Raw genomic sequence first — 92,242 nt, 5'->3', positions numbered from 1 at the left:
TCGCCAATGGCGCGGCGGCCGTGCGGGCAGGGGGCGATGCCCTTCACCTCGCCCGGCGCACAAGGGGGAAAGTTTACATTCATCAGCACATTCGGCGGCCAGCCGACCGCCACCAGCTTGGTGATGACGGCGGCAAGGTGCGCCTCCGTCGTCGCCCAGGGCGTGTCCTCATGCGAAAAGGTGCTCTGGCTGAAGGCGATGGAGGGGATATCCAGCAACGTGCCTTCCATCGCGGCCGCAATGGTGCCGGAATAGGTGATATCCTCCGCCAGGTTGCTGCCACGGTTCACGCCCGAAAGCACCAGGTCCGGCTTCTTCTGCCCCGCAAAAATACTCTTCACCGCCAGCAGCACCGCATCCGTCGGCGTGCCCGTCACGGCATAGCGGAACTCGCTCATCCGCTCCACCCGCAACGGGTTGTTGATGGAAAGCGAATGCCCCGCGCCGCTTTGCTCTGTCAACGGTGCCACCACCCACACATCGTCGCACAAGCTGCGCGCCACGCGTTCCAGAATCTCAATGCCCTTGGCATGCACGCCGTCATCGTTGCTGATCAGGATGCGCATATCCCTCAGCGGCGTCTGCACCAGATGGTTATAGGGATTGACGTTAAGCGGCTGCAAGGCTGCTCACTCCACCCATGTAGGGGACCAGCACATCGGGGATGCGCACGCTGCCATCCTTCTGCTGGTAATTCTCCAGCACGGCAACCATCGTCCGCCCCACCGCCAGGCCGGAACCGTTCAGCGTATGCAGCAAACGCGGCCCGCCTTCCTTGCCCTTCACACGCGCCTTCATGCGCCGTGCCTGAAAATCCCCGCAGTTGGAGACACTGGAAATCTCGCGGAAAGCCTGCTGCCCCGGCAGCCACACTTCCAGGTCAAACGTCTTTTGCGAACAGAAACCCGTATCCCCGCTGCAAAGCAGCATCACGCGGTAATGCAGCCCGAGCTTCTGCAAAATCGTTTCCGCCGCATTCAGCATCAGCTGATGTTCTTCTTCCGATTTCTCCGGCGAGCAGATCGTCACCATCTCCACCTTGCTGAACTGGTGCTGGCGGATCATCCCGCGCGTGTCACGCCCCGCCGCGCCCGCTTCGGAACGGAAGCACGGCGTCCATGCGGTGTAGCGCAGCGGCAGTTCGCCCTCGGGCACGATGCTGTCCTGCACGAGATTGGTGAGCGACACTTCCGCAGTCGGGATCAGCCAATGCCCGCTGGTGGTCTTGAAAAGATCCTCGGCGAATTTCGGCAGCTGCCCGGTGCCGTACAGGCTGTTGTCGCGCACCAGATAAGGCGGCACCACTTCGGTGAATCCAAATTGGCCGGTGTGGGTATCCAGCATGAACGCCGCCAGCGCCCGCTCCAGCCGCGCCAGCCCCTGCTTCAGCACCACAAAGCGCGAACCCGCGATTTTCGCCGCCACCTCAAAATCCATCATCCCGAGCGCTTCGCCCAGGTCATCATGTAGCTTGGGCTCAAAATCCATCTTCGGCGCTTCACCCCAGCGCTTCACTTCCTTATTCGCCGTTTCGTCCTCACCCAGCGGCACGCTGTCATCCAGGCGGTTGGGCAGGGTTTTCAGCAGTTCCTCCGCCGGGTTGCCCTCGGCGATCCGCGCATCGATATCCGCCAGCCGCTGGTTCACCTGTTTGGATTCCTCCATCAGCGCATCGGCATTTTCGCCATTTTTCTTGGCCATGCCGATTTCCTTGGCCAGCTGGTTGCGGCGCGATTGCAAACCCTGCTGCTCGGTGATGAGCTCACGGAACTGACGGTCCGTCTCCAGCAATTCACGCGTCAAACTATCCTGCCCGGCTTTCAGCACGCCGCGTTTCTGCATGGCGGCGGTGAATTGCTCGGGCGTCTCGCGTATCCAGCGTATATCAAGCATGATTCATCATATCCTGTGTGGGGATGATTTTCTCCGCCTTCGGTTCCATCCAGCGGCAGACAATGATGGTGATTTCATAAAGCAGGCAAAGGGGCAGTGCCAGCCCTATCTGGCTGAACACATCCGGCGGGGTGATGACGGCGGCAATCCCGAAGATGATGACAATGGCATAACGCCGTTTTTTCGCCAGCCATGCGCCTGTCACCAGCCCCATGCGGGCCATCACCGCCAGCACCAGCGGCATCTGGAAGGTGAGGCCGAACACCGTCATCACCTCGGCGGAAAGTTCCAGATAATCCGCCATCCGTGCCTGCAAAATGATGGCCGGCGCATCCGGCGTGGCGGGCTGCTCGAAGCTCAAAAAGAATTTCCACGCCATCGGGAATATCCCGTAATAGGCCAGCGCCGCACCCAGCAGAAACAGCATCGGCGCGATCGTCAGAATGGGCACCATCATTCGTTTTTCATGCCCGTAAAGCCCCGGCGCGCAGAAGCGGTAAAGATGATAGGCGAAAAGCGGAAAGCTCAAAAAGAACCCGCCATAGACCGCAATGGTCAGATGCGTGATGAAGGCTTCCGGCAGGTTGGTGAACATCAGCTTGTGCGCCCCGTCATGCACAAGGCTGGAAAGCGGCCGCAGCAGAAACCCATAGATATTCCCCGCATATTCATAGCAGATGGCGGTGGTGACGATCAGCCCCAGCGCATACCACATCAGCCGTCGCTTCACCTCGCGCAAATGGCTGTAGAGGCTGGCATCCCAGTCGATGCCTTCCTTCGGTTCCTTGGTTGCTTCCGGCTCGGGCGTGGCCATATCCGCCATTTGTTAATGATTGTTTGGGCAAATTGATATAGCCCTCTGCCTCATGACAGCAAGTTTTATGACACACACCATAGATATTTCTCCGGCCGATGCCATGTGCGACGCCTGGCTGCCCGCCAAAAGCCGCCTGCTGGTCGTCAGCGACGCCAACTGCCTGCAGGCCGTGGGGGAGGGCGTCATCAAAAGCCTCCGCAGCCATGCGGATGTCGTTCTGCTCAATTTCAGCGCCTCTCCGCAGGCCGATGCCCTTTCGCTGGAACGGGTGAAACATGCGCTGGCTGACCGCACCCATTGCCTCGCCATCGGCAGCGGCACCATCAATGATCTGTGCAAACTCGCCAGCGCCCAGGCGGGCATTCCTTATGCGGTCCTGCCCACCGCGCCTTCCATGAACGGCTATCTCTCCGCCAATGCCTCCATCAACCTGCATGGCCACAAGCAATCCTTCGCGGCCCATGTCCCGCATGCCCTGCTGCTGAACTGGCAGATCCTCGCCGAAGCCCCGCAGCGGCTGGCCGCCAGCGGCTTTGCCGACAGCCTCTGCCGCAGCACCTGCTGGCGCGACTGGCAGCTTTCGCACCTGCTGCTCGATACGCCCTTTGACGCCGCCATGATGGAACGCCTGAAAACCCACGAACAAGCCGTGATCCACCAGATGGAAGGCCTCCAGCGGCAAAGCCCGGAAGCCGTGCGCGCCCTCATGGAATGGCTGCTGGAAGGCGGCCGCGCCATGACGAGCGCCAATAGCAGTGCCCCCGCCAGCCAGGGAGAGCACATGCTGGCACATTGGCTTGAACTGCGCGGCTACGGCAAAAGCCTGCTGCATGGCGAGTTGATCGCCGTCACCACCCTCATCATGGCCGAACTTCAGGAAAAACTGCTGGAAAGCCCACCCCGCCTGGAATGGCGCAAGCCGCCGATGGAAGCCCTGCATCACGCATTGGGTCAGGCGCAGGCCAAGGAATGCCTGGACTCCGCCGCGCACAAGCCCATCGGCTCTTCCCGTCGCGCCGCCGCTTGGATGAAGCAATGGCCCAGGGCCGCCGCCGCCATCCACGGCACCGGCCACGCCCATTCCCGCCGCAAACTTCAGGGATGGCTGCAGGGCATGGGCCTGCAAACCTCGCCACGCAGCGCCCACATTCCGCAAAAGGAAATCCACCTGGCCCTCAAGCTCGCCGCACTTTCGCGCGACCGTTTTACCTTCCTCGATATCGCCATGTTCGCGGCGATGCAGGAATAACACCCCCACGTCATTCCAGCGAAAGCTGGAATCCAGCAGGCTAACCAGTATTTTCAGACAATAGCGGATGAATCGTTTCATGGATTCCAGCTTTCGCTGGAATGACGGAGGCTAGAGCGATACCTTGAAGCTCTCCACCAGGCTCCCCGCCAGCATATACCACCCATCCACCACCACGAAGAAGATGAGCTTGAACGGCAGCGAGATCATCACCGGCGGCAGCATCATCATACCCATGGACATCAGCGTGGCCGCCACGAACATGTCGATGATGAGGAAGGGGATGAAAATCAGGAAGCCGATCTCGAACGCCCGCTTCAATTCGCTGATCATGAAGGCGGGAATCAGGATGCGGTAGGGCGTATCCTCCGGCGTCTCAATCTTCGGCGTGCCCGCCATATCCACGAATACCTGAAGGTCCTTGTCGCGTACATGCTTCAGCATGAATTCATGGAACGGCTTGAGCGACCGGTCGAACGCCTCTTTCTCCGTAATCTGCTCCTGGATCAGCGGCAGCACGCCATCGTCGTAGGATTTCTCCAGCGTCGGCGCCATCACGAAAAAGGTGAGGAACAAGGCCAGCGACATCAGCACCGCGTTGGGCGGCGTCTGCTGCAGGCCGAGCGCGCTGCGCAAAAGCGACAACACCACGATCATCCGCGTGAAGGAGGTCATCATGATGACGATGGAAGGCGCCAGGCTGATGACCGCCAGCAGCGCAATCATCTGGATGATGCGTGCGCTGGAGGAGCCGCCGTCGCCCAGGTTCAGCGACAGGCTCTGCGCGAATGCCTGGCCGGGCAGGGCAAGTGCCAGCACAAAAACCATGACCGGGGCGAGCAGGGCAAAAAGGCAATGCTTACGCATCGGCGGGTTCCTCCTCGAGGATGGATTTGGAAGACGTTGGTTTCTGTTTCTGCTTTTTCTTGGTCTTGCGCACGGCCACATGGGGTATTTCTCCACCGAGCAGCGCCATATATTCATCACCATCCACGGAAAACAGCACCACACGGTGCTTGCTGTCGAGCATCAGGCTGTCCTGCAGGGCGAGCCGCGCCTGCTTGCCTTTCAGCAACATCCCGCGGCCGCTTTTCATCAGCACCGCGCGCGCTGCATGGGCGCACAGCATGAACAACAGCAGCACGCCCGCAAGCGCGGCCATATGCTCCAGCCATTGCATGGAGCCCGTCTCCATGACCTAGCTGTTCTCGCCCGACTCTTCGTCGGCATTCTTGAGCGCCTGGCCATAGGCCTTGGCCGCGTTTTTCTGATGGTTCAGCCCTTCAATCTGGCGGACGATCTCCGCATGGCGCTGCTTCAGGAGCTCGGCCACCTTGTTCAGGTCGCCCATCATCTCCTGCAGGCGCTTGGCGTAAGGCGGCACCACGCCGGCTTCCATGCTTGCCACAAGGGTGCAAAGCTCTGCCACGCTGGTATCCAGCCCGCCCAGGTCCACGTCGCCACCCTGTTCCAGCGTCTCACGCGCGGAAATAATGAAGCGGTGCGTTTCATTGAACTTACCGTCGATATCAGCGTTGGCCATGGGGCTATTCCTTATCAGCTTGCTTACGTTGGTTATAGGATGCGTTGGCGCGATAGACAAACACCAAAATCTCCGCCACGGCGGAATACGCTTCCACCGGAATCGGCGCATCCAGGTCGAGCGCGGTCAGCACCTGCGCCAGGTCGGCATCCTGACGCACGGCCACGCCGTTGGCGAACGCCAGCTGCATGATCTGCTCCGCCCAGAAGCCCTTGCCGCTGGCAAGCACCTGCGGAACGCCGCCGGCCTCGCCGCTGCCAAGTGCAATGGCAATGGTTTCGGGTTTGGGGGTGGGCTTATCGTTCATGGCTAAAATTACAGCAGATCGTCCAGGTTGATCTCGCCGCCTGTTGCCGCCTCGCGGTTCTCGGCGATAATGCGGTCGTAAAGCTCCTTGCGCAGCACCGACACATCGGGCGGAAAGCGAAAGCCGAGCTTCACGGATTTGCCCTTCACTTCCATGACGGTCAGTTCGACATTGTTGTTGATGATAATGGATTCACCAACTTTGCGGGCAAGATAGAGCATATTCACTACATATAGAGGAGTAATGCTAGCCTTATAGCGCCAATGGGGTTATCAGACCATTAAAAGGTTTGGGGAGAGGGGGCGTCTTAAACTCCTGATTCCACACACAGCAGAAACCAGCTAAACTGGCACGCTGCTTGCATTATAAGAGGCGAAGCGGGCCAAAAGCCCTGAAAAACGGAGGGAATCATGGATTTTTCTAGCACCGGCCTGGTCCGCCTGATGGAGGCCAAGATGAATTACCAGGCAGAACGCCAGGACGTGCTTGCCCAGAACGTCGCCAACGCCGATACCCCGGGCTACCGTGCCAAGGACATTGCCGAGCCGGACTTTTCCGCCATGATCCCCAATCACCACCGCCTGGCCATGGCCCAGACTTCACCGGAACACAAAGGCGGCGCTTATTTCATGGCCCCGACCTACGACCCCGAACAGATGCGCAAAAGCTTTGAGATCAAACCGGTCAAAAACAGCATCAACCTGGAAGAGCAGATGGAAAACGTCTCTCACAACGCATTTGCCTATCAGATGAGCACCACACTGTATAAAAAATCTGCCGATCTGTTCCGTATATCGGTGCAAAACCATTAAAATATAGGGGGATAGCATGGTAGATCTTATCAATTCGCTGCATATTTCCTCATCGGGCATGAAGGCGCAAAGCGAGCGGATGAAAATCATCTCGCAAAACATCGCCAACGCCGACGACACGGCCTCCACCCCGGGCGGCAAGCCCTACCAGCGTAAGGTCATCAGCTTCCGCAACGCGCTGGACAAGGAGCTGGGCACGGAAACGGTGCGCGTGCATAAAGTCGGTGTCGATAAATCCGAATTCGAAAAGAAATACGACCCCAGCCACCCGGCTGCGGACGCACAGGGCTATGTGCTCTATCCAAACGTCAACGTGATGGTGGAAATGGGCGATATGAAGGAAGCCGAGCGAACCTACGACGCCAACGTGCAGGCTGTTGAGGTCGCGAAGTCGATGATGCAAAATACGCTGGGTGTGCTAAGATAGTTAAGCTGTAAGCGGTTGCGCGAAGCGCAGAGCGTAGGCAAACTAAGGTAGCGCATCATAGCGGGGGAGTAAGCAAAATGGTCGATTCCATCTATAATGCCGCCAGTAAGGCCTACGCCAACGCGGCAAAAATTGCCCCCCAGGCAAAATCTACCCAGGCCGAGGGCGATGCCCCGCTGACGACCACATTCGGCCAGGCCGGCAGCCAGCCGAATAATGGCAAAATGTCTTTTCCGGCACTGCTGGAAGGCTCCATCGACCGCTCCATCGCCACCACCTACAAAGGCGAGGATATCAGCATCAAGGCCATGCTCGGCAAGGCCGATCTGCATGAGATGGTCTCCGCCATCACCCAGACCGAACTCACCCTGCAGGCCGTGGTCGCCGTACGCGACCGCGTTATCAATGCCTACCAGGACATCCTGAAAATGCCGATTTAAGGCGGTGGGGTTATGGACGCGCAAACCGTCATCGATATCGGCCGCGACGCCATCTGGGTGCTGATCAAGCTCAGCCTGCCGCTCATGCTCGTGGCCCTTGTGGTGGGCCTGGTCATCGGCCTGTTGCAGGCATTGACACAGATTCAGGAGATGACGCTCACCTTCGTGCCGAAGATTCTCGCCATTTTCCTCACCATGATGGCGCTCATGCCCTATTTCATCAGCCAGATGACGGATTTCAACACCCGCATGGCCGAGCGCATGACGGACCTTGAGTGAGCGGTTGCGCGAAGCGCAGAGCCTAGGCATGCTTTATCCTCTGCAAAGGACGCATCAATGGCACAGAACAGGATAACCCACAGGATAACCCGATGACGCTCGAAGGGCTGTTGATCGGAGAAATTTTCTCCATCATGCTCGTGTTCTGCCGCATCGGCACGGCCATCATGTTCATGCCCGGCATTGGCGAGATGTATGTTCCCCTGCGGGTGCGTCTGTTGCTGTCGCTCACCATCAGCTACCTGCTGGCGCCTATTCTGAAGCCGTACCTTCCGCCAGTAGCCACTTCCACCATGCAGCTTTTCATGCAGGTATCGACGGAGATCATGTACGGCTTCTTCATCGGCATGGCCACCAAAACGCTGCTTGCCACCATGCATATCGCGGGCATGGTCATCGCCACGCACACCAACTTCGCCACCGCCATGCTGTTTGACAGCACGCAGGGCAGCCAGAGCGCTTCGCTTGGCGTGCTGCTCACGCTCACATCGCTGCTGATTCTTCTGGTGACGGACACCCACCTGCTGGTGCTGCAAGCCTTTGTGGACAGCTACACCATGCTGAAGCCCACCGGCGCCGTCCCATGGCACGACATGGCGGTCTATTTCACGCGGCTGGTGGCGCTCAGTTTTATGCTAGCACTGAGTCTTTCCATGCCTTTTATCGTATCGGCCATGGTCATCAATATTGCCGCGGGCGTCCTGTCGCGCCTGATGCCGAACTTCCAGGTATTCTTCGTCATGATGCCCGCGCAGATCATCTTCGGTCTGCTGGTCATGGCTGCCGTGCTTCCGGATATTATGCTATGGTTCCATCAGCATTTCCGCGAGCAGATGGAAAATTTCCTCTCATTTTAAGGGTGCCGCATGGCAGGGGATGAAAACACCGATAAGTCGCAGAAGACAGAAGACCCAACCCAGAAACGGCTGGAAGAAGCCTTCAAGCGCGGGCAGGTGGTCACTTCGCGCGAGCTGGTGAGTTTCTTCATGTTCGTGGCCATGACCTTCATGATCGGCGCCGTGCTGCCGAAAGCCGCCACCATGACGGTTCAGAATTTCGCCGTGTTCGTTACGGAGCCCCACACATTCTTTGCCGATGACGGCTCGCTTCGCCGCATTGGCTGGAGCATCTGGATGAAGGCCATGGGGATTTGTTTTCTGCTGATCGGCGCCATGATCGTCGCCGCTCTGGCGGGCAACATGATCCAGCATCGCATAGTCTTTTCGGTGGAATCCATCACCCCAAAGCTGGAGAAGCTCTCCCTCATCAAAGGCTGGGGTCGCCTGTTTTCCATGCGCTCGGTGGTGGAAATGCTCAAGGGTATCGTCAAAATCACCATCATTGGCTGGGTGGCTTATTTGTCGGTGCATGCCAAGCTGGGCTTTCTCAACCCGCTGACCGGCTACGATATCCACAATTCCCTGCTGTTCATGGATACGGTGGTGGTGAACATGATGATCGCTATCTGTGTGGCCATGGCCTTCATCGCCTTGTTCGACTATCTCTATCAGCGGCATGATTACATGAAGAACCTCCGCATGTCCCGGCAGGAGATCAAGGAGGAATATAAGGAGCAGGAAGGGGATCCCCACATTAAGGGTAAGATTCGCCAGCTCAGGGCCGAGCGCGCCCGCAAACGCATGATGGCCGCCGTGCCCCATGCCGATGTGGTGGTCACCAACCCGACCCACTATGCCGTGGCGCTGAAATACGACCGTGCCACCATGGCCGCCCCCGCCGTGGTGGCCAAGGGGGTGGACAAGGTCGCCGAGCGCATCAAGGACGTCGCGTTTGAAAATGAAGTCCCGGTGGTAGAAAATCCGCCGCTTGCCCGGGCCCTGCATGCCAGCGTGGATCTGGACGAGGAAGTGCCGACCGAGCATTATCAGGCGGTTGCGGAAGTGATTGGCTATGTGTACCGCCTCAGGAACAAGCTAAAATAAAAATTGTATATGATTCGGCGCTTTTTTAACCCCTTTGGCGCTGTTCCTTACCAATCGTTAAGCTTCATGCCCTATGCAAACCCATGCACCGTTAAGCAGGGTAAGAAAGCGTGAGTTCCGAGCAGCGTCGTTATCAGGATGGCCCACCGCAGGATGAAAAGGGCGTGCGGGAGTTTATGGTGCGCGCGCGCAAGCCCTCTCTGCAGGTGATTGCCGTAACCTTTTTATTCGCCTTTATCGCCGTCAATGCCTCTGTCTGGTGGATGGAGCTGATCGGCGGCGTGGCCGCCGTCATGATGGCAAGCTTCGTCATTCTCGGTATTCTGGCCTGGTTCACCATCACCGTGACGCAGAACAACCGCGATCTGGTGATGATGACCGAATACCAGAACGCGCTTTTTTCCTCGATTGCCAACCTGAACAACCTGTTTTTGCTGATCGTCAAGGGCAACGGCACCATCACCTATTACAGCAGCGATTATCAGAAAATGTTCGCCGATGCGCGCCGTTTCGGCCTGACTTCGCTGGACTCGCTTCTGGAAAGCGACGGCATCAGCGCCGAATCCTCTGCTAAAATCCGCGCGGCCATGGAAGCCGGCCAATCCGAGGTCATCTTCGGCGAATTGCGCGATCTGGAAGGCAATATCCAGAAGGTGCGTATCGCCCTTCGCCCCATTCCGCGCCCGGTTGGCTATTTCGCCATCAGCTGCTCGCCCCTTCGCCGCCGCACCAGTGACAAAAACGAGCCCGCCCAGGCCGCGCAGGATGGCTACCATCCCGCCCATAACCTGCCCAAGGCCGTGCAGGATGCGCTGTTTGCCGCGCCGCTCGGTTTTTGTGCGTTCGACAAGGTCGGCACGCCGCTTTTTATTCATCCCGACATTGAGCAATGGCTCGGCTACGGCAATAACGAGATCATCGACAAGCGCATCCGCATCCAGGATCTCGTCAACATTAACCCCACCACGCGCGATGCCAAGCTGGAGCTCGACAGTTTCGAAGGCGAAGTGCTCTTCAAACGCGCCAACGGCACGGTGGCCAAGGCCTTCGTGGTGCAGAAAATCTTTATCGATGCCGATGGCCAGCCCGGTGGCTGCTGCACCGTCATTGCCCCGACGGATCGCCCCAATCCCTTCCGCCATGCATCCGGCACGCTCAGCGATGAGGTGACGGAATCCACCAGTGCGGCCTATCTCAATGATCTGCTCGACAATGCGCCGATGGGCATTGCCCTGCTGGACAAGCATGGGCAGATTCTGCGTTACAACGCCTTCTTCGCCTCGCTCACCGACATCGCCCAGTATGAATCCCACGGGCTCAGCATCGTCGATATCGTGGATGCCGAACACAAAAACGAAGTGGTGGAGCGCATCAACGAAATCCTGCGCACCAACCAGTCAGCGCCTGAAAAACCCGTTAGTATCGTCCTCAAAGGCGAAATCCCCAAAACCGCCTCGCTCTATCTCGCGCACCTGCCGCGCAGCGGCGACAGCAATGCCGAACTGGTCGTGCACCTCATCAACACCACCGAGCAGCGCTCGCTTGAGGAAAAATTCGCCCACTCGCAGAAGATGCAGGCCGTCGGCCAGCTCGCGGGCGGCATCGCGCACGATTTCAACAACCTTCTCACCGCCATGATCGGCTTCTGCGATCTGCTGCTCATGCGCCACCCGGCGGGCGACCAGTCCTTCGCCGACATCATGCAGATCAAGCAGAACGGCAACCGCGCCGCCAACCTGGTGCGTCAGTTGCTCGCCTTCTCCCGCCGCCAGACGCTCCAGCCAAAGCTCATCGACATCACCGACGTGCTGGCTGAGCTTTCCAACCTCATTCGTCGCCTGATCGGTGAGAATATCGAACTCAACATGATCCACGGCAAGGACCTGGGCATGGTGAAGGTCGATCTCGGCCAGTTCGAGCAGGTCATCATCAACCTTGCCGTCAACGCGCGTGACGCCATGAGCGGCTCCGGCGGCTCACTCAGCATCCGCAGCAGCTGCATGCAGATCAACCGCGCCCATCCTGTGCCGAAAAACTGGATCAGCCCGACCGATGAGGACCCCGTCTCCAACGGCGATTATGTGCTGATCGAAGTCATCGACACCGGCACCGGCATTCCGAAGGACATCATCCGCAAGATTTTCGAGCCCTTCTTCTCCACCAAGGAAGTCGGCGCGGGCACCGGCCTCGGCCTTGCCACCGTCTATGGCATTATCAAACAGACGGGCGGCCATATTTTCGTCGCCAGTGAAGAGAACAAGGGCACCACCTTCGCGCTTCTCTTCAAGCGTTATGAGCCTGAAGTGGAGAAGAAAACCGTCACCGCCGACAGTGACGCCGCCGGCAGTGTCGCCAATGCCGACCTGACGGGGAAAAGCACCATCCTGCTGGTGGAAGACGAAGCGCCGGTGCGCATGTTCGCCTCCCGCGCACTGCGCAACAAGGGCTACACCGTGCTGGAGGCCGATTGTGGCGAGGCCGCCATCGAGCTGATGCAGGCCGAAGGCAACAAGGTGGAGCTCATCATCTCCGACGTCATCATGCCCGGCATCGACGGCCCCAGCATGGTCAAGGAAGTCTGGAAATCCTTCCCCAATCTTCAGGTCATCTTCATCTCCGGTTATGCCGAGGATGCACTCGGCAAAATGGAAGACAGCGAGAACGAATTCTTCTTCCTGCCCAAGCCATTCACCCTCAAGCAACTGGCTGAGAAGGTGAAGGAAGTCACCAGCAAGTGACAGGTTGCTTAGCGCGTCCCGCGCTTAGCCAACCTGTCATCCTCGGGCGCGCGCAGCGCGAACCGGGGATCTGTTGCCTTCCTAAAAACAACATCAAAAATATTTGTTACAAAAAATGGCGGAATCCAGCCATTCCGCCAAAAACGCGATAACAAAACCAAAGCTGCCCCTTGCATCCTTCCGGGGAAGTAGTACATTCCACCCAACAAATATGTAGGAGTGGTTATGGACAAGAATAAGGCATTGGAAGCGGCACTGAGCCAGATTGAGCGCAGCTTCGGCAAAGGTTCGATCATGAAACTGGGCCAGCGCCCGACCGTGGAAGTCGATGCGGTTTCCACCGGCTCCATCAGCCTTGACCTTGCCCTCGGCATCGGCGGCCTGCCGCGCGGCCGCATCATCGAGATTTTCGGCCCGGAAAGCTCCGGTAAAACCACCCTCACGCTGCATGTGCTGGCAGAGGCTCAGAAGAAAGGCGGCACCTGCGCCTTCATCGATGCCGAGCACGCGCTCGACCCCGCCTATGCCAAAAAGCTCGGCGTGAATATCGACGAACTCGTCATCTCCCAGCCTGACACCGGCGAGCAGGCGCTCGAGATTGCCGACACGCTCGTGCGTTCCGGCGCGGTGGATGTGATCGTTATCGACTCCGTCGCGGCCCTGACCCCCAAGGCCGAGATCGAAGGCGAGATGGGCGATTCGCACATGGGCCTCCAGGCCCGCCTGATGAGCCAGGCCCTGCGCAAGCTGACGGCCTCCACCAGCCGCACCAACTGCATGATCATCTTCATCAACCAGATCCGCATGAAAATCGGCGTGATGTTCGGCAACCCCGAAACCACCACCGGCGGCAACGCGCTGAAATTCTATGCCTCCGTGCGCATCGACATCCGCCGCATCGGCTCCATCAAGGACAAGGACGAGGTCGTTGGCAACCAGACCCGCGTGAAAGTAGTGAAGAACAAAGTTTCGCCTCCTTTCAAGCAGGTCGAATTTGACATCATGTATGGCGAAGGCATCTCCAAACTGGGCGAACTGATCGACCTCGGCGTGAAAACCGGCCTGGTGGAAAAATCCGGCGCCTGGTTCTCCTACAATTCCACCCGCATCGGCCAGGGCCGCGAGAATGCCAAACAGTATCTCCGCGACAACCCCGCCATGGCGCAGGAGATTGAGAACGCCATCCGCAAACAGGCCGGCCAGAACACCACCATGTTCGAAGCCAAGGTGACGGAAGAGGACTCCCTGGAAGACGCCGACGCCGCCTAAAGTACCCTCTCCCCCTTCCGGGGGGAGAGGGCTGCGCAGGCTTGCTGAACTTTATGCCGAAAGCGGTTGCGCGGAGCGCAGAGCATAGGCAAATAAAGTGAGGCTAGCCGGAGCTGGGTGAGGGGGGGATGACTCATGCCACCCCCTCTCTCTGTAAAGAAACTAAATTGCCACCATAGGCACAGAAGAACCGGAATGACCAAGCCCACCAGCATCAACGATATCCGCCGCGCGTTCCTCGATTATTTTGCCGGGCAGGGCCACAAAATCATGCCCTCCAGCCCTCTGGTGCCTCATCAGGACCCAACCCTGATGTTCACCAATTCCGGCATGGTCCAGTTCAAGGACATCTTCACCGGCAAGCAAAAGCCGGAAAGCCCCCGCGCCACCACGGCACAGAAATGCGTGCGCGCAGGCGGCAAGCATAACGACCTCGACAATGTCGGCTACACGGCCCGCCACCACACGTTTTTCGAGATGCTCGGCAACTTTTCCTTCGGTGATTATTTCAAAACCGACGCCATTCCTTTCGCCTGGAAATTCCTGACCGAAGTGCTCGGCCTGCCGAAAGAAAAACTCCTCGTCACCGTCTATCATAACGATGAAGAGGCCTACGGCATCTGGAACAAAACCATCGGCCTGCCGCCGGAAAAAATCATCCGCATCAGCACCAGCGACAACTTCTGGTCCATGGGTGACACCGGCCCCTGCGGCCCATGCTCCGAGATATTCTACGACCACGGCCCGGAAATCCCCGGCGGCCCTCCCGGCAGCCCGGATGAGGATGGCGACCGTTTTATCGAGGTCTGGAACCTCGTCTTCATGCAGTACGAGCAATTCGCTGACGGCAAGCGCGAGAAACTCCCCAAACCCTCCATCGACACCGGCATGGGGCTGGAGCGCATCGCCGCCGTGCTGCAGGGCGTGCATAATAATTACGAGACCGACCTCTTCGTCAAACTCATCAACGCCGCCGAGCGCATCACCGGCGTGAAGGCCGAAGGCAAACACACCGCTTCCTTCCGCGTCATTGCCGATCACCTTCGCGCCAGCAGCTTCCTGATGGCCGATGGCGTCGTGCCGTCCAACGAGGGCAGGGGCTATGTCCTTCGCCGCATCATGCGCCGCGCCATGCGCCATGTGCACCATATCGGCTACAAGGGCGCGTTGATGCACCAGCTTTTCCCGGCTCTGGTAACGGAAATGGGCGAGGCCTATCCCGAACTCGGCCGCGCCAGCGCCTTCATCCAGCAAACCCTCAAATCCGAGGAAGAGCGCTTCCAGTCCATGCTCGGCCGCGGCATGGCCCTGCTGGAGGATGAATCCAAAAAAATCGCCGAAGGCGGCAAGCTCTCCGGCGAGGTCGCCTTCAAGCTTTACGATACATTCGGCTTCCCGGTGGACCTCACCGCCGACATCCTGCGCGGTCAGGGCAAGCAGGTGGACCAGGAAGGCTTCGACGCCGCCATGGCCCGCCAGAAGGCCGAAGCCCGCAAAGCCTGGTCCGGCAGCGGCGAAAAAGGCAAGGACAGCATCTGGTTCGGCATCAAGGAGCAAACCGGTGCGAGCGAGTTCCTCGGCTATCGCCTGAACGAAGCCCAGGGTGTGCTGAAAGCCATCGTGGTGGACGGCAAACAGACCGACAAAGCCGCCAAAGGCCAAAAGGTCGCACTCGTCTTCAACCAGACGCCTTTCTACGGCGAATCCGGCGGCCAGATGGGCGACAAAGGCACCATCACCTTCGCGGGCGGCGCTATAGTCGACATTACCGACACCCAAAAGCCGCTGGAAGAATTCCTCACCCACATCGGCACCGTGAAGGAAGGCTCCATCGCCGTGGGCGATGCCGCCGAACTGAAAATCGACATCGACCACCGCGACCGCACCCGCGCGAACCATTCCGCCACGCACCTGCTCCATGCCGTGCTGCGCAGGCAGCTGGGCGGCCATGTTACCCAGCAGGGCTCCATGGTCTCCGCCGACCGCCTGCGGTTCGACTTCTCCCATAACGGCGCCCTCAGCCGCGAGGAATGGGCCACCATCGAAGCCGAGGTCAACCGCCTCATCTGGCAGAATAGCGAAGTCTCCACCGTCCTCTCCACGCCCGACCAGGCGATCGAAGCCGGTGCCATGGCGCTTTTCGGTGAGAAATACGGCGACGAAGTCCGCGTGCTTTCCATGGGCCTGCCGGGTGAAGATGGCAAAGCCTATTCCGTGGAGCTCTGCGGCGGCACCCACGTGGCCCGCACCGGCGATATCGGCCTTTTCACCATATTGTCGGAATCCTCCGTCTCCGCCGGTGTCCGCCGCATCGAGGCCTGCACCCGCGAAGGCGCATGGAACGCCCTCAAGCAGCAGCAGTCCCTTCTGCTCAAAGCCGCGGGCGAACTCCGCACCGGCCCCAATGAACTGCCCGATCGCGTCGCCACCCTTTCCGAACAAACCCGCAATCAGGAGCGCGAACTCCAGCAGCTCAAGACCAAACTCGCCACCATGGGCTCAGGGGGTGGTGCAGGCGGCACCGCCAATGACGACAAGCCCGAGACCATCGGCTCGGTCTCTTTCATCGGCCGCGTGTTCGACGATCTTCCTGCCAAGGAACTCCGTAACGTAGCCGACCAGTTCCGTGCCAAACTGCCATCCGGCGTGCTGGCCCTCGTCTCACGCGATAACGGCAAGGCCGCCGTGGTCGTCTCCGTCAGCAACGACCTGCTTGAAAAGCTCAACGCTGTGGATGCCGTCACCTCCGCCGTGCAGGCCGTCGGCGGCCAGAAAGGGGGTGGACGCCCTGACTTTGCCCAAGGCGGCGGCCCCAATGCCGATGCAGCGGACCAGTCCATCGAGGCCGTCCGGCATTACGTCAAAGCAATCGCCAGTTAAAATCCTGACGGATGTCATCCTCGGGCGCGCAACGCGCGAACCGGGGATCTATCGAGCCGCAACCATGGATTCTCGGTTCATGCGATGCATGCCCGAGAATGACGATTAAGAAATTTGCCTTTCAAAGGCCATTTTGCTAACTCCCCTTAACCCTTGCTTTACCTGCTTGCCTTAACAAGCTGGGAGCGATTTAAGATTTTTTGGAGTTTACGCCACATGCCCGCTACCCCCATTACAGTTGCCTACGGAGACGGAATCGGCCCCGAAATCATGGAAGCCACGCTCCACATCCTGCGCAAAGCCGGGGCAAATCTGCAGATTGAGGTGATCGAGGTCGGCGCCAAAAAATACGAACAGGGTCACACATCCGGCCTAGCGCCCGAGGCCTGGGAATCCATCAACCGCACCAAGGTGCTGCTGAAAGCCCCCATCACCACCCCGCAGGGCGGCGGTTACAAAAGCCTTAACGTCACGCTGCGCAAAACGCTTGGTCTTTATGCCAACGTGCGCCCCTGCGTGGCCTATTCTCCTTTCGTTCGCACCCACCACCCTGCCATGGACATGGTGATTGTGCGTGAGAACGAGGAAGATCTCTACGCGGGCATCGAACACCGCCAGACCAACGACGCCTACCAGTGCCTGAAGCTGCTCACCTGGCCGGGTTCCGAGAAGATCGTCCGTTACGCCTTCGAATACGCGGTGCGCAACAACCGCCGCAAGGTCACCTGCATGACCAAGGACAACATCATGAAACTTGCCGATGGCATGTTCCATAAGGTGTTCAACGAGGTCGCCAAGGAATACCCGCAGATCGAAGCCGAACATTACATCATCGATATCGGCTCCGCCCGCATCGCCACCCGTCCGGAAGTGTTCGACGTCATCGTGACGCTGAACCTCTATGGCGACATCATTTCCGACATTGCCGCCGACGTTTCCGGCTCAGTCGGCCTCGCTGGCTCCGCCAATATCGGCAAGGAAGTCGCGATGTTCGAAGCCATTCACGGCTCCGCGCCGGATATCGCCGGCAAGCACATCGCCAACCCCTCCGGCCTGCTGCAGGGGGCGCTGATGATGCTGGTCCATATCGGCCAGTCCGACATCGCCGCCAAAATCCAGAATGCCTGGCTCTGCACCATCGAGCAGGGCATCCACACGGCGGATATCTATGCCCAGGGCACCAGCAAGGTGAAGGCCACCACCGAGCAGTTCGCCGATGCGGTCATCGAGAATCTCGGCAAGGAGCCGCAGGTATTCCGTCCCGCAAGGCTTGGCGAAGGCAAACAAGGCCCGCTCACTATCAAGCTGAAGGAACGCCCCAGGGCCAAAAAGGAACTGGTCGGCCTTGATGTCTTCATCGACTTCACCGGCAAGCCGGAAGAACTCGGCAAAAAGCTGGAATCCATCAAGGTGGACGGCGCCAAATTCACCATGCTCACCGCCCGTGGCCTCAAAGTCTACCCGGACCCCATCAAGGGCCTGGATTGCGGCGACCACTGGCGCGCAGCCTTCATGGCCTCGCCCGAAGGCGGCACCATCACCCACAAGCAGGTGGTGCAGATCCTCGAGCAAGCCAGCGCCGTCGGCCTCGATTTTATCAAGACCGAGCATCTCTACCGTTTCGATGGCGAGCGCGGTTATTCCCAGGCTCAGGGCGAGTAAGCCATTCATGGAAGGAAAGAATGAACCAAGCTCTTGGTATATTCTTCCTTTCGGCTTATCGGCTTTCTTTATCATAGATTATGCCAACAAAGCTTATGGCTGGGGACTTTCGGAAGAGTACCTGCCTGGCTTTGTTGGCATTGGTTCAGCCTGCCTATGGGCTGGAATAAAGTTTCACATAAAAAATAAAGACTAGCTGTAATAGGCTTTTGCAACATCTCCTTGCACAGATGCTGGCGGATGCTAAGTTTATGCCCGCTATAAAAGTGGAGCCAGCAACATGTCAAAAATCAAGGTAGCAAACCCCATCGTGGAGATGGACGGCGACGAGATGACGCGCATCATCTGGAAGATGATCAAGGACAAGCTCATCAACCCCTACCTCGATATCGACATCCGTTATTTCGATCTCTCCATCGAGCACCGGGACGAAACCGACGACAAGGTGACGGTCGAAGCCGCCAACGCCACGAAAGAACACGGCGTGGCCGTCAAATGCGCCACCATCACACCGGACGAAGCCCGCGTGAAGGAGTTTTCCCTCAAAAAAATGTGGCCATCCCCCAACGGCACCATCCGCAACATCCTGAACGGCACCGTCTTCCGCGAGCCCATCATCTGCAAAAACGTCCCCCGCCTCGTGCCGGGCTGGACGCAGCCCATCGTCATCGGCCGTCACGCCTATGGCGACCAGTACCGCGCCACCAATTTCGTGGTGCCGGGCGCGGGCAAACTCACCATCAGCTTCAAGCCCGCCGACGGCGGCGCGCCGATTGAGCATGAAGTGTTCAGCTTCCCCGGTTCCGGCGTGGCCATGGGCATGTTCAACCTCGATGAATCCATTCGCGGCTTCGCCCGTTCCTGCCTCAATTACGGCATCACCAAAAAATGGCCGGTCTACCTCTCCACCAAAAACACCATCCTTAAAGCCTATGACGGCCGCTTCAAGGATATCTTCCAGGAGATTTACGAGAAGGAATTCAAGGCCGAGTTCGAAAAACTGGGCATCTTCTACGAACACCGCCTCATCGACGATATGGTGGCCTACTGCCTCAAGTCCGAAGGCGCCTTCGTCTGGGCCTGCAAAAACTACGATGGCGATGTCCAGTCCGACACGGTCGCCCAAGGCTTCGGCTCCCTCGGCCTCATGACCTCCGTTCTCGTTTCCCCGGACGGCAAAACCGTGGAGGCCGAAGCCGCCCACGGCACCGTCACCCGCCATTACCGCCAGCACCAGCAGGGCAAGGAGACCTCCACCAACTCCATCGCCTCCATCTTCGCCTGGACGCGCGGCCTCGGCTATCGCGCCAAGTTCGACGGCAACAAGGAACTGGCCGCTTTCGCCGAATTACTGGAACAAACCACCATCGGCACCGTGGAAGCTGGCTTCATGACCAAAGACCTGGCTTTATTGGTTGGCAATAACCAGGCCTACCTTTCCACTGGAGCCTTTATCGATAAAGTGGCAGAGCGTTTTAACAGTGCCCTGAATAATAATCTGAAAAAGAGTGCATAGAACATGGAACCCAAACGTAACCACCTGGTCGACACCATCAGCGGCTTTCTGGTGCCCATCCATAAGGAGGGCTACCCCTTTATCGCCATCTTCGCCGTCGTCACCATCATCCTGATGGCCATTTCCGACGTACTGGGCTGGACCGGCGTGGTGCTCACCCTCTGGTGCATCTATTTCTTCCGCGATCCGGAGCGCTTTACACCGCAGGAGGGCAACCTGATCGTCTCCCCGGCGGACGGCATTCTGCAAATGCGCACGCAAATCGTCCCGCCCGCCGAGCTCGGCCTGGGCAGCGAGCCGCTGGAGCGCGTCAGCGTCTTCATGAACGTGTTCAACTGCCACGTCAACCGCACCCCGGTGGCCGGTAAAGTCTCGCACATGTATTACATCCCCGGCAAATTCATCAACGCCTCGCTGGATAAGGCGAGCGAGGAGAACGAGCGCCAGCTCATGACGGTGGAAACCCCGGGCGGCCAGTCCATCGGCGTGGTGCAAATCGCGGGCCTCGTGGCGCGCCGCATCGTCACCACCGTGAAAATCGGCCAGCAGCTGCTGGCGGGCGAGCGCTTCGGCCTCATCCGTTTCGGCAGCCGGGTGGATGTCTACCTGCCCAAAGGCTCCACCTGCAAGGTGCTGGTCGGCCAGACCATCGTCGGCGGCGAAACCGTGCTGGCGGAACTGCCCGCCGTGAAGAAAGCCAAACCAACTGCCGCCAACGCTGAGTAAACCATGGCCCTGCCGCGCAACCTCCCGCTGATCTACATACTGCCCAACGCCTTCACGTTGCTCGGCATGTGCGTGGGCCTGTCGGCCATTCGGTTTGCGCTGGCGGGCAGCTGGGAAAAGGCCGTGGCGGCCATCATCGTTGCCGCCGTCATGGATGGCATGGACGGCCGCCTGGCCAGGCTGCTGAAAGCCACCAGCAATTTCGGCGCGCAGCTGGATTCGCTGTCGGATTTCGTCAATTTCGGCGTGGTGCCCGCCATTGTCATGTATCTCTGGAGCCTGGAGCAGATCAACCGCGTCGGCTGGGCCATGTCCATTTTCTACATCGTCTGCTGCGCCATCCGTTTGGCCCGCTTCAACAGCAAGCTGGATGCGCCCGATCCCTATCCCTTCTCCAATCGCTTCTTCACCGGCATGGCCGCGCCCATGGGCGCTTCCATCAGCGTCATCCTGATGGTGCTGAATTTCGAATATGATGTGGAATGGGGCCAGAACCCCTGGATCGCAGGCTTTTATTTCCTCTTCATCGCTTTCCTTATGGCCAGCCGCATCCCGACCTTTTCCATCAAGCGCCTCACCATCCGGCGCGATTACGTGATGCAGTTCACCGTGCTGGCCGGGCTGCTGGTGGTGATGCTCACCATTGAGCCATGGGGCACGTTGCTGGCCATCGGCATCGGCTACATGGTGTCCATCCTGTTCAGCAGCATTTCCTTCTGGCGGCTCAAGCGTCAATATGAAGCGGGCAAATAGGCTCCTTATTTTTTTGATGCTCTTGCTGGCGGCGGTTTCGCCTGCCCATGCGCAAACCCAGGCCGAATTGCGCGACATGCCATCCATCACCGTCCTGGTGCCCGAGGCCATCTCCACTCCCATGGCCGCCCTTGCGCGGGCTTACAGCAAAAAAAGCGGCGTCTCTGTCGTTCTGGTGGTGGAAAGCCCCGGCACCCAGGCAGAATCCGTCAAAGATGGCGACGAGGCCGATGTGATGGTCGTCGACGATACCGGCTGGTTCAAGGAGCTTCAGAATCTGGGGCTTCTGGATATATACAGCCAGCGACGCATTTTTTCCGATCCCCTGGTGGTCATGGCATCGGACCGGCTGGCACAGGCCATCCCCATCGCCAGTACCTTGCCGGAGCCTGAAGAAACCGGCCAGACGCCGCTTCCCGCACAAGGCATTGGCGGTGCAAGCCTGTGGCAGGGGGCGGAGCCGGAAAACCGTACCGTAAAAAACGCGTTTAAAGTCGCCGACGACGCCCGCCGTGTGCAGGTAATGCGCGACAACATCCAGACGCGTAACTGGCTGATGCACCGCCCCATCGCCCTGGTGGCGGGCAGTCAGGATGAGATGGTGGATGTCACCCGCAATTGCCTGCGCGGCCTTTATGTTCCGCACGAAGCCTCCGGAAAAGGCATGATAGCATATGAATCCACCCTGGCGCTGATGCAAGCCCTCAACCATGCCGGGCAGGACATGGTAGGGGTTGGTACCGCCAATCTGTACCAGCAGTTCCGCCAGAGCGGCCAGATGAAGGGCTATCACATGCTGCCGCTCAATCCCGCCCTGTGCGAGCCGGTGGAATACCACGCCGCCGTGGTGGCCGGGCAGAACATGCAGGCCGGGCGCGATCTCATCGCATTTTTGAGCAGCGAGGCCGCAGCCCCCATACTGAGCGATTATGGGTTGAAACCGTAAGCACACCCATGCGCCGCACTTGAGCGAAGCCGCATTTTTCTTTATCACAGTGCGGTTCTGTAATTCCGACAGATAAAGCAAGCCGCCAAAGCGAGACCCCATGGCCGAAGCCACCCCATACAAACGCGTTCTTCTCAAAATTTCCGGCGAGGCCCTCATGGGCGCTCAGTCCTTCGGGCAGGACCTCGAAACGGTGAAGCAGATCTGCGGCGAGATCAAGCGCGTGCACGACATGGGCGTGGAAATCTGCATGGTCGTCGGCGGCGGCAACATCTTCCGCGGCATCAGCGCCGCCAATGCGGGCATGGAACGCGCCAGCGCCGATTACATGGGCATGCTGGCCACCGTCATCAATTCGCTCGCCCTACAGGCCGCGCTGGAGAATATGGGCGTGGATACGCGCGTGCTGTCCGCCATCACCATGGTCTCGGTGTGCGAGCCCTATATCCGCCGCCGCGCCATCCGCCATCTGGAGCACGGCCGCGTGGTCATCTGCGCCGCCGGCACCGGCAATCCCTTCTTCACCACCGACACCGCCGCGGCGCTGCGCGCCATTGAGCTCGGCTGCGATGCCCTCATCAAAGGCACCCAGGTGGACGGCGTCTATACCGACGACCCCAAAAAGAACCCCGCCGCCACCCGTTATGACAGCCTGAGCTATACCGAAGTGCTGGCCAAGCATCTGAAGGTGATGGACGCATCCGCCATCGCGCTTTCGCGTGAAAATAAAATGCCCATCCTCGTCACCTCCATTCAGGATGAAGGCTGCTTTGCCGCCGCCATCAAAGGCACCGGCCGCTACACCAAAATCTACGAATAAAGAAAAAGGAGAAAATCATGGTCTTCGATCTCAACGAAGTGAAAAAACGCATGGAAGGCGCGGTTGCGTCCTTCAAGCACGAACTGGCCGGGCTCCGCACCAACCGCGCCTCCACCAACATGCTCGACCATGTTCAGGTGGAAGTCTATGGCAGCCACATGCCCATCGGCCAGGTCGGCACTGTCGGCGCGCCGGAAGCTCGCCTGCTCACCGTTCAGGTGTGGGACAAGGGCAACGTGAAAGCGGTGGAAAAAGCCATCGCCAATGCCGGGCTCGGCCTCAACCCGCAGGCCGATGGCCAGCTTATCCGCGTCCCTCTGCCCGATCTCAGCGAGGAACGCCGCAAGGAGCTGGTGAAAATCGCCCATAAATATGCCGAGAACGCCCGCGTAGCCGTGCGCAACGTCCGCCGCGACGGCATGGAAAACGTCAAGAAGCTCCAAAAGGACGGCAAACTTTCCGAAGACGCCGCCAAGGGCGAATCCGACAAGGTGCAAACCGAAACGGACAAGCATATTTCCCAGATCGACGAGCATCTGAAGGTCAAAGAGAAAGAGATCCTTCAGGTTTGATGCTGGATCTGCCGGTGCCCGCAACCACCACATTGCTGAAGCCATCCGCGCCTGCCGCTGGCCGCAGGGGTGGGCTGCGCGCATGGGCAAAATCCTTTCTGCCTGATCGGGAAGAGCAGGGCAGCCTGGTGCCCGTCCATGTGGCCATCATCATGGATGGTAACGGCCGCTGGGCAAGGCAGCGCGGCATGCCGCGCACGCTCGGCCACCGCAAGGGGGCGGATGCCCTGAGCAACCTCATCGAGCATGCCGCCCGTGTCGGCATCGCCCACCTCACGGTCTATGCCTTTTCCACCGAAAACTGGCAGCGCCCGCGTGAAGAGGTGGACGAGCTGATGAACCTCCTCAGCGAATACCTGGACAGCGAGGCCGAGCGCCTCCACCGCGAAGGCGTCAAACTCACCATCATCGGCCAGCGCGGCCGCCTGCCGCAGCTTACGCAAAACAAACTCGCCGCGCTGGAAAAAAAGACCGCTTCAAACACGGCCATCCATGTTCAGGTGGCCCTGAGCTATGGCGGCAGGCAGGAAATTGTCGATGCCGCCCGCTCGCTCGCCGCGCGTGTGAAAAAAGGCGAGCTCTCCCCCGATGGGATAACGGAAGAAACACTCACCGCCAGCCTCTATGCCCCCAACGTGCCGGACCCCGACCTGCTCATCCGCACCGGCGGGGATTTCCGCATCAGCAACTTCCTGCTCTGGCAGGCCAGCTACGGGGAGCTCTATTTCACCGATACCCTGTGGCCTGATTTCAATGGCACGGAACTGGACAAGGCCATCCGCGCCTTTCAAAGCCGCCAGCGTCGTTTCGGCCGTGTGGAGGAAGCCGCCTGATGAAACCGGAATTCAAAAAACGGCTTATTTCCACCGCTGTGCTGATGCCGCTGGCTATATGGCTTCTCTCGATGGGCGGCTCCGTGGTCATGATACTCGCGCTGCTTCTCGGCCTTGCTATGCTGAGGGAGTGGCAGGATCTGACGGAAATTCCCAAGGCAGAACGTCTCTGGAGCCTGTTACCCACCGCGCTGGCTTGGATCACCTTGTCCCTCGGTTTTCCCATACCGGCCTTTACCATGCTGGGCATCACGCTGTTGACGCTGGCCCTGCTGATGAAAAAACACATGGTAAGCGGCTGGACACTGCTCGGCATCGCCTACCTTTCCGCGGGCGTCATGCCGCTTATCTGGCTGGTGCATGTCAGCCCCGTTCCCTGGTATTTTCTCTGGCTCATGGGCATTGTCTGGGCGAGTGATATCGGCGGTTATGCCTTCGGCAAAACCCTTCAGGGCCCCAAGCTGGCGCCCGCCATCAGTCCCGGCAAAACCGTCTCCGGCGCCATGGGCGGCACGGCCATGGCGGGCATGGTCGGCATCGGCGTGGCCCATTGCTGGCTGCCGGAATACACCGTGCAGGTCATCGCCATCAGCCTGCTGGTTTCCATGGCTTCCCAAGCGGGCGATCTGCTGGAATCCAAATTCAAACGCCTGCTGAACAAAAAGGACAGCGGCCACATCATCCCTGGCCATGGCGGACTGCTGGACAGGCTCGATGGCCTTCTCGCCGCCGGCCCCGCCATGCTGGTGCTGCTCTGGCTGGTAGATGGTTTTTCGTGGTGGGCCGCATGAACCTGCTGCCGAACGACATCCATCAGGAAAAATGGAACACCCGCATGCACCGCCGCATCACGGTGCTGGGTTCCACCGGTTCCATCGGCAAGAACACCCTGTCGCTCATCGGTGAGAATAAGGAGAATTTCTCCGTCATCGCCCTGGTTGCCCACCGCAACGCCGCGCTACTGGCCGAACAGGCCAAACAGCACCAGGCATCCATGGCCGTGCTGGCCGATGAATCCGAGCTTCCCCAGCTTCGTCAACTGCTGGAAGGCACCGGCATCGCCTGCGCCGCTGGCCAGCAGGCCGTGCTGGAGGCCGCCCGCATGCCATGCGACATTGCCGTGGCGGGCATCACCGGCTTTGCCGGTCTGGCCCCTACGCTGGCCGCAATAGAACAGGGCGCCGTCGTGGCGCTTGCCAACAAGGAATGCCTCGTTGCAGCAGGCGATGTCGTCGCCCATGCCGTCAGGAAACACGGCACTTTTCTTCTCCCGGTGGATTCCGAGCATAACGGCCTTTTCCAGATATGGTGCGAAAGCCACCGCGCCCAGCTGGCCCGGGTTACGCTAACGGCCTCTGGCGGCCCGTTTCGCACCTGGAGCAAAAATCAGCTCATGGCGGCCACGCCGGAACAGGCCGTCAAACACCCCAACTGGCCCATGGGCGCCAAAATTTCGGTGGATTCCGCCACGCTGATGAACAAGGGGCTGGAGATCATCGAAGCCGGGCTGCTTTTCGGCCTTTCCTCCGCCCAACTGGATGTGCTGGTGCACCCGGAATCCACCATCCACGCCTTTGCCTCCTATCGGGACGGCAGCACGCTCGCCCAGCTTGCCTGCCCGGACATGCGCGTACCCATCAGCCAGGCACTTTCCTGGCCGCATCGCATACCCTATGCCAGTCCGCAGCTGGATCTCGCCACGCTTGGCTCCCTGAATTTCGAACATGTGGACAATGACCGCTTCCCCTGCCTTGGGCTGGCGCGTCAGGCCATGGAAGCGGGCGGCGGCGCCACCTGCGTGCTCAATGCCGCCAACGAGGTGGCCGTGGATGCCTTCCTGAAAGGCCGCACCGGATTTATGGACATTCCTTCACTTGTGAGTTCATGTCTGGATGGGGTAGAATCCACCTCGCCAGATACCATTGAAGCAGCCTGCGAGCTGGACGCACAAGCCCGTGGATGGGTTGAGCAACTGCTTCAAAAACAACGAATAGTGGCTTGATATCATGGATACAATCCTGCATGGCCTTCATTACGCTTTCGCGTTTTTTCTGATCATTTCGGTCATCGTGTTCATTCACGAATTCGGCCATTATTATGTCGCCCGTCTCTGCGGCGTGAAAATCGAGCAATTTTCCATCGGCTTCGGCCGCGAGCTCTTCGGCTGGACGGATAAGCGCGGCACGCGCTGGAAAATAGCCTGGCTGCCCATGGGCGGCTTCGTGAAGATGTTTGGCGATGCCGATGCCTCCAGCCGCACGGATAAAGATGCCGTCGCCGCCATGAGCGAGGAAGACAAGGCCCAGGCATTCCCCTTCAAGCCCCTACACAAGCGCGCGGCCATCGTGGCCGCCGGCCCCGCCGCCAACTTTCTGCTGGCCACTGTTATTCTCTGGGGTTTTTTCGCCTTTCTTGGTCACCCCACCACGCCGTCGGTCGTCTCCAGCCTGGTAAAGGGCGGCGCGGCCGAAGCTGCCGGCATCCTCCCAGGGGACCGCATCACCATGGTGGATGGCGAGCCCGTCACCAAATTCGCCGAGCTTCAGCGCATTGTGCGCATCCACCCGGCGGAACCTCTGCCGCTGGTAATCGAGCGCGAAGGCAAAAAGATCGAAATCACCCTCACGCCCAAGATGCAGGAAACCACCGACGCACTCGGCAACAAAGTAAAGCTCGGCATGATCGGCGTGGCCGCCAACGATGTGGTCTATGAGAAAATGCCCTTCCTGCAGGCCCTGCCGGAGGCCGTGAAGGAAATCTGGAACATGTGCGTGGATACGCTCAAAGCCCTGAAGCAGATCCTCGTCGGCCAGCGCAGCGTGGACGAACTGGGCGGCCCGATCAAGATCGCGCAATATTCCGGCCAGTCCATGTCGCAGGGGTGGCTCACCGTGCTCTGGTTCATGGCCATGCTTTCGGTCAATCTCGGGTTGGTGAATCTTTTCCCCATTCCCGTGCTGGATGGCGGCCATCTGTTTTTCTATGCCGTGGAGGGGCTGCTACGCCGTCCCGTGCCGGAAAAACTTCAGGAAGTCTTCTTCAAAGCCGGTTTCGCGCTGGTGATTTCGCTGATGCTCTTCACCACCTACAACGACATCGCCAACCTAGTGAAATCCTAACCTCGAATGGTTAGTTACAATTTTACTAAAATTGTAACTAACCGCCGATTGCTATTTATTTTCAAAAGATAACGGGCGGATGCGCTCATTCACCGCCTTCTGAAAATCAAACGGTTTGCTGATAGGCAGATGTGGCGAAATATTGCCCATGTAACCACGCAGATTGATGTTGCCGTAATTGAACATGCGCCCGTTGATGCTCTGTTCGATGATCACCCCGGCGATCTTGCGGCGATCCAGTTCCGTCGTCACAATATTGGTGATGCCGAACTTTGCCAGCACGCGCTGGTTGGTGATGGCCAGCTCCGTGGAAAGCGCCTGCACCATGCCCCGAATAACCAGCACCGCCCCGATGATAAAACACACCAGCGCAATGGCATTGTTCACCTCATCCAGATGAAATGCCCCGCTGAAACCAATGAGCCGTTTAAGTTGATAGAAGCCGCCAAAATGGAAACCCCAGGTCGGCAAAAATTTCGCGGCCAGCATCCCCACAGCGCACCAGCAGATGCCCGGCAGATAGATGATGGCGCTGATGCGCGCACGGTAACTCACCGTTTCGCCGGGCAAAAGCATGTCGTCTACATAAGCCATGTGCGCAACCTACCAGATTGAACCATGCCCATCACCTTTTTTTAGGCCGCCCGCCGCCGCGCTTGGCCGATGGTGCGCCTGCGCCCCCGCCGTCGCGGCTCTTTCCCTTGAAGGGCTTTTTACCGGAATCATTGAATTCACCGCGCGGCTTGCGTGGGCGGGCTTCCTCTCGCGGGGCGTCGTCCCGCCTGCGTGGCGGCCTGTCTCCGTCCCTGGCCGGGCGGTCGCCATCAAAACGCTTGCGCGGGCGGAATTCGCCGCCCTCGTCGCTGCGCTCTCGGCGCGGCGTAAAACTGCCTTCTTCACGGGGTTTCTCTGTCCATTTCCGGCGGGCAGGGCGTTCGTCGCCTTCCGGGCGTCGCGGCCGTTCGCCATCTTCACGGCGAGGTCGGTAGCCCCTGTCATCCCCGGCAGGGCGGTCGCCATCAAAGCGCTTACGCGGGCGGAATTCGCCGCCCTCATCGCCGCGTTCCCTGCGCGGCTTGAAACCGCCTTCTTCCCGAGGCTTAAAGGCCCTGGCAGGGCGCTCATCCTCATCGCGGCGGCGCGGTTTGAAGTCGCCTTCACCGCGCGGCTTGAAATTATCACGTGACTTGAATGGTTTATCTTTTTTATCCCAAGGCTTTGCATCGCGTTTTTCAGGCGATACATCATCTTGTCGCGGTGGCTTGTCCTGCCAGCTCCGGCGCGGCCTGTCCCCGTCCTCGCGTCGTACCGGGCGTTCATCCCCATAATCGCGCCGTGGGCGATACCCTTTATCATCCCTGGCGGGGCGATCATCCTCAAATCGCTTGCGCGGGCGAAATTCACCACCTTCATTACCACGCTCCCCGCGTGGCTTGAAGCCACCTTCTTCCCGAGGTTTATAAGCCCTTGCGGGACGCTCATCCTCATCGCGGCGGCGCGGCTTAAAATCACCTTCGCCGCGCGACTTGAAATTATCACGTGACTTGAATGGTTTATCTTTTTTATCCCAAGGCTTTGCATCGCGTTTCTCAGGCAATACATCATCCTGGCGGGCAGGGCGTTCTTCCCACGGTTTTTTGAAGGCCGGGCGTTCGCCATCCTCACGGCGTTTGAAGCCGCCTTCGCGCGGTTTATCACGGAAGGAAGGCCTGTCGCCACGCGGTGCGCCACGCCCGCCACGATCCTCACGCCCGCGGAATTCACGCTTGCCGGTGCTGCCGCCATCTTCACGCGTGCCGTCCAGCCATGTCAGGCGCAGGCGCTTCTGGATGCTGTTGGCCTCTTCCAGCCGCACGCGCATCTTATCGCCAAGCGAGATGGTCTTGCCCGTATTGCGTCCGCGCGCCGTCTTGCTGCGCTCATTGATGACAAAGAAATCCGTGTTCAGGCTGGCCAGCGGGATATACCCGTCCACGCCCGTATCCTTTAACGTCACGAACATGCCGGAGCGCGAAAAGCCCGACACCATCCCTTCCATTTCCTCGCCAACCTGGTTGGCCAGATACATGATGGCATAACGTTCCTTCGCCTCGCGCTCGGCCGTCATGGCGCGGCGCTCGGTCAGGGAGATATGCTCGCCGATGGAGGCCATGCGCTTGGTCTCCGCCGCGCTCAATCCTTCATCGCCCAGATGAAGCCCCGCAATCAATGCACGGTGGATGATCAGATCACTGTAACGGCGGATGGGGGAGGTGAAATGCGCATAATCCTTCAGCGCCAGCCCGAAATGCCCGACTCGCTCCGGTCCGTAGAACGCCTGCATCTGGCTGCGCAGCACCGCCTGGTTCACCATGGGGGCGATGGGCTCGCCGCGCACCTTATGCAGCAGCGCGTTGAAATTCTTGGCGCTGATATTCGGGCCGATATGGATATCCAGCCCGAGCGTCTTCACATAATCGCGCAGCTCGAATGATTTTTCCTTCGAGGGCGTTTCATGGTTGCGGTAAAGCCCCGGCATGCGCACGCGCTGCACCAGCCGCGCCGCCGCCACGTTGGCGAGGATCATGAATTCCTCGATCAGCTTATGGCTTTCAAAGCGCGGGCGTGGATAAATGGCCGCCACTTCGCCCGTATCGCTGATATCCACCTTGTATTCGATGCTGTCGATCTCCAGCGCCCCGCGCTCGTCGCGCTGCTTCGCCAGCAGGTGATAGACTTCGTATAATGGCTCAATCACCGTCTTCAGCAGCGGCTTGGTCTGCTTATCCGGCTTGCCGTCAATGGCTGCCTGCACCTGGTTATAGGTCAGCCGCGCATGGGAGCGCATGATGGCACGGTGCAGCCGGTAATCCACCAGCGCTCCCGTTTTGTCCAGCCACATTTCCATGGCCATGCAATAGCGGTCCTCATCGGGGCGCAGTGAGCACAGGTCGTTGGAAAGCCGCTCCGGCAGCATCGGCACCACGCGGTCGGGGAAATAGACCGAATTGCCGCGCTCAAACGCATCGTCATCCAGCGCCGTGCCGTGCCGCACATAATGCGCCACATCGGCAATCGCTACCATCAGCCGCCATGCGCGGCCTGATTCATTATCCAGCCTTTCGGCATAGACGGCATCATCGAAATCCCGTGCATCCTCACCGTCAATCGTCACCAGCGGCAACTCACGCAAATCGGTACGGTTGGGGGAGGGCACCGGGTCTTTCAGTTTTTTGCATTCCTTCAGCGTCTCGGGGCTGAACTCCATCGGGATATGGTGCCCATGCACGCTTAAAAGGCTCACGCGGCTGGCATCGGCGGCCAATATCTCCACCACCTTGACTTCCGGCGCGTTGTAACGGCTCCAGCGCTCACGCGCCGCGCCGCCCGTGGTCACTCGCACCATCTGCCCATGTTCCCAGTCCGCATCATACGGTTTGGCGACGGGGTACATGTCATAATCTTCCCGGCCGCTCGGGCGGAACTGCCATCCATCGGCATCCTTCTCCAGCACGCCCACCATGCTGCCGCTGCGATGGCGCGGCAGAATGCGCATCATGGTCGCGACCGCCTGGCCTTCTTCCAGCCGCTCCAGCTTCACCAGCACATGGTCGCCCAGCGTGGCGTCGATGCTGTGGCCGGGCCGCGCAATCAGCAGCACATGCTCCACCGCCACCGGCTGAACCGGCTGACCGATGATATCGCCCTGATCGTCAATGGAGGTTATCTCAACAATAAACACTTCCGGCACGGAAGCAGGCTTGAACCGGTCATCGCGGAAGCCGCGGCCGCCACCAGAACGGGAAGGTTTATCGCCGAATTTGCGGCCGCCGCCAAACCCGCCGCGTTTCTCTCCAAAACCTTTGTCCTTGAAAGGCCTGTCCTTGCCGAAACCGTCTTTTGGTTTACGCGGCTTCATGATGCTTTACGCGCGGGCGCCGCCTTTTTGGCGGGCGATTTCGCCTTGGTCGTCTTGGCCTTGGCAGGCGCTTTCGCCTTCGCCGGAGCCTTGGTCTTTTCCATTTTGGGTGCCGTTTCTTTCTTGGTCGTTTCCTTTTTGGTTTTCGCGGCGGGCTTTTTCGCGCCCTTCTTGCCGCCTTTTTTCTCATCTCCGGCAGCATCCACCAGCGCAAGGGCGGCCTCAAACGTCACATTCTCACGCTCGGCTTTCGGGATGGCCACATTGTTCGTGCCATACCTTAAATACGGGCCGTAACGGCCGGAAACCAGGACGATATCTTTCTTCGTGCCCGGATGCTGCCCCAGCACCGTGCCCGCCGTCGCCTTGGCCTTGTTGGCCTTTTCCTGAATCAGGCTCACCGCATGGTTCATGCCGATATCAATGGGCGAAACACCCGCGGGCAGGGAAGCAAACACACCGCCGCTTTCAACATAAGGGCCAAAACGTCCAATCCCTGCGCGAATCGGCTTGCCTGTTTCCGGGTGGTTGCCGACGGTTCGCGGCAACGCCAGCAAGGCCAGCGCATCCTCCAGCGTCACTGTCTCGGCCTTCTGGCCCTTGTTCAATCCCTGGCGCTTAGGCTTCTCGCTGCCATCGTCAATCTGCACATACACACCATACGGCCCCTTGCGAAGCGACACGGGATGCCCGCTTTCCGGGTGCTTGCCGAGAATCTTCGGGAAGGCCTCGCCGCCGCCTTCGCCGTCCTCCGCCTTGCTGGCCTGTCCGTCAAGCTGGCTGGTATAGCGGCATTCCGGATAATTGCTGCAGCCCAGGAACGCGCCGAACTTGCCGGCCTTCAGTCCCAGCGTGCCTTTCTGGCAGGCAGGGCACACGCGCGGGTCGCCTTTGCCTTCCTTGCTTCCGGGGAACAGATAATCGCTGAGCAGGCTCTCGATCTGCTGAATGATCTCCGGCCCTGGCAGGGCTTTGGCCTGCTCGGTATTGACGGAAAAATCATTCCAGAATTCGCGCAGCAGCTGCTTCCAGTTGCGCTCACCGGCGGAAACATCGTCCAGCGCCGTTTCCAGCTTCGCCGTGAAATCATATTCCACGTAACGATGGAAGAACGACTCAAGGAATGAGGTCACGATGCGACCGCGCGCCTCGGGGATGAAGCGCTTCTTGTCGAGCTTCACATATTCCCGGTCCTGCAGCACGGAGATGATGCTGGCATAAGTGGACGGCCGCCCGATGCCGAGCTCTTCCATCCGCTTCACCAGGCTGGCTTCGCTGTAGCGCGGCGGCGGTTCGGTGAAATGCTGATCGGTGGTGATCTCCTTGGCCTTCATCGGGTCATTGAGGTTGGTCGGCGGCAGAATCTGCTCGCCATCCTCATCCACCCCATCGTCATTACCTTCGCGGTAAAGCGCGTAAAAGCCCGGGAATGCCACGCGGGATCCACTGGCACGGAACACATGTTTCTTGTCTGTGCTGGCAATGTCCACACTCAGCTGGTCAAGCACGGCGGCGGCCATCTGGCTGGCGATCATTCGCACCCAGATGAGGTTGTAGAGCTTGCGCATATCGTCATCAAGCTGGCTGCCGATGGCCGCGGGTGTGCGGAACATATCCGTCGGGCGAATGGCCTCGTGCGCTTCCTGTGCGTTCTTTGCCTTGCTTTGATACATGCGCGGGGAGCTTGGCAGGTATTCGTCGCCATGCTCTTTGGCAATCAGCTGGCGTGCCTGCTGAATGGCTTCATTGGCCACATAGACGCCATCGGTACGCATATAGGTGATAAGGCCGACCGTCTCGCCGTTGATCGGCACGCCCTCGTAAAGCTTCTGAGCGATCTGCATCGTACGCTTGGCGGTAAAGCCAAGCTTGCGGGATGCCTCCTGCTGCAAGGTAGAGGTGGTAAACGGTGCATAAGGCTGGCGTTTCACCTGTTTGGGTGTGATCGCCGCCACCTGGTAGCTCGCGCCCTGCAGAGCGGCCACGGCGCCTTTGGCGGATGCCTCGTTGGTGAAGCTGAATTTCTCGCATTTATCACCGGCATAATGCACCAGGCGGGCATTCATGTTCGCACCCTTGGGGGTGATGAATTCCGCCGCGATATCCCAATATTCTTCTTTCTCAAACCGTTCAATCTCGCCTTCACGCTCGCAGATCAAACGCAGCGCGACCGACTGCACGCGCCCGGCCGAGCGCGAACCCGGCAGCTTGCGCCAGAGGACGGGGGAGAGGTTGAACCCCACCAGATAATCCAGCGCCCGCCTTGCCTGCTGGGCGTTGATGAGGTTCATATCCAGCTCGCGCGGATGGGCGAGGCCCTCTTTCACCGCGCGCGGGGTGATCTCGTTGAACACCACACGCTGCACCGTGGTGCCCGCTTTCAGCGCCTTCTTCTGCTTCAATACTTCCAGCACATGCCAGGAAATGGCCTCACCCTCGCGGTCGGGGTCAGTCGCCAGGATGATGTTGCTGGCCTCTTTGGCATATTTGGCAATGTCGTTGATCTGCTTGCTTTTATCGTCGCTGATTTCGTAGATCATGTCGAAATCATCGTCCGGCTTCACCGAGCCGTCCTTGGCGGGCAAATCGCGCACATGGCCGAAAGACGCCAGAACCTTGTAATCACTGCCGAGATATTTGTTGATGGTTTTGGACTTCGCGGGTGATTCCACAATGACTAGCTGCATCTTTTTATCGTCCTGCCCGCATCACGCGCTGGCCTGGCAGTCGTTCGATCTGTCCGTCCAGCTCTAATTTTATCAATTCCGCCACCGTGGCGGGGATGGATAGTTGGCACGCTTTGGCCAGTTCGTCAATGGAAACCGGGGTAGACGACAGCGCGCCTAGGATTGCACCCCTTACGGTATCCGCCGCCCCGTCATTGGCCGCTGGGGGAGACATGGCCGCAGCCTGTACCATAGGTACAGAAACGCGCCGGTTAGCCAGAAAATCGAGTATCTCTTGGTGCGATTCCAGCAGGTTCGCCCCATGTTTAATAAGGTGATTGGCGCCATGATGCCGCGAGTCGGTAGGGAAGCCGGGTACGGCGAAAATCTCCTTGCCCATTTCCAGCGCCATATTGGCGGTAATCAACGAGCCGGACTGAAGCGAGGCCTCAATCACCACCACCGCGTCGCTCATGGCGGCGATGATGCGGTTGCGCGCTGGGAAGTTCTTCGCCAGCGGCCCGGTGCCAAACGGCAGCTCACTGACAAAGCAATTGCCCTTGGCCAGCATTTCCTGCCGCAGTTCCTTGTGCTGGTCGGGGTAGGTGCAATCGATCCCCACGCCGAACACGCCGACCGTCCTGCCGTTCATCGCCCCCGCATGCGCCGCGCCGTCCACCCCACGTGCGAAGCCGGAGACCACCGTCACGCCACTCGCTGCCAGCCCTTCGGCAATCTGCCGGGCGAATGCTTTGCCCGCCACCGATGCGTTCCGCGCCCCCACAATCGCCACCATCGGCCTGGCCCGCAACAAGGCCGCATTGCCAAGCGCCATCATAAGGGGAGGGGCGTCATAGATTTCCGTCAATCCTTCCGGATAATCCGCTTCGCCATAGGCAATCAGCTTTGCACCAAGCTTCTGCGCCTGTTCCATTTCTTTACGGCAAGCCGTATCGCTTGCAGCCTTGCCGCCAAGCATCTGCAGAATGGCCCCGGCATCGCCGCCTGTTTTCTGCCAGTATTTGAAAAACTGCACCGCCCCAATGCCGCTGCTGCGCAGAATGCGTAATAGAGAAAGCCTGTCTACCTGGGTCAGGGAAGGGTAACGCACCGTTACGCGTGACCGTTCTTGAGCTTGGATTTGCCTTCCTCGCCATGCAGCAGCCGTACGATATTGGCCTTATGGCGAATGATCAGCAGCAGGCTCATAAACAGCGTCATCAGCCACACCGGCTCATCACCAAGCAGAATAAAGGCAAAAAGCGGGGCAAAGGCCGCTGCCACCAGCGCGGAGAGAGAGGAGATGCGAAAGGCAAAAAAGGTTGCCAGCCATGTCAGCGCGCAGAAAAGACCGAGCAGAGGCTCCAACGCGAGTAAAATGCCGAGGCTTGTTGCCACGCCCTTGCCGCCCTTGAATTTCAGCCACACCGGAAACACATGGCCGATCAGTGCGGCCAGTCCAGCCCACATGGCCACCTCCGGCGCATAGGTCTGGGCAATCCAGACGGCTGCCATGCCCTTGACCGTGTCCAGCAGCAGCGTGGCGATGGCAAGCCCCTTGCGCCCCGTGCGCAGCACGTTGGTTGCGCCGATATTGCCTGAGCCGATAGTGCGGATATCGCCTTCGCCGCCGAATTTGGTGACCAGTAGCCCGAAGGGAATGCTCCCCAGCAGGTAGGAGAAGGCAATGATAATGAAAAACAGCATAATATCCGTGGGGTAGCTTACGAACAATTTACTTTACGCGTAATCATAGCGCCGTTACCACGAAAGATAAAGCGCACAGCGTGCCCCCTTGCAGAGAGGTGAGGGTTGGCGTATGGTGCGGCAACATTTTTTATAAGGGCATACCCAATGAAAAAACTCGCAGCAATTTCCTTGTCGGTTCTGCTTCTGGCGGGCTGTTCACAAAACGGCGGTTACGATGGCCGCTTCACCAAATCCGACGCCGGCACGGTGCTCGGTGGCGTGGGCGGTGCCGTGGTCGGCGCCCAGTTTGGCAAAGGTAACGGCCGTCTGGCAACCACTGCCGTGGGCGCGCTGCTTGGTGCAGCCCTGGGTAACTCCATCGGCGCATCGCTGGACCGCGTAGACACCATGTACCATGAGCGTGCTGCCCAGACGGCCTTTGAAAGCAACCGCTCCGGCACGGCCGCAACCTGGTCCAACCCGGATACCGGCCACTCCGGCTCCATCACTCCGCTCAATGTCAGCCAGCGCAGCAACGGCGAATATTGCCGTGAATACCGCCAGACCATCAAGGTCGGTGGCAAGTCGCAGGAAGGTTACGGCACCGCATGCCGTCAGCCGGATGGCAGCTGGCAAGTCGTCAACTAATATAAGAAAGATCATCGCGTGGCGGGACAGTTGCTTGCAGGTAAAAAAGGCCTGATTCTTGGCGTTGCCAATGACAAATCCATCGCCTGGGGCATTGCGAAAGCAGCCGCCGAGCATGGGGCCGATCTGGCCTTTACCTTTCAGGGAGAAGCCCTGGAAAAACGGGTCCGCCCCTTGGCAGATTCTATCGGCAGTAAATTTGTCCTGCCATGCGATGTGACGGATACGGCGTCAATGGATGCCGTGTTTGCCGCCATTGAAAAACAATGGGGCAAGCTGGATTTTCTCGTTCACGCGGTGGCCTATTCCGACAAAAACGAGCTCAAGGGCCAGTATGTCGATACCTCGCTGGACAACTTCCTGCTCACCATGAATGTCTCCTGCTATTCCTTCACCGCCCTGGCGCAGCGTGCCCGCAAGCTGATGACCGATGGTGGCAGCATGGTAACGCTCACCTATTATGGCGCCGAGCGCGTCATGCCGCATTACAACGTCATGGGCGTGGCCAAGGCCGCGCTGGAAGCCAGCGTGCGCTACCTGGCCGTAGACCTGGGCGGCGAGAATATCCGCGTCAACGCCATTTCCGCCGGACCCATCAAAACGCTGGCCGCTTCCGGCATTGGCGATTTCCGCTATATTCTGAAATGGAACGAATACAATTCTCCGCTCCGCCGCAACACCACGCTGGAAGATGTCGCGGGCAGCGGGTTGTTCCTGCTCAGCGAGCTCGGCAGCGGCACCACGGGCGAAGTGCTGCACGTGGATTCCGGCTATCATGTGGTAGGCATGAAGCGCCCCGATGCGCCGGACATGAGCATCCAGCCGGCCGATCAAGCGGCGTAATATGTCTCACAATACATTCGGCCATCTCTTTCGCGTCACCACCTGGGGCGAGAGTCATGGTCCCGCCATCGGCTGCGTGGTGGATGGCTGCCCGTCGCTGATCGCGCTGAGCGAGGATGACATTCAGCCCTATCTGGATGCGCGCAAGCCCGGTCAGTCCCGCTATACCACCCAGCGCAAGGAGGAGGACAAGGTCCGCATCCTTTCCGGCACCTTCGAGGGCAAAACCACCGGCACGCCTATCAGCCTGCTGATCGAGAATACCGACCAGCGCAGCAAGGATTACGGCGAGATCAAAGACTCTTTCCGCCCCGGCCATGCGGATTACACCTACCACACCAAATACGGCATCCGTGATTATCGTGGCGGCGGCCGCTCCAGCGCGCGGGAAACCGCCATGCGTGTGGCCGCAGGTGCCATTGCCCGCAAAATTCTGAAAGGCGTCACCATCCGTGGCGCCCTGGTGCAGATGGGCGATGATGCCATTACCCGTAAGAACTGGAGCTGGAAGGAAACCGCCAACAATCCTTTCTGGTGCCCGGACAAGAAGGCTGCCGAACGCTGGGCGGAAAAACTGGATGCCATTCGTAAAAGCGGTTCTTCCACGGGTGCGGTGATTGAGGTGGTGGCCGAAGGCGTCCCGGCGGGGCTGGGCGCGCCTATCTATGGAAAACTGGATGCCGACCTGGCCAGCGCCATGATGAGCATTAACGCCGTCAAGGGCGTGGAAATCGGCGATGGATTTTGCGCCGCCGCCTTGCGTGGCGAAGAAAATGCCGATGAGATGCGCATGGATGCCAAGGGCAGAGTTAGCTTCAAAAGCAACCACGCCGGGGGCATTCTGGGTGGCATTTCAACCGGCCAGCCTATTGTGGTGCGTTTTGCGGTTAAGCCCACCAGTTCCATCCTTACGCCGGTGGAAAGCATCAACGCCAAAGGCAAGAATATCACGCTGCAAACCAAAGGGCGGCACGACCCCTGCGTAGGCATTCGCGCCGTGCCGGTAGGCGAGGCCATGATGGCTTGCATCCTGGCCGATCACCTTTTGCGCCACCGCGCCTACGAAAAATAATTAATTGAACATCCCCGCCTGCCAGACCCGGTAAAAGACAAAAAAGAACTGGCCAAGCAGAATCAGCAAAAACGAGTTCAGAATCGGCGTGCGCAGAAAACCTGCCGCCACGGCGAACAGCGAGCCAAATGGCGTCCAGCATAAAAGCAACGTCATCATGATGATATTGCCGGATTCCTCTCGAAAATCCTGCACATGTTTCAGCAGGCGCTTTTCCACCGTATGGCTGAGGATAAGGTACAGCAACCGCCCGCCAAAATAAATCAACAGATAGACCAGCACGGAAACCAACTGGGCCACAGCGATATTCAACGCAGGGTTTTCCTTGAAAACAGGATGCTGCAACAATGTTTGTAAGGCTTCTTCCATCAATCTACAATTTAGAAGCGTTCTATTTATAGTTTAAATTGCAAAACTTAACGAATGGTCAAGTACACCCTTCATTCGTGCCGAATATACGGCACGAGCCCATAAAAATGGTATGCGAATTGGCTTAAAAATAGCCCAGAGCCTCACGTTTAAAGCTCATGATAACATTTTTCGTCTGCTGGTAATGTTCCAGCATCATTTTATGCGTTTCACGCCCGATTCCGGACTGTTTATAGCCCCCAAACGCCGCGTGCGCCGGGTACAGGTGGTAGGCATTCACCCACACGCGCCCCGCCTGCAGGCTCCGCGCCACATGGTGCGCCGTATGCACGTTACGCGTCCACACCGCGCTGGCCAGGCCGTAGATGGAATCATTAGCCATAGCAAGCACCTCATCGGCGCTCTTGAACGGCGTCACCGACACAACCGGGCCAAAGATCTCCTCTTGGAAGACGCGCATCTTGTTATTGCCCTCGAAGATGGTCGGGCTCACATAATAGCCGTCCGCCAGATCGCCGCCCAGCTGGATGCGCGTGCCGCCCAGCAGCACGTTCGCGCCTTCCTTGCGGCCGATATCGAAATAGCTGACGATTTTGTCCAGCTGCTCTTGCGAGGCCTGCGCGCCCATTTGCGTCGTCAGTTCCAGCGGGTTGCCCTGCACGATGGCTTTGACGCGCTTCACCGCCTTTTCCATGAACTTGTCATAGATTTTCGCATCCACAAACGCGCGGGACGGGCAGGTGCATGCCTGGCCCTGGGAAAGCGCGAACATCGCGAACCCTTCCATCGCCTTGTCGAACAGCACCTCGTCATCGGCAATATCGCCGAAGAAGATGTTGGGCGATTTGCCGCCCAGTTCCAGCGTCACCGGAATGATGTTCTCCGACGCATATTGCATGATTAGCTTGCCGGTGGAGGTCTCGCCCGTAAAGGCCACCTTGGCAATCCGCGGGCTTTGCGCCAGTGGTTTGCCCGCCTCTACGCCGAAGCCGTTCACTACATTCACCACACCCGCAGGCAGAATGTCGGCGATCAGTTCCATCATCACCAGGATGGAAACCGGCGTCTGCTCTGCGGGTTTGATGACGATACAGTTACCTGCGGCCAGCGCGGGCGCCAGCTTCCACGCCGCCATCAGTAGCGGAAAGTTCCAGGGAATGATCTGCCCCACCACGCCCAGCGGCTCATGGTAATGATAGGCCACCGTCTCATGGTCGATCTCGGAAATACTGCCTTCCTGCGTGCGGACGCAGGATGCGAAATAACGAAAATGGTCGATGGAAAGCGGCAGATCGCCGAAGCGGCTTTCACGCAGCGGCTTGCCATTGTCCCAGGTTTCTACAAGCGCCAGCGTGTCGATATGCTGTTCCATGCGGTCGGCGATGGCGTTTAATATACGGCTGCGCTCGGCGGGCGACGTTTTGCCCCAGGCGTCTTTCGCCTTATGCGCTGCATCCAGCGCGCGCTCAATATCCTTGGCGTCCGAACGTGCCGCTTTGGTGTAATGATGGCCGGTAATGGGCGACAGATTGTCGAAATACTGCCCGCCAGCAGGCTTCACCCAGTCACCGCCGATGAAATTGTCGTATTGTGCTTTCAGCTTGATAGGGCTGTTGATCTTCGCCAGCTCGGCATCGATGAGAGCGGTAGGGTTGCTGCCGGTGGTCTGCTTTGCATTCGCGCCCATTGTGAAGCCTCCATGGAATATTTTTTCCATGATACACCCACATGCATCTTGCTAGAAGCCAGAAACGACGCTGCAATGCAGCAATTTACACTGTCACGCAACCATCGCTTTCGGCTGCAGAAGCTCAAGAAATTGCGTCACGGCTTCCGTAATGCTGTGATGGCGCGCGGCCTGCTCCACTTCTTCAACGGAAGCCTCGGCAAGGGCGCCGTCTGCTTCCTGTTTTTTCTGGTTGGCAAGCCAATGTTGCTGAAAAAACGCCAGCATATCCTGAACATTATCCCAGCTTTCCAGATTATAAGCGGTAACCGTGCTGCGAAAAGTTCCGGGCTCATCACCATGGCCAAGGCCATTCATGGCTTGAAACTGATCATAAGACGCATAGCCGCGCACCAGCCCCCAATGCGTTTCGGCATGCTGCTCCAGGTCACGACAAAAACGATAATCGTCAAACCCATCCGTGCTGGTAAAATTAATGGACACCATTTCCGGCTTGATAGCGGGCGTGGTAAACCAGATTTTTTCCTTATTCTGCGGCAGTTGCTCGCTTTTTGCGCCGCTCAACAGCGCGCGCAAAGCTTCTGCAAACTGTTGGCTGTTCTCATAATCAATAAAGGAAGCCCCATGGGCTTTTTCTCCATCCTGTGCCGACGGATGCTCGGAATAGCCATATAATTCAAGGCGAAGCCCGCCTTGATATAGATTGATGCCAATGCTGCGAGGCGAAAAATAATCCACGAATAACTCCCATATTCTTTTTATGTCGGGAGTTTAGCGCCGCAAGCGGCTAAAGCAATGCTTTGTTGCGGCCTCGATACATATTCAGGCTGGCGGCACTAAGTCGCCATCCCGTCAGCGGCCTAATCCGTCGCACGGTCGCAGCAGAAATTTTCCTTATCGCTCAGGCGATAGGTTTCCTCACGCGTATCGGATTGTGGGCGATAGCTGCCCGTGAAGGATTGCGGTTTGGCTGTCCATGCTGCCACGGCGGCATCCAGCGATTTACCATAGGCAAGGGCGGGGGAACGGGTCGCAGCAACCATAAAAGCCTCCTGATGAGTGCTATATTTACCTAATCCACATATGCATTTGGAATGGGTGCTATGTGGTTGACGCATGTAACCAAACTTTCACATTAAAGTCAACCCTTTGATTTTTGTGCGTTTTTGTTGCGACGCACAAAAGCTATAACTTGTAACGGGATGATACAGCGGCAGGGTGGTAAAAACGGTTCCATTCAACGCCAGAACTTCCACCAGATTCGCCGCGCAGGTGCCGGTTTTGTATAGCTAAAACGGTATTTTTGCCCGGAAATCTGTTCATAACTTGCCACCACGGCGGGAATCACCTGGCCGTAATAGATATTGTACATCGCAGGCCATAGGGCGATGGTGATTTTATGGCTCCATTTCACCGCCTGCTGCGGCACGCGGGCGAGGGCTTCGGCGCAGGCGATGGCCTCCTGCACCACGGGGTCTGCTCGGCGGTAGGCCTCTGCTTCCGGGGCGAGGTTGAACAGCATGTCATCCAGCATCCGCCCGATATCGGTCATCGGCTGCGAAGAGGCCGGCATCTGCTTCAGCCAGACAAAGCCGGATTTCAGCGCCTTGGCCAGAAACCGCTGATGATAGCGTTTGGCCTTGCCCGCGCTGCTTTTGGCGATACGGTCTTTCGCGCGGTGCTTGGCATAAAACTGGGCCGACTGTTCGAGTTTCATCCCTTCATCCAGCCCCAGTTTTGCAAGCTGTTGCTGCAGTTGTTTGGCATGTTTCAGGTCGTTCAGCCGTGCAAGCCGCACCTGATCCGTGGCTTGCGTGACGGAGATATTGGCTGAATGGCGCGATACCGGCTCACCCAGGCTGCCGCGGCGGATATCGGCGAAATGCCCCATTTCCTGCGCGGCGATCACCATCAGCCGTGCCAGTGCGGCCTGCCCATCATGCGGGCTGGCATGCTCCCCTGTATGAAACGGGTCGCCCCCGGCGGAGGTGTAGATGCAATAATCCCGCCGCCCGGCCGTGCTTTGCAGCCCGCTGCTGCTGCCCATCTTCTGCCAGCCTTCAATGTCGAGCATATCGCCCACCGTATGTCCGTATGCCACGAACACCTGCACCTCTTCCCAGAGGATCAGCATCATCACGGCCGGGTGCGTGGCCTGCACGATGGCGCGCGCCAGCTTCATCTCCGTTTCCTCTGGCACCTCGATGAATTTGCCGATCTCGCGTTGTAGCCGCGCCAGCTCGTTCTTCGCCTCCGCTTCCAGCTCGTGCGGTTCGTAACGTTTCTCGAGCAGTTCCTGGAGATAGCGCAGGGTCACCGGCACCAGCTTGGGGTCGGTCAATTCGCGCTTGCTGAAAATCTTATAAATGCCCCAAGCAGGGTGAGAAAAGCGGATGAAATTGATGCGGTCACCCGCATCCACGCGAAACCGGCCGGATTTCACCAGCCGCTCGGCCAGCTCCTCCAGCTCGACAAAGAGCGTTTCCCTGCTCAGCGCCGGGCGTTGCGCCAGTACGTCATAGACATTGGACATGCGGATTTCTTCAGAAAGGACTTCATTAGCAACTAGGGGCTGGCGCGCCTAAAAACAAGAGCCGGATGCCTAAATCATTCCATTCGATTTCATGGAGAAATACCCATGCTGGGTAATGATGACATGGTCATGCACCACCAGCCCGAGCGGCTTTCCGGCATCCGCGATGAGCTTGGTGATGTCCGCGTCCGCACGCGATGGCTTGGCCAGCCCGCTCGGGTGGTTATGGCAGAGGATCATGGCGGTCGCGCCGATTTCCAGCGCCCGCTTCACCACCTCGCGCACATACACGGGCGCATGGTCAACGGATCCCTTCTGCTGCAGCTCATTGGCAATCAGCGCATTGGCCTTGTTGAGGTAGAAGATGCGGAACTGCTCTTCCTTCAGGTGCCCCATGCTCAGGCGGCAGTAATCCAGCAGGTCTTCCCAGTTGGAAAGCACCGTCTTGTTCATCATCCGTGCGCCGAGGTAACGCTCGCAGGCCGAATGCACCAGGCACAGCGACGTGGCGGAAGCCTCGCTCACGCCTTCCACTTCCATCAGCGCTTTGCTGCCCGCGCCGAGCACCCCCTGAAGGCTGCCGAACTTGGCAATCAGCTTTTTGGCCAGCGGTTTGGTATCCCCGCGCGGATGCGCGGCGAATAATAGCATCTCGATGATCTCGTAATCATGCAGATCGCTGCCCATGCTTTTCAAAAAGCGCTCACGCAGCCGCTGCCTGTGCCCGGTGAAATGCGGCTTTTCCGTTTTGGGTTTTTTGGCGGGTTCAACTGCCGCCGCATCCTCCGTCAAGGCCAGCGAAAGCGTGTGGGCTTTGGCCGCCATGCCGCTGCCTATGCGCCGTAAGGCGGGCAGTGCATGCCCTTGGGGGAGGTCGTGAATATCTCAAACCCGTCTTTCGTCACCGCCAGGGAATGCTCGAACTGGCAGGAGAGGGAGCGGTCGCGCGTCGTCACCGTCCAGCCGTCATGGTCGCTGAGTTTGGTGGCGGCCTTGCCCGCGTTGATCATGGGCTCGATGGTGAAGAACATGCCTTCCTCCAGCCGGAGCCCCGTGCCCGGTTTGCCGTAATGCAGAATGTTGGGCGCGGTGTGGAATATCTTGCCGAGCCCGTGCCCGCAATAATCCCGCACGATGGAATAGCCGTGCTTCTCGGCGTAAGTCTGGATCGCATGCCCGATATCGCCGAGCTGCGCGCCGGGCTTCACCTGCTCAATGCCGAGCATCATGGCGTCATAGGTCACCTGCGTCAGGCGTTTCACCTTCTGGTTTACTTCGCCCACCCAGTAGATGCGGCTGGTATCGCCATGCCAGCCATCCACGATGACGGTGACATCGATATTCAGGCAATCGCCATCCTTCAGCGCCTTGTCGTCGGACGGAATACCGTGGCACACCACATGGTTCACCGAGGTGCAGATGGATTTGGGAAACCCGCGATAACCCAGCGGCGCGGGAACGGCGCCCCGGCCCACAATCATTTCATGGCAGAACTGGTTCAGCTCTTCCGTCGTCACGCCGGGGGCTACCTTAGCGGCAACCGCATCCAGCACTTCCGCCGCCAGTCGGCCTGCTTTGCGCATCCCCTCGTAGCTCGCCACATCGTGCAGCGGGATGGATGGATCTTGCGAATGTTTGGCATGAAGCATGGAAGCTGGTATTCTCTTGTAAAGACATGAAACCCTATCATAAAGCCAACTTACGGATTCGCCAAGCCTTCCTATGCAACAAAACAACCCCACCGCCTGCCTGCTGATCATCGGCAACGAGATACTTTCCGGCCGCACGCAGGATAAAAACCTGAATTATCTGGCAAAAAAACTGTCCGAACATGGGGTGCGGCTGCAGGAAGTCCGCGTGATTCCCGATATCGAGGCCACGATTATAGCCACCATACGCCAGTGCATGACAGGGTTTGACTATGTTTTCACCACCGGCGGCATAGGCCCCACGCATGATGACATCACGGCCGATTGTGTTGCTAAAGCCGTTGGAGTGGGCATTGGCGAGCACCCCGCCGCCGCCAAAATCCTGCGCGATCACTACGGCGACCAGATTACCGAAGCCCGGCTACGCATGGCGCGCATCCCGGAAGGCGCAGGCCTGATTGACAACCCCATCAGCCTTGCGCCAGGTTTTCACATCAAAAACATCTTTGTCATGGCCGGGGTGCCTTCCATCATGCAGGCCATGCTGGATAATGTGCTGCCCATGCTCCGCAAGGGCGAGGCCATCCAATCCGTCGCTGTCAGCGCCATCCTGCCGGAAAGCCGCATGGCCGCGGGCCTTGCCGCCATTCAGAAGGACCATGCGGATATCGACATCGGCAGCTACCCACTGATGAGCGAAGGCAAATTCGCCACCACCATCATCCTGCGCGGCACGAACAAAGCCTCCATCAATGCCGCCGCCGAAAAGGTGCGCGCGATGATGCGTGGGTTAGGGCAGGAGCCGATTGAGCGCGATCTGGCCGCCTGATCATCTGCAATGCCCGTCATTCCAGCGAGCCATGCAATCTGTATAATCATTGCGGATGAGTCTCTTCATGGATTCCAGCTTTCGCTGGAATGACGAAAGAAAGATTACGGATGCACCGATTCATCCATGATGTCATCCTTCGCCTTCTTCAGCGAAGCGGGCGTAATGCCGCTGCCCATGATGCCCCCAAGCGTTACCAGAACGGTGGCAAACACAATCGCGATAGAGAAGGGCGCATAGCCGAACAGCACCAGCAGCAAGGTGCCGATCACCGTGATGGCGAATGCGAGAATACCAAGCAGCGCCATATTGCCCTTCTGCATGCCATGCTGCCACCAGACGAAGGAAATACCCATCGGCAGCGCTCCCATCACGGCAATCACAATCCATTGCAGAGGAGAAAGCGGCTGCCACGCTTCGAACACGAAATGGCAGATGCCCGAAAGCACCGCCGCCAGCCCGCAGAACATCCCCACCGCATGGCCGGGAATGTCGCTTGAAAAACGCTTGTTCATCACCGAATAGCCCGACCAGATCACCGCCGCCAGCAGCGCCAGCGCATGCCCAGGCTTCCACACGAAAAACAACGCGTTCCAGTCACCCTTGGTGATCGCCAGCAGCACGCCAGCCAGCGCCAGCGCCGCGCCGATATAATGTTCCGTCTTCAGTTTCGTGCCGCCGAACAGGGCGGAGAAAATCAGCAGCAGCAGCGGCCAGAACTCGACGATCAAAAAGGCTTCCACCGAAGGCGCATGCTTGAACGCCAGGAAATACACCATGTGGAACCCGAATATCCCGACCAGCCCGATGCCCCACACATGCGGCTTCAGTTTGAAATAGCTGCCGATGGGCGCGCGCTCGAATTTCCAGATCACCAGATACAGGATAAACGCCGTGGTGAATGCCAGCATGTTGAGCTGCATCGCGGGCACCGGCCCGAGCCACGCCGCCATCACGGGCAGCATGGCCCAGGTGGCGAGTGAAAAAATACCCAGCATGGTGGATGTACGGCAATGCATGGCAAACCTACAGGTGCAAACTAACTATTGCCCTGTTTGTCGCCGGGAACCGTGGGAGTTTCAAGCGGTTTCTGCGTCGGGGCGGCGGATGCTCCGGGTGTGGCCGCCACTTGCACCGGCGGAGCCGCGGGCGTAACGGGCCGCACCGGCAACGGCCGCACGGCAGGCCGTGCAGGCCGCATGATTGGCCGCATGGCGGTAACCGGGCGGGGGGGCGGTGGAACAGCGGCAGGTGCGACAGCAGGAGGTGGTGCAGGCTGTGCGGCCACAGGTGCAGGTGCCGCAGGAGCAACTACGGGAGCGGGCGCTACTGGTGCAACCACGGGAGCCGGTGCGGTTATAACTGGCGCAGGTGGTGCAGCGGGTACGGCTGCGGGAGTTGGCGCAGGAGCATTTGCGGTAGGTGGCGCGGAAGCAGCGGGTGCCACTTGCGCATCCGGCATCAGCAGCTTCGCATCCACCAGACCCATTTCAATCAGCTTCTCAATCGGAAGAAATCCTTTTTCCGCTGCGATGGGCGAATCCTCATCCTCCAGCACGGCATCCATCCCGCGTGCGCCGATCAGTACCTGCTCAAGCCGGTCGCCATCGCGGCGATAGACCCGTTCGCCCTGCACCATGCCAAGCTGCGGCGGAATGTTGTTCTTGGAAAGCCCCGCAATCGTATGCCCGCCTTCGCGGTACATGCCGATCACCACGCGCGGACGGTCGATAAACACCTGGCTGCCGCGCAGCATGTCATAAATATCGGCCACATTATTCGGGCGTGCGCCTTTCACCAGATGGTGCACCACCACCATCGCCGCATTCTTGTTGATGGCGAATTCCTCGATCGCTTCAAAAAACTCGCTCACCACGCCGGCGTCATTCTCATCCCCGGTCAGGTATTTTCGCGCGGGGTCGATCACCACCAGCGGTACGTCCGGCAGCTTGTAGAGTTCTTTCAAAAAGCTGGAGATAGTGCCGCCCTCGCCGAAATCCGTGCGCTGAAACATCAGCCTTTTCGCGCGCCCTTCCGGGTCATAGACCTTAGCGCGCGCATGCACGATGGCAGGGCCGTCCTCACCCGAGAAATACACGCAGATGCCTTTGCATTTATCGAGGTTGATCTTCGATCCGAGCCAGGTAGGGTTCGGTTCCCCCGGTTTGTAATCGATGGCGCATTTCACCGCCAGGTTATGCGCCAGCGAGCTTTTGCCCGTGCCGCCTGTTGCGCCGATCACCGTCACCGCGCCGCGCGGCAGCCAGCCATCCACCAGAAAGTCGAAACTCGCGCTCGTGTCGGCATCCACGTGCTTGGCGCCGGTATTGTCCAGCAGGCGAAAATCTCGCCCCACCAGGTTATAATATTTGAGATTATCTTCCAGATTCGGCGCATCGATGCCGAACCGCAAAAACAGCGAATGGTGATGGTCATAGGCATGCCAGCAGGTCGCCGCATCCTGAAGCGTCTGAATGGTGGTGGTATTGGTGGAAACCACCTCACCCACGGCTGCATCCTTCAGCTTATGGCCCTTATATTCCAGCTGCATGAAATTGGGGTGAATGAACAACCCGTTCTTGGAAAGATACTCGATGCCCGAAAGCAGATAGAACGGGTAGAATTCCTGGCTTTGAAAGCCGGATGTCTCATACAGCTCGCGGCAGCCTTCCACCGCCGTATCGTCGGTGGGTTTCAAAATACGGTCGGCAATGGCCACAATCTTGAGGCCCGCATTTTTATTGTCGCCGCGCGTCAGGCGGCCCGTCATGGCGCCCACCATGCGCATGCGCTGCTCGCCCTCGGCGGAAAATTCCGCAATGCCGAGGCAAAGCGACATGCTCCACGCAATGCCCGATCCGATCGGCTCCGGCTTATCGGTGCCTTGCTGTTTCTTGTGCACAATCGGGCATAGCAGCAGCGGCGAGTTGGGCAGGTTGCCGTCATTGTAATAGCGGCGCAGATGCTCCACCGCCGCGTCATTCTCGTTTGGCCCGAACCAGAATGTCTGCCCTGGCTGCTGCGCGCGCCAGATATCCTGATTGTTCATGGTGTAAAGGCACATGTAGCCATCCAGCCCCACGCGCTTATGCGCGGCCCAGATAATCTCAAGCTCGCGTTTGACGGCGGCCTGCGCCTGTTCGTTGAAACGTTCCACCATTATTCTCCCATGACCGTGGTCATGCTGGTTCATATCGTGTTAGGAACATAGCCGATAAGGCTTAAAAAGCAGTTAGAGTCTCGTTAATTGCACGTATACGAACGCCAAGGGCCAACAAAAGGCGGAGCGCGCCGCGCGACTGGCCCATTGAGGGCCCGCCCGCTAATGCGGGCATAGTCCTGCGTGTAGCGCAGGTAAGGCAAAGGAATATAAGCCTGACATAGTCAGGCTTATATTAATGAATGCTTACCGGAATGCGGTCCGGCACATCCAGCGCAAATGCCGGAATGGCGACGTTGAAACGCTCGCCTTCGTCGGTTGCCATTTCATAATGGCCCACCATGAAGCCCGATGCCGTGTTCAGCGGGCAGCCGCTGGTATATTCATAGGCCTCGCCCGGCTTCAATACGGGTTGCTCACCCACCACGCCCGGGCCGCTCACCTCTTCCACGCGCCCCTGCGCATCGGTGATGCGCCAGTAACGGTTCAACAGCTGCACCGTGCGCGAGCCGAGGTTTTCGATATGCACATGGTAGGCCCACACGTAATTATGATCTTCCGGTGCGGAATGCTCATCCAGATAAACCGGCACCACGCGGATGTGGATGCCCGCGGTTGTTTCCTCGAATACCAGGTGATCTTCAAGCTGTGCGTGATGGTTCATGGCAAGCCTCGGAGCTTATGAATAACCATTATGCTCCGCTGGAAATGAAAGGCAAGGCTCAATGCACGGCCTGTTCCGTCACGGGTGCATCGTGCGATGCCGCCAGTTGCGCATCGGCATGCGGCGCCAGCACCTTGCCGACGGCGAAAGTTTTTTTCACGGCCGGTTCCACCGCATCCGTACGCGTGGCCGCATAGCTTGCATAGGCAAGCCCGGTTGCAAGCGCATAGGCGGCAATGGCTTCCTGCTCGCCGATGTTCAGGCCTTTTTCCATAAGTTTGGCGCGTGCTTGTTCAGGCATTACCGTGTCGTAAACACGTTTCACACCCTGGTTCAGGGCTTCGCCCGCCTTGAAACCGAGCCCGGCGACATGGTCGAGCGCATTCGCCTCTTCAACGCGCTGAAGCTTGGCGCTCAACCGTTGCTGAAACGCCTTTTTCTGCGTGTCGTTGGTGAAAAAGAGCGTGCTCACCAGCGGCGTGACGGAAATCATCACCGGCACGATGGTGCCAAAGGTGGTGTCGTATAATTCCTTGAATGCATTGGCGAAGATATTGCGCGGCGGTTTGGGCTCTTCCGCCTTGCCCGGGGCCGGGCCAATGACTTTGTCCACTGTGCGCGACAGGGCGCGGTGCGACACGTTGAAGGTGCTGAACATGATGGCCACGCGGGAAAACATTTTGCCGAATGGCGTCTGCACCGCGTTGTGCGCGCTCAGCGCCGCATGCTCCGCCAGATTGGCATCCGCGGGGATCTCCTTCGGGCCTGTGTAGAGGTTCTCGTCCAGAAATTTTCCCATCAATGCATAGGGCACCAGTGCCGCCGCAGCGGCCACGGGAAAGCGGATGACATAATGCGCAAGCCAGCTTAGCCCGCCTTTGGCGGCCGCGACTGGGCCGCGCTTCTCATATGCGTCATCGCGCTTGCCCAGCAGTCGGTCATAAAGGGGTTTCAGCACCGTCGCGCCGGTCATGAAGGCAAAGAAACCCGCGAATTCGCCATATTCATTCGCCGTCTTGCGGTCAAAGCCTGGTATCAGCTTTTCCGCCGCATCGCGGTAGCGCAGCACGCCGCTCTGGCGCACCTGCTCTTCGCTGGCCTGTGGCAGTGGGCGATGCTGGTCGAGTTCTTTTTCCTGGGCCACACGTGTCTGCATGATTTTGCGGATGGTGCCGAAAATCGCAGCACCCGTAAACCCGCCCAGAAACGTCCCCAAGGCCGAACGCCCGCGCCCAAAACCCGGTGCGGCATCCTGCTTGGCGGTGATGTTATCGGCGTTGCTCATGGCACCCATGCTTCTGGATTCGCGCCATTATACGCCAGATCCGCCCGCGGGTCAGCCCTGTCATGTCATTGTAACAATCGAACGCCTAAACGGCGGATTGCAGGTAATTGGCCATGCCCATGTTGGCGATGAAGTCCAGCTGCTGACGCAGCCAGTCCTGGTGGCCTTCCTCGGATGCCAGGATCTCGTGCAGCATGTCGGCCGTGACGAAGTCGCGGTCTTCTTCTGCCAGCGCGATGGCCTCGCGCAGGTCGGCAATGGCCTTGATCTCGAGCGCGTGGTCGGCTTTCAGCATCTCTTCCACATGCTCGCCTACCATCAGCTTGCCCAGGTCCTGCAGGTTTGGCAATCCACCCAAATAGAGGATGCGCGCAATGATGCGGTCCGCATGTTTCATCTCGTCGATGGATTCTTCATATTCCTTGGTCGCCAGCTTGCCGTAGCCCTGATGCGACAGGATTTTGGAATGCAGGAAATATTGATTGATGGCCGTCAGCTCGTTTTTCAAAATGCCGTTCAGCTGCTTGATGATGGTGCCGCGTGCGTTGGCCATGGTGCTCTCCTAAAAACAGAGGCATTTCCTAGCATGCATGCGGATGGGAGGCAAGGGAGAATGACTCGCAAAAAACCAGAAAAAACAGGTTGTTGTTGATAATCATTTTCAACGGAGCGCAGCGACTGGGCGCGACCGTGCCCCGCGCCTTATTGGCGCGAGAAGCGAGCAGCGCGAGCCAGTAAAACTACTTCACAAAGAAATCCAGGTAGCTTTGCATTTCTTCCGGCGTCAGCGGATATTCCCGCCCGTTTTTTGCATGCACCACTTTCGTATGATGCAGCCGCCCCATGCGCATCTGCACCTGAAGTGCCACGCGCATCGATACGCCCGCCTTCCAGCACAGCGCAGTGATGGCTTTTCCGTTTTCGGATTTGATGATGCGGTCCACCATGCCCTCGGGCAAGCCGCTGAGGTGGGTAAGGGCGGTTTTGACAAAGGCCAGTTCGCCACGTTCCAGCGCGTCCTCCACCCCTTCGGGCGTCAATTCGCCGCTGCTGGAAAGCTCACGTGCCTTGCTGCTTTCTTTCCGCTTCTTATCAAGGCTTGGCGTTTGCAGGCGCTTGCTGATCTGCTCCAGCAGGCTGCTGCTGACGCTGGCGGGCAGGGCTCCCTCCCGCGTCATGCGTTCGATCAGGCTTTTGGAAACAAACGTCGCCATGCGGTTGAGGATGCGCTGCGGCAGGTCCGGCAGGCGAAGCAGCGGCTCATGCATCGGCTCCACTTTTTCCGCCTCAACGGCCATTAACTCCATGCCGGGTTCGGAATAGCTCGCGCCTTTATTGCCCAGCAGCCGCTGCATCACGGGCACGTTGCGGCAGGCGATCAGCGCATCGGTCACCAATGAGGAAAGCCGCTTGCGCGCGGCCACCGCCGTCAGCACTTCCAGCCGCCCGGTGCTTTTGATGATTTCCACCAGATCCTGATCCGTCAAAACCGGCGAACATTCCAGAATAGGCACCGCCACGCTGTCCGCTTCGTCTTTTGCCAGCGACATCACCACATCGCGCGGGGCGAAAGGCATCTCTTTCAGTTCTTCGGATAATATCTCGCGCACGCGCAGCAACTGGTCGCGGCAAAGCAACGTCAGCACCCGCACCGTGTAGGCAAGCAGGTCGGCTTTCTGATGATCCTGCAGATCAGGCAGCAGGCGGGCGATTTTAAAGGCGATATGGCACCGCGCCTCGTCGCTGATTTCAACCGAAAATCGCGCGCCTTCCAGCAAGGGCACGGGCGCGGTTTCCCCCCGCTGCACGTAGATTTCCTGCCCCTTGAGGGCAATCACCGTGCGCGGTGGAAGAACTTCCTGTTGTTTGGGCGGTTTGCTTGGCAACATGGCTTCATGAAAACGGTATCTGTTTCACGATAGAGCAAGTTAGTGAAAAAACTCTATATCGATTCAAACCACTACAGGCGCAAAAATATCAAAACTGGAGCGCAGCGACTGAGCCGTCCATGCGAAGCATGGCAAATCAATATAAAGCCCCGCGCCATAATTGGCGCGTAGTCCTTCGCGGAGCGAAGGTAAGGCATAGTTATAGCAAGAACTAGCGTTGCTAGTTCTTGCTATAAAGATTATCCGTCCAGGCCCGTTGCGGGTTGGAGGCTTTCCCAAGCGTCTGCTTGCCGGGCTGGGGCAGGGGCACGTTCTTGATGGAACTCAGTACCCCCGTCACATCCGTGGTGGGTTTGCCGAAATGGTAACCCTGGCCGAAGCCCACCCCGCAGCTTGAGAGAAACTGCGCCACATTCTCATCCTCTACCATCTCGGCGATGGTAGCGATCTGTAGGTCGTGGCACATGCCAATCATGGCGCGCAGCAGGTGTTTGCCGCGTGGCGTCACGAGGGAATCTTTCACATAGCTGCCGTCGATCTTGATGTAATCCACCTCCAGATGGCGGATATATTCGAAGGAGGATTCCCCCACGCCGAAATCATCAAGGCAAAACAGGTTACCTTCTTTACGGAGCGTCTGCACAAAGTTGTTGGCGCTGCTCAGGTCATGGATCTTGGATGATTCGGTGATCTCAAACATCACCTGATGGCGCACATCGTTGTTGATGCGAAGTATCTGCGAAAGCGTGTCACAGAATAAATTACTGCCGATCGAGTGCCCCGAAAGATTGATGGATACCATCGGTCGCTTGCCTTGGCGTGCGGCAGCGTTGAGCAAATCAAGCGTCTTTTGGCACATGGCGAGGTCGAAATCGCCGATCACGCCAGCTTCCTCGCCGAAGGTGATGAAATCGAACGGGTTGGCGAAGGTCTGGTTTTCCTCCAGCCGCGCCAGCACCTCGAAATGGTGCGGCTGGCGGTTGCGCATGTCCACGATCGGCTGAAGCGCGATCTTGAAGCTGCCATCCTCCACCGTTTTGTGAAAATCGGTGATGCGGTGCACCGTCTCCGCCAGCATCTCCTGGTAGCTTTCGCTGAGGCTGGTGATGGAGAAATCATCCACATGGCTGTCGGCGAATTTATTGATGGTGTATTGCAGTGCTCGCGCGCAGTCGCGCTCATTGAGGTGCGCGGCATCCAGGCGGATATGGCCGCTGCGAAGCTCGGCCTTCTTGTCCTGGTGCTGCTGATAGATGGATTTGATGCCATCCACGATGCCATCTTCCGTCGTGCTGTCGTCATGCAGGATGACGAAGCTGTTATCGCCCGCCATGCCGGTGGCATCGCCGTGATAGGATTGTTCCTGAAGATACTGGCAGATTTCTTCCAGCAGGATGTCGGCCTCATTGGCCTCGTTATTCAGCAGCAATTCCGGCAGGTCGTCCAGTTCCACCAGCGTCACATGCAGCTTATGGCCCTTGTCGGTGGCTTCTTTCAGCATGTGGGCGGCCTTCTGGGCGAAGGCCTCCTGCTTGTAAAGCCCGGTGGAAAGGTCGCGCATGCCGATTTCGGTGGCTTCAATATCGCGGCGGATGAAGCCGAGTGTCACGAAAATATGGCCGTTTAAATAAGGAATCTGATAGCCCGAAAGCGCAAACCCGGCGGATTTGCCGGTTTTCTGGTTGGTAAGTTGCACCTTAAAGCGGTCCAGCCGCTTGAGCGCGCGCGGTTTTTCCAGCAGTTCCATCACATGCTGGCGGTCATCGGGGGTGATGAATTCGAGAAAGGAGCGCCCGGTCATCTGCTCCTGCTTGATGCCGAGCAGGCTGAAGGTGGCGCCGTCGACGAATACCACTTGGCCTTGCGGGTTCAGTTCGATAAGAATATCCGCGCTGGCAAAGGCAAAGGCGACAAAGCGGTCCCTTTCATCACGCATGCGCCAGGGCATGTTGGCCGGGCCGTTACCCGTCTGTGGGGGAATTGCCAGGCTGGGTGCGCTGGAAACCGGTGATGAGGACACCATGTGAAGCTCCTGTTATTGCTGGCCCCGGGCAGGAGCCAATCTTTAGGTTGTATCATCGTCCTATTGGTTGGACTATCCGGACATATTGCGGGTGAAAACTTGTAAATTAGTTAAAATTTTAAATTATTTGCGACAAAAACGTCATCAGCGGGTAACAAAAGTGCAAAGCTCTCTTAAAAAGCCTTACGATCTGCAAGCAGCGGTAGAAGCCGCCTGGCAACAGAAAGAAACCATCAATTCCGCCACAAAAGGCGAGGCCCGGGAAGCGGTGGAGCAGGTTATGGCTCTGCTGGATACCGGCGAATTAAGGGTCGCAAATAAAATTAATAATGAGTGGATTGTTAATCTTTGGGTGAAGCAGGCGGTGCTGCTTTTCTTCCGCCTCAACGACATGCAATTAATGGATGGCGGCCCTTTATGGCAGGGGCAGCATGCTCCCTGGTTTGATAAGGTTCCGAGCAAATTCACCGGGTGGAAGGAGGCCGAGTTCAAAAAAGCGGCTTTTCGTGCCGTTCCGGGCAGTTTCGTACGTTATTCCGCCTATATCGCACCATCCGTGGTGCTCATGCCCTCTTTCGTCAATATTGGCGCCCATGTGGGCGAGGGCACGATGGTGGACACCTGGGCCACGGTCGGCAGTTGTGCCCAGATCGGCAAACATTGCCACATTTCCGGCGGTGCGGGCATTGGCGGCGTGCTGGAGCCGCTCCAGGCGGGCCCTGTCATTATTGAGGATAATTGCTTCATCGGCGCGCGGGCTGAAGTCGCCGAAGGTGTGGTGGTGGAAACCGGCTCCGTGCTTTCCATGGGCGTCTATCTTGGCGCATCCACCAAAATCATTGACCGTGCCACGGGTGAAATTTTCTACGGCCGCGTGCCTGCCTATTCCGTGGTGGTACCCGGTGCCATGCCCGGCAGACCCCTGCCGGACGGCACGCCCGGCCCGTCACTATATTGCGCTGTCATCGTCAAACGCGTGGATGAAAAAACGCGCTCCAAAACCGGCATCAATGAGTTGCTGCGTGACTAACTCGCCCATCCATTTCCGTCATTCCTGCGAAGACGGGAATCCACCGCGCATCCGCAAGGACGCGAGGGAGAAAAAATGGATTACCGCCTTCGCGGGAATGACGAGGATGCAGACGAGGATGCAAGGGGGAGATGCATGAACGACCTCCATCCGGACGAAACCACCGCCCTGACGCAACGGCTCATCCGCTGCGACAGCGTCACCCCGCGCGAGGCAGGTAGCCTCGATCTGATGCAATCCTACCTTGAGGCCATCGGCTTCACCTGTCAGCGCCTTCCCTTCGGCGAGGGCGAGGCGAGGGTGGATAATCTGGTGGCGCGTTATGGCGCATCTGGCCCGCATATCGGTTTCGCCGGGCATGTGGACGTGGTGCCTGTTGGCGATGAAGCCGCATGGAGCGTGCCGCCCTTCTCCGCCACCATTCGCGATGGCCATCTCATAGGCCGTGGTGCGGAGGATATGAAAGGAGCGGTCGCCGCCTTCGCCACTGCCTGCAAACGCTTTCTGGAAAAAAATAAACCGGCAGGCCGCATCTCCCTCATCCTCACCTGCGATGAGGAGGCCGATGCCATCCACGGCACCGAGCCCGTGCTGAAGGCGCTGAAACAACAAGGAAACATCCCCGATTGTTGCATCGTCGGCGAACCCACCAACCCCACCGAAATAGGCCAGATGGCCAAGATCGGCCGCCGCGGCAGCTACGGCGCCACCATCACCGTGCACGGCAAGCAGGGCCATGTGGCCTACCCGCAACTGGCGGACAACCCCGTGCCGAAACTAGCCGCCATCGTCAACGAAATCAGCACCCACGTGCTGGATGAGGGCGATAGCTACTTTCAGGCCTCCAACCTGGAAGTCACCAGCATCGATGTGGGTAACAAGGTGGGCAACGTCATCCCCGCGCATGCGGTGGCGAGGCTGAACGTGCGCTTCAACACCCACCAGTCCGGCGAGAAGCTGGAAAGCTGGCTGCACAGTGTCTGCAAAAAACACGCCCCGAATTATGAGCTCCACGGCCGAGCCAGCGCGCAGGCCTTTGTCTGTCCGCTCGGCCAGCTGGCGGAGGTAATGAAAAAAGCAGTGCAGGAAATTTCCGGCCGCGCGCCGGAACTCTCCACCACCGGCGGTACGTCGGACGCACGCTTCATCCAGGCCTATTGCCCCGTGGTGGAATATGGCAGCACCGGCCGCACCTCGCATATGGTGGATGAGAATGTGCGCGTGGATGATCTGATAACATTATCGCGCACCTATGAGCGCGCGCTGGAGCTGTTTTTCAACAGCTAGCATTTGCATGAGAAAAAAGAGGGGTACGGCTGTACCCCTCTCCCTACTCGAACAACAATTCAGAGAACGTCCGAGGCCACTTAAATTTAGCCTTTTCTTCAGTCAAATTGGCTGGAACCAGCCAATAAGACCCTGCTACAACAACAATAATCCCGGAAACAGGGCCGACAACAATATACGCGAGTGTAACATCGTGTACTGTTGCTCCAACCGTGCTGCCGGGTAACGACAGTAGGTATAACGTGATTGCCGGTAACAATGAGCCAGCGATAATCCTCAGAATTAGACGGAACAAATAGGGAAGCAAATATAACTTATACATCTTACCTCTGGCCGAACATGGCCGTAAAATACAATAGAGTTACCCATCGGAATTGACGGGAACATCTTGAGCTGCACGCATAATATGAAAATGGTGCAATAAGACAAACCTGCGCGGCAAAGCCGCGCCATGCAAATGCCTGACGTTTCAATGAACCATCGGCTTATAGCATGGGATTGTTACAACTATTAGTTATTGGCGCTGGCCGTCTTGTCCCAGCCGCCGCCTTCCTTCTGCTGCCAGTAGGACAGGGGAAAGCCCGCTTCCTTCAGGCTTTTCCAATAGGCTCGCGCGCGTTCCAGCGCGGGTGTGTCGCGCTGGTCGAACAGGTAGATCACCCGCTCGAACTGCTCCATATGCGCAGGCTCGCTCCCTTCCACGATGAAGAGCAATTGCGCCTCGTTCGGCCGTTCTTCCGCCGTGGTGAGGTAGATCAGCTGCTCCTCCGCATGCGGCTCCTTGGCCGATCCGTGCGGCAAAAATTCATGCTCGTTGAAGGTCCAGAGATACTCGTTCAGCGTATCCATGGTGTTCTCGTTGGCGCACAGGATGACCGAGCTTTTCTCCCCGTCCAGCGCCTTGGAAAGCAGGCGCGGCAGCACATCCTCCAGCCGGTTGCGGGTTAGGTGGTAGAACCAGATATCGGGTTTTTTGCTGGCGTTCATGGCCTTAACATGTCTATAGGAGGGCAGAAATTCAAGCTATTTGCAGTATTGCACGCGTTTTTAGAGCTTCTGCCATGTTCGGTCAAAATCCCAAACGCCCGATTGAAAAAGGCGATGGCCAAACCCTCCAGGTAGTCGAGATATTCCCGACCCTTCAGGGTGAAGGCCCTTACACAGGCTGGCCTTCCGTCTTCGTGCGGCTGGGCGGCTGCAACCTTGCCTGCCGTTTTTGCGATACGGAATTCGAGAATTTCAACCCCATGACCCTGCCTGATTTGCTTGCGCAGGTTGACCAGCTGGCCGGGGGTATCCGCAACCTGGTGGTCATCACCGGCGGCGAGCCCTTCCGCCAGCCCATCGAGCCGCTTTGCACCGAACTGCTCAAAAAAGGCTACAAGGTGCAGATCGAAACCAACGGCACGCTCTACCGCCCCATACCGCCCGCTGTAGACATCATCTGCTCGCCCAAAAACGAATCCGGCCCCAATAAAAAGAATGGGGGTTATGCACCCATCCGCCCCGATCTGGCTGAGCGCGTGAATGCCTATAAATTCATCATCTCTGCCCATATGCCGGAATATCACGATGTCGGCCTTCAGGTGAATGCCCCTGTCTATGTGCAGCCCATGGATGAGCATGATGAGGTGAAAAATGCCGAAAATCTGGCCCACACAGTGAATCTGGCCATAAAAAAAGGCTACCGCCTGTCTTTGCAAACCCACAAACTGCTGAACCTGCCATGAAAACAGCCGTGAGCGCGGCGCTTACGCCGCTGTTTCATTGCGCGGGCGAAGCCAAGCAGGAAACATTATGATCAAAAAAGCCGTCATCCTATTGAGCGGCGGGCTGGATTCCGCCACCGTGCTGGCCATTGCCAAATCGCAGGGCTTTGAATGCCATTGCCTGAGCTTTCGCTACGGCCAGCGCCACACGCACGAGCTGGAAGCCGCGGCCCGCGTGGCCGCCCATCTGGGGGCCAAAGAACACCGCATTGCGGAACTGGACCTCCGCCTCTTCGGCGGCTCCGCCCTCACGGCAGATATCGCCGTGCCCAAAGACCGGGAAGAGGCGGAAATGGCCGCCGCCGTGCCCGCCACCTACGTGCCCGCCCGCAACACCATCTTCCTTTCCATGGCGCTGGCCTATGCCGAGGTGCTCGGCGCGTTCGACATCTTCATCGGCGTCAATGCCGTGGATTACAGCGGCTACCCCGATTGCCGCCCGGAATACATCGCCGCCTTCGAGAAGCTCGCCAACCTGGCCACCGCCTCCGGCACCGGCGGCAGCGTGCTGCACGGGGCAGGGCATTTCCGCATTCACACACCTCTGATTGACCTTACCAAGGCGCAGATCATTCAGCAGGGCACCGAACTGGGTGTTGATTACGGCCTCACGCTCTCCTGTTACGACCCCGTGGACGGCAAACCATGCGGCCACTGCGACGCGTGCCATCTTCGTGCCAAAGGCTTTGCGGAAGCCGGGCTTGCCGACAAAGCCGCCTAGTCGATGATGCCGTAACCGGCATCCACATAATGCACCCCGCCGGTGATGCCGCTGGCATCGTCGCTGGCCAGAAACGCGGCGAACTTGCCAACCTCCTCCGGTGTGACGATGCGCTTGAGCGGGGACTTTTGCCTGGCCACCGCAACCAGGGAATCAAAATCCTCAATGCCCGATGCTGCCCGTGTAGGCACCGGCCCGGGTGAAATGGCATTCACGCGGATATTCTTCGGCCCCAGTTCGGCGGCCAGATAACGCGTGCTGGCCTCCAGCGCAGCCTTCACCGGCCCCATCATGTTGTAATGCGCCACCACCTTCTCCGCACCGTAATAACTCACCGTCAAGATGCTGCCGCCTCCATTGCTATCGGAAGAGGGCTGCATCCACGGCTCCACCAGCTTCGCCAGCCGGATGAAGGAATGGCAGGAAATATCCATGGCCTTCAGGAATCCCTCGCGCGAGCAGTCGGTCACACGGCCGTGCAAATCATCCTTCGGTGCAAACGCGATGGAGTGAATCACGAAGTCGATATGCCCCCAGGCCCCAGCCGCAGCGGCCACCAGCGCTTCCATCTGGCCGTCCTGTGTCACGTCGCATGGCAGGAAAATATCGGCGCCCAGGCCCCGTGCAAGCGGCTCCACATGCGGTCTGGCCTTGTCGTTCATATAGCTCAATGCCAGGGTAGCGCCCTGCGCCCGCGCCACGCTGGCGCAGCCATAGGCAATGCTGTGATCATTGGCGATGCCGATGATGATGCCATGTTTGCCGTGCAATTGCGCAAGTCCCACAACCAACCCCACTTGATGAAAAACAATGCCGAAGCATGCATAGTGCTGTAAAACCATTTCACCTTAACTGACCTGCGTCAAGCACAAGACCCCTTATGAACAGCATCACCAACCGCACCTACGACGAAATCGAAATTGGCGAGTCCGCCTCCGTCAGCCACATGCTTACGCGGCAGGATATTCAGCTTTTTGCCATCATGTCCGGCGATGTGAACCCCGCCCATCTGGACGAGGAATACGCCAAAAGCGACATGTTCCATCGCATCATCGGCCACGGGATGTGGAGCGCATCGCTCATTTCCAACGTCCTGGGCACGCAGCTTCCGGGGCCGGGAACCATCTACCTGGACCAGTCGCTTCATTTCGTTCGCCCCGTCGGGCTGGGCGACACCATCACCGCCCGCGTCACCGTGCTGGAAAAACGGCCGGAAAAGCGTGTGCTGATGGAATGCGTCTGCACCAACCAGAAAGGCCAGGAAGTGGTGAAGGGCCAAGCACTGGTGATTGCGCCGGATGAGAAGGTGAGCCGCCCGCGCGTGCAGCTTCCCGAGGTGGAGCTGAAAGACAATTGCCCCTTGCTCTACAGCCAGCTGGATACATTGACCGAAGGCAAGCCCGCGCTGAAAACCGCCGTGGTGCAGCCTACCGATGAATACACGCTGCGCGGTGCGGTGGAAGCGGGGCGGGCCGGTCACATCCAGCCCATCCTGCTCGGCAATGCCACGCGCATGCAGGAAGTCGCCAAACAATTCGGCATCAAGCTGGACGGGTGCGAGGTGATCGACACCGTCCACAGCAATGCCGCCGCCGAACTGGCGGTCAGCATGGCGCGCGAAGGCAGGGTGGATGCCATCATGAAAGGCAAAATCCACACCGACGAGCTGATGGCGGAAGTCGTGAACAAGGATCACGGCCTGCGCACCGCCCGCCGTATGAGCCATGTGTTTTTCATGCAGGTGGGCAGCTATCCCAAACCCTTCTTCCTCACCGACGCGGCGCTGAACATCAAGCCCAGCCTGGCGGATAAGAAGGACATCGTGCAAAACGCCATCGATCTTTACCGCGCCATTTTCAGCAGCGCGCCGCGCGTGGCGCTGCTTTCGGCCGTGGAAACGGTGGAAGAGAACATCCCCTCCACGCTGGACGCCACCGCCCTGTGCAAAATGGCCGAGCGCGGGCAGATCGAAGGCGGGGTGCTGGATGGGCCGCTGGCCTTCGACAATGCCGTGTCGCCGGAATCCGCCACGCTCAAGGGCATCGTCTCACCCGTGGCCGGTCAGGCGGATATCCTCGTGGTGCCGGACCTTGAATCGGGCAACATGCTCTATAAGCAGATGCGCTTTTTCACCGGGTGCGAGGGCGCGGGCATCGTGCTGGGCGCGCGCGTGCCCATCATCCTCACCAGCCGCGCGGGCGGCGTGGCCACACGCGTGGCCTCCTGCGCTCTGGCCCGCATCTATGCTGCGCGCAAGCAATCGGTGGCCAATATCACCGGCAAGGCGGCATGAGCGCCATCCTCACCCTCAATGCGGGTTCATCCAGCCTGAAATTCGCCCTGTTTGAAGCGGCAACGCTCAAACCCACCGTGCGTGGGCAGGTGCGAAACCTGCAAACCCGGCCCGTGCTGGAAGTGGCGCAGCAGGAGCTTCCGCTCACCGCTACGGGCCAGCATGCCGCGCTGGAAGCGGTTCTTCACTGGGTAAAACAACAGGGCGGGGATATTGAATGCGTGGCGCACCGGGTGGTGCATGGCGGCCACGCCTTTACCCGTGCGGTGCCCATCAATGCCAGCGTGATGCAGGATCTCTGGCAGCTCGCCACCCTGGCCCCCCTGCACCAGCCCGCCAACCTTCAGGATATCGAGCAGGCCATGAAATTATGGCCGCTGGTGCCGCATATCGCCTGTTTTGATACCGGCTTCCATGCCACCGTTGCGCCCGTGCAGCGGCGCTTCGCCATTCCCCGCGCCTGGCACGACAAGGGCCTGGAACGCTACGGCTTTCATGGCCTTTCCTATGCCCATATCGCCGGGGCCATGAAATCCGTCCTTCCGGCGGATAAGCAGGGCAGGGTGATTGTCGCCCATCTGGGCAGCGGCGCCAGCATGTGCGCCCTGAAACAGGGTAAAAGTTACGCCACCACCATGGGGCTCACCGCGCTGGACGGGCTGATGATGGCCACCCGCAGCGGCAGCATCGACCCCGGCCTGGTGCTCCACCTCATCCGCCAGGAAGGCCTGACGCCCGAGGAGGTGGAAACCATGCTCTACAAGGATTCCGGGCTGAAGGGCGTTTCCGGCGCTACCGGTGACATGCAGGCCCTGCTCGCCAGCCCCGATGAAGCGGCAGAGGAGGCGATCGATCTGTTCGTCGCCAGCCTTTCGCACCATGTCGGAGGCTTGAGCATGGCGCTTGGTGGGCTGGATGCCCTGGTGTTCACCGCCGGTATCGGCGAACATGCCGCCCCCATTCGCGCGCGCCTGGCCCGGGCAATGGAATGGCTGGGCGCGGATCTGGATGAAGCGGCCAATACCGCCCACGCTCCGGTAATCTCCTCACCGCAAAGCCGCGTTGCACTGGCGGTGATCCCCACCGACGAGGAAAGCACCATGGCGCATCAGGCGCTGGAATGCCTAGGCGATTAGCTGCCCCACCTTGCCGCGCGACAATAGCGTGTCACTGGGCAGGATATCGAGCGGGGAATGCGCCTTGCTGCCTTTCAACTGGTCGTAATAGGGCGTAAAATCCGGTAGCGTGGCATCGAACAATTGCTCGAAACTGTCGATGACGAAATAAACCTCCTGCAGCGCGGTGATGTTGAAATCCGTCTGCATCATGCGCATCACATCAAAGCCGATACGGTTGGGAATGTCGCTCTCCACCGCATAAACCGATTCCGTTTTGGAGGAGGTAATACCCGCGCCATAGATGCGAAACCCGCCATCTTTGGCGCGAATCAGCCCGAATTCTACCGTATACCAGTACAGACGGCCCAGATATTTCACCGCTCCCTGGTCCATCGCCTTCAGCCCGCCCTTGCCGTAGGCCACCATGTAATCGGCGAAAACCGGGTTCACCAGCAGGGGAACATGGCCGAAAATATCATGGAAGCAATCCGGCTGTTCCAGATAATCCATCTCGCTTCGCGAGCGGATCCATTCCGTCACCGGAAAACGCTTATTGGCCAGATGTTCAAAAAACGGCCCGATGGGAATGGCCCCCGGCACCGCCACAATGCGCCAACCGGTCTTTTTTTCCATGATATCGCTGAGTTTATCGAAATTGGGAACCCCGCCCTCGGATGCAACGCCCAGCGTCTCGAACCCTTCCCAATATTCATCGCACACACGCCCGGGCAAAAGTTTCATCTGCCGGTCGAACAGCTCCCGCCACACCGCGTGGTCATCTTCGGAGTAATTCTCCATTTTCTGATCAATGGTATAGTCGGCCCGCATGTCGTTGCGGCGGGCGATCTTGTATTTTTCATGCTCGTCGGCGGCTGAATATTTATCCATGCGGCTCTCCTGTTTCGTTCATTTTACCGCATTCCGGGAGGGGCGGCAATCACAGCCGTTTTTGCGGCGCGTCATTTCCCCAGCAGCACATCCCGCGCCCGGTTGATCTGGGCGGCAAGGTGCGCACTCCCTCCCTGATCGGGGTGGTTTTTCGCAATCAGCCGCTTGTGCGCGGCGCGTATCTGCTGAGGCGTGGCCCCTTCCTCCAGCCCAAGGATGTTGAGCGCCTCCGCCTTGCTGACATCGTGCCGGGCTGCGGGAGGGGAGGAGGGCCGCGACGCCTCCGGCAGAAAAAACCTCCGGACATAGGGGGCAAACGGGCTGAAGAAAAAAATGAACAGCAAAAGCGACCCGACCGGCGTCTGCCCTAGCCGGAACATGATGAAGCTCCCCACCAGTGCGGCGGCCATCACGCCATATTCTTTCCATTTATCGCCAAAGCTTTCCTGCCCTTTGGCAATGCGCGCCATCAGCCAGGAAATGGCGAAAATAATGATGATGACAAGCAGGATGATCTGCATAAAAAAACCGCCCGAACGTTAGGGCGGTTTTATCATGCCGTTACGGTGAAGCGAATGCTAAACGTCGAGACGGGACCCCTTATAGGCGGAAACCAGGGAACCATCCTTGAATTCCAGCACCGTGGGGCGCTGATCATCCTTGAAGTAATAGACCCAGCGTTCGCTATCGCCTTTTTTCTTGGCTTCATTCGGGTTGCCGAGGGCGAGGAACACCATGTCGCGGTTGGCGCCCATGAAGATGTTGCGCTCCATCAGCACTTTTTTCTGTTCGAAGGGAATTTCCAGGGCGCGAATCTGCGACAGACGCTGCCGCTCGTTGGAAGCCATGTCGCTAAGGCCGAACACATCCACCTTCACAATCAGCTGATCGATGGCTTCGGGCTTTTTCGCCTGCAGATAAGACACGCCTGCCGTGAGGCAGACCAGCATGAAGGCGGAAATGAAAAATCTCATAATATTCATAATACCCATGCTGCTTTGCAGCTATAGTTTCCCTGTTATCCTCCCAATCTACGGTGTAATTGTTAAAAACTGATTAAAATTATTCGTCAATAATGCGCGAATGTTAAGAATATAGGCTTTGTGCTGATCCGTCATGGCCTTAAGGCTGGGGTCATCACAGGGCAGGGCGGCATATAGCTCCTTATAGGTGCCCTGGGCGGCGGTGCGCACATCCACCATGTAATTGGCGGGCACGTCGGCCTTTTCCATATCCAGCATGAAGGCGCTGTTAATGAAGGCGAGGCTGTCGATATCCACCAGCTTGCAGCGGTAGAGAACGAAAAAATTCACATAAGCCTGCTCGTAGCGCTGCTTGATTTCATCCAGCGCGGCATCTCCGGGCTTGGCCGCAACGGTTTTTGGAGGCTGAGCTGGCTCCGTCTGGGCTTTTTCCATCTGTGCCGCTTCCAACTCGGCGAGGTGCTGCTTCTGCACCTGTTTAAGGTCGTAAAATACCACGCTGAACCCTAGCAGAATGATGCTGAGGGCAAACAGCAGCCGGTTGCGCGATGAAAGCGACACCAGCTTGATGGCATAATCCAGCAATTGATTGTCGTGCGTGCTCGCATGGCTGGCCAGGCGCTGATGGTAGCGCACGAATTTGCGGTTATCGAAATAAAGATAGATCAGCACGGCGGCCACGCCGGCCAGTATAATGAGCCATTTGGTGGTGACTTCCGCCGGCAGGGCGGAAACGGCATGCCGCAAGCTTTCCAACATATAGAGGTCCAAAGGCAGAAAATGATGGTTTCCTACAATATATAGGATATTTTTCTTTTTGCATCCGTAAACACAGCGGGCAGGGCGCCATAATGTTAATGTGCCTTGCCGATTGTGGCAGAAGGGTTCACAAAGGGTTCACATAAGTTTAATAGAGCGCCGCTATCCTTGGATTGGGTTAATCTATTCAGAATGAAGATGCCATATGCCCGAATTTAATCCTGGTGTTATTCTCTTTGACCAAAGCAACGGCCGTTATGTCGCCGTACAGCAGGATGCCAACGGCACGGCCACGGTCCGTGTTTACTATCCGGATGGGCATTACACGGAACAGACGGGCGTCGCCCTCCCAAACGGGGATAGCAGCAGCCTGGCCATTTCAACCCTTTCAAGCGCTTCACCCGCTACGCCAACGAGCTTTCCAAATGGAACGATAGGTGAGGACACCGTTCCTTTCGGCGCCAACCTGGTGGTGGGCCCTCAAGGTAACAGGGCGGCGTTAAGCGATGAAAACGCGGTGACAATCTATGACAGCCACGGCGAAACACTGCGTACCATTGTTTTCACCTCTCCTGAGAAGGCGGTCACGTTTCTCGACGGCCTTGCCTATTCCGAGGCGCAAAACACCCAGACCAGCACCCTTTGGGCGGATGCGGTAAATACCGGATATGCGCCCGACATGCTGGCCGAATTCGCCCGCCGCGCGCTGCCTGAAAATTATACCCCGGTGGAAGAGCCCGCTGATACCACGTCAACCGAAACCGCTCCCGCTGAAACCCCTGCCGCTACCGTAACGGCCCCGCCGCTTCTGCATGAGCCTGATATGGTGGGACTGGGGCAGTTCTTGATGAGCAACAACATCACGCTTCCGGTGCAGGCAAACCTCAATTTGGGCGGGATCCTGACGGGGGATGATGTCTTATCTGTCGGCATTAACCCGGAACAGTTCTCAAGCACCATCACCAGCATCATGGCGCTTTCCCCGGAAAAGCAGCGAGACGCTTTGGGATATCTCGGCGTGGATGTTACTCTGAGCCCTCAGCAGCAGGCATTGCAGCTCCAGCAGGCCATCAGCGGCCAATTGCCGCCGGAAGCCCGAGAGCAGCTTGCACCCTACCTCCCGCTCATCACCGACATGATGATCAACAATAACGGCGCTTTTGCTGCAGGAACGGACGCAAAATTCGCCGCCATCATGAACGGCGTCAATAACCCGACCGCCGAAAATAAAGCGGCCATGTACGACGCCTTTGGTGATCTGGCCAACACCTACATCGCTGCCGCAGGTGCGGATATGGCCGAGCGCACCCGCCGTGCGGAGCTGATGTTTGATGCCATTGAGCCATCGCTCGGTGAGAATGCCGCAAATGTACACGACGCCCTGGTGCCGATTCTCGCCAACCTCGATAAATACCCCGAAGCGGTCCGCGATTCGGTGATGACCGCCATATCTACGGGCAACATGGGCAATCTTGGTGCTGTTGTTGGCACTGCCGCCAGTTGGGTGATGGATGCCACCCCCGGCTTACAGCCGCCGCAGTCCGAACGCATCACGATGGTTAACGACCTGATCGAGGCAGGCCTGATCGCCAGCGGCAAAACGCCGGAAGAAGCGCATGACATGGCGCAAAATTTGAGTGGAGTGATTACCGGCCCCAATGGTATTTCCCAAATAACACCGACAGATAGAATGAACGCCATCTTCAATGATCTCGCCCAAGGGCCGGATCATTATGATGAAGCGCTGTTGGAATTGTCGAACTGGGTGAATGAAGCCGATAACCCACAAGAGCGGGCCCGCCGCGTGGGCGTTGTGGGCAACATTACCACGTCCTTGTTGACGACCACTGGCATGGATAGCACTACCAGCACCTCCATTGCTGGTCCCTTGCAAAACCTGATTGCCGATTTCGGAAGCATGCCCCCGGCGTTTCGCGAGCTTGCAGTCAATCGCTTGATGGGGCCGCCCGCCGCCACGCCGGATGTGATGGCCGAAGTGGTGCAGGATTACGTGGATTACCCGCTGCGCGTGGCGAACCTGGTGCAGAATCCTCCTCCGCTGACGGACACGGCAGCCTGGGAAGAAATCGCCCGTCTGTATAATTTTGATTTTAATCATGATGGCACGCCGGATCCCTATCCAAGGACCGATGCTGAACTGGCCGACTGGAAACGGCATATGGTTGAGCAGGCCTTCGGCGGCAACATGGCTGCTCCGGACCAGTTATCCGGCATGGCTGCCGTGAATTTCGGCGCCGGTTACGATGCCGCCAACACACAGTTCACCATGTATGCCAGCGAGCTTGGCATCAATCTGGCAAGCTTTGGTATCGATACGGCTCACCCGCCGACAGACCACAACTATCAGGTGCTGATGGTAGGCGGCACGACCGATGCCACCACGGAGCCTGCCAGCACAAGCCAGAATGTCAGCTTCGCCCAGTCCATGCTTGGGCGGCTCTGTGCCCGTTATGGGGTGACGCCGCAAGAGTTGGCGAGCAATGGAATTGTTGCCAATCCTCCTCCCGTACCGCTTACGGTTGACCCGGGTAAGATTCAAGACCTGCAGAACCTCATCAATGCCCAGGTGACAGAAGAGCTCGACACTTTTACTGTCCTGAATAGCGATGCCGGTCCTTCGCGCATCTCCATCGCCGCGGGCGGTGTGCTGCAATTCGATAATGACGGCGACCCGAATACACCTCCTATCGCCATCGACGCCGCCTGGATGCAGGCGCATGGTTACCCCACCGCGGACGCGCAGGGCAATCCCATTAGCCCGCCGACGGATTTTGCCAGCTTCCAGAGCATGGTGAACAGCCAGGTGGCTAATCGCTACGGCACGCTGGGTGACAGCACCGGCATCATGCCCCAGCCTGGCTCTGCGGCTTACACACAATGGCTGAACAGCACCGCGCAGAACGTGGCGGAACGCCGACGCGCCGACGCTTCCACCGCCATCGACGCCGTTGCCAATAACATGGCAGGCGGCATGGGTGGTGCGGCCATGGGCATTCTGGACATGTTCAATGACATCCACACCGGCAACGAGCAGCTGGACCAATTGATCCAGGGCTTTGGCCGCATGCTGATGAGCTTCTTCGGCGGCATGGTGCCGGAAGGATCGAAAGAGGCGGTGGATATCGCGCTCGATTTGAGGAGCGATACCTATGTGGCGGATCGCGCTGGAAACATCAACGACACCTCGCCGAACTGGGGCGATGGGTATGCAACCCCGGCCCCCGAAAACAGCCCGGAGGTAAATGCCGCGCGCACGACATCCAACGCCTTTGCTCAGTCCCTTGCGGGCGCGCTGGGTGGGGATGGCGATTGGCAATCCCTTGCCACGCTGGTTGGCACGCATCCCGATCAGATTCTCGCCACCAAGGAAGGCCAGCTTGGCGCGGCCATCACCATGGGGCTGGGCGAATTGCTCGACAGTGATGCCAGCAGCACCGGCAATACCGAACTCTACAACAATGCTGTTGATCAGCTGAACGCCGAGATACCCGCCGACAGGATCCCTGCGGATACTGCTCTGGGTCAGGCCTATGCCGCCGCAGCCGCCAATGGCCCGGTGAGCTGGATGGACATTTACCAGGCCGCCGCCGCCGATGGGCTGACGCAGGAAGAATATGATCAGCTGATGGGCCTGCTGCCGGAAGGCGAGTTGAAAAACAGCATTGTGGCTGACATGGCGCAAGGCGCGAACATGGACACCTCAACTCTCAACGCCAGTGTGGAAGCCGTTGCCGGTGCCGATGGCGTGGCCAACGTCACCGTGCCGGAGCCAACCACGACCCCCTATAGCTTTACGCCGCTCACCAGTGAAATCGATGCTGTGCCATTCAGCTTTGCCATCGATTCCGACCATGAATTGACTTCGGACGAGGCCATTCAGGCCAATGCACAGGCTCTTGCCATCACGGCGCAGATTTCCGAAAACCTGATGGTGATCGATGAGGTTAACGGCACCAATTATTACGGTGAATTCCTGAACTGGCTGAACCAACCCGCTGAATCCCGTGGGCCATTCCCGTTCAATTCCCAGGATAATCCTGAATTATTCGGCCCTGACGGCAAGCCCATTTTCATGAACGGCCTGGATTACGGATTTAATAATGGAATAATTACGATTGCCGAAGGCGTCACTTTTAACCTTGGCTCCATTGAGGTTCAGGGTGATTTGACGGCCGATCGCGGCATAGGGTTCATGACATCCCTGTCTCGCGCGAGCCAGCAGCAGCAAATAGATCGACAGCCTGTTCTGCCCTTCGGCTTTGATCCCATTGCCGCTCAGAATTGGTTCGCCGTTCGCGGTGACAATGAGCAGGGCGTCAACCAGGGTGCGGTGGACACAACGGCGTGGAATACAGCACAGGATCACCAGAACATTGTCACTATCCCACAAATCGATACCCGCACCGCATCGGACATTGCCCACGACTGGCATGAGATGGTGCAGGAAACCGGTGTGGACATGTGGGCCTTTGACGACGTGGATGTTACCGCGCTTGGTAATCTGTCCCCGCCCGCAACGGGTGCAGCCATCGTTCGCACTACCGAAATGGCGGTGCAATAGCGCTTAATCAACCCGAATTTGCTTGAATGCGCAAAAATGCCGCATTTGGTTGCGCTTGGTTTACAATGCGTTAACTTCCAATGCATAAAGTAAATCAACGACATGCAACATGGCGCGCCAATGACTATGCCGAAGCCGTCCAATCAACCGTTGAACGTCAATGATCTGCTGAGTCTGGCGCAGGATCCTTCTTCCAATACACGCGCCGCCCTTGCCATGAAAATTGGCCAGCGCATGGAGGAGGCCACGCAGAGTGAGCGCGAATATCAGCTGACGCTGGACATTGCCTACCTTCTTGCGCGCGATAAACAGCGCGATGTGCGCATGGCCATGGCCGACGGCATCAAAACATCCAACCACACGCCGATGGACATGCTGCTGGAACTCGCCCACGATGCCGACCCCGAGGTCGCCGCGCGCATACTCCAGCATTCCCATCGCATACAGGATGAGGAGCTGATGGCCATCATTCAGGCCACGCAGCAGGTCGTCCGCCTGCTGGCCATTGCCCGCCGCAACCAGGTTTCGGTGCAGGTGGTGGGGGCATTGGTGGAACGCAAGATTCACGAGGTCTGCCACGCCCTGCTGGAAAATACCGGCGCGGAGATTGACGATAAACACTACCATCACATTGCCGATGAGTTTTACGATTCCGACGACATCATGCAGGCCTTCATGAAGCGTCATCCCATTCCCGCCAAGGCGGTGAAGCACATGGTGGAGCGCTCCACCAGTATGTCCAAGGAGCGTATCGTCGCCAAACGCGAACGCCAGATGTTTGAGCATGACGAGGTAGACCCGGGCATTCTGGAGGATCTGGATCGCGTGATGGCGCTTGGAAATGTGCCCAATGATGTAAAATGCTCCGAGCTAGCGGATTATTTCAACCGCGAGGGCGCCTTGTCGCCGATTTTTCTTGCAGCCATCCTGATGCTCGGCAATCACCGGCTTTTCATGTCCTGCATGGCGGTGCGCAGCAAAATGGACATGAAGAAGGTGGCCGATCTCTACACCGGCAATTACCACAGCTTCCGCCAGTTTTATGATATGTCACGCCTGCCTTACGGCATGCACCGCCTCTTCTGGCACCTCAAATGCTGCGTGGATGAGATTGTGGACATGAAGCTGCAGCCCAACAGCTACGAATTTTTCACCACCGCATCCCAGATGCTTGATATTGCGGATATGGAATGCATCCCTTACACCAACAGGGTAGGATATGCGGCGGCGAAGATTCTCATGAACTATTTTGTCAGCAAACAGAATTAGGAAGCGCGATGGTGGATGGTCTGAAGCAGTTTTTTCGCTTCATGGGCTCCGCGCTCTATGCGCCTTATTATGTGTATGGCGCGCATGCGCGGCAGTGGATTTCTCCCCGCCGCAGTACGGATGCCTGCCTGATGCTGGACCATCTCAATATTTCGCAGGATGCGCACCGCGTCTTTAAGCAATGGATCACCGAACACGCCGAGATACCGCAGGATAAGCACCCATGAGCATACGCACCCGCCCCGTTGAACGCGCCATGGAGTTTCTGCCCGCGCCGGAAACGCTACAGGCCTATAACAATGTTATCGCCGGCTCGGCGGAAACCATTCTGGCACTGCTTGAAAAAGAGCAGCAGCACCGTCACCAGATGGAAGAAAAACTGGCGCAGATTCAGCAATCGGGCATGTATTTCGGGCAGATTCTTTCCTTCATCGTCGCCATGACGGTGGTAATCGGCAGCATCGTGCTCGGGCTCAACGGCCAGGCCGAGCTTGCCGCCGGTCTCGGCTTTGTGGGCCTCACCTGCATGACGGTGGGCTACGTGAAGGGCAGGGAGCTAACGCGCCAGGCCAGCCGAAAAACCAAGGTGGCCGTTTCCTCCCCGGGGGATGAAACCTCGGCCAGAAGCCCAATCACCATCGGCCCCGCCAGGCACCGGGCGAACATCCCGCTCTGATTTCATATTCTCTATATTCTTGGCGTCATTCCCCGTCGTTACGGATTGCCTCGCCTACAATGACGAAGCCCTCAAGCAGAAAACACTTGCGCTAGCCGATAGCGAATGCTGATTAAGGGGCATGGAATCACACGATCACATCCGCAAGCCCGCCACGTCCCACGCAAGCCCCAGCCTCAACGGCACGGCCTATGTCCCGGGCGATAAATCCATCTCCCACCGCTCCCTGATGCTGGCCTCCCAGGCCATCGGCACCACGGAGATCTACGGGCTGCTGGAAGGCGAGGATGTCCACCGCACCGCCGATGCGCTTCGCCTGATGGGCGTGGGCATTCAGCGTGTCGGCAAAGGCTACTGGCACGTCAAGGGCCTTGGGGTAGGCGGCCTGCACGAGCCCGAAAACATCCTCGACATGGGCAATTCCGGCACCAGCACCCGTCTGCTGATGGGCCTGGTCACGCCCTATGGTTTCAACAGCTTCTTCACCGGCGATGCCAGCCTGCGCCGCCGCCCGATGGGCCGCATCATCACCCCGCTGGAGCAGATGGGCGCGCGCATCCTTTCCCGCAGCCGTGGCGGCAAGTCGGGCCTGCTGCCTCTTTTGCTGCAGGGCACGGATATGCCGCTGCCCATCCAGTACCGCCTGCCGGTGGCTTCCGCCCAGGTGAAATCCGGCGTGCTGCTGGCCGCGTTAAATACCCCCGGCGTCACCACCGTCATCGAGCCCGCCCCCACGCGCGACCATACGGAGCGCATGCTCCGCCATTTCGGCGCAAGATTGATGCAGGAAACCGACAAGGACGGCGCCATCTCCATCAGGCTGGAAGGCCAGCAGGACCTCATTGCCCCCGCCGAGCCGCTCCACGTCCCGGCGGATCCTTCCTCGGCCGCATTTCCTGCCGTAGCCGCGCTCATCACGCAACATAGCGACATCACCCTGCCGAGCGTGGGCATGAACCCCCACCGCATCGGCTTGTTCGAAACGCTGAAGGAAATGGGCGCGGACATCGAATGGCGCAACCCGCGCGAGATGTCGGGCGAGCCGGTGGCCGATCTGCGCATCCGCAGCAGCCGCCTGAGGGCCGTCATCGTGCCCGCCAGCCGTGCGCCGAGCATGATCGACGAATATCCCATCCTGGCCGTCGCCGCCGCCTGCGCGGAAGGCACCAGTATCTTTTACGGCCTTTCCGAACTAACCGTAAAGGAAAGCAACCGCCTCGAAGCCGTCATGGAAGGCCTGCTCGCCTGCGGCGTCCATGCCGAAACCGGCAAGGACGAGCAGGGCGAACCCTGGCTGAAAGTCACCGGCAATGCCGAAATCCAGGGCGGCGCTACCATCCAGGCGCAGCTGGACCACCGCATCGCCATGGCCTTCCTCGTGCTCGGTCTAGTCGCCCGCCGCCCGGTCATCATCGACGATGGCAGCCCGATTGCCACCAGCTTCCCCAACTTCATCTCCCTCATGCAGGCGCTCGGCGCCGATATGGAGATGGAGGAGGAAGCCCCGGTGCTGGCAGCCCCACCCGCCGGTGTGGAAACCAAAACCCGAGGCCCCATCCAGAGCCTCTGCATCGCCATCGACGGCCCTGCCGCATCCGGCAAGGGCACCCTGGCACGGCGCCTTGCCAGCTATTTCGGCCTGTCCTATCTCGATACCGGCCGCCTCTATCGCGCCGTGGGGCTGAAACTGCTTAACCTCAACCTCGACCCCTCGGACGAGGAGGAGGCCCTGAAAGCCGCGCGTGACCTGCGCGATGAGGACCTGCTCAACCCGCGCCTGCGGCAGGAGAATGTCGGCAACGCCGCCTCCATCGTCTCCGCCAGCCCGCTGGTGCGCCAGGCCCTGCTGGAATACCAGCAGCAATATGCCCGCCGCCTGGGCGGGGCTATCCTGGACGGGCGCGACATCGGCACTGTCGTCTGCCCGGACGCCGAGGTGAAATTCTACATCACTGCCAGCGTGGAAGCCCGCGCCCGCCGCCGTTTTCAGGAAGTGGAAGGCTTTGAGGCCCAAGTGGATTACGACACCGTGCTGGCCGAGCTCCGCGCCCGTGACGAGCGCGACCAGAAACGCGCGGTCGCCCCGCTGAAACCCGCGAAAGACGCCATCATCATCGACACGTCCGACATGGAGCCGACAGAAGTCTTCAACAAGGCCGTGGAGATCATCGAGTCCCACCTGCGCCGCCCACAGGCAAAAGCGTCCTAGGCGTTGTAATACGTGGTTTATACGCTTGCTTTTTGCTTGAAAATCCCTATGTTCCGCCCTTCCTGCGCCGGGCGGCTTTCCGTCTGGCGTCTGTATTAACCCTAACCAAAAGTCAGGATAATCTATGTCCTCTGCTACCGCAGCCTCCGCATGGAGTGATCAAACCGACGAAAATTTCGGTGATCTGTTTAAGGAATTCATCAAGTACAGTGAAACCCGTGAAGGCAATGTCGCCATGGGCACCGTGCTTCGCATTGAAAAAGATAATGTGATCGTGGAAGTCCCGGGCCTTAAGTCCGAAGGCCGCGTACCGCTGCGCGAATTCGCGCTGCTGCAGGCCAAAGGCGAGCTTCAGCCGGGCGACGAAGTTGAGATTTACGTGGAGCGTTTTGAAAACTCCCACGGTGAAACCGTCCTCAGCTTCGAAAAAGCCCTCCGCGAAAAAGCCTGGGAAAAGCTGGAAAAAGCCAGCGAATCCGGCCAGCGTGTTCAGGGTACCATCTTCGGTCGCGTCAAAGGCGGCTTCACGGTGGATCTGGGCGGTGCGGTTGCGTTCCTTCCCGGCAGCCAGGTGGATATCCGCCCCGTGCGCGATATCGAGCCCTTGATGGGCATCGCCCAGCCGTTCGTGATCCTGAAAATGGACCGTCGCCGTGGCAACATCGTGGTGTCCCGCCGCGCGATTCTCGAAGAATCCCGCCAGGAAGCCCGCAAGGAAATCCTCCAGAACATCCTGGAAGGCCAGGTGATGGAAGGTATCGTGAAGAACATCACCGATTACGGTGCGTTCATTGACCTCGGCGGTGTCGACGGTCTGCTCCACGTGACCGATATTTCCTGGAAGCGCATCAACCACCCGAGCGAGATGCTGACCCTCGGTCAGACCGTGAAGGTGATGGTGACCAAGTACAACCAGGAAAACCAGCGTATCTCTCTTGGCATGAAACAGCTTGAGAGCAACCCGTGGGATAACATCGAAGCCCGCTTCCCGACCGGCCTGAAAATGCGCGGTACCGTGACCAACATCACGGATTACGGCGCGTTTGTTGATCTCGGCGATGGCATCGAAGGCCTTGTTCACGTCTCCGAAATGAGCTGGACGAAGAAAAACATCCATCCGGGCAAAATCGTTTCCACCAGCCAGGAAGTGGATGTGGTGGTGCTGGCCGTTGAGCCTGCCAAACACCGCATTTCGCTTGGCATGAAACAGTGTGAAGCCAACCCGTGGGAGGCATTCGCCAAAAACCACAAGGAAGGTGACCTGGTGGAAGGCGAAGTTCGCAACATCGCCGATTTCGGCGTGTTCGTGGCGCTCGATGGCGGCATCGAAGGTCTGGTGCATGCATCCGATCTCAGCTGGGATCAAGCCGGTGAAGAAGCCATCAAAGCCTACAAGCGTGGCGACATGGTGAAAGCCAAGGTGCTTGAGATCGACGTGGAAAAAGAGCGCGTCGGCCTCGGCATCAAGCAACTGGTGGAAGGCAAAGGCAACACGGCCTCTTCCGGCAGCGGCAGCAGCGCCTCCGGCGACCTGAAGAAAGGCTCGACCGTTACCTGCACGGTGACGGCTGTGTCCGACGACGGGATCGAAGTGGACGCCAACGGCTCCAAAGGCTTCATCAAACGTTCCGACCTCTCCCGCGACCGCAGCGAACAGCGCCCCGAGCGTTTTGCCGCTGGTGACCGCGTGGATGCCAACGTCGTGTCCGTCGACAAGAAATCCGGCAAGCTCACCCTCTCCATCAAAGCCCTTGAGGTGGATGAAGAGAAGCGCGCCGTGGCCGAGTACGGCTCCACCGATAGCGGTGCATCCCTGGGCGACATCCTGGGCGCTGCGCTGAACAAAGCGTCGGAAGAGCAGGGCAAAGCCAAGAAAACCAAAAAAGCCTAAGTAAGGTACTATCTCCATGATTACGCACACGGATGCCTTTCTTGACCGCGTCAAGCTGAAGCGTTCGGTGCGCATATGGAAGCTGCTCAGCATGGTGGCCATCGCGATTGCGGTGGTTGCCATGCTGAAAAGCGGCGCTAACGGCCCTATTGCGGGGGGCGAATACATTGCCCGGTACAATCTGGAGGGCATGATCCTCGATGACCCGGCCCGCGTGAAATTATTTAATGATATCAAAGAGAACAAGCGCGCCAAAGCGCTGCTCCTCAGCATCGACAGCCCAGGCGGCACGGCCGTTGGCGGCGAGACCATCTACAAGCAACTGCGTCTCATCTCCGCCGAGAAGCCGGTGGTCGTGGTCATGCGCGGCATGGCAACCTCGGCTGCTTACATGGCCGCCATTGCGGGTGACCGCATCTTTTCCCACGAGGGCAGCATCACCGGTTCCGTCGGTGTGCTGATGCAAAGCGTGGAAGTGACGGAACTCGCCCATAAGCTTGGTATCAAGCCCATCACCATCAAATCTGGTGAGCTGAAGGCCAGCCCATCCCCTGTAGAGGAAGCCACGCCAGAGGCGCTGGAGGCGATCCAGGTGGTGATTGATGACTTTTTTCATTATTTCCTCGGTATCGTCAAAGAGCGTCGCAAGCTGGATGACAAAACCATCGCCGTCATTAAAGATGGCCGCGTCTTCACAGGGCGGCAGGCGCTGGAACTGAAACTGGTGGATGAAATCGGCGGCGAGCCAGAGGCCGAAGCCTGGCTGCATGAAACCCTCCATAACAAGGATATCCCTGTGGTGGAAGTGAAAGAGGAAACCCAGCCGGGTGAGTGGCTGGACAAGAATGTCTTCTCCCGCTTTATGGGAGATGTACTGAATGGAAAAAACCACCTGGGGTTGATGGCTGTTTGGCAATAAATACCGTTTGCAAGCATAGGTTTAAAATCGTTCTAAACATGCTTAACAATGTGCTTGCTTTATGGGTTTTTTAGTGTTTTTACTATGAAAAGAATATGGTTTTTGCTTGGCAACTACTGTATTCTCATAACATTATGTTGCGGTGCAACCATTGGGCGATTAATTCACCATCCGCCCCTTAAAATTGACTATTGAGGACGCCATGACCAAATCAGATCTAATACAACAGCTGGCACGCAAATATCCGCATCTGTACCAGCGTGATATCGAGAAGCTGGTCAACACGGTATTCGGTGAAATTTCCACCGCCATGTCAAACGGTCGCCGCATTGAACTTCGCGGCTTTGGTGCATTTTCCGTGCGTGAGCGCAAGGCCCGCACAGCGCGCAATCCCCGCACCGGTGATAAGGTGGAAGTCGGTCTTCGTTTTGCTCCCTATTTCCGTATGGGCAAGGAACTGCGCGAACGCCTCAACAAAAAAGCCTAGTTCTGCTATAAATAGAAAAACGGCGCCTGTTTAGGCGCCGTTTTTTATTGTCTCGGGTGTTTAATGCCACATGGTGCCGGATTCGGCGGCTTCCGCAGCCTGCTGGCTTTTGGAAAAACGCGCATTATCTTTTTGTTCTATTTCCGTTTTTCCAGGCAGCTGTTTGCTGTCATACATCCGGTCGTCAATGATGATGTTGGCGCTGGTTTTGGCGGCTGGTTTGGCGGAGGGTGCGGCGGGAGGCGGCTTGGGAAGCTCGCGGATCATCACCGGCTCAACGCTTGGTGGTGGCGGTTCTTCAACCGCTTCAAACGTAATGGGAAGCGACGCGGCTGGAATAGTGGCCACGCTGCCGACGCCGGCAAGGCGCGTCTGCTGGCCCTGCTGCGGCGTGGCGTAACAATCCACATCGCCCAGCGTATTGTAGCAATAAACGGCGATCGGCGTACGCGGTTCCGGCACATCCGACGTGGGGGACATACCCGCCATGGAGCGGATTTTCTTGCGTGTCAGCTGCACGGTCTGCTCGGCGCCGTCCAGCACGGGCACGGCCAGGGCGCAGCCTGTAACGGCAAGGCATCCGGCCAGCATGGTGAAACGTAGCAATGCGCGCATAAACCCCTCAAATCATCTATTTTGAATTAGGAATGCAAGAGACGTGCCAACTGCAAGCATAATGAAACCGGACTAAAAAACAACGCGTTGGCGGCAAATGCCCGTTATGTGCATAAAAGCCTTTGCGGCCGGGGGATGTCGGGCTAAACATGGCCTGAGAATCTGTCGATCTTCTTGAATCTTTGTGGATGGATGACGAATGCGCCTTTTCCTGGTCATGCTTCTGTCTTTCTGCCTGCTGATGGTGCAGGATGGGGATGCGGCACAGAAGAAAGCCAAATCCAAGGCGAAAGCCTACCCAACCGGCACGCTTCAGGCCAAAAAATCGCCTGCCAAATCCACCGCGGCAAAAGCGGCTGCGGCCACGGCGGCGCCTGCGGCAGCGGCGGCCGCGCAAAAGGGCGTGCACCCCACCGTGCAATACCTGGAATGCTCGGAAATGAGCCAGAACCAGCCGGACAAAACCCTGGCGATGATCGAGGCGTCCCCCTCCCAGGCGGATGACCCTTCCATCCAGCATTGCAAGGCCATGGCGCTGTATAATCTGGGCCGCTTTCAGGAGGCGGGCACGCTGCTCAACCAACTCACCCTGCAATATGAAAAAACGAGGGTCGCCCTTGCGCTGGACCTGCTTCAGCAAGCTTACCGCGCCTGGCAGATGGCCGAGGACAAACCCCAGGTGCTGAACACGCTCAACCACGCGGTTTCCCTATCCCTGGTCAATAACCAAACGCAGCTAGGCCAATATTGGCTGGAGGAACGCGCCAGCTGGCTGGCAGAGAATGAAAAGGCGGACCGCTCCGTGCAGGACTGGGACCATCTTCTCACCATGGCCCCCACCCATGCGCCCTGGCTGGTGGGCCGCGCCCAGGCGTTCGACCGCCTTGGCCAGCGCAACCTCGCCCAGGCGGATTACCGGCAGGCGCTGGTCTATGATCCCGCCAATAAGGATGCCCGCAAGGGCCTGACCGCAAAATAACCGAAAAATGACCGGCTTATTGAGGCTCCGCTTATATCACTCCCAGCGAAGGATTTTGTTTCGCTATCCGTATTATCTTATGAAAGCCGCAACCTCTTGTGGTTAAGGTAATAAAAATGGCGGATAGAATGAAAAAATCCCGCAAATTATGGATCATCCTGTGCCTGCTGCTGCTTGCCGGTGGCGCCTGGTGGAAATTCGGGCCAGGCCTGGATGATGAAGACGTGCAAAACAGCCGGACCGTAAAGGTAACGCGTGAAACCATTGAAGAAACGGTGACCGCCCAGGGCAAGCTGGAACCCAAGGAATATGTGGATGTCGGCGCTCAAGTGTCCGGCCAGCTGAAAAAGCTGCATGTGGAAATCGGCGATGTGGTCAAAAAGGGCGACCTGCTGGCCGAGCTGGACCCCCGCGTCTACGAATCCCGCGTGGAGGGCGACAAGGCCCGCCTGCGCACGCTGGAAGCCCAGCTCAACCAGCAAAAGGCGCAGGCTGTTTTCGCTGGCCAGCAATATGAACGCAACAAACGCCTGATGGAAGCCAAGGCCGTCAGCCAGGAAGCCTTACAGGAAAGCCTCTCCGCCCTGAAAGTGGCCGATGCCGGCGTAGCGTCCAGCAAGGCGCAGATCGAGGAGATCAACTCCACCCTGGAAGGGGACATGGCCAATCTCAGCTACACCAAAATCTATGCCCCGATGGACGGCACCGTGGTGCTTCAGCCGACCCGCGAAGGCCAGACGGTGAACGCCAGCCAGACCGCCCCGGTCATCGTCCAATTGGCCGACCTCGATGTAATGACCGTGAAAGCCCAGGTGGCCGAGGCCGATGTGATGCGCCTGAAGGAAGGCATGGAAGTCTCCTTCACCACGCTCGGCAACCTCGAGCGCCGCTGGAAGGGTAAATTATGGCAGATTCAGCCCTCGCCGGAAGTAATCAACGACGTGGTGCTCTACGATGCGCTGATCGACGTGGACAACAAGGACCGCCAGTTGATGACCGGCATGAGCGTACAGGTGTTCTTCGAGCTGCAGCGCGCCGACAATGTGCTGACCATTCCGGTGGAGGCGCTCGGCAAACGCGTAAAAGCGCAGGATAGCGAACAACTGGGCCAGGCCTACATGGCGCATGTGAAGGACGGCAAGAAAACCACCGACAAGCTCGTGCATATCGGCCTCATGAGCCGCACCCAGGCTGAGGTCAAGGACGGGCTGACCGAGAACGACGAACTGGTCATCAGGCAGCGCCCCACTGGCAACAAGCAAACCGGCGGTAAGGCCGCCGGCGGCCGCAGCGGTATGCGCGGAGGGCCGCGCCTGTGACACCCGGCCAGAAACCCGTGCTGCAGCTTGAGGGCATCACGCGCCATTACGGCAGCGGCGATACCATCGTGCGCGCGCTGGATGGCGTCTCGCTCACCATTTATCCAGGCGAGTTCGTCGCCATCATGGGCCAGCCCGGCTCGGGCAAATCGACCCTCATGAACATCATCGGCTGCCTGGATAAGCCTTCCTCCGGCAGCTACCGCGTGCTGGGCAGGGAAGCCGCCCACATGGGGCCGGACGAGCTGGCCACCCTCCGTCGCGACGGCTTCGGCTTCGTGTTCCAGCGTTACAACCTGCTCACCACCTCCACGGCGGAAGAGAATGTGGAGATACCCTCCATCTACAAAGGCATGGACAAGCAACGCCGCATTGCCCGCGCGCGCCAGCTGCTCACCCGTCTTGGAATTGGTGAGCGCGCCGACCACCGCCCCTCCCAGCTTTCCGGCGGCCAGCAGCAGCGCGTGGCCATCGCCCGCGCCCTGATGAACGATCCGCCCATCATCCTGGCCGACGAACCCACCGGCGCGCTCGACAGCCGCAGCAGCCAGGAAGTGATGGAACTACTGAAAGACCTGCACAAGGAAGGCCGCACCATCATCCTCATCACGCACGATGAGCAGGTGGCCCTGCACGCCAAACGCATCATCCGCATTCAGGACGGTAAAATCCTGAGCGACGAGCTGAACGGCGAACAGGTGGAAAACACCGACGCTCAAAAAACCACCGGCATCGGGGAGGCGCACGAAGCCAGCCTCGGCGATGTGACGGAAGCCTCCAAAATGGCCATGCGCTCGCTCAAGGTGAACATCTTCCGCACGGCCTTGACGCTGCTCGGCATCGTCATCGGCGTGGCCTCGGTCATCATCATGCTCGCAGTCGGCGATGGCAGCAAACAGAAGGTGCTGAACCAGATCACCGCCATGGGCACCAACCTGCTCAACGTGCGCCCCGGCGCGCCGGGCATGCGCGGCGCGGGCGACATCATCACCCTCAGCTCGCAGGATGCCGATGCAATTCTCGACATCCCCAATGTCGAACTCACCGTGCCCGAACGCAGCGGCCGCGTCACGGCCCGCTTCGGCAATCTGGATTACCAGACATCCGTGCAGGGCGTAGGGGCGGATTTTTCAAAAGCGCGCGACTGGAGCGTGGTGCAGGGCAGCTTCTTTGCCCGGCGCGATGTGAAAGGCTATGCCCCCGTCGCCCTGCTGGGGCAGACGGTGCTGAACAATCTCTTCCCACATGGCGAAAACCCCATCGGCCAATATGTGCTGCTGAAGAACGTTCCGTTTGAAGTCATCGGCGTGATGGAAGCCAAGGGTGCATCCGGCTTCGGTACCGACCAGGACGACGCGATTTTCGTGCCCTACACAACCGGCATCATCCGCCTTTTCGGCCGTCCCTACCTCAATTCCATCACCGTGAAAGTGACCGATGTCGACCAGATCGACGACACGCAGGACGCCATCACCGAGCTGTTGAAAAACCGCCACCGCACAGAGGATTTCAACATTCGCAATTCCGCTTCCTTTCTGGAAATGGCGACCGAAACACAAAACACCCTCACCGTGCTGCTCGGTGCGGTGGCGGCCATCTCGCTGCTGGTCGGCGGCATCGGCGTGATGAACATCATGCTGGTGAGCGTGACGGAACGCACGCGTGAAATCGGCATCCGCATGGCCACCGGCGCACGCATGAAGGACATCATGCTGCAATTTAATACCGAGGCCGCCGTGGTCTGCACCGTGGGCGGCGTGCTCGGTGTCATCACCGGGTTCGCGGGCGGCTGGCTGCTCACGTTGTTTGATGTCGGCATCAAATTCACGCCGTTCCCCGCCATGCTGGCCTTCGGCTGCGCCGTCGGCACCGGGCTGGTGTTCGGCTATCTTCCCGCCCGCAAGGCCGCCGGGCTTGATCCCGTCGTGGCGCTCGCATCGGAATAGGAGAATCCCATGAAACGCATCATCCCCTTCGCTGTCGTATTGATGCTCACCGGCTGTTCCCTCGTGCCGGAATACATGCGCCCCTCCATGAACACACCCGAAAGCTGGAAGGAGGACACAACCCAGACCACGCAGGAACAGGCGCCTGCAAACTGGTGGAAGAATTTCAATAACGACGAGCTCAATGCACTGGTCGACCAGGCGCTGAAAGAAAACCACGATGTGAAAGCCGGCATCGCACGGGTGGAGCAGGCGAGGGCATCCACCACCGTCGCCGGTGCATCGCTGCTGCCCAATGCCAACGCATCCGGCAATGCCTCCCGCAACGATACGGACAAGACCAAAGCCGATAACAGCGCGCGCATCCAGGGCAGCATTTCCTACGAAGTGGATCTGTTCGGCAAAAACCGAGCCGGTGTGGAAGCCGCCGCCGAGCGCTACACCGCCACGCAATACGATCAGGATGCGCTGCGCATCATTACCGCCGCCGATGTAACGCAGGCCTATTTCAACAGCATCGGCCTGCAAAAACGCCTGGAGATTGCCAGAAAGAACCTCGAAAATCAGGAAGAGGTGTTGAAGATCGTCGATGCGCAATACACCGAAGGTCGCCTGTCGGCGCTTGAGCTCTCCCAGCAGAAATCCCAGCTGGCCAGCAGCCGTGCGCAACTGGCGAGCATTGAAAATCAGCTGGCGCTTTCGCTCAACCAGCTTGCGGTGCTGACCGGTCACGCGCCGAAGGATCTCGTCGCCCCCATCGCATCGCTGGACGATGCCGCCATCCCCGACATCGCCCCCACTTTGCCCTCAGCATTGATTGAGCAGCGCCCCGACATTCGCGCATCGGAAGCAGGCCTGAAAGCGGCCAATGCCGATATCGGCGCGGCGCGCGCAGCCTTCTTCCCCAGCCTGACGCTGAGCGCCAACGCCGCCTTGCTTGCCAGCCCATCCAGCGTGGCCACGGGGCTGGTCGCCTCCATGCTCGCGCCCATCTTTCAAGGCGGCCGCCTGGAAGGCGAACTGGAACGCACCAAGGCACGCCAGCTTGAACTGGCGGAAAATTATCAGCAGATCGTGCTGACCTCCTTCCGCGAAGTGGAGGATGCATTGGCGGGCATCAAATCCAGTGCCGAACGCCAGACCCAGCTGGATATCGCCAGCACCGAAGCGGCGGAGGCCAATCGCATCGCCCGCGCGCGTTACGATGCCGGTGCGACCGATTTCCAGACCTTCCTCGATACGCAGCGCACGCAATTGCAGGCCGATGACGGCGCCATTCAGGCGCGGCTCGACCGCCTCAATGCTGCCGTGCAGCTATACAAGGCCTTGGGTGGGGATGTAAAAATTTCAGCCGAGTGATTTTCGCATGGCGATGTGCGGAACCGTCACTTCCTCAAACACATCCCCATCGCGCCGGTAACCCAGCTTCTCATAAAATCCCGCTGCCTCAAGCCGCGCATGCAGGGTGATTTCCACCAGTCCATGTTGCCGTGCTTCGGATTCCAGCAAGGCTACCAGCTTGCGCCCGAGTGCCAGGTGGCGATGCCGTTCCGCCACGGCCATCTGCCGCAAAATGCCTGTAGGGGGCTCCAGCTGCAGCAGCACGCAGCCCACGGCTTCGTCCTTCAGCCATGCGCCCAGATGCAGGCATTGTGCATCCGGCTCCATATCGCGTTTGCTGATGGTCAATCCCAGTGGAATGCGCAGCCATCTGTTCCTGAGTTCAACCAGCTGGTGATAGGCATCGCTACCAAAATCCACCCGCTTCAATACCAGTTCATCCGGCATCGTTATTCTCTGCCGGTGCTTCGGCGGAAGCCCCGAGCCTCATAATCTCGTTTGAGAGAAATTGCTGGTTCTGTTTACGAAGCTCTGCGGCGGCCTGGTCATAGAAAAAGGGCAAAAACGCATAGCGCGTGCCCTTTGTTACTGGCGTGGCCTCATGCAGCAGCGAGCAGGAAAATACCACCGCTCCGCCTGTTGGCGCACGGTAGGTTCGCGGGCCGAATTCGGGAAAGCGCAGATCGCCGCCTTCAAATTCTTCCGCATTTAAATTGATGGTGCAGGCAAAGCGCCGGTGCGCCGTCGCCCGTGTCGTATTGTCGCGGTGAGAGCGGAAAAAGCCGCCCTCCTGCGCATCGTAACAGGCCACGATGTAACGCTCGATATGCGTGACATGAAACTGGAATGCCTTGCGTATCTCCGGCACCAGCCGCCTGCTGAGCCGGTTGCGGATGGCGATGCGAAGCTGATCATGCTCCGGTGTGTTCTCGAAATTGAAATCGCGCCGTTTCTTGAAATTATTGTCGAGAATCGGCACCGTTTTTTCTCCCCGCTCACGCATGAAGCCGGATTCATAGCCCCCATGCTGCTGATAGAGCGCGATCATCTCCTTGCAGAGCGAGGGCTCAAAGACGCGCGGTAGAATCAGCACCGGCGCGTTCAGAGGAACATTGGCATGGTCGCCGGTGGCAGGCAGGCTACTAAGCAGGTCGGCGAGAATGGCGTTATGGTCCGCATTTTCCATTGGGATATTGGCAATCACGCGTAGGAATGGGTCCAGCACCAGCGTGAATGCGCTATAAACCAGTTCACCTTGTTCGTTCTTTCGTTCGGCATCCAGCGCGCCGTAAAGCGCGCTAACGCTGCGGTCGAAATCCCAGAAAAACCGAATGCCGGGCTTTTGCGGCACCATGCGGTGCTCCGTTTCATCCGCCGGGTCGATGCTCACGCCGAAAAAGGAAAGTTTCAGATCGTCGAAATAATGACGCAGTTCTGTCGTCATAAACTGCAAAATACCGGCGTAATCGGGGCTTGCCACGCTGCCGAAGAAACTCAGCACGGTATATTTTCCCGCCACCGTATCAAAATGAAAGGTGGGGTTGTTGTTGGAACGGCAGGTGAACCACGGCGCCGGGTCACCTACGAATAAGCTGCGAGGGGCCATAATCCTCAGGTTTTAATGATCCAAGCCTAGCCTTAACAGCTTAGTTTGAAAGAAACATTACCACGCCCGGAAAAGGCGATTTCAGGTAATTTATTGATTTGGCATGGAAATGGTGAGTTCGGCGGGACTCGAACCCCAAGTCACGCAGCGCCCGGCATAAGAAGCGGGTTCGCCATGGCGAAATGCGTCGATTCTGAAGGAAGATGGTGAGTTCGGCGGGACTCGAACCCGCGACCCTCTGATTAAAAGTCAGATGCTCTACCGGCTGAGCTACGAACTCACTCTTAAAACCGCCCCCCGGTTCGGGGCGAAAGGAAGCGCACATTACTCAAGCGCGGCGGCTTGTCAACGTTTAAGCGTGCAGTTTTTGAATTATTTCCATCCTGTTTCAATGTAGCCGAAACACGGGCGCAATCGCTCGCCGGTCAAGCGGGGCAGGCCGACGCGTAGCGGATGTTCAAACGGGTAAAGACATCCTTCAGCCCCGCCACCAGTGCATCCTGCATTTCCCTGGTATGCAGCGGGGTCGGCGTGACACGCAGCCTCTCGCCGCCCTTCGGCACGGTGGGATAATTGATCGGCTGAACATAGATGTAATGCTCGGACAACAGCAGGTCGGATGCCTGCTTGCACAGCGCCGGGTCCCCCACCATTACGGGAATGATGTGCGATACGCTGTCGAGAATGGGAATGCCCTCTTCCCTCAGGCGTGTTTTCAGGTAGGCCACGTTGGCCTGCTGCTGGTCACGCTCATACTGGCTCTGGCGCAGGTGTCGCACGCTTGAAAGCGCGCCCGCCGCCAGCACCGGGGGCAGGGCGGTGGTGAAGATAAAGCCGGACGCATAGCTCCGCACCACGTCGATAATCTCGCGGCTGGCGGCGATATAACCGCCCATCACGCCATAGGCCTTGGCAAAGGTCCCCTGGATGATATCCACCTTGTCCATCACCTGATCGCGCTCGGCCACGCCGGCGCCATGGTCGCCATACATGCCCACCGCATGCACCTCGTCCAGATAGGTCAGGGCATTGTACTTCTTGGCAAGCTCGCAGACTTCCTTGATGGGGGCGATATCGCCATCCATCGAATAGACCGATTCGAAGGCGATCAGCTTTGGCGTGTCCAGCGGCTCTTCCTTCAGCAGCTCTTCCAGATGCGCCAGGTCGTTATGGCGGAATATCTGCTTTTTCACACGGCTGTTGCGGATGCCCTGAATCATCGAGGCATGGTTTTTCTCATCCGAAAACACCACGCAGCCCGGCAGCATGGAAAGCAGCGTGTTCAGCGTGGTTTCATTGGCCACATAGCCACACACGAACACCAGCGCGCCGTCTTTATGATGAAGGCTGGCCAGTTCGCGTTCAAGGTCCACAATCACGGAGTGATTGCCGGAGATGTTGCGCGTGCCGCCCGCGCCCGCACCCAGGTCGTCCAGCGCGTGATGCATGGCGTTCAGCACGCTCTGGTGCTGCCCCATGCCAAGATAGTCATTGCTGCACCAGATCACCACATCGCGGTTGCGCTCCACATCGCGTGCAATGGGAAAAGCGCCCACTTTGCGCTCAAGCTGTTTAAAGGTGCGATAGCGTCCTTCGCCCTTCAGCTGGTTCAGCGCGTCTTCAAAATATCCGCCATAATCAATGGCGGGGCGGTTGTCGCTTTCCACCTGTGGGGTGGCGTTTACGCTTTCCTGCGTATGGACGGGGCATTGCTGCTGCATGGCACGAACCAAAAATAACTCACCAGAATGGCCACCAGCGCGAGCGCCGTGACCTGATGCAGGGAGGCAAGCCCCACCGGCACCACGTATAGCAGCGTACTTACACCCAAAACCACCTGACACGCTACCACCAAAATGAGCAAAATGACGTGAGCGCGCACCTTTTCCTGGTAAAATTCATTTCGGGCAACCCAGCTATGCCACAACAGCGCCGTCACGGTCAGGTAAGCCACCATGCGGTGCGTCCATTGCACGGTTGCGTGGTTTTCAATGAAATTTCGCCACAGAGGCTGCAAATCCAGCCATTCGGGGGGCAGCCAATGGCCGTTCATGGTGGGAAAGCTGTTATAAACCAGCCCGGCATCATTACCCGCCACCAGTGCGCCAAGCAGAATTTGCCCACCCAGCATCACGGCAAACAGCTTGCGCGTGCGCATGAGGGCTGACCGTTTGCTGAGTTCGGCCGCAGGACGTTCGGAAAGGTAACGGCATGCCTGCCGCAACAGCAGGATGAAGATGACAAAGGCCATGCCCAGATGCAGCGCAAGCCGCACCGGGCTGACCATCGGCGCATCCACCAGCCCGCTTTTGACCATGAACCAGCCGATGCCGCCCTGTAACCCTCCCAGAGCAAAAATGGCCGTGAGCTTGAGCGTCTCTCTGCCTGAAATGCATTTGGTCGCCGCAAAATAAACCAGCGGCAGCAAAAATACCGCCCCGATAAGGCGGCCGATCAGCCGGTGGATGAATTCCCACCAGAAAATAGCTTTAAAGGCCGCAAGCGTCATGCCGTGGTTTTTCTGGATATATTCCGGACTTTGCTGATAGGCGGAGAAAGCCTCGTTCCATGCCGCGTCGTTCATGGGGGGCAGGGTGCCTTTCAGCGGCGCCCATTCCACGATGGAAAGGCCGGATTCGGTCAGGCGCGTCAGCCCGCCCACCAGCACCATCAGCGCCACCATGAGGCAGCAGGCCAGCAGCCAGTAACCCACTCGCCTTGACGTAACAACTTGCCTTGAAGTGGTTGAAGCAGTGCGCAAGGGCAATTACAACTCATGCTGAAATTCAGACAAGGGGCGCTATAGCATGAATGCAAAAGTGACGCAAACGCGCCGCAAGCAGCCGAAAGCGGCAAGCGCGAAACCGGCCAGGCCGCATCCGTTTGATGCCATGGCCGAACTGGTTGAATCCAGCCCGCAGGCGCTGGCCTGGGTATGGACGGGCGTCACCGCGCTGGCCATCGGCGGCGTTTTCTCCATCCTGCTGGTGCTGTGCCGCACCCCCGGCGTGCAGGAGGCAATGCCCTTCAAGGATTTCTTCCACACCGCACTCGTGGCGCATGTGGATCTCACCGTGCTGGCCTGGTTCATGTCGGTCGCCTGTCTCTGGTGGCATCTGCTTTCGCAGGGGCGAATGCTAATTGTACAGCGTTTTGCCCAGGGCTGTTTCATGACCGGCGTGCTGTTGATGGCGATTGCGCCATTCGCCAGCCGCGATGCCGGCCCGCTGATGAATAATTATGTGCCCGTATTGCAGGAACCGGTTTTTTTCCTTGTGCTGGGCTTCTGGTTTGCCGCGCTGCTGCTGCAAAGCGTTTCCACCCTCTTCGCCATACATATCGGCCGTCACAGCGGCCTGATGACGCTGCTTGGCTGGGCCAGCGCGCTCATCACCTTCACCTCGCTGATGGCGCTGGTGCTGAGTTATAACCTGATGCCCGCGGGCCTCGCGCCGGAGGAATATTTCGAGAAGCTTTTCTGGGCAGGCGGCCATCTGCTCCAGATCAACCACACCCATGTGCTGCTGCTTTGCTGGATGGCCCTGTGCATGGCGCTGGGGTGGAATGTGCAATGGGAACAGAAATGGGCCATGCCGCTGATCGTTCTGGTGACGGCCAGTGTTCCGCTCAGTCTGCTTCCCTTCGGCATATGGCCGGTCAATATGCCGGGCTTTCAGCTTTACTACACGGGGCACATGATGGTGGCGGGTGCGCTTTACCTGCTGCCCTTTGTCTTGTTGCTGCTGCGCTGGCGCGGCAAGCACCGGGAGACGGTGAAAGCCGGGCTGATCCCCATCCGCAACAGCCTTTATGCCTCCATCATGCTCTTTGCCGCGGGTGGTTTCATCGCCACCATGATCCGCGAGGTCGATGTCACCATCCCTGCCCATTATCACGGCAGCATCGTCGGCATCAGCATCGCCTGCATGGGGTTGTTTTACGCGCTGTTGCCGCTGCTCGGAAAGTCACCAGTCACAGGCCGCGCGGGTCGCTGGCAGCCATGGATCTATGGCATCGGTCAACTCATGCATATCAGCGGGCTCTTCATTTCCGGCGGTTATGAAGTGGCGCGCAAAACGACCGAATCCTATCAGGCGATGGGCGCAAAAATCGGCATGGGCATCATGGGGCTCGGCGGCACGGTGGCCATTGTCGGCGGGCTCATGTTCGTCTGGCTGATGATTACCCACCTCCGCCGCCCCAAAACAATTTTATAAGAGGGCGGTCTGATATGCTCGACCGCATTCGGCTATACTGGTGGCAGCGAAGACTGGTCGACGTATCGCGCCAGCTTTCCAAGCGTCTGGAAGATGAACAGCTTCAGGCCCGCGCCTACGCCCTGTGGGAAATGGCCCTGCGCCACCAAAGCATCCTGAAGCCCGCCAGAGGTATCGCCGCAAGACCGCTCTCCATCCTGCATTACCTCGGCGGCCTCATTCTCCCCGCCACACGCATGTACCTGATGCTGGCAGGTCACGACGCACAGCTCGACTATCTCAACATCACCCACCTGCGCTACCATCGCAGCCTGGAAGCCTGCACCAGGAAAATGGAATTCACCGAATCCGGCCCCCTCTGGCGCAAATGCGAACAGGAATCTCTGAGGCTTTTTATCTAATCATCATCTTTTTGTCATTCTCGGGCGCGCAGCGAACCGAGAATCCATATGAAGTGGGTGTCTCAGGGGGGATTCCCGGTTTACGCGATGCACGCCCAAAATTGACAAACCATAAACACTGGAGCGCATCGCGCGACTGGCCCATTGAGGGCCCGCCCGCCAATGCGGGCGTGACAGTGAGCGGAGCGAGCCAACAAAAGGTGGAGCGCATCGCGCGACTGGCCCATTGAGGGCCCGCGCCCTTATTGGGCGCGTCCATGCGGAGCATGGCAATTCAAATTATGCGAGCGGAGCGAGCCACTAAAAACCGTGCATGAATTGATTTAGCTCACGCTAAATCAATTCATGCAGCGTCCAGCCATAATGCTTGAGCCAAGCCTTCGCATGCGGCGTGTGCGGCGCGACTTTTTCCAGCAGCTTCCAGAAAGCCGGGCTGTGGTCGGCATGGCGCAGGTGCGCCAGCTCGTGCGCCACCACGTAATCCATCACCCAATGGGGCGGAATGATAAGGCGCCATTGAAACATGATACGGCCATCGGGATGGCAGCTTCCCCAGCGGCTTTGCGTGTCTTTGAACTGAATGCTCGTCGGGCGCACTTTCAGCAGTTTGGAATAATGCGCCACCATCGGCGCGGCCTGGCGGGCGGCCTCTTCCTTATACCAGCGCTTCAGCAGTCGCGTCAGGTTCCAGGCATCGTCCTCTTCCGGTTCCTCATTGCGCAGCTGAAACACCATCTCGCCGTCGATCAGTTCGGCATTGCCACGCTTATGGCCATATTCCACACGCCAGGGGATCGTCTCGCCGAAATAGGTGACTTCGCTGCCCGGCTCGCCGTCGAATACGCCATATTGCATGCGCTGCGCCACATGGGCTTCCATGCGCTGCCATTGTTCCTGTGCCCAGCGCGCATGCTGGCGGACAAACTCCACCGCGGCTTCCTGACGGTAACGGGATGGCAGCACCAGTGTCACGCCCTCGGGGCTCACCACCAGCTTGTAACGCTTGGCGCGCGCGTTCACACGTTGCAACAACGGCACGCGAATCAGCCGCTCCAACCCGTAGATCGGGCCTTCGCGTCTACGCTGCAAGAGATTTACTACGCCTTTCCTGCGCACGTTTCTTAAGCTCCTCGGCAATCAAAAACGCCATTTCCAAACTTTGGGATGCATTCATGCGCGGATCACAGTGCGTGTGGTAGCGTGCATGCAGATCCAGTTCGGATATGGCTTGCGCGCCGCCCAGGCATTCCGTGACATCCTGCCCCGTCATTTCAAAATGGACACCTCCGGCAATCGTACCCTCTGCTTCGTGAATTGCAAAGAAGCTTTTTAGCTCAGACAAGATATCGTTGAAGCGGCGTGTTTTAATACCATTAGGTGATTTTATGGTGTTTCCGTGCATCGGGTCGGACGACCAGACCACGTGCCGACCCTCTTCCTTGACCTTCCGCACCAGGGCAGGCAGCATTTCGCCGATTTTCCCCGCCCCCATGCGGGAGATAAGCACCAGTTTCCCCGGGATATTGTCCGGATTCAGGGCGTCGATCACCTCAATCAGCTCATCCCCCTTCATGCTGGGGCCTACCTTGACCCCCACAGGGTTCTCAATCCCGCGCATATACTCGATATGCGCCTCGCCGAGCGTCCGCGTCCGGTCGCCGATCCACAGCATATGGGCCGAAAGGTCGTACCATTTGCCGTCAATCTCGTGCTTACGGGTGAAAGCCTGCTCATAATTGAGCAGCAGCCCTTCGTGGGAGGTGAAGAAACGCGCCTCTTTCAGCTGCTCCATATCATCCAGCGGCAACCCGCAGGCCTCAATAAAACCAAGGCAGTCATTGATGTTCTGCACCAGGTCCTTGAAGCGGCGCGCCTGGGGCGAGCGGCTGATGAACTCCGTGTTCCATTCACCGATCTGCTTGAGCGAGGCAAAACCGCCCTTGGCCAGCCCGCGCAGGTAATTCAGCGTGGCCGATGCCTGATGGTAGGCCTGCACCAGACGGGCTGGGTCCGGCTGGCGGCCTTTCATGTCGGCTTCAATGCTGTTGACGATATCGCCCCGGTAGGCCGGGTATTCCACCCCGTCCACCATCTCGGTTCCGGCGGAGCGCGGCTTGGCGAACTGCCCGGCGATGCGCCCCACTTTGATCACAGGGCTGCCCGCGCCATACATCAGGGCCACCGTCATTTGCAGCAACACGCGGAAATATTGCTGAAGGTTCACATGGTTGAATTCCGCAAAGCTCTCCGCGCAATCGCCGCCCTGCAGCAAAAACGCCTGACCGGCGCTTACGCTCGCCAGGTCGCGCCGCAGGTCCTGCACCTCATAGGGGGTCACCAGCGGGGGCAGGGAGGCCAGCTCGCCTTCTACCTTCGCCAGCGCTTCCACATTGGCATAGTCCGGCTGCTGACGAATGGGCAGTGCGCGCCAGCTGTCCGGAGCCCAGTTAGAGGCGGATGAGGCATGATTGGCTGTTTTGGTGGGCATA

The 92,242-nt window shown here is 58.6% G+C and carries 85 protein-coding genes, 1 tRNA gene and 1 pseudogene; 46 read left to right on the top strand and 41 right to left on the bottom strand.

Annotated features, from left to right (window positions below; genetic code table 11):
* The 3 genes from surE to tatC all read right to left on the bottom strand — a co-directional run.
* On the bottom strand, positions 1-566 hold a 566-nt coding region (surE, locus tag GC177_07600), incomplete at its 3' end, for a 5'/3'-nucleotidase SurE (protein ID MBI1275820.1).
* Between the two features lie 43 nt (positions 567-609).
* The gene (serS, locus tag GC177_07595; protein MBI1275819.1) at positions 610-1,893 is read right to left on the bottom strand and encodes a serine--tRNA ligase; all 1,284 of its coding nucleotides are present in this window, start codon (positions 1,891-1,893) and stop codon (positions 610-612) included.
* Positions 1,886-2,707 (bottom strand): twin-arginine translocase subunit TatC, encoded by an 822-nt coding sequence (tatC, locus tag GC177_07590; GenBank protein ID MBI1275818.1) that lies wholly within the window; start codon positions 2,705-2,707, stop codon positions 1,886-1,888. The genes serS and tatC overlap by 8 nt, the downstream gene beginning before the upstream one ends.
* Positions 2,708-2,759: 52 nt before the next feature.
* Between tatC and GC177_07585 the strand changes: the two genes are divergently transcribed.
* Positions 2,760-3,959, top strand: a complete 1,200-nt coding sequence (locus GC177_07585) for an iron-containing alcohol dehydrogenase (protein MBI1275817.1) — start codon at positions 2,760-2,762, stop codon at positions 3,957-3,959.
* Between the two features lie 111 nt (positions 3,960-4,070).
* On the opposite strand, the gene fliP is transcribed toward GC177_07585, so the two are convergent.
* The 5 genes from fliP to csrA are packed head-to-tail and all read right to left on the bottom strand — an operon-like array spanning position 4,071 to position 6,030.
* Complete coding sequence (gene fliP, locus GC177_07580; GenBank protein ID MBI1275816.1) at positions 4,071-4,826, bottom strand: flagellar type III secretion system pore protein FliP; 756 nt, start codon at positions 4,824-4,826, stop codon at positions 4,071-4,073.
* Entirely contained in the window at positions 4,819-5,154 is a 336-nt protein-coding gene (locus GC177_07575; GenBank protein MBI1275815.1) for a hypothetical protein, read from the bottom strand. The genes fliP and GC177_07575 overlap by 8 nt, the downstream gene beginning before the upstream one ends.
* Before the next feature lie 3 nt (positions 5,155-5,157).
* The gene (locus tag GC177_07570) at positions 5,158-5,502 is read right to left on the bottom strand and encodes a hypothetical protein (protein ID MBI1275814.1); all 345 of its coding nucleotides are present in this window, start codon (positions 5,500-5,502) and stop codon (positions 5,158-5,160) included.
* 4 nt (positions 5,503-5,506) lie between these two features.
* Positions 5,507-5,809, bottom strand: a complete 303-nt coding sequence (locus GC177_07565; protein MBI1275813.1) for a flagellar protein FhlB — start codon at positions 5,807-5,809, stop codon at positions 5,507-5,509.
* An 8-nt stretch (positions 5,810-5,817) separates the two neighbouring features.
* Positions 5,818-6,030: a carbon storage regulator CsrA gene (gene csrA, locus GC177_07560; protein ID MBI1275812.1), complete on the bottom strand. Its 213-nt coding sequence runs from the start codon at positions 6,028-6,030 to the stop codon at positions 5,818-5,820.
* 189 nt (positions 6,031-6,219) lie between these two features.
* Here csrA and flgB point away from each other — a divergent pair, with 189 nt between their 5' ends.
* From flgB to rseP, 21 genes are all read left to right on the top strand, one after another.
* Positions 6,220-6,621, top strand: a complete 402-nt coding sequence (flgB, locus tag GC177_07555; GenBank protein MBI1275811.1) for a flagellar basal body rod protein FlgB — start codon at positions 6,220-6,222, stop codon at positions 6,619-6,621.
* A 16-nt stretch (positions 6,622-6,637) separates the two neighbouring features.
* Positions 6,638-7,048 carry a flagellar basal body rod protein FlgC gene (gene flgC / locus GC177_07550; protein MBI1275810.1) on the top strand — a complete coding sequence of 137 codons (411 nt, stop codon included), beginning with the start codon at positions 6,638-6,640 and terminating at the stop codon, positions 7,046-7,048.
* 77 nt (positions 7,049-7,125) lie between these two features.
* Complete coding sequence (locus tag GC177_07545) at positions 7,126-7,488, top strand: flagellar hook-basal body complex protein FliE (protein ID MBI1275809.1); 363 nt, start codon at positions 7,126-7,128, stop codon at positions 7,486-7,488.
* 12 nt (positions 7,489-7,500) lie between these two features.
* Positions 7,501-7,767 (top strand): flagellar biosynthesis protein FliQ, encoded by a 267-nt coding sequence (gene fliQ, locus GC177_07540; GenBank protein ID MBI1275808.1) that lies wholly within the window; start codon positions 7,501-7,503, stop codon positions 7,765-7,767.
* A 92-nt stretch (positions 7,768-7,859) separates the two neighbouring features.
* Positions 7,860-8,624 (top strand): flagellar biosynthetic protein FliR, encoded by a 765-nt coding sequence (fliR, locus tag GC177_07535; GenBank protein ID MBI1275807.1) that lies wholly within the window; start codon positions 7,860-7,862, stop codon positions 8,622-8,624.
* 9 nt (positions 8,625-8,633) lie between these two features.
* A complete protein-coding gene (gene flhB, locus GC177_07530; GenBank protein MBI1275806.1) occupies positions 8,634-9,710 on the top strand; it encodes a flagellar biosynthesis protein FlhB in 1,077 nt (358 codons plus the stop codon).
* Between the two features lie 488 nt (positions 9,711-10,198).
* The gene (locus tag GC177_07525; GenBank protein MBI1275805.1) at positions 10,199-12,448 is read left to right on the top strand and encodes a response regulator; all 2,250 of its coding nucleotides are present in this window, start codon (positions 10,199-10,201) and stop codon (positions 12,446-12,448) included.
* Positions 12,449-12,673: 225 nt separating this feature from the next.
* Positions 12,674-13,717 (top strand): recombinase RecA, encoded by a 1,044-nt coding sequence (gene recA / locus GC177_07520; protein ID MBI1275804.1) that lies wholly within the window; start codon positions 12,674-12,676, stop codon positions 13,715-13,717.
* Positions 13,718-13,912: 195 nt separating this feature from the next.
* Positions 13,913-16,597, top strand: coding sequence for an alanine--tRNA ligase (gene alaS, locus GC177_07515; protein ID MBI1275803.1), 2,685 nt, complete (start codon positions 13,913-13,915; stop codon positions 16,595-16,597).
* 216 nt (positions 16,598-16,813) lie between these two features.
* Positions 16,814-18,259 (top strand): NADP-dependent isocitrate dehydrogenase, encoded by a 1,446-nt coding sequence (locus tag GC177_07510; GenBank protein ID MBI1275802.1) that lies wholly within the window; start codon positions 16,814-16,816, stop codon positions 18,257-18,259.
* A gap of 7 nt (positions 18,260-18,266) precedes the next feature.
* Complete coding sequence (locus GC177_07505) at positions 18,267-18,455, top strand: hypothetical protein (protein ID MBI1275801.1); 189 nt, start codon at positions 18,267-18,269, stop codon at positions 18,453-18,455.
* Positions 18,456-18,539: 84 nt separating this feature from the next.
* Positions 18,540-19,775, top strand: a complete 1,236-nt coding sequence (locus tag GC177_07500) for an NADP-dependent isocitrate dehydrogenase (protein MBI1275800.1) — start codon at positions 18,540-18,542, stop codon at positions 19,773-19,775.
* A gap of 3 nt (positions 19,776-19,778) precedes the next feature.
* A complete protein-coding gene (locus tag GC177_07495; GenBank protein ID MBI1275799.1) occupies positions 19,779-20,501 on the top strand; it encodes a phosphatidylserine decarboxylase in 723 nt (240 codons plus the stop codon).
* Between the two features lie 3 nt (positions 20,502-20,504).
* Positions 20,505-21,254: a CDP-diacylglycerol O-phosphatidyltransferase gene (locus GC177_07490; protein MBI1275798.1), complete on the top strand. Its 750-nt coding sequence runs from the start codon at positions 20,505-20,507 to the stop codon at positions 21,252-21,254.
* The gene (locus GC177_07485; GenBank protein ID MBI1275797.1) at positions 21,238-22,200 is read left to right on the top strand and encodes a hypothetical protein; all 963 of its coding nucleotides are present in this window, start codon (positions 21,238-21,240) and stop codon (positions 22,198-22,200) included. Before GC177_07490 ends, GC177_07485 begins: the two co-directional genes overlap by 17 nt.
* A 100-nt stretch (positions 22,201-22,300) precedes the next feature.
* Positions 22,301-23,020, top strand: a complete 720-nt coding sequence (locus tag GC177_07480) for a UMP kinase (GenBank protein ID MBI1275796.1) — start codon at positions 22,301-22,303, stop codon at positions 23,018-23,020.
* 17 nt (positions 23,021-23,037) lie between these two features.
* Entirely contained in the window at positions 23,038-23,592 is a 555-nt protein-coding gene (locus tag GC177_07475; protein MBI1275795.1) for a ribosome recycling factor, read from the top strand.
* A complete protein-coding gene (locus tag GC177_07470; protein MBI1275794.1) occupies positions 23,592-24,425 on the top strand; it encodes an isoprenyl transferase in 834 nt (277 codons plus the stop codon). Before GC177_07475 ends, GC177_07470 begins: the two co-directional genes overlap by 1 nt.
* On the top strand, positions 24,425-25,216 hold the full coding sequence (locus GC177_07465; GenBank protein ID MBI1275793.1) for a hypothetical protein: 792 nt from the start codon (positions 24,425-24,427) through the stop codon (positions 25,214-25,216). Before GC177_07470 ends, GC177_07465 begins: the two co-directional genes overlap by 1 nt.
* A gap of 44 nt (positions 25,217-25,260) precedes the next feature.
* Positions 25,261-26,427, top strand: coding sequence for a 1-deoxy-D-xylulose-5-phosphate reductoisomerase (locus tag GC177_07460; GenBank protein MBI1275792.1), 1,167 nt, complete (start codon positions 25,261-25,263; stop codon positions 26,425-26,427).
* Between the two features lie 4 nt (positions 26,428-26,431).
* The gene (gene rseP, locus GC177_07455) at positions 26,432-27,544 is read left to right on the top strand and encodes an RIP metalloprotease RseP (protein ID MBI1275791.1); all 1,113 of its coding nucleotides are present in this window, start codon (positions 26,432-26,434) and stop codon (positions 27,542-27,544) included.
* A 51-nt stretch (positions 27,545-27,595) separates the two neighbouring features.
* Here the strand turns inward: rseP and GC177_07450 are convergent, their stop codons facing one another.
* From GC177_07450 to plsY, 5 genes are read right to left on the bottom strand one after another with little or no spacing between them, the layout of a single operon-like run.
* Entirely contained in the window at positions 27,596-28,138 is a 543-nt protein-coding gene (locus GC177_07450; protein MBI1275790.1) for a PH domain-containing protein, read from the bottom strand.
* A gap of 31 nt (positions 28,139-28,169) precedes the next feature.
* Positions 28,170-31,442: a ribonuclease R gene (rnr, locus tag GC177_07445; GenBank protein MBI1275789.1), complete on the bottom strand. Its 3,273-nt coding sequence runs from the start codon at positions 31,440-31,442 to the stop codon at positions 28,170-28,172.
* Positions 31,439-34,129 (bottom strand): type I DNA topoisomerase, encoded by a 2,691-nt coding sequence (gene topA / locus GC177_07440; protein MBI1275788.1) that lies wholly within the window; start codon positions 34,127-34,129, stop codon positions 31,439-31,441. The genes rnr and topA overlap by 4 nt, the downstream gene beginning before the upstream one ends.
* Before the next feature lie 4 nt (positions 34,130-34,133).
* On the bottom strand, positions 34,134-35,219 hold the full coding sequence (dprA, locus tag GC177_07435; GenBank protein ID MBI1275787.1) for a DNA-protecting protein DprA: 1,086 nt from the start codon (positions 35,217-35,219) through the stop codon (positions 34,134-34,136).
* A 2-nt stretch (positions 35,220-35,221) separates the two neighbouring features.
* A complete protein-coding gene (gene plsY, locus GC177_07430; protein MBI1275786.1) occupies positions 35,222-35,815 on the bottom strand; it encodes a glycerol-3-phosphate 1-O-acyltransferase PlsY in 594 nt (197 codons plus the stop codon).
* Positions 35,816-35,962: 147 nt separating this feature from the next.
* Between plsY and GC177_07425 the strand changes: the two genes are divergently transcribed.
* The 3 genes from GC177_07425 to aroC are packed head-to-tail and all read left to right on the top strand — an operon-like array spanning position 35,963 to position 38,360.
* The gene (locus GC177_07425; GenBank protein ID MBI1275785.1) at positions 35,963-36,445 is read left to right on the top strand and encodes a glycine zipper 2TM domain-containing protein; all 483 of its coding nucleotides are present in this window, start codon (positions 35,963-35,965) and stop codon (positions 36,443-36,445) included.
* A gap of 18 nt (positions 36,446-36,463) precedes the next feature.
* Positions 36,464-37,288 (top strand): enoyl-ACP reductase FabI, encoded by an 825-nt coding sequence (fabI, locus tag GC177_07420; GenBank protein ID MBI1275784.1) that lies wholly within the window; start codon positions 36,464-36,466, stop codon positions 37,286-37,288.
* 1 nt (position 37,289) lies between these two features.
* Complete coding sequence (gene aroC / locus GC177_07415) at positions 37,290-38,360, top strand: chorismate synthase (GenBank protein ID MBI1275783.1); 1,071 nt, start codon at positions 37,290-37,292, stop codon at positions 38,358-38,360.
* On the opposite strand, the gene GC177_07410 is transcribed toward aroC, so the two are convergent.
* The 7 genes from GC177_07410 to map all read right to left on the bottom strand — a co-directional run bounded on the left by GC177_07410 (position 38,361) and on the right by map (position 44,532).
* Complete coding sequence (locus tag GC177_07410) at positions 38,361-38,660, bottom strand: hypothetical protein (protein MBI1275782.1); 300 nt, start codon at positions 38,658-38,660, stop codon at positions 38,361-38,363. It abuts the gene before it with no gap.
* A gap of 193 nt (positions 38,661-38,853) precedes the next feature.
* Entirely contained in the window at positions 38,854-40,416 is a 1,563-nt protein-coding gene (locus GC177_07405; GenBank protein ID MBI1275781.1) for an aldehyde dehydrogenase family protein, read from the bottom strand.
* A 93-nt stretch (positions 40,417-40,509) separates the two neighbouring features.
* A complete protein-coding gene (locus tag GC177_07400; protein ID MBI1275780.1) occupies positions 40,510-41,154 on the bottom strand; it encodes a hypothetical protein in 645 nt (214 codons plus the stop codon).
* Between the two features lie 122 nt (positions 41,155-41,276).
* Positions 41,277-41,459, bottom strand: a complete 183-nt coding sequence (locus tag GC177_07395) for a hypothetical protein (GenBank protein ID MBI1275779.1) — start codon at positions 41,457-41,459, stop codon at positions 41,277-41,279.
* A gap of 194 nt (positions 41,460-41,653) precedes the next feature.
* Positions 41,654-42,949, bottom strand: coding sequence for a DUF2748 domain-containing protein (locus GC177_07390; protein MBI1275778.1), 1,296 nt, complete (start codon positions 42,947-42,949; stop codon positions 41,654-41,656).
* A gap of 69 nt (positions 42,950-43,018) precedes the next feature.
* Positions 43,019-43,774 carry a DNA repair protein RadC gene (gene radC, locus GC177_07385; protein ID MBI1275777.1) on the bottom strand — a complete coding sequence of 252 codons (756 nt, stop codon included), beginning with the start codon at positions 43,772-43,774 and terminating at the stop codon, positions 43,019-43,021.
* A gap of 8 nt (positions 43,775-43,782) precedes the next feature.
* Entirely contained in the window at positions 43,783-44,532 is a 750-nt protein-coding gene (gene map / locus GC177_07380) for a type I methionyl aminopeptidase (GenBank protein MBI1275776.1), read from the bottom strand.
* A 139-nt stretch (positions 44,533-44,671) separates the two neighbouring features.
* Here map and GC177_07375 point away from each other — a divergent pair, with 139 nt between their 5' ends.
* Positions 44,672-45,427 carry a competence/damage-inducible protein A gene (locus tag GC177_07375; protein ID MBI1275775.1) on the top strand — a complete coding sequence of 252 codons (756 nt, stop codon included), beginning with the start codon at positions 44,672-44,674 and terminating at the stop codon, positions 45,425-45,427.
* Positions 45,428-45,531: 104 nt separating this feature from the next.
* On the opposite strand, the gene GC177_07370 is transcribed toward GC177_07375, so the two are convergent.
* The 7 genes from GC177_07370 to GC177_07340 form a co-directional block, all read right to left on the bottom strand.
* Entirely contained in the window at positions 45,532-46,446 is a 915-nt protein-coding gene (locus GC177_07370; GenBank protein ID MBI1275774.1) for an EamA family transporter, read from the bottom strand.
* 20 nt (positions 46,447-46,466) lie between these two features.
* Complete coding sequence (locus GC177_07365; protein MBI1275773.1) at positions 46,467-48,620, bottom strand: AAA family ATPase; 2,154 nt, start codon at positions 48,618-48,620, stop codon at positions 46,467-46,469.
* A gap of 202 nt (positions 48,621-48,822) precedes the next feature.
* Positions 48,823-49,251, bottom strand: coding sequence for a Co2+/Mg2+ efflux protein ApaG (gene apaG / locus GC177_07360; GenBank protein ID MBI1275772.1), 429 nt, complete (start codon positions 49,249-49,251; stop codon positions 48,823-48,825).
* A gap of 58 nt (positions 49,252-49,309) precedes the next feature.
* A complete protein-coding gene (locus tag GC177_07355) occupies positions 49,310-50,536 on the bottom strand; it encodes a hypothetical protein (protein ID MBI1275771.1) in 1,227 nt (408 codons plus the stop codon).
* An 85-nt stretch (positions 50,537-50,621) separates the two neighbouring features.
* A complete protein-coding gene (gene bfr / locus GC177_07350) occupies positions 50,622-51,089 on the bottom strand; it encodes a bacterioferritin (GenBank protein MBI1275770.1) in 468 nt (155 codons plus the stop codon).
* A gap of 187 nt (positions 51,090-51,276) precedes the next feature.
* Positions 51,277-52,425: a DUF2336 domain-containing protein gene (locus GC177_07345; protein ID MBI1275769.1), complete on the bottom strand. Its 1,149-nt coding sequence runs from the start codon at positions 52,423-52,425 to the stop codon at positions 51,277-51,279.
* Between the two features lie 220 nt (positions 52,426-52,645).
* Positions 52,646-54,448 (bottom strand): EAL domain-containing protein, encoded by a 1,803-nt coding sequence (locus GC177_07340; GenBank protein MBI1275768.1) that lies wholly within the window; start codon positions 54,446-54,448, stop codon positions 52,646-52,648.
* A gap of 160 nt (positions 54,449-54,608) precedes the next feature.
* Here GC177_07340 and dapD point away from each other — a divergent pair, with 160 nt between their 5' ends.
* Together dapD and dapE are read left to right on the top strand one after the other, a co-directional pair.
* Entirely contained in the window at positions 54,609-55,478 is an 870-nt protein-coding gene (gene dapD, locus GC177_07335; protein MBI1275767.1) for a 2,3,4,5-tetrahydropyridine-2,6-dicarboxylate N-succinyltransferase, read from the top strand.
* Positions 55,479-55,613: 135 nt separating this feature from the next.
* Positions 55,614-56,765, top strand: coding sequence for a succinyl-diaminopimelate desuccinylase (gene dapE, locus GC177_07330; GenBank protein ID MBI1275766.1), 1,152 nt, complete (start codon positions 55,614-55,616; stop codon positions 56,763-56,765).
* Positions 56,766-57,275: 510 nt separating this feature from the next.
* On the opposite strand, the gene GC177_07325 is transcribed toward dapE, so the two are convergent.
* Entirely contained in the window at positions 57,276-57,752 is a 477-nt protein-coding gene (locus GC177_07325; protein MBI1275765.1) for a DNA polymerase III subunit chi, read from the bottom strand.
* Between the two features lie 74 nt (positions 57,753-57,826).
* Between GC177_07325 and GC177_07320 the strand changes: the two genes are divergently transcribed.
* Together GC177_07320 and queC are read left to right on the top strand one after the other, a co-directional pair.
* Positions 57,827-58,495: a radical SAM protein gene (locus tag GC177_07320; GenBank protein MBI1275764.1), complete on the top strand. Its 669-nt coding sequence runs from the start codon at positions 57,827-57,829 to the stop codon at positions 58,493-58,495.
* A 70-nt stretch (positions 58,496-58,565) separates the two neighbouring features.
* Positions 58,566-59,255 (top strand): 7-cyano-7-deazaguanine synthase QueC, encoded by a 690-nt coding sequence (gene queC, locus GC177_07315; protein MBI1275763.1) that lies wholly within the window; start codon positions 58,566-58,568, stop codon positions 59,253-59,255.
* Here the strand turns inward: queC and fabI (GC177_07310) are convergent.
* Positions 59,252-60,040 (bottom strand): enoyl-ACP reductase FabI, encoded by a 789-nt coding sequence (gene fabI / locus GC177_07310; protein MBI1275762.1) that lies wholly within the window; start codon positions 60,038-60,040, stop codon positions 59,252-59,254. The genes queC and fabI (GC177_07310) overlap by 4 nt on opposite strands.
* Before the next feature lie 95 nt (positions 60,041-60,135).
* On the opposite strand from fabI (GC177_07310), the gene GC177_07305 reads away from it, so the two are divergent.
* Positions 60,136-61,548 (top strand): bifunctional enoyl-CoA hydratase/phosphate acetyltransferase, encoded by a 1,413-nt coding sequence (locus GC177_07305; GenBank protein MBI1275761.1) that lies wholly within the window; start codon positions 60,136-60,138, stop codon positions 61,546-61,548.
* A complete protein-coding gene (locus GC177_07300) occupies positions 61,545-62,684 on the top strand; it encodes an acetate/propionate family kinase (protein MBI1275760.1) in 1,140 nt (379 codons plus the stop codon). Before GC177_07305 ends, GC177_07300 begins: the two co-directional genes overlap by 4 nt.
* On the opposite strand, the gene GC177_07295 is transcribed toward GC177_07300, so the two are convergent.
* The 4 genes from GC177_07295 to GC177_07280 all read right to left on the bottom strand — a co-directional run bounded on the left by GC177_07295 (position 62,673) and on the right by GC177_07280 (position 65,296).
* A complete protein-coding gene (locus tag GC177_07295; GenBank protein MBI1275759.1) occupies positions 62,673-63,554 on the bottom strand; it encodes a phenylalanine 4-monooxygenase in 882 nt (293 codons plus the stop codon). The genes GC177_07300 and GC177_07295 overlap by 12 nt on opposite strands.
* Before the next feature lie 71 nt (positions 63,555-63,625).
* Positions 63,626-64,075: a hypothetical protein gene (locus GC177_07290; GenBank protein ID MBI1275758.1), complete on the bottom strand. Its 450-nt coding sequence runs from the start codon at positions 64,073-64,075 to the stop codon at positions 63,626-63,628.
* Positions 64,076-64,132: 57 nt separating this feature from the next.
* The gene (locus GC177_07285; GenBank protein MBI1275757.1) at positions 64,133-64,528 is read right to left on the bottom strand and encodes a hypothetical protein; all 396 of its coding nucleotides are present in this window, start codon (positions 64,526-64,528) and stop codon (positions 64,133-64,135) included.
* Between the two features lie 57 nt (positions 64,529-64,585).
* Positions 64,586-65,296, bottom strand: a complete 711-nt coding sequence (locus GC177_07280) for a hypothetical protein (protein MBI1275756.1) — start codon at positions 65,294-65,296, stop codon at positions 64,586-64,588.
* 205 nt (positions 65,297-65,501) lie between these two features.
* Between GC177_07280 and GC177_07275 the strand changes: the two genes are divergently transcribed.
* The 8 genes from GC177_07275 to GC177_07240 all read left to right on the top strand — a co-directional run bounded on the left by GC177_07275 (position 65,502) and on the right by GC177_07240 (position 77,329).
* Positions 65,502-69,878 carry a hypothetical protein gene (locus GC177_07275; protein ID MBI1275755.1) on the top strand — a complete coding sequence of 1,459 codons (4,377 nt, stop codon included), beginning with the start codon at positions 65,502-65,504 and terminating at the stop codon, positions 69,876-69,878.
* A 102-nt stretch (positions 69,879-69,980) separates the two neighbouring features.
* Entirely contained in the window at positions 69,981-71,147 is a 1,167-nt protein-coding gene (locus tag GC177_07270; protein MBI1275754.1) for a DUF2336 domain-containing protein, read from the top strand.
* A gap of 8 nt (positions 71,148-71,155) precedes the next feature.
* Positions 71,156-71,374: a hypothetical protein gene (locus GC177_07265; GenBank protein ID MBI1275753.1), complete on the top strand. Its 219-nt coding sequence runs from the start codon at positions 71,156-71,158 to the stop codon at positions 71,372-71,374.
* Positions 71,371-71,823 (top strand): DUF2335 domain-containing protein, encoded by a 453-nt coding sequence (locus tag GC177_07260; protein MBI1275752.1) that lies wholly within the window; start codon positions 71,371-71,373, stop codon positions 71,821-71,823. The genes GC177_07265 and GC177_07260 overlap by 4 nt, the downstream gene beginning before the upstream one ends.
* Positions 71,824-71,944: 121 nt before the next feature.
* On the top strand, positions 71,945-74,032 hold the full coding sequence (gene aroA / locus GC177_07255) for a 3-phosphoshikimate 1-carboxyvinyltransferase (GenBank protein ID MBI1275751.1): 2,088 nt from the start codon (positions 71,945-71,947) through the stop codon (positions 74,030-74,032).
* Between the two features lie 124 nt (positions 74,033-74,156).
* Positions 74,157-75,923, top strand: coding sequence for a 30S ribosomal protein S1 (locus tag GC177_07250; GenBank protein ID MBI1275750.1), 1,767 nt, complete (start codon positions 74,157-74,159; stop codon positions 75,921-75,923).
* 16 nt (positions 75,924-75,939) lie between these two features.
* Entirely contained in the window at positions 75,940-76,842 is a 903-nt protein-coding gene (sppA, locus tag GC177_07245; GenBank protein MBI1275749.1) for a signal peptide peptidase SppA, read from the top strand.
* Between the two features lie 202 nt (positions 76,843-77,044).
* Positions 77,045-77,329 (top strand): integration host factor subunit beta, encoded by a 285-nt coding sequence (locus GC177_07240; protein MBI1275748.1) that lies wholly within the window; start codon positions 77,045-77,047, stop codon positions 77,327-77,329.
* A gap of 60 nt (positions 77,330-77,389) precedes the next feature.
* On the opposite strand, the gene GC177_07235 is transcribed toward GC177_07240, so the two are convergent.
* Positions 77,390-77,944 carry a hypothetical protein gene (locus GC177_07235; GenBank protein ID MBI1275747.1) on the bottom strand — a complete coding sequence of 185 codons (555 nt, stop codon included), beginning with the start codon at positions 77,942-77,944 and terminating at the stop codon, positions 77,390-77,392.
* 316 nt (positions 77,945-78,260) lie between these two features.
* Here GC177_07235 and GC177_07230 point away from each other — a divergent pair.
* The 4 genes and pseudogenes from GC177_07230 to GC177_07215 all read left to right on the top strand — a co-directional run bounded on the left by GC177_07230 (position 78,261) and on the right by GC177_07215 (position 83,547).
* Positions 78,261-78,344, top strand: a pseudogene (locus GC177_07230) (DNA-binding protein).
* A 695-nt stretch (positions 78,345-79,039) separates the two neighbouring features.
* Positions 79,040-80,242, top strand: a complete 1,203-nt coding sequence (locus GC177_07225; protein ID MBI1275746.1) for an efflux RND transporter periplasmic adaptor subunit — start codon at positions 79,040-79,042, stop codon at positions 80,240-80,242.
* Positions 80,239-82,188 carry a MacB family efflux pump subunit gene (gene macB / locus GC177_07220; GenBank protein ID MBI1275745.1) on the top strand — a complete coding sequence of 650 codons (1,950 nt, stop codon included), beginning with the start codon at positions 80,239-80,241 and terminating at the stop codon, positions 82,186-82,188. The genes GC177_07225 and macB overlap by 4 nt, the downstream gene beginning before the upstream one ends.
* A 9-nt stretch (positions 82,189-82,197) precedes the next feature.
* Complete coding sequence (locus GC177_07215) at positions 82,198-83,547, top strand: efflux transporter outer membrane subunit (protein MBI1275744.1); 1,350 nt, start codon at positions 82,198-82,200, stop codon at positions 83,545-83,547.
* On the opposite strand, the gene GC177_07210 is transcribed toward GC177_07215, so the two are convergent.
* The 5 genes from GC177_07210 to GC177_07190 form a co-directional block, all read right to left on the bottom strand.
* A complete protein-coding gene (locus tag GC177_07210; GenBank protein ID MBI1275743.1) occupies positions 83,536-83,976 on the bottom strand; it encodes a GNAT family N-acetyltransferase in 441 nt (146 codons plus the stop codon). The genes GC177_07215 and GC177_07210 overlap by 12 nt on opposite strands.
* Positions 83,966-85,135, bottom strand: a complete 1,170-nt coding sequence (locus tag GC177_07205; GenBank protein ID MBI1275742.1) for a redoxin domain-containing protein — start codon at positions 85,133-85,135, stop codon at positions 83,966-83,968. Before GC177_07205 ends, GC177_07210 begins: the two co-directional genes overlap by 11 nt.
* A gap of 204 nt (positions 85,136-85,339) precedes the next feature.
* Positions 85,340-85,415: transfer RNA gene (locus GC177_07200), tRNA-Lys, on the bottom strand.
* A gap of 145 nt (positions 85,416-85,560) precedes the next feature.
* Complete coding sequence (gene hemA, locus GC177_07195) at positions 85,561-86,856, bottom strand: 5-aminolevulinate synthase (protein MBI1275741.1); 1,296 nt, start codon at positions 86,854-86,856, stop codon at positions 85,561-85,563.
* Positions 86,817-87,818 carry a heme A synthase gene (locus GC177_07190; GenBank protein ID MBI1275740.1) on the bottom strand — a complete coding sequence of 334 codons (1,002 nt, stop codon included), beginning with the start codon at positions 87,816-87,818 and terminating at the stop codon, positions 86,817-86,819. The genes hemA and GC177_07190 overlap by 40 nt, the downstream gene beginning before the upstream one ends.
* Before the next feature lie 124 nt (positions 87,819-87,942).
* Here GC177_07190 and GC177_07185 point away from each other — a divergent pair, with 124 nt between their 5' ends.
* Both GC177_07185 and GC177_07180 read left to right on the top strand, forming a co-directional pair.
* A complete protein-coding gene (locus tag GC177_07185) occupies positions 87,943-89,352 on the top strand; it encodes a hypothetical protein (GenBank protein MBI1275739.1) in 1,410 nt (469 codons plus the stop codon).
* 14 nt (positions 89,353-89,366) lie between these two features.
* Entirely contained in the window at positions 89,367-89,753 is a 387-nt protein-coding gene (locus GC177_07180; protein ID MBI1275738.1) for a hypothetical protein, read from the top strand.
* Positions 89,754-90,086: 333 nt separating this feature from the next.
* On the opposite strand, the gene GC177_07175 is transcribed toward GC177_07180, so the two are convergent.
* Together GC177_07175 and GC177_07170 are read right to left on the bottom strand one after the other, a co-directional pair.
* The gene (locus GC177_07175) at positions 90,087-90,890 is read right to left on the bottom strand and encodes a DUF45 domain-containing protein (protein MBI1275737.1); all 804 of its coding nucleotides are present in this window, start codon (positions 90,888-90,890) and stop codon (positions 90,087-90,089) included.
* Positions 90,832-92,241: a 3-deoxy-7-phosphoheptulonate synthase class II gene (locus tag GC177_07170; protein ID MBI1275736.1), complete on the bottom strand. Its 1,410-nt coding sequence runs from the start codon at positions 92,239-92,241 to the stop codon at positions 90,832-90,834. The genes GC177_07175 and GC177_07170 overlap by 59 nt, the downstream gene beginning before the upstream one ends.
* Position 92,242 lies beyond the last annotated feature (1 nt).

Source organism: bacterium, assembly GCA_016124905.1.
In the GTDB taxonomy this organism is placed as follows: Bacteria; Pseudomonadota; Alphaproteobacteria; order Rickettsiales; family RI-342; genus RI-342.
The sequence above is the reverse complement of the archived record's forward strand: the minus strand, read 5'-3'. Positions and strand labels throughout refer to the sequence as shown.

Coding starts and splice junctions, on each gene's coding strand:
- aroC (MBI1275783.1), top strand. CDS start 37,290: ATGTCTCACAATACATTCGGCCATCTCTTTCGCGTCACCACCTGGGGC.
- radC (MBI1275777.1), bottom strand. CDS start 43,774: ATGGCGGCCAAAGCCCACACGCTTTCGCTGGCCTTGACGGAGGATGCG.
- aroA (MBI1275751.1), top strand. CDS start 71,945: ATGGAATCACACGATCACATCCGCAAGCCCGCCACGTCCCACGCAAGC.
- GC177_07460 (MBI1275792.1), top strand. CDS start 25,261: ATGCACCGCCGCATCACGGTGCTGGGTTCCACCGGTTCCATCGGCAAG.
- GC177_07575 (MBI1275815.1), bottom strand. CDS start 5,154: ATGGAGACGGGCTCCATGCAATGGCTGGAGCATATGGCCGCGCTTGCG.
- GC177_07300 (MBI1275760.1), top strand. CDS start 61,545: ATGAGCGCCATCCTCACCCTCAATGCGGGTTCATCCAGCCTGAAATTC.
- GC177_07225 (MBI1275746.1), top strand. CDS start 79,040: ATGGCGGATAGAATGAAAAAATCCCGCAAATTATGGATCATCCTGTGC.
- GC177_07490 (MBI1275798.1), top strand. CDS start 20,505: ATGGCCCTGCCGCGCAACCTCCCGCTGATCTACATACTGCCCAACGCC.
- GC177_07500 (MBI1275800.1), top strand. CDS start 18,540: ATGTCAAAAATCAAGGTAGCAAACCCCATCGTGGAGATGGACGGCGAC.
- GC177_07480 (MBI1275796.1), top strand. CDS start 22,301: ATGGCCGAAGCCACCCCATACAAACGCGTTCTTCTCAAAATTTCCGGC.
- GC177_07545 (MBI1275809.1), top strand. CDS start 7,126: ATGGTCGATTCCATCTATAATGCCGCCAGTAAGGCCTACGCCAACGCG.
- GC177_07295 (MBI1275759.1), bottom strand. CDS start 63,554: ATGGATAAATATTCAGCCGCCGACGAGCATGAAAAATACAAGATCGCC.
- GC177_07275 (MBI1275755.1), top strand. CDS start 65,502: ATGCCCGAATTTAATCCTGGTGTTATTCTCTTTGACCAAAGCAACGGC.
- GC177_07570 (MBI1275814.1), bottom strand. CDS start 5,502: ATGGCCAACGCTGATATCGACGGTAAGTTCAATGAAACGCACCGCTTC.
- flhB (MBI1275806.1), top strand. CDS start 8,634: ATGGCAGGGGATGAAAACACCGATAAGTCGCAGAAGACAGAAGACCCA.
- recA (MBI1275804.1), top strand. CDS start 12,674: ATGGACAAGAATAAGGCATTGGAAGCGGCACTGAGCCAGATTGAGCGC.
- GC177_07185 (MBI1275739.1), top strand. CDS start 87,943: ATGAATGCAAAAGTGACGCAAACGCGCCGCAAGCAGCCGAAAGCGGCA.
- GC177_07390 (MBI1275778.1), bottom strand. CDS start 42,949: ATGTCCAATGTCTATGACGTACTGGCGCAACGCCCGGCGCTGAGCAGG.
- GC177_07470 (MBI1275794.1), top strand. CDS start 23,592: ATGCTGGATCTGCCGGTGCCCGCAACCACCACATTGCTGAAGCCATCC.
- flgB (MBI1275811.1), top strand. CDS start 6,220: ATGGATTTTTCTAGCACCGGCCTGGTCCGCCTGATGGAGGCCAAGATG.
- GC177_07210 (MBI1275743.1), bottom strand. CDS start 83,976: ATGCCGGATGAACTGGTATTGAAGCGGGTGGATTTTGGTAGCGATGCC.
- GC177_07235 (MBI1275747.1), bottom strand. CDS start 77,944: ATGCGCGCATTGCTACGTTTCACCATGCTGGCCGGATGCCTTGCCGTT.
- GC177_07375 (MBI1275775.1), top strand. CDS start 44,672: ATGCAACAAAACAACCCCACCGCCTGCCTGCTGATCATCGGCAACGAG.
- GC177_07190 (MBI1275740.1), bottom strand. CDS start 87,818: ATGGTGGCGCTGATGGTGCTGGTGGGCGGGCTGACGCGCCTGACCGAA.
- sppA (MBI1275749.1), top strand. CDS start 75,940: ATGATTACGCACACGGATGCCTTTCTTGACCGCGTCAAGCTGAAGCGT.
- GC177_07215 (MBI1275744.1), top strand. CDS start 82,198: ATGAAACGCATCATCCCCTTCGCTGTCGTATTGATGCTCACCGGCTGT.
- dapE (MBI1275766.1), top strand. CDS start 55,614: ATGAACGACCTCCATCCGGACGAAACCACCGCCCTGACGCAACGGCTC.
- flgC (MBI1275810.1), top strand. CDS start 6,638: ATGGTAGATCTTATCAATTCGCTGCATATTTCCTCATCGGGCATGAAG.
- bfr (MBI1275770.1), bottom strand. CDS start 51,089: ATGGCCAACGCACGCGGCACCATCATCAAGCAGCTGAACGGCATTTTG.
- fliP (MBI1275816.1), bottom strand. CDS start 4,826: ATGCGTAAGCATTGCCTTTTTGCCCTGCTCGCCCCGGTCATGGTTTTT.
- GC177_07525 (MBI1275805.1), top strand. CDS start 10,199: ATGTTCGCCGATGCGCGCCGTTTCGGCCTGACTTCGCTGGACTCGCTT.
- GC177_07585 (MBI1275817.1), top strand. CDS start 2,760: ATGACAGCAAGTTTTATGACACACACCATAGATATTTCTCCGGCCGAT.
- GC177_07395 (MBI1275779.1), bottom strand. CDS start 41,459: ATGGTTGCTGCGACCCGTTCCCCCGCCCTTGCCTATGGTAAATCGCTG.
- hemA (MBI1275741.1), bottom strand. CDS start 86,856: ATGCAGCAGCAATGCCCCGTCCATACGCAGGAAAGCGTAAACGCCACC.
- tatC (MBI1275818.1), bottom strand. CDS start 2,707: ATGGCCACGCCCGAGCCGGAAGCAACCAAGGAACCGAAGGAAGGCATC.
- GC177_07495 (MBI1275799.1), top strand. CDS start 19,779: ATGGAACCCAAACGTAACCACCTGGTCGACACCATCAGCGGCTTTCTG.
- rseP (MBI1275791.1), top strand. CDS start 26,432: ATGGATACAATCCTGCATGGCCTTCATTACGCTTTCGCGTTTTTTCTG.
- apaG (MBI1275772.1), bottom strand. CDS start 49,251: ATGAACCATCACGCACAGCTTGAAGATCACCTGGTATTCGAGGAAACA.
- GC177_07365 (MBI1275773.1), bottom strand. CDS start 48,620: ATGAACCAGCATGACCACGGTCATGGGAGAATAATGGTGGAACGTTTC.
- GC177_07250 (MBI1275750.1), top strand. CDS start 74,157: ATGTCCTCTGCTACCGCAGCCTCCGCATGGAGTGATCAAACCGACGAA.
- GC177_07205 (MBI1275742.1), bottom strand. CDS start 85,135: ATGGCCCCTCGCAGCTTATTCGTAGGTGACCCGGCGCCGTGGTTCACC.
- GC177_07465 (MBI1275793.1), top strand. CDS start 24,425: ATGAAACCGGAATTCAAAAAACGGCTTATTTCCACCGCTGTGCTGATG.
- GC177_07475 (MBI1275795.1), top strand. CDS start 23,038: ATGGTCTTCGATCTCAACGAAGTGAAAAAACGCATGGAAGGCGCGGTT.
- GC177_07180 (MBI1275738.1), top strand. CDS start 89,367: ATGCTCGACCGCATTCGGCTATACTGGTGGCAGCGAAGACTGGTCGAC.
- GC177_07510 (MBI1275802.1), top strand. CDS start 16,814: ATGCCCGCTACCCCCATTACAGTTGCCTACGGAGACGGAATCGGCCCC.
- csrA (MBI1275812.1), bottom strand. CDS start 6,030: ATGCTCTATCTTGCCCGCAAAGTTGGTGAATCCATTATCATCAACAAC.
- GC177_07170 (MBI1275736.1), bottom strand. CDS start 92,241: ATGCCCACCAAAACAGCCAATCATGCCTCATCCGCCTCTAACTGGGCT.
- GC177_07325 (MBI1275765.1), bottom strand. CDS start 57,752: ATGAACGCCAGCAAAAAACCCGATATCTGGTTCTACCACCTAACCCGC.
- GC177_07450 (MBI1275790.1), bottom strand. CDS start 28,138: ATGGCTTATGTAGACGACATGCTTTTGCCCGGCGAAACGGTGAGTTAC.
- GC177_07345 (MBI1275769.1), bottom strand. CDS start 52,425: ATGTTGCCAAGCAAACCGCCCAAACAACAGGAAGTTCTTCCACCGCGC.
- GC177_07260 (MBI1275752.1), top strand. CDS start 71,371: ATGAGCATACGCACCCGCCCCGTTGAACGCGCCATGGAGTTTCTGCCC.
- topA (MBI1275788.1), bottom strand. CDS start 34,129: ATGCAGCTAGTCATTGTGGAATCACCCGCGAAGTCCAAAACCATCAAC.
- alaS (MBI1275803.1), top strand. CDS start 13,913: ATGACCAAGCCCACCAGCATCAACGATATCCGCCGCGCGTTCCTCGAT.
- GC177_07240 (MBI1275748.1), top strand. CDS start 77,045: ATGACCAAATCAGATCTAATACAACAGCTGGCACGCAAATATCCGCAT.
- map (MBI1275776.1), bottom strand. CDS start 44,532: ATGCGCAAAGCAGGCCGACTGGCGGCGGAAGTGCTGGATGCGGTTGCC.
- GC177_07405 (MBI1275781.1), bottom strand. CDS start 40,416: ATGGGCGCGAATGCAAAGCAGACCACCGGCAGCAACCCTACCGCTCTC.
- GC177_07340 (MBI1275768.1), bottom strand. CDS start 54,448: ATGGTGTCCTCATCACCGGTTTCCAGCGCACCCAGCCTGGCAATTCCC.
- serS (MBI1275819.1), bottom strand. CDS start 1,893: ATGCTTGATATACGCTGGATACGCGAGACGCCCGAGCAATTCACCGCC.
- GC177_07425 (MBI1275785.1), top strand. CDS start 35,963: ATGAAAAAACTCGCAGCAATTTCCTTGTCGGTTCTGCTTCTGGCGGGC.
- GC177_07280 (MBI1275756.1), bottom strand. CDS start 65,296: ATGTTGGAAAGCTTGCGGCATGCCGTTTCCGCCCTGCCGGCGGAAGTC.
- GC177_07505 (MBI1275801.1), top strand. CDS start 18,267: ATGGAAGGAAAGAATGAACCAAGCTCTTGGTATATTCTTCCTTTCGGC.
- plsY (MBI1275786.1), bottom strand. CDS start 35,815: ATGCTGTTTTTCATTATCATTGCCTTCTCCTACCTGCTGGGGAGCATT.
- GC177_07565 (MBI1275813.1), bottom strand. CDS start 5,809: ATGAACGATAAGCCCACCCCCAAACCCGAAACCATTGCCATTGCACTT.
- GC177_07355 (MBI1275771.1), bottom strand. CDS start 50,536: ATGAGCAACGCCGATAACATCACCGCCAAGCAGGATGCCGCACCGGGT.
- GC177_07485 (MBI1275797.1), top strand. CDS start 21,238: ATGAAGCGGGCAAATAGGCTCCTTATTTTTTTGATGCTCTTGCTGGCG.
- fliR (MBI1275807.1), top strand. CDS start 7,860: ATGACGCTCGAAGGGCTGTTGATCGGAGAAATTTTCTCCATCATGCTC.
- rnr (MBI1275789.1), bottom strand. CDS start 31,442: ATGAAGCCGCGTAAACCAAAAGACGGTTTCGGCAAGGACAGGCCTTTC.
- GC177_07290 (MBI1275758.1), bottom strand. CDS start 64,075: ATGCAGATCATCCTGCTTGTCATCATCATTATTTTCGCCATTTCCTGG.
- fliQ (MBI1275808.1), top strand. CDS start 7,501: ATGGACGCGCAAACCGTCATCGATATCGGCCGCGACGCCATCTGGGTG.
- GC177_07285 (MBI1275757.1), bottom strand. CDS start 64,528: ATGAGATTTTTCATTTCCGCCTTCATGCTGGTCTGCCTCACGGCAGGC.
- GC177_07320 (MBI1275764.1), top strand. CDS start 57,827: ATGTTCGGTCAAAATCCCAAACGCCCGATTGAAAAAGGCGATGGCCAA.
- GC177_07265 (MBI1275753.1), top strand. CDS start 71,156: ATGGTGGATGGTCTGAAGCAGTTTTTTCGCTTCATGGGCTCCGCGCTC.
- GC177_07370 (MBI1275774.1), bottom strand. CDS start 46,446: ATGCATTGCCGTACATCCACCATGCTGGGTATTTTTTCACTCGCCACC.
- GC177_07305 (MBI1275761.1), top strand. CDS start 60,136: ATGAACAGCATCACCAACCGCACCTACGACGAAATCGAAATTGGCGAG.
- GC177_07270 (MBI1275754.1), top strand. CDS start 69,981: ATGCAACATGGCGCGCCAATGACTATGCCGAAGCCGTCCAATCAACCG.